This window comes from Zobellia galactanivorans, from assembly GCF_000973105.1.
GTDB lineage: Bacteria > Bacteroidota > Bacteroidia > Flavobacteriales > Flavobacteriaceae > Zobellia > Zobellia galactanivorans.
This window is the reverse complement of sequence record NC_015844.1, coordinates 172,371-287,713: the sequence shown is the minus strand read 5'-3', so window position 1 is coordinate 287,713 and position 115,343 is coordinate 172,371. Positions and strand designations below refer to the sequence as shown.

At 42.8% G+C, this 115,343-nt stretch carries 69 protein-coding genes and 2 pseudogenes (1 of these 71 only partly in view); 41 read left to right on the top strand and 30 right to left on the bottom strand.

Going from position 1 to position 115,343, the window contains the following annotated elements:
• Window positions 1-72: 72 nt before the first annotated feature.
• From ZOBGAL_RS01105 to ZOBGAL_RS01080, 6 genes are all read right to left on the bottom strand, one after another.
• A complete protein-coding gene (locus ZOBGAL_RS01105; protein ID WP_013991618.1) occupies window positions 73-1,710 on the bottom strand; it encodes a sodium:solute symporter in 1,638 nt (545 codons plus the stop codon).
• 156 nt (window positions 1,711-1,866) lie between these two features.
• Window positions 1,867-2,886 (bottom strand): glycoside hydrolase family 130 protein, encoded by a 1,020-nt coding sequence (locus tag ZOBGAL_RS01100; RefSeq protein WP_013991617.1) that lies wholly within the window; start codon window positions 2,884-2,886, stop codon window positions 1,867-1,869.
• A gap of 66 nt (window positions 2,887-2,952) precedes the next feature.
• Window positions 2,953-4,506 carry a glycosyltransferase family protein gene (locus ZOBGAL_RS01095; protein ID WP_013991616.1) on the bottom strand — a complete coding sequence of 518 codons (1,554 nt, stop codon included), beginning with the start codon at window positions 4,504-4,506 and terminating at the stop codon, window positions 2,953-2,955.
• A gap of 49 nt (window positions 4,507-4,555) precedes the next feature.
• Complete coding sequence (locus tag ZOBGAL_RS01090; RefSeq protein WP_123772389.1) at window positions 4,556-5,461, bottom strand: hypothetical protein; 906 nt, start codon at window positions 5,459-5,461, stop codon at window positions 4,556-4,558.
• Window positions 5,462-5,484: 23 nt separating this feature from the next.
• On the bottom strand, window positions 5,485-6,981 hold the full coding sequence (locus tag ZOBGAL_RS01085) for a RagB/SusD family nutrient uptake outer membrane protein (RefSeq protein WP_013991614.1): 1,497 nt from the start codon (window positions 6,979-6,981) through the stop codon (window positions 5,485-5,487).
• A gap of 12 nt (window positions 6,982-6,993) precedes the next feature.
• A complete protein-coding gene (locus ZOBGAL_RS01080; protein ID WP_013991613.1) occupies window positions 6,994-10,083 on the bottom strand; it encodes a SusC/RagA family TonB-linked outer membrane protein in 3,090 nt (1,029 codons plus the stop codon).
• Window positions 10,084-10,344: 261 nt separating this feature from the next.
• On the opposite strand from ZOBGAL_RS01080, the gene ZOBGAL_RS01075 reads away from it, so the two are divergent.
• Together ZOBGAL_RS01075 and ZOBGAL_RS22990 are read left to right on the top strand one after the other, a co-directional pair.
• On the top strand, window positions 10,345-11,205 hold the full coding sequence (locus tag ZOBGAL_RS01075) for an AraC family transcriptional regulator (RefSeq protein ID WP_013991612.1): 861 nt from the start codon (window positions 10,345-10,347) through the stop codon (window positions 11,203-11,205).
• A gap of 49 nt (window positions 11,206-11,254) precedes the next feature.
• Window positions 11,255-11,431, top strand: a pseudogene (locus tag ZOBGAL_RS22990) (type IX secretion system membrane protein PorP/SprF); the annotation flags it as partial.
• Between the two features lie 190 nt (window positions 11,432-11,621).
• Here ZOBGAL_RS22990 and ZOBGAL_RS01070 read toward each other — a convergent pair.
• The 8 genes from ZOBGAL_RS01070 to ZOBGAL_RS01035 all read right to left on the bottom strand — a co-directional run bounded on the left by ZOBGAL_RS01070 (window position 11,622) and on the right by ZOBGAL_RS01035 (window position 19,519).
• Window positions 11,622-12,698 carry an ABC transporter permease gene (locus ZOBGAL_RS01070; RefSeq protein ID WP_013991609.1) on the bottom strand — a complete coding sequence of 359 codons (1,077 nt, stop codon included), beginning with the start codon at window positions 12,696-12,698 and terminating at the stop codon, window positions 11,622-11,624.
• A gap of 2 nt (window positions 12,699-12,700) precedes the next feature.
• Entirely contained in the window at window positions 12,701-13,663 is a 963-nt protein-coding gene (locus tag ZOBGAL_RS01065; RefSeq protein ID WP_013991608.1) for an ABC transporter ATP-binding protein, read from the bottom strand.
• On the bottom strand, window positions 13,663-14,811 hold the full coding sequence (locus ZOBGAL_RS01060; protein ID WP_013991607.1) for a COG1470 family protein: 1,149 nt from the start codon (window positions 14,809-14,811) through the stop codon (window positions 13,663-13,665). Before ZOBGAL_RS01060 ends, ZOBGAL_RS01065 begins: the two co-directional genes overlap by 1 nt.
• Before the next feature lie 70 nt (window positions 14,812-14,881).
• Window positions 14,882-15,844 (bottom strand): DUF4340 domain-containing protein, encoded by a 963-nt coding sequence (locus tag ZOBGAL_RS01055; RefSeq protein ID WP_013991606.1) that lies wholly within the window; start codon window positions 15,842-15,844, stop codon window positions 14,882-14,884.
• Between the two features lie 23 nt (window positions 15,845-15,867).
• On the bottom strand, window positions 15,868-17,370 hold the full coding sequence (locus ZOBGAL_RS01050; protein WP_013991605.1) for a GldG family protein: 1,503 nt from the start codon (window positions 17,368-17,370) through the stop codon (window positions 15,868-15,870).
• Window positions 17,371-17,385: 15 nt separating this feature from the next.
• Window positions 17,386-18,108, bottom strand: a complete 723-nt coding sequence (locus ZOBGAL_RS01045) for an ABC transporter permease subunit (protein ID WP_013991604.1) — start codon at window positions 18,106-18,108, stop codon at window positions 17,386-17,388.
• A 2-nt stretch (window positions 18,109-18,110) separates the two neighbouring features.
• The gene (locus ZOBGAL_RS01040; protein ID WP_013991603.1) at window positions 18,111-19,040 is read right to left on the bottom strand and encodes an ATP-binding cassette domain-containing protein; all 930 of its coding nucleotides are present in this window, start codon (window positions 19,038-19,040) and stop codon (window positions 18,111-18,113) included.
• A 56-nt stretch (window positions 19,041-19,096) separates the two neighbouring features.
• Window positions 19,097-19,519, bottom strand: coding sequence for a hypothetical protein (locus tag ZOBGAL_RS01035; RefSeq protein ID WP_123772390.1), 423 nt, complete (start codon window positions 19,517-19,519; stop codon window positions 19,097-19,099).
• A gap of 706 nt (window positions 19,520-20,225) precedes the next feature.
• Here ZOBGAL_RS01035 and ZOBGAL_RS01025 point away from each other — a divergent pair.
• The 8 genes from ZOBGAL_RS01025 (at window position 20,226) to ZOBGAL_RS00990 (ending at window position 38,678) form a co-directional block, all read left to right on the top strand.
• On the top strand, window positions 20,226-24,353 hold the full coding sequence (locus ZOBGAL_RS01025; protein WP_013991601.1) for a hybrid sensor histidine kinase/response regulator transcription factor: 4,128 nt from the start codon (window positions 20,226-20,228) through the stop codon (window positions 24,351-24,353).
• Window positions 24,354-25,023: 670 nt separating this feature from the next.
• A complete protein-coding gene (locus ZOBGAL_RS01020; RefSeq protein WP_013991600.1) occupies window positions 25,024-28,122 on the top strand; it encodes a SusC/RagA family TonB-linked outer membrane protein in 3,099 nt (1,032 codons plus the stop codon).
• Between the two features lie 11 nt (window positions 28,123-28,133).
• A complete protein-coding gene (locus ZOBGAL_RS01015; protein WP_013991599.1) occupies window positions 28,134-29,942 on the top strand; it encodes a RagB/SusD family nutrient uptake outer membrane protein in 1,809 nt (602 codons plus the stop codon).
• A 37-nt stretch (window positions 29,943-29,979) separates the two neighbouring features.
• Window positions 29,980-32,829, top strand: a complete 2,850-nt coding sequence (locus tag ZOBGAL_RS01010; protein WP_013991598.1) for a SusC/RagA family TonB-linked outer membrane protein — start codon at window positions 29,980-29,982, stop codon at window positions 32,827-32,829.
• Between the two features lie 19 nt (window positions 32,830-32,848).
• Entirely contained in the window at window positions 32,849-34,576 is a 1,728-nt protein-coding gene (locus ZOBGAL_RS01005) for a RagB/SusD family nutrient uptake outer membrane protein (protein WP_013991597.1), read from the top strand.
• 63 nt (window positions 34,577-34,639) lie between these two features.
• Complete coding sequence (locus ZOBGAL_RS01000; RefSeq protein ID WP_013991596.1) at window positions 34,640-35,665, top strand: DUF5627 domain-containing protein; 1,026 nt, start codon at window positions 34,640-34,642, stop codon at window positions 35,663-35,665.
• Window positions 35,666-35,674: 9 nt separating this feature from the next.
• Window positions 35,675-37,264, top strand: a complete 1,590-nt coding sequence (locus tag ZOBGAL_RS00995) for a carbohydrate binding domain-containing protein (protein WP_013991595.1) — start codon at window positions 35,675-35,677, stop codon at window positions 37,262-37,264.
• Window positions 37,265-37,484: 220 nt separating this feature from the next.
• On the top strand, window positions 37,485-38,678 hold the full coding sequence (locus ZOBGAL_RS00990) for a glycoside hydrolase family 5 protein (protein ID WP_013991594.1): 1,194 nt from the start codon (window positions 37,485-37,487) through the stop codon (window positions 38,676-38,678).
• A gap of 56 nt (window positions 38,679-38,734) precedes the next feature.
• Here ZOBGAL_RS00990 and ZOBGAL_RS00985 read toward each other — a convergent pair whose 3' ends face one another.
• A complete protein-coding gene (locus ZOBGAL_RS00985; RefSeq protein WP_013991593.1) occupies window positions 38,735-40,372 on the bottom strand; it encodes a helix-turn-helix domain-containing protein in 1,638 nt (545 codons plus the stop codon).
• Between the two features lie 210 nt (window positions 40,373-40,582).
• On the opposite strand from ZOBGAL_RS00985, the gene ZOBGAL_RS00980 reads away from it, so the two are divergent.
• The 3 genes from ZOBGAL_RS00980 to ZOBGAL_RS00970 all read left to right on the top strand — a co-directional run bounded on the left by ZOBGAL_RS00980 (window position 40,583) and on the right by ZOBGAL_RS00970 (window position 44,753).
• The gene (locus tag ZOBGAL_RS00980) at window positions 40,583-42,385 is read left to right on the top strand and encodes an arylsulfatase (protein WP_013991592.1); all 1,803 of its coding nucleotides are present in this window, start codon (window positions 40,583-40,585) and stop codon (window positions 42,383-42,385) included.
• Window positions 42,386-42,417: 32 nt separating this feature from the next.
• Window positions 42,418-43,683 (top strand): glycoside hydrolase family 117 protein, encoded by a 1,266-nt coding sequence (locus ZOBGAL_RS00975; protein WP_013991591.1) that lies wholly within the window; start codon window positions 42,418-42,420, stop codon window positions 43,681-43,683.
• A 527-nt stretch (window positions 43,684-44,210) separates the two neighbouring features.
• The gene (locus tag ZOBGAL_RS00970; protein ID WP_013991588.1) at window positions 44,211-44,753 is read left to right on the top strand and encodes a DUF4442 domain-containing protein; all 543 of its coding nucleotides are present in this window, start codon (window positions 44,211-44,213) and stop codon (window positions 44,751-44,753) included.
• On the opposite strand, the gene ZOBGAL_RS00965 is transcribed toward ZOBGAL_RS00970, so the two are convergent.
• Window positions 44,750-46,594 (bottom strand): helix-turn-helix domain-containing protein, encoded by a 1,845-nt coding sequence (locus ZOBGAL_RS00965; protein ID WP_013991587.1) that lies wholly within the window; start codon window positions 46,592-46,594, stop codon window positions 44,750-44,752. The two genes, ZOBGAL_RS00970 and ZOBGAL_RS00965, sit on opposite strands and share 4 nt — an antisense overlap.
• A 406-nt stretch (window positions 46,595-47,000) precedes the next feature.
• Here ZOBGAL_RS00965 and ZOBGAL_RS00960 point away from each other — a divergent pair, with 406 nt between their 5' ends.
• A complete protein-coding gene (locus ZOBGAL_RS00960; protein ID WP_052725435.1) occupies window positions 47,001-50,177 on the top strand; it encodes a SusC/RagA family TonB-linked outer membrane protein in 3,177 nt (1,058 codons plus the stop codon).
• 5 nt (window positions 50,178-50,182) lie between these two features.
• Entirely contained in the window at window positions 50,183-51,769 is a 1,587-nt protein-coding gene (locus tag ZOBGAL_RS00955; protein WP_046287679.1) for a RagB/SusD family nutrient uptake outer membrane protein, read from the top strand.
• Window positions 51,770-51,851: 82 nt separating this feature from the next.
• Here the strand turns inward: ZOBGAL_RS00955 and ZOBGAL_RS23990 are convergent.
• The 6 genes and pseudogenes from ZOBGAL_RS23990 to ZOBGAL_RS00935 all read right to left on the bottom strand — a co-directional run.
• Window positions 51,852-51,950 (bottom strand): annotated as a pseudogene (locus tag ZOBGAL_RS23990) (gluconate 2-dehydrogenase subunit 3 family protein); the annotation flags it as partial.
• 15 nt (window positions 51,951-51,965) lie between these two features.
• The gene (locus ZOBGAL_RS23450) at window positions 51,966-52,109 is read right to left on the bottom strand and encodes a hypothetical protein (RefSeq protein ID WP_158499699.1); all 144 of its coding nucleotides are present in this window, start codon (window positions 52,107-52,109) and stop codon (window positions 51,966-51,968) included.
• A gap of 101 nt (window positions 52,110-52,210) precedes the next feature.
• A complete protein-coding gene (locus ZOBGAL_RS00950) occupies window positions 52,211-53,827 on the bottom strand; it encodes an alpha-L-fucosidase (protein WP_013991583.1) in 1,617 nt (538 codons plus the stop codon).
• A gap of 39 nt (window positions 53,828-53,866) precedes the next feature.
• A complete protein-coding gene (locus ZOBGAL_RS00945; RefSeq protein ID WP_013991582.1) occupies window positions 53,867-56,035 on the bottom strand; it encodes a TIM-barrel domain-containing protein in 2,169 nt (722 codons plus the stop codon).
• A 163-nt stretch (window positions 56,036-56,198) separates the two neighbouring features.
• Window positions 56,199-56,885, bottom strand: coding sequence for an RraA family protein (locus tag ZOBGAL_RS00940; protein ID WP_013991581.1), 687 nt, complete (start codon window positions 56,883-56,885; stop codon window positions 56,199-56,201).
• A gap of 6 nt (window positions 56,886-56,891) precedes the next feature.
• A complete protein-coding gene (locus ZOBGAL_RS00935; protein ID WP_013991580.1) occupies window positions 56,892-58,091 on the bottom strand; it encodes a DUF4861 family protein in 1,200 nt (399 codons plus the stop codon).
• Window positions 58,092-58,230: 139 nt separating this feature from the next.
• Between ZOBGAL_RS00935 and ZOBGAL_RS00930 the strand changes: the two genes are divergently transcribed.
• The 9 genes from ZOBGAL_RS00930 to ZOBGAL_RS00890 all read left to right on the top strand — a co-directional run bounded on the left by ZOBGAL_RS00930 (window position 58,231) and on the right by ZOBGAL_RS00890 (window position 71,850).
• A complete protein-coding gene (locus ZOBGAL_RS00930; RefSeq protein WP_052725433.1) occupies window positions 58,231-59,109 on the top strand; it encodes an AraC family transcriptional regulator in 879 nt (292 codons plus the stop codon).
• A gap of 360 nt (window positions 59,110-59,469) precedes the next feature.
• A complete protein-coding gene (locus ZOBGAL_RS00925; RefSeq protein WP_013991578.1) occupies window positions 59,470-62,592 on the top strand; it encodes a SusC/RagA family TonB-linked outer membrane protein in 3,123 nt (1,040 codons plus the stop codon).
• A 10-nt stretch (window positions 62,593-62,602) separates the two neighbouring features.
• Entirely contained in the window at window positions 62,603-64,297 is a 1,695-nt protein-coding gene (locus ZOBGAL_RS00920; RefSeq protein ID WP_013991577.1) for a RagB/SusD family nutrient uptake outer membrane protein, read from the top strand.
• A 230-nt stretch (window positions 64,298-64,527) separates the two neighbouring features.
• The gene (locus tag ZOBGAL_RS22505) at window positions 64,528-65,583 is read left to right on the top strand and encodes a glycoside hydrolase family 88 protein (protein WP_158499698.1); all 1,056 of its coding nucleotides are present in this window, start codon (window positions 64,528-64,530) and stop codon (window positions 65,581-65,583) included.
• Between the two features lie 7 nt (window positions 65,584-65,590).
• Window positions 65,591-66,436 carry a 5-dehydro-4-deoxy-D-glucuronate isomerase gene (kduI, locus tag ZOBGAL_RS00910; RefSeq protein ID WP_013991575.1) on the top strand — a complete coding sequence of 282 codons (846 nt, stop codon included), beginning with the start codon at window positions 65,591-65,593 and terminating at the stop codon, window positions 66,434-66,436.
• Window positions 66,437-66,439: 3 nt separating this feature from the next.
• Entirely contained in the window at window positions 66,440-67,240 is an 801-nt protein-coding gene (locus tag ZOBGAL_RS00905; protein WP_013991574.1) for a gluconate 5-dehydrogenase, read from the top strand.
• A gap of 24 nt (window positions 67,241-67,264) precedes the next feature.
• Entirely contained in the window at window positions 67,265-68,518 is a 1,254-nt protein-coding gene (locus ZOBGAL_RS00900; protein WP_013991573.1) for an MFS transporter, read from the top strand.
• Window positions 68,519-68,576: 58 nt separating this feature from the next.
• Window positions 68,577-70,517 carry a hypothetical protein gene (locus ZOBGAL_RS00895; protein WP_013991572.1) on the top strand — a complete coding sequence of 647 codons (1,941 nt, stop codon included), beginning with the start codon at window positions 68,577-68,579 and terminating at the stop codon, window positions 70,515-70,517.
• A gap of 250 nt (window positions 70,518-70,767) precedes the next feature.
• Window positions 70,768-71,850: a glycoside hydrolase family 117 protein gene (locus tag ZOBGAL_RS00890; protein ID WP_158499697.1), complete on the top strand. Its 1,083-nt coding sequence runs from the start codon at window positions 70,768-70,770 to the stop codon at window positions 71,848-71,850.
• Window positions 71,851-71,947: 97 nt separating this feature from the next.
• On the opposite strand, the gene ZOBGAL_RS00885 is transcribed toward ZOBGAL_RS00890, so the two are convergent.
• The 3 genes from ZOBGAL_RS00885 to ZOBGAL_RS00875 form a co-directional block, all read right to left on the bottom strand.
• The gene (locus tag ZOBGAL_RS00885; RefSeq protein ID WP_013991570.1) at window positions 71,948-72,667 is read right to left on the bottom strand and encodes a gluconate 2-dehydrogenase subunit 3 family protein; all 720 of its coding nucleotides are present in this window, start codon (window positions 72,665-72,667) and stop codon (window positions 71,948-71,950) included.
• A gap of 6 nt (window positions 72,668-72,673) precedes the next feature.
• Window positions 72,674-74,392 (bottom strand): GMC family oxidoreductase, encoded by a 1,719-nt coding sequence (locus tag ZOBGAL_RS00880; protein WP_013991569.1) that lies wholly within the window; start codon window positions 74,390-74,392, stop codon window positions 72,674-72,676.
• 208 nt (window positions 74,393-74,600) lie between these two features.
• Window positions 74,601-76,250, bottom strand: a complete 1,650-nt coding sequence (locus ZOBGAL_RS00875; RefSeq protein WP_013991567.1) for a sulfatase — start codon at window positions 76,248-76,250, stop codon at window positions 74,601-74,603.
• Window positions 76,251-76,532: 282 nt separating this feature from the next.
• Between ZOBGAL_RS00875 and ZOBGAL_RS00870 the strand changes: the two genes are divergently transcribed.
• The 5 genes from ZOBGAL_RS00870 to ZOBGAL_RS00850 all read left to right on the top strand — a co-directional run bounded on the left by ZOBGAL_RS00870 (window position 76,533) and on the right by ZOBGAL_RS00850 (window position 87,509).
• Window positions 76,533-80,447 carry a hybrid sensor histidine kinase/response regulator transcription factor gene (locus tag ZOBGAL_RS00870; RefSeq protein ID WP_013991565.1) on the top strand — a complete coding sequence of 1,305 codons (3,915 nt, stop codon included), beginning with the start codon at window positions 76,533-76,535 and terminating at the stop codon, window positions 80,445-80,447.
• Between the two features lie 118 nt (window positions 80,448-80,565).
• Complete coding sequence (locus ZOBGAL_RS23255; RefSeq protein ID WP_013991564.1) at window positions 80,566-81,621, top strand: NHL repeat-containing protein; 1,056 nt, start codon at window positions 80,566-80,568, stop codon at window positions 81,619-81,621.
• 3 nt (window positions 81,622-81,624) lie between these two features.
• Window positions 81,625-83,928, top strand: a complete 2,304-nt coding sequence (locus tag ZOBGAL_RS00860; RefSeq protein WP_013991563.1) for a PSD1 and planctomycete cytochrome C domain-containing protein — start codon at window positions 81,625-81,627, stop codon at window positions 83,926-83,928.
• Between the two features lie 16 nt (window positions 83,929-83,944).
• Window positions 83,945-85,399 carry a DUF1501 domain-containing protein gene (locus tag ZOBGAL_RS00855; protein ID WP_013991562.1) on the top strand — a complete coding sequence of 485 codons (1,455 nt, stop codon included), beginning with the start codon at window positions 83,945-83,947 and terminating at the stop codon, window positions 85,397-85,399.
• A gap of 4 nt (window positions 85,400-85,403) precedes the next feature.
• Complete coding sequence (locus ZOBGAL_RS00850; RefSeq protein WP_013991561.1) at window positions 85,404-87,509, top strand: c-type cytochrome domain-containing protein; 2,106 nt, start codon at window positions 85,404-85,406, stop codon at window positions 87,507-87,509.
• A 13-nt stretch (window positions 87,510-87,522) separates the two neighbouring features.
• Here the strand turns inward: ZOBGAL_RS00850 and ZOBGAL_RS00845 are convergent, their stop codons facing one another.
• Entirely contained in the window at window positions 87,523-88,548 is a 1,026-nt protein-coding gene (locus ZOBGAL_RS00845) for a LacI family DNA-binding transcriptional regulator (RefSeq protein ID WP_013991560.1), read from the bottom strand.
• Between the two features lie 332 nt (window positions 88,549-88,880).
• Between ZOBGAL_RS00845 and ZOBGAL_RS00840 the strand changes: the two genes are divergently transcribed.
• From ZOBGAL_RS00840 to ZOBGAL_RS00790, 11 genes are all read left to right on the top strand, one after another.
• Window positions 88,881-90,365 carry a xylulokinase gene (locus tag ZOBGAL_RS00840; RefSeq protein ID WP_013991559.1) on the top strand — a complete coding sequence of 495 codons (1,485 nt, stop codon included), beginning with the start codon at window positions 88,881-88,883 and terminating at the stop codon, window positions 90,363-90,365.
• Window position 90,366: 1 nt separating this feature from the next.
• On the top strand, window positions 90,367-91,692 hold the full coding sequence (gene xylA, locus ZOBGAL_RS00835) for a xylose isomerase (protein WP_013991558.1): 1,326 nt from the start codon (window positions 90,367-90,369) through the stop codon (window positions 91,690-91,692).
• An 11-nt stretch (window positions 91,693-91,703) separates the two neighbouring features.
• Complete coding sequence (fsa, locus tag ZOBGAL_RS00830; RefSeq protein ID WP_013991557.1) at window positions 91,704-92,360, top strand: fructose-6-phosphate aldolase; 657 nt, start codon at window positions 91,704-91,706, stop codon at window positions 92,358-92,360.
• Window positions 92,361-92,608: 248 nt separating this feature from the next.
• On the top strand, window positions 92,609-93,103 hold the full coding sequence (locus tag ZOBGAL_RS00825; RefSeq protein WP_013991556.1) for a hypothetical protein: 495 nt from the start codon (window positions 92,609-92,611) through the stop codon (window positions 93,101-93,103).
• A gap of 153 nt (window positions 93,104-93,256) precedes the next feature.
• Window positions 93,257-97,396 carry a hybrid sensor histidine kinase/response regulator transcription factor gene (locus ZOBGAL_RS00820; protein ID WP_013991555.1) on the top strand — a complete coding sequence of 1,380 codons (4,140 nt, stop codon included), beginning with the start codon at window positions 93,257-93,259 and terminating at the stop codon, window positions 97,394-97,396.
• 142 nt (window positions 97,397-97,538) lie between these two features.
• Window positions 97,539-98,039, top strand: coding sequence for a hypothetical protein (locus ZOBGAL_RS23735; protein ID WP_013991554.1), 501 nt, complete (start codon window positions 97,539-97,541; stop codon window positions 98,037-98,039).
• Between the two features lie 303 nt (window positions 98,040-98,342).
• Entirely contained in the window at window positions 98,343-99,092 is a 750-nt protein-coding gene (locus ZOBGAL_RS00810; RefSeq protein ID WP_013991553.1) for a CPBP family intramembrane glutamic endopeptidase, read from the top strand.
• A 298-nt stretch (window positions 99,093-99,390) separates the two neighbouring features.
• Entirely contained in the window at window positions 99,391-99,870 is a 480-nt protein-coding gene (locus ZOBGAL_RS00805) for a GNAT family N-acetyltransferase (protein WP_013991551.1), read from the top strand.
• A gap of 297 nt (window positions 99,871-100,167) precedes the next feature.
• Window positions 100,168-101,307 carry an endo-1,4-beta-xylanase gene (locus ZOBGAL_RS00800; RefSeq protein ID WP_013991550.1) on the top strand — a complete coding sequence of 380 codons (1,140 nt, stop codon included), beginning with the start codon at window positions 100,168-100,170 and terminating at the stop codon, window positions 101,305-101,307.
• Between the two features lie 6 nt (window positions 101,308-101,313).
• The gene (locus tag ZOBGAL_RS00795; RefSeq protein WP_013991549.1) at window positions 101,314-102,771 is read left to right on the top strand and encodes an MFS transporter; all 1,458 of its coding nucleotides are present in this window, start codon (window positions 101,314-101,316) and stop codon (window positions 102,769-102,771) included.
• 26 nt (window positions 102,772-102,797) lie between these two features.
• The gene (locus ZOBGAL_RS00790) at window positions 102,798-103,814 is read left to right on the top strand and encodes a glycoside hydrolase family 43 protein (RefSeq protein WP_013991548.1); all 1,017 of its coding nucleotides are present in this window, start codon (window positions 102,798-102,800) and stop codon (window positions 103,812-103,814) included.
• A gap of 56 nt (window positions 103,815-103,870) precedes the next feature.
• Here ZOBGAL_RS00790 and ZOBGAL_RS00785 read toward each other — a convergent pair whose 3' ends face one another.
• From ZOBGAL_RS00785 to ZOBGAL_RS00770, 4 genes are all read right to left on the bottom strand, one after another.
• Window positions 103,871-107,179, bottom strand: a complete 3,309-nt coding sequence (locus ZOBGAL_RS00785; protein WP_013991546.1) for a VCBS repeat-containing protein — start codon at window positions 107,177-107,179, stop codon at window positions 103,871-103,873.
• A gap of 123 nt (window positions 107,180-107,302) precedes the next feature.
• Window positions 107,303-108,790: a RagB/SusD family nutrient uptake outer membrane protein gene (locus ZOBGAL_RS00780; protein ID WP_013991545.1), complete on the bottom strand. Its 1,488-nt coding sequence runs from the start codon at window positions 108,788-108,790 to the stop codon at window positions 107,303-107,305.
• Window positions 108,791-108,801: 11 nt separating this feature from the next.
• On the bottom strand, window positions 108,802-111,831 hold the full coding sequence (locus ZOBGAL_RS00775; RefSeq protein ID WP_231854784.1) for a SusC/RagA family TonB-linked outer membrane protein: 3,030 nt from the start codon (window positions 111,829-111,831) through the stop codon (window positions 108,802-108,804).
• 452 nt (window positions 111,832-112,283) lie between these two features.
• Entirely contained in the window at window positions 112,284-113,534 is a 1,251-nt protein-coding gene (locus ZOBGAL_RS00770; RefSeq protein WP_013991543.1) for an MFS transporter, read from the bottom strand.
• A 500-nt stretch (window positions 113,535-114,034) separates the two neighbouring features.
• On the opposite strand from ZOBGAL_RS00770, the gene ZOBGAL_RS00765 reads away from it, so the two are divergent.
• A protein-coding gene (locus tag ZOBGAL_RS00765; RefSeq protein ID WP_013991542.1) for a Gfo/Idh/MocA family protein crosses the window boundary here: on the top strand, window positions 114,035-115,343 show its 5' portion. It continues 32 nt past the right edge of the window; only the first 1,309 of its 1,341 coding nucleotides appear in the window; the start codon lies at window positions 114,035-114,037; the stop codon falls past the right edge of the window.

The following is a 115,343-nucleotide window of genomic DNA, read 5'->3' as shown; positions in this document are numbered from 1 at the left end:
TTTTTTAATTGTTTCGATCTTTAAATGCCATTGATTTTGTTTCCATGTACCGAACCTTGTAGGGCAGGCTTCTTAGGCAAATATGAAATACATGAAAAAACAGGCCATTACCAATAGCAATGAAAGAAACCTGTGGTTTTTGTACCACACGACCCCTTTTAGGGCTTTGGTTTCTTCCTTCCATATTTTTAGGGTCCAAGTGTTTTTCAGGACTTTCTCTTGATCGGGTCTTGGTGTCAAGAGGCTGACCAAAACATTTACGGTTACGCTCAAAACCATGATCAAAGGGGCGATCAATAGGAAATGATACGGAACGCTAACGTTCATGGCGTATTTTACGATCATAAGAAGGGCTGCGACTACAATACCCGAAATCAGTCCCCATAGGGCACCAGCAGCGTTGGAACGTTTCCAGAAGAGGCCGAGGAAAAAAGTCCCCACAATTGGAGGGGCCAGATATGAGGCCACCTCTTGGTAATATGAGACCAGGGAATCGAATTTTTGAATGAAGGGGGCCCATAAAATAGCAATGATGAGTACGACTATAGAGGTAATTCGCCCTACCTTGACCAGCTTTTTACTATCTGCCTTTTTATCTATCATGGAATAAAAATCCATGGTGAATAGGGTGGAAACGGAGCTAAGGGTGGCGCTTAGGGTCGAGGTCAAGGCCGATATCATTGCGGCAAGGATCAGGCCGATCAAACCGACCGGAAGCAATTTGACGATCAACCGAGGATAAACTTGATCGGTGTTGATCCCGTATTCCGATTTTAGGGTAGATCCATCAATGATCTCTTGCGGGAGATTGTCGACCCCGAACAGGTCTATACCTCTTGCCGCTAAGCCTGGGAGGATAAAAATAAAAATGGTGAAGAGGTACAAAAAGCCCACGAACAATACCCCTTTTCTACCATGGTCTACTGATTTTGCCGATAGCACACGTTGCACCATTACTTGGTTGTTCGCCCAAAAATAGAATCCAAGAATGGGGATACCTACCCACATACCTAGCCAAGGCACGGTGGGGTCATCTAAGGGGCGGGTAAGTTTTAACCAGACACCTTGGTCGAAACGGGTATAGAGTTCTTCCCATCCGCCAATTTCATGAAGGGCGAAGAAGAACAGTATGGCCGAACCTATAATCAGTATAGTAGCCTGGATGATGTCGGCATTTATTGCCGAAGATAGTCCCCCGACAATGGTGTAGCTTCCTGCGATCGCCGCCATGATCAAGATGATATAGAAAAGTTCGACTTCAGGAAAGATCAGTTTTATGATCAAAGCCCCCGTATATAAAGTGGCGGCGGCATCTAAAAATACATTTCCGAAAATCGTAATGAAGGAAAAATAATAGCGCGATCGTTTATCAAACCGTTTTTCCAGAAATTCGGGCATGGTGAAAATGCCCGATTTGATATAGAAGGGTAAGAAGAAAAGGGAAAAAAAGACCATGACCAAAACAGATATCCAATTGTAATTGAATACCGCTATACCCGAAATAAAACCTTCTCCCGAATGCCCCATTAGGGTAGAACTCGATACACTGGCGGCAAAAAGAGATAGCCCTACCACCGGCCAAGTCATGTTTCTTCCGGCCAAAAAATACGAAGTAGAGTCAGAGCTTTTCCCGTTTCTCAAAGCCCACCATATAATACCGACAATAAAAAGTATTAGAATGATTATATCAATTGCACTAATATTTATCATAAATCTCCTTTATCTATTCTTCAAATTTTAGCAATTATAGGGGGCGCTTCAATACGGCCTTGAGGCCCCGACCCAAAGCATTTACCTTATTGAATATACCAGACATCCGGAATCGACAGGGTTACTTCAATTGGGGGCGGAACCTTTGGTGTATTGTTATAGCCTGTATTTTTTCAGGTAGTCAAGTACGTCATCTATTTTACATGTGGCCAACCCGATATATTTGTCGGCGGCGCCATAATATACGTACAATGTATCATCTACGATAACATTTCCTGTTGGAAAAACGCATCCTTGATATGGGCCGTCTATTTCATAGTCATGTTCGGGTTCCATGACAAAATCGGTAGCGCGTGCAATTACCTTGGTAGGGTCGTTCAAATCGAGTAGCGCTAGGCCGACCCTGTAATACCCCTTGCCACCGTTTTCAACGCCATGGTAAATGATCAGCCATCCTTCAGGGGTCTTTAAGGGAGGCGTGGATCCCCCGACTTTTTCTTCCCATGTGCCCTTTCGGCCAGAGATCAGTAAAGTGCTCGGCTCGTTCCATACCATAAGGTCTTCGGAAAAGCGAATCCAGATGGAGGGTTGTTCACAGCCGTATTTTTCCCCGATCCATTGTTTCGGGCGATGTAACATGGCGTACTTACCATTGATTTTTTCAGGAAAAAGAATAACATCACGATCATCTAAATTGGTGTCGGTTATACGTCCGAGGCGCATCCAATCTTTAAAATCCTTGGTGACGGCAAGGCCTGAATTGGCGATGTTTTGCTTCAAAACCGCCGGGGCATCGGCTCCCACATCGGGAAGCAAGATGACATCGTGTTCAAATTTCCAGTATTGACCCGGATAATGAGGTCTATAGGCATAGGTTACGTAGAACTCTTCTCCAAACTTAACTATGCGGGGATCTTCTATACCTCCTTTATCCGGGCCATCTGTACTGGGTTCAAATGCGGGCTCATCGGAGCACCTGTTAAAGTGTATACCATCGGTGCTTTCGGCTCGGCCCATACGTATTAGATGCTGTTCGTCATCTCCTGCAGCTCTATATAACATGGTGAATTTTCCGTTCTCAAACCAGACTCCTGGATTGCAGACGACCAAGTTTTCCCAATAATTCGTTGGATGGGGTTTTAAAATAGGATTGTTCGGGTTTTTCTTTAATTTCATTATATAAAAGTGATTGTATTTTTTTCTGATTCGGTGTATTGAACCGAGTTTGTATATCGATTTTCCCTAGGGCATGTTGGTCAAAACGATGACCGAGCGGGCAGGGATGTTTACCTTGTGTTTACCGTCTAGTGGTATAGATATATCTTGTTCTAGGGGAAGGGCGAATCCGTTAGCGTCTACCTTGGCTTGAAAACTGCCGTCGGGCATGGAAGTGCAGACGTATTGTGAAACCCCATCAAAGGAAAAATTATCTTCCGCCTTGATGCTCAGGTCATCGTATGCTACGAAGTTTGAATTGACGATTGCCAAGGTGTAGGTATCTCCTTTTTTAGCGGCGATAGCGCGTAAGCCTTTTTTGTTGGGAAGTTGTACTTCATAGATATCCGCCCCTTTCGGAAAGTACCGGCACAATAAGGAAACCGGGTAGAAAAAGGGTCTGATTTCCTCATCGGAGGCACCTCCGAAGGCTTCCTCTCCAAGAATGTTCCAAAACCCCCATCTTTTCAGCTTTTTGGCATCCGGGCCAGACCCAGACCCGCTTTTATTGTACATGGCATCGTCTACATCCCATACCAAGGCCCCTGAAAATCCGGCCATCATAGATTGTACCATGGCGTCACTGATGTCGATGGCATAGGTGCCATCGTAGACGGACATATTGCTGTCGTCGGAAGCATAGGGGTCGGCGTTTATCCGCTTTAGGTTTTCGGTCTGTAGGTCGGCATCGGCACCATAAAATTTAATACCGATTTCGCCGAGTACTATTTGTTCCCCCTCAGGTATAGCTCCCTTGTAGGCCTTGAGCATTTCAAGATAACCGCCCTCGGTAACAAAACTCTTGGTAGGGTAGGCATGAATATCGTACAGCCCAAGTTTTTCGTTGAATTTTGATTTGCTCCGTGTGATCCAGCTGACGGCACCGGCATCACCGAAAACGGCAATGTCAGGGCCTGCCAGTTTCACGGACTGATGCAGGCCTTTACTTTCCAATCGGGATTGGAAACCCGATGCCACCTTTTGCCATAGCTCATAATCGGTATTCGTAGAAGACCAATCGCCATTGGGTTCATTGACCATATTGTAATACTTGATACAACTGTACCCTTTGGTGTCGATCAGGTAATCGAGGTAGTTGACCGCATTGTCGAGCCAGGTTTCGTCAACCTGGTTTCTGTCGTCATTTAAATAACTATGGCCCCATTCCCCGAACATTACGGTAATCTGATTGTCGGTACAGTACTGCATCATCCTGTGAAAGGCGTTGTTGCCCTTTTCCGGTTGAAATGCACCGTCGGTATCGGTATAGTTCCACCCGGAGCTCACCATGATCCTCATAAAGGATGGACGCATAAAATCGATTCGTTCTTTCAGGGTATTCCAATCGGCCTCGTTAAAATCGTCTACGCCTGTAAAGTTTTCAATAAGCTCATAACCGCCCCATTGCGCCCCGTTTCCCACAAAATCGACCGAAAGTGGATTTTGGTTTTTTATCAATAGGGTTTCGCCCGGTTTTTCGGTTGATAAATCTTTGTCTGCCGGGGGGGTATCGGTAGAACTTTCACTTGAGCAGGCCAAGATTAACAGGAGGAACAAATTATATAGAATCATCTTTTTCATCGTTGTTTGATTTGGGTAAAGGGGGGCTGGCCCGACCCCTTCGCCTTATTTATTTTTTTGATAATGCATAGTAATAGTAATGGCAAGCCTCGAGGGTGTATGATGGGTTGTAGTGTGCCCAATTATAGTCCCAAGGCGTGGCGAACATCAATTCGAGTTTGCCGTTTTCCAATTTCAAGGGGTTTGAGCTAGACTCGTTACCGTCTTTGTCAATAAAGGTTACCACATTGGTCTCGAGGTTGTGTTCCCAAATCCCTTCGCCGACCGGTACTTTTCTGAATTTATAGGCAAAATCCTTAGGCTCTCCAGATTCGGTAGCAGAGGTTATAAAAGAGGCGTATTTGCCATCAGGCCCAGCCTTATTGGTAAAGCTTCCAAAAAGATTTCCGTCGTCGGTAACCCCTTCTAGAACAAACTCAAGTTCATTGTCGGTTTCGAAACCGGCTTCGGGTATAACATTGGCCATATCTTCATGCCAATTGCCCCATGCCCAGCTATCGACCCCATCGGTGCCAACAAACCATCCGTAGGTAAGGTTTTGTGAGAGCGACCAAGTGCCTTCGAGGTCGGATTGAAAAGGTTTTAAAATGACTTTCCACTCAAGTTCTTTACCCTCTTTTGATCGAACTGCAATCGATGAGGTCTTTTCAGGATTATCAAAGTTCAGTTTGTCGCCCACCTGGATATCGGTAGAAGCGTCATAGGAAACGGCAATGCTGTTAACGTCTACCGCTTTAAAGTCGAGTCCGTTTGTATTGACCGAAATGGTGATGCTCGCATCATCTTTGGTACGGACGATTTCACTGGGGCCTATTTGGTTTTGCAGCTGAAGGGTTAAAATATTGCGCTCCATATTCCAATCGCCTTCATCGACCTCTTTCATCAGGTCCTTTTCACATGAAAAGAACGAGAAAGCAGTGGCCAACATGAGGATGCTATATGCTAACTTTTTCATTTTTTTGGTTTTTAGATACATCATTATTTTGCATTGGTATTCAGATCGACCTCTCTAAGTGGAATGGCGTAGAAAGCGGCCTGATCTTCGGTTAAACCGGCGGCCTGTGCGGCAGGAACGGTAGTAACCACCTTTGCCGTTCTACGTAGGTCGAACAAATGATGGCCTTCAAAAGCAAGTTCCCAAGTCCTTTCCTGCAAGACGGCCTCCCTGAAGTCTTCCAGTCCCAATCCCGACACGGGGTCGAGTCCTGCTCGGTTTCTTACCTTGTTAAGCCACAATAGGCCGTCTGAAGTGGGGCCGACGGCCTCTGCATAGGTTAAGGCGATATCGGTAAAACGGATCATGAATGGTCTGGCACTGGTGCGGTCGCCCTTAAAATCGGGGTCAAGGTATTTGATACTGAATATCCCGGGAACGTTGCCATCGTTGACACTACCGATGACGTTTCCTTCCTCATCATAGATGGTACTTCGCATCAGTTCATTGGCACGTTTGTCATTTTCATCGAATGTGGACTTAAAATCGGGGTTTACGCGGTAGACTTCCCATCCATTTGTGGTTTTTACAAAATCACCATCGGCATTTTTGACGAAATAGGCCGAGCCAGGTCCCCATGGCATCCACATTAAGGGGGTAGAGGAAAACTCACCGGGTTGGTTGCCCGAGCGGTCCATACTGATTTGCCAGATATGCTCGGGACCGTCAGGTTTGTTCACATCGTAAATACTTTGTAGGCTTTCGTCAAAACCATATTCACTTTGGTCGTTCAAGACTTTGCCCGACCATTTTGCCGCCTCTTCGTACATGGCATTGGCATCTTTTGACATATCCCTATAGCCTGCGGCATTATAGGCTTTTCCCGATGCAATGGTCAAGTATACTTTTGACAATATGGCCCATGTGGCTACCTTGTCGAACCTACCGGTTCTTCTATTTATGGATAGGTAAGATTCGGCGGTAGTCAGGTCGGAGATAATAAAATCGTATACCTCGTCTAAATTTTGCGCCATCTCGGGATTGGTCTGTGCCTCGGTAGCCACAAGCTCGGTCTGCATGGGAACCCTTCCAAAGGTACGGGCCAGGCTAAAATAACTCCATGCCCGAATGGTGTAGGCCTCACCAAGAATACGTTTTTTGTCGTCTTCGTCAAAGCCTTCATCCTTTACGTTTTGAATGACGCCATTTGCACGGTTGATGGCGATATAGCAGTATTGGAAAAAATTGGACAGGGCCTCGTTGCTATTGGTGGCCTTCCAGTTAACAATGGTTTCCACGCCACCACCTTCGGTAGGTTTTAGATCTGTGGTTTCGGTGGGTAGGTCGCCGACATCTATAATCCCCCGGTTATACTCTATAAAATTAAAGGCGTTATATGCGTACAATAAGGCCGCATCGGCGTCATCTACGGTTTTATAAAAATTTTCATCGGAATAAAACCCGTAAGGTTCTTCTTTTAGGTCACATGAAGTCAATGTGATCACTATAAATCCAACCAAATATATAAGTGTATTTTTCATTGTTTCTTCAGATTAAAAAGTTAGATCTACACCTAAGGTGAGGTTTCTCAAACGCGGATATCCGCCCCAGTAAATTCCATCCAATCCGACTTCGGGGTCATACCCGTTAAAATTGGAAAAGGTGTAAAGATTGGTGGCATTGATATATAGACGGGCCTTTGTAAAGAAGGAGGTGTCGTCTTTATCGAAATTGTAGCCAAAGGTGAGGTTCTGTATCCTTAAAAACGAACCGTCTTCAACGAACCAATCACTAAGTTTGGTGTCTCTGGTAGCCATTAGTTTAGGATAGTCGTTGTTGGGGTTGTCGTTCGTCCATCGAAAAGGCATTTCATTTGCCTGATTGAATTTTCCGGGATAGAAAACATCATTGCCGTACACCCCGTTGAGGAATATGGAAAGGTCGAACTTCTTATAGGTGAAGTCTAGGCCGAGACTCGCAATTAAATCGGGGTTCGGGTCACCGATTACGGTTCTGTCCTTTTCGTCTATCGTTCCGTCTTTGTTCAGGTCGACATATTTGAATTCACCAGGCTGGGCTAGGTCTCCCGTTAGTCCGGCAGCCAGTCCTTCTTCTTCCGATTGAACGATGCCGTCTGTTTTATAGCCGTAGAACACGTTCAAGGGTTGTCCGATACCATATATGTTGGCAGTGGCCATACCGAAGTCTGAAAAACCTTCGCCCCTGAATTCGAAATCCATTCCGGTATTGGAATCCCTTAATAGGCCTGCTGCCTGGGAATTTCCTAAATCAACAACCTCGTTCTTGTTTACGGATAATACCAAGTTGGAAGAAAAGCTGAAATTTTCGGCGTTGACAATGTTCCCTTCTACGGAAACTTCTACCCCTTTGTTCTTTACCGTTCCATCGTTTACCCAAATACGGGTGTAGCTAGAGGATAGGGGCAAGTACTTTTGACGTAAAAGATCGTTGGTCTCTTTGCTGTAGAAATCCACGGTAGTGCGCAATCTACTGTTGAAGAAAGCCATGTCGAGACCGACATTCAACTGTGCGGTAGATTCCCATTTCAGGTCTTTGTTCGGAATGCCAGACCAATACCTGTAGCGGTAATCGGGGCCGTATTGACCACTGACGTAACCCGGTCCGATAGCGGTTTTCCATTGGCCGTCATCATAGAAATTTTCAATACCATAGCGGCTTAAGGTTTGGTAAGGCGAGATGCCTTGGTTACCGGAGATGCCGTAACTGACACGGGCCTTAAGCTCTTGGAATATGCCAAGGTCTTCAATGAATTTTTCTTTATGGGCTTTCCAACTGATGGCGCCCGAAGGGAAGTATCCCCATTTATTGTTTTCCCCGAACTTTGACGAACCATCGGCGCGCATGGTTGCGGTAAAGAGGTATTTGTCGTTCAGGCCATAGTTCAAACGTCCGTAAAACGAGAGTAATTGCGACTCTTGCTTTCCGTTGCTTATTTTGTTGCTTTCAGGATCACCTGCCGACATATTTTCGTTTTGTAGGGCTTCGTTAACAAAGCCTTCGGCCCTTAAATCGGAAGTTCGTGTTACATTGTTCTGATATGAAGATCCAACCATGACATCAAGCTTGTGCCTTTCGTTGAAAGTGTTGGTGTAGGTGGCAAATGTTTCGGACAAAAGGTCGTGGTTCTGCCAATTTTTAATTTCACCTACCCCGTCATAGAAATAACCTTCCCAAGTATATTCTTTTGGCATGTACCTGTCGGAAGTGCTGTTGCCGTACTTGTAATTTAATTGGGTCTTTACGTTTAAATGGTCGCTAACCGAGTAATCTAATAGATATGATGAAATTATATCCAAGCCTTTTGACTCGTTCAGTACATTTTCGGTATAGGGGAGAGGGTGTCCGAAATCTTCTTCGGAAGTACGGAAGTAATCGCCATTTTCATCGTAAATCGGCCATAAGGGATTCCTCCAATATTCAAGACCGCTATTGTTCTTGCGTACATCCCTTGATAAAATATTCGATGTGGTAAACTTTAGCCTGTCGTTAAATTGATACGAAACCCCTAGGTTCAATATATACTTTTCATAACCATCTTCTATATATACCCCATCATCGCTCAGATAATTGGCGCCAATATTAAAGGAAGTGGTTTCGTTTGCACCGCGCATGGAAACGGTAGTGCTTGTCAAAATGGGCGAACCCCTAAAGACCACGTCGCCCCAATCGGTATTATGTGGCCAGCTGCCGCTTTCGATCTCGTAGACGGAAGGGTAGTAGACCCCGGCAATGGTTCGGCCCGTATAAACCGGTTCGATACCATCGTTTATACTTCTTTCGTTTGCCAATTGTGCCATTAGCAATGGGTCGTCCCAGCTGATCAGGTTGGTCGTGAAGTCCTTTACCGTGGTCTGATGACGAACCTCTATGGTCGTCTTTCCTGCTTTGGCCCTTTTGGTCGTGATCATGATGACCCCGTTCGCGCCCCTAGACCCGTATATTGCGGCGGCGGAAGCATCTTTTAAGACCTCTACTGAAGCGATATCCGAAGGGTTGATCTGCTTTAGGTTTCCGGCGCCGCCCAAAGGAAAGCCGTCAACCACAACCAAGGGGTCGTTACTGCCATTAAAGGAACTGGCCCCTCTAATACGAATGGTGGCCCCGGCACCGGGGTCTTGGGATGAATTGATGACCTGTAGGCCCGCAACGCGGCCTTGTAACATCTTATCGATCGAGTTAGAAGGTATAGAACTTAATTCTTCAACCTTGACACTGGCCACCGATCCGGTAAGGTCACTTTTCTTTACCGAACCGTAACCGACTACCACGACTTCGTCAAGACCTACCAAGTCTTCCTCTAGGGTGACCTCAATATGGTCTTTTTCGTCAATGGCGACTTGAACCGTTTTAAACCCGATATAGGAGAACGATAGTACGGCCTCTTTTGGCGAGGTTTCTATTTTAATGGAAAACTCACCATCAAAATCCGATACGACCCCGTTTTTTGTTCCGATTTCCAATACGTTGACTCCAGGGAGGGGTGCTCCTGAGATGTCATTAACCTTTCCGGTAATTGTTTTTTCCTGCCCCAGAATTGCCTGGGAACACATTAACAACAACATGAAAATTTTAACCGCACCGAATGCATTAAGTTTTTTCATAAATCTTTCAGCTTATTTGTTTGTAACAAGGCAAATGTATTATCAATTGATGATTTTTTATTTGCATCGATTGATAATTACAAATACTCTGTTGAATATTTAGCATTTTTTTAGTGTTAAAATCATATTAAATTTAAATTTAAGTACTGATTTTTATAGATTTATATAAATACAAACAAATGTAAAAGCAATACTTTATTGATTAGAAAAGTATAATTTTGTATTCAAATTAGTACTATACAACCATTAACTATTGAAAAGATGAAGAGAATTGTTCGAGAAATTACTCCTATAAATGATAGTGATCTGTTTATTGTACTCAACCATTACAATGCAAAATTTGATTTTCCGGTTCATTATCACCCCGAATATGAAATCAATCTAGTACTCAATGCTTCAGGGAAAAGAGTAGTCGGGGATTCCATCAAAACATTCGGTCATCCTGATTTGGTATTGATAGGTCCTAATACACCCCATGCATGGACGGGGGAGGAAACCGAGGACGCCCATGTCATTACGATCCAGTTTCAACAAGACTTTCTTTCCGAGAAAACCCTATCTCGAAATATATTCAATCCTATTAACGATATGATGGAAAGGTCGAGGATGGGCATACATTTTTCCGAAGAATTTACCTTGAGTATGGTGGATAGAATAAGTCAATTGACGCAATTTAGGGGATTCGATTCCTTCCTTAATTTTCTGTCCATTCTCTACGATATGTCCACTTCAAGAAACCAAAGCCTTTTGTCTTCACCGAATTATGTGGATATGTACGATACCTCAAAAAGCAAAAAAATAACTTTGGTCAATGAGTATCTATCGAAGAATTTACAGCATCCCATAAAATTCGAAGAAGTAGCCAGCCTGGTGAATATGTCTCCTTCGGCCTTTAGCCATTTTTTCAAAAAAAGGACACAAAGGACTTTTTCGAATTACCTATCGGACTTGAGAATAGGGCATTCCGCTAAATTGCTGATCGAAACCGATAAGAATATTTCGGAGGTATGTTACGAAAGTGGATTTAACAATCTGTCCAATTTCAACCGGGTGTTCAGAAAACAAAAAGGATGTACTCCAAAAGAGTTTAGAATGCAACAAAAGCTAATTACAAAACACTAGTGGTATCAGGCCTTACTTATGTGGATGAGCTTAGCTCGTATTCAATTTTTCCAAGCGCTTTACCTTGGGGGCGGGCTACCGTTTCAATGAGAGTTTTAGCGGACTTTTACTGTTTGATGTAGGGAAGGGATTTGATATCGGCTATGCCTATGAAAATGCTGTTGAAAGTCCCGTGAGCAGTATTGATGCAGGTACACACGAACTGTTTATGCGAATAAGGATATAATAGAAGCTTATCAAAAATATAGAAACTGGCTTACTCCGGTTCAGGGTTGGCCAGTTTCTTGTTTATAAGGACTATTATGTTGTCAAAGTTTCGGGTAGGGTTTCTTGTATCAATGTCTTGACCATTGTATCTGTTCTCGATTATGTAGCCGAATGCATCTGCCGTAAAAACCACGACTCAAAACAAAAAGTCAACCCCGTGAACGTATTTCGCGCTTCATAAAGAGGATATACGACAATAGGAAGCACAACAGGGTCAAGGCGAGCAAGCCGGTAAACTGGGGCCAAACCAATAACACGCTCTGTCCTAAGGGTAGGCTGCTGGGGATGGCACCGTGCAATTGCTCCATGGTCAAGGGCCCTAAACTACGTACGGAAGGTACTAGGATGGCAGAGGTTATTTCATCGAACAGTTCGTTGGGCATGATTTGAAGCAAATAGAATTTCAATTTTTCATAAAAATAGATGGCCCTAGGGGAGGCAAATTTCGAGGGTTCGTATCCTTTGATGATCAGATTGGCGATCATCGGATAAAATAAGGTAAAAAACAACCATACGGCTATGCCCAGTAAAGCGGAAGTGGCCGGTTGTCGAAAACGCACCGAAAACAAAATGGAAAGGTTCAGCCAGAAAGATACATATACGATGCTTAGCACCGTGTACACCATAATGCGCATAAATTCTTCGGCGGTAGGTGGTATTCCTATAGCGACCAAACCGGCACCCAACACTAAAAAGCTTAAGGAAAAAAGCATTACGCTGATTACGATGATACCGGCCAAAAATTTAGCATTGAGTATACTGTCCCTAGGTACGGGTTGGGCCAAAATACGGCTTAAGGTGCCCCTGTTCTGTTCCGAGCTAATGGCGTCGAAGCCCAGACTTATCCCGAACAAGGGGCCAAGGAATCCTACGAACACAAAATAGGGGGGTAGGGTACCGTCCGATTTGGTGAATAAATTCAGGAAAAAGAAATTGTTGTTGCTACTATCGGTAACAAGGGCCTTCATTCCGTCGTTTAAAGTAGAAAATAGGGTACCCAAACAGGCCAATGTAATAAGGGCGAATAGAATTATAAAGCGCCAGTTTCTGATATGGTCGGTTACTTCCTTTTTGACCATCGCCTTAAAAGGACTTAAGGTCAGCGTTCCATCATTACCCAAGGAGCCGTTCTTGAAAATGGGTAGGGAAGTATCGGGGAGTTGTAATTTCGGAATTTTTATAGCGGTCAGTTTTAATTTTGCCGCTTGAAACACGTTATTTTTCATATCTATTTTTCTTCCTGAAAGTATTGGTGATAGATGTCGTCCAGACCGTATTTTTTCTTGCTCAAATAGGCTAGTCCATAGCCTGAGTTTACAAGTAGTCTAGATACTTCGGGCGAGATATCCTTTTTCGATTCCACCACAAAGTGTTCGTTCTTAAGCTCTACCTTGGCCACCTCTTTGATTCCTTTAATTTTATCGATTACCTCTTGGAGGGCCTCAGGCGTTTGCTTCTCGGGCGGACTGCTTATTTCTCCTTCTATGGTAAAGGTGTTTTTGGAGAATAACTGCTCGGCCAAGGAACTGATTTTTCCTTCGGCCAATAATTTCCCTTTGACAAAAATGCCGACCCGATCACAAAGCTGCTGTACCTGATGCAAATGATGGGAGGAGAACAAAACGGTAATTCCTTTTTTTCTACTGAGGTCGACAATGAGTTGAAGGAATTTTTTCACGCCTTCGGGATCGAGTCCCAAAGTAGGTTCGTCGAGGATAATGACTTCCGGCTTTTTTATGAGTACGTCGGCCAGGCCCAAGCGCTGTCGCATTCCCCGTGAATAACTGGCCACTTTATTGTCTTTTACCTCTTCCAATCCTACATCGGCCAAGGTCTCCAAAGCGGTCTTTTGGGCTTCCTCCATAGGAATGTTGTTTAAGCGCGCTATATACAAAAGGTTTTGCAAGCCGCTATAATCATTGTAAAAGCCTACATCTTCCGGTAGGTAACCGACCTTTCTTTTTACCTCTAGCGGAAATCGGGTCGTATCGATTCCGCATACCTTAACACTTCCCGAATCTACTTCGGTAAGTCCGAGTAGCATGAGGATCGTAGTCGATTTACCGGCCCCGTTGGGGCCCAATAGCCCAAAGATCTCGCCTTTTTCTACAGAGAGGGTCAAATTGTCGACCGCCACATGCTCCCCGTACTTCTTGGTCAATCCGATGATTTCTATACTTTTCTCCGCCATTATCTTCTGCCATATTTTTTAAACAGGTAGTAGATGGCCCCTAAGGTCCCTAATATGATAAAAATGCCCAGCCAGCCCCATAACAAAGGTGTTTTTACCGAGAACCTAATAGATGCGGTGGATGAGACCTCAGGCGTTTTGGCGGTGATTTTGGGGAGGTAGTCCCCTGGAACCGCTTTATCGGCGGCTTTTATGATGGCCTTTACCTTTGCACTGCCCCCGGCCTTTATGTGCGATATGGTATCGGGCTCGATGGAAACCTCCCAATCCTTGGGTTTGGTAGAGGTAAAGGTGATGTTCCTCAATTCGCTAGATCCGGTATTTCTGACCAAAAGCTCGAGTTGTTTGTCTCTTCCCGAGGTAATACTCGAACTCAATAATCCCGTAGGTGTGGTAAGTTCCATGTCATAGGTACCTTTGATAACCACCTCCAATGCCAATTCGGCCGTGGTGTACTTGTTGGTGGCCTTTATGGGTATCTTGTAAGAACCTGCCCTTACCAAGGATGAAGGGCTTACGTCGACCGTAATATTGGTGGTCTTGCCCGGTGCGATCTCAACCGCTGTGGCCTGTCTGCCGTTGGGCTTAAAAGCTACGTTCCATCCCCGTGGTGGCGCGGCCATCAAAGAGTAGACCTGCTTTTCCCCGGTATGGTTTTTCAATTTTGTGGAAAAGTTGAAGTTTGACTTGGAATGCCCTTCCATATTGATCTGGTCGGAAGTGAACTCGGTCTTAAAGGTGCCTTCCTCCGATACATTGATGGTTATGGGAAGAACGTCGTGGTTTTTGGCGATTAACTTAATGTTGTATTTCCCTTTTTCTACCTTCAAGGGTACATTGACGGTTAAGGTGAGCTTTTCCTTTTCGCCCGGAAGCACGGCAATCCGCTGTATGGTAAAGCCTCCTGCTTTTAAGGATGAAGTCCAGTCCTCTGGAAGTCCCGATAAACTGATTTCCACATCCTTTAACTGGCTTCCGTAGTTCTTGACCTGAACGGTATAGTCGATAGATTCCCCTGGAGGCACCGAAATATACGTATACGGCGTGTATAAGGTTATACCATTACCGGCCAAGGCAACCGGACTCATTGAAAATAGAAATGCGAAAAAAAGTAGTAATATCTTGAAATTATATTTATTGGATTTCATAGTGTGTAGTTTGTATATCATAAAAAGGATAAAAAGTTGGGCCGATAGAACGGCAGGTTTATAACTAGGTTCAATTGTCGCTATTTTTAAAGTGGGTTTCATCGACGAACAATCGCTTGAACAACCCAAGGGAGTCGCTCTCCACGAAGGTGTTGGGGTGTTGCGACGAGTTGAGGAAGAGTTTGTTGCCAGGGAGGTCGCCGTAGGCTTTTACAACAACATCTTCCATGTCCTCCCCTCGAACGGTTATCGTGCGCAAGGCTTCCCCTTTTGCTTCAAATTCGTCCGCGAATTCGGAACTGCCCTGATTTCGAATGACGTTTAGGTAACGGGCTACCTGGGCGCTGTCTGCCGCTACGCCCGAAATGGTCCAGAGCGAATCTTTTTTTAGCAGGCTGAAGTTTTCTTGATCGGTGCTTTCGAATTTCACTTCCTTGATATCTTCCTTCTTCAATTTGATAAATTCCGAATTCCTCCATGCATTGAACTTGCGGTTGAAGGCGCTCGAAATCTGGTTTTTCAGGGAATAGGTTTCGGGCCTGTCGTTGATTCGAAAGTAGGTCGACCCGGTCATGGATGCCCTGCCGTATTGCGGGGCGGCCGCCTGTTCATACGATGTTTTGCCGAAGTAAATGGCCGTTGTTTTACCACCGTCCTTTTCTTGGATTTCCAGTTTTCTTGCCAAGGAATCGGTGAGTTCGTAATGGTTCCACTTGTCCTTTGTCTTGGCGACCAGGCGTTGGGCCTTTATGTCTTGCAATTGCCCCAGTGCGCTGCGTACTACTGCTTGGTTGCTTTGCGACTTGATCTTGCCCTGGGCAACCTCCCAACCGTTTTTCGACCTTGAAATGACAATCGGCTCTTCTGCCGATTTGGCGGGCGGGTATATGGTGAGTTTTGCTATTGCAGAGGTGTCCAATTGTACGACCTCTGGGTCAAAGGTGGTACTGCTGTTCTTTTTGAAGTAATTTGTGGAAACATAAAGTAGCACCAATACGACCAAAACGGCGATCAATAGGTTGTTTTTCTTCATGGTTTATGGTTTTGTTGTAGCGATCATTCGTAGTTCTCTTCCAATCTTCGGCTGCGTTTGTTTTTGTTCATCTGCATCCGTACGATACCGTAGGCGATAACCAGGATAATGGGCAATAGGAAATTGGCATATTTCAAGGTGGTCTTGGTGCCTTCTTCCAATTTGTCCAGAGGCCTGTATTGTATTCCTTTGGTCCTAAGGTCGATCAAGCCGGTATCGTCGCTCAGCCAATCGATGGCGTTGACCATTAGGTTTACGTTGTCCGCCTGTACCGGTTGTTGGCCGTTGCCCACGGGGAAATCGCCATCGGCGACCACGTAAATGCGGGAACGGTTGCCGTTGGAATGGGTCTGTTCCAAGACGCCTGCGACCACTTGGTTGGGAGCGTTGAAATCGCTGTTTGTCCATTCCTTTTGAATGTTAAAAAACTGTGGGGCCGGCATGCGCGCCGAATTCTCGGAAGAAAAGGCGAGAGGGGTAAAGGTGGTCAGCGAATCCTTGGCCGTAAATTTCAGCGAACTGGCAAACTGCATCACCACGGCATCCAGGCCTTTGGTGCTGGGGTGCTCGGCAAATTTATTGATGATAGGGGCGTAGGGGAAGGCAACGTTCGAGGTAAAGTTAAAGAAGCCCTGGCGCTGCTGTACCGATACGGTGGCACATTGGGCATCGATAACAAAGTCCTCGCGCACTTCCAGTCCTTTTTCGTTCAGCCACTTCTCTACACCGGTGGTAAGTCTGGATCCATAGGAAGTGTTCAGGTCCCCGTTTACACGGTTCAGGGCAACGAACAGATTGCCCCCGTTTTCCAAAAAGGCGTCCAATTGATCCAAGGTAGCGTTATTGATGGTGTCGGTTGGGCGAACCAAGGCCAGGGTCTTTATTCCTTCGGGGGGCGCCACACTGTCGTTTACGGTTACCGCCTTAAAATCGTACAGTACGTCCAAGGCCGTTTTTACCTGTGCGAGTTCGGCAATGGAAGCTTGGCCATAGCCCTGTACCAGTCCTACTTCAGGCTTGTCGGTCACCGCTATTTTTTTAATGGAAGAGGACAACAGGTATTCCAACGGGGCCCCAGGCTGCACGAAGGGAATGGTTTCCTTGCGGTCTTCCAATTGCAAGACGGCTCCCAAAAAGGCCTTTTGTTGTTTCATCTGGTCCTTTTCACGAACGTTGATCATTACCGGGTTGATTCCGGCTTCCATGGCCTCACGCTCCAAATCCTCGTTTTCGTTCGGGTTGATAAAGGAGTATACCAGGTTGTCGTCGGAGTGTCGGGCGTACTCGATCAGGTATTCTTCAAAATCGTTTTTGGTCTTGGCGATGTCGGGCGGAAGGTTCTCCGAAAAATAAGCCTTTACGGTAATCGGGTTTTCCAAGGAAGCCATAATGTTCTCGGTGGCATCGCTTAGGGTGTACTGTTGGTCTTCCGTAAGGTCTAGCCTAAAAAAATATTGCTTCGATACCAAATTGGCAAACACCAAGATCGCAATGATCAAGACAATGGTCAGGTTTGTTTTTTTCATTTGATGTACAAGCGTTTAAGAAATATGTCTTTTAGATAGGGACCATTCCCCTAGGTATAGCCCCAATACGGTTATAGAAATAAAGTAAACCAGGTCTTTGGAGTCTAAAACCCCTCTGGAAATGGACTCAAAATGCGATTGAAGGTCCAGGGTGTCAAAGAATTGCCCCAAGCTGCCGGTGAAGTTTTGGGCCAACACCCCGAAAATGATCTGAAAGAAAAGACCGATGAGCAAGGCGGTCATAAAGGCCACGATCTGATTGGTGGTAATGCTGCTCGCAAATATGCCTATGGCCGTATAGGCGATGCTCAGTAGCAATAGTCCCAAGTAACCACAAATGGTTCCGCCGTTGTCCAGATTCCCGATATTCGCTACGGTGATCACATAGGGCAAGGTAGCGGCCAAGGCTATGCATATCAATAGGATAGATCCCAGGAACTTACCGAGAATCACCTCCCTGTCCGATACCGATTTGGTCAACAGCAGTTCCAAAGTGCCCGTCTTTCGTTCCTCGGCCAACATTTTCATGGTAATGGCGGGAATAAAAAAGAAAAGGCTCCAAGAGGCGATGTTGAAGAATACGTGGAGGTTGGCCTGTCCCACCAAAAAAATATCGTTTCCATAAAGCCAGGTGAAAAATCCGCTAAATCCCAAAAAAAGCGCTAGAATAATATAGGCGATAAGCGAATCGAAAAAGGTTGCCAGTTCTCGTTTGGCAATGGTCCAAATGGTATGCATATCTAATTTACCGTTAAGTTTCTAAAAATGTCTTCAAGTTTGGTCTCTAGGGGAGTGAGTTCGGTGAGTACCCATTTTTTCTCAACACAGAGGTTAAAAATCTTCCGTTTCGAAGATTTTTCGGCGACGCTTTGTACCTCGAACAGGTTTTCCTCCTTGTGTAGGAGGTCGGCCTCCTGTACCGTATCAAGGGCGTTCAACGATTTTAGGATCGTTTCCACATCGCCATCCTCAATACGTAATTTCAGTACCTCATTGCCTTGGGCCTGTTTCCTAAGGGTTTCGGGCGTTCCGTTCGCGACGATATTTCCCCTGTTGATGATCAAGATGCGGTCGCATGTAGCTTCTACTTCGGGCAGTATGTGCGTACTCAGGATAACGGTCTTTTCCTTGCCGAGGTCGCGGATCAGCTTTCGTATCTCAATGATCTGGTTGGGGTCGAGCCCTGTAGTGGGTTCGTCCAAAATCAATATTTCGGGGTCGTGGATCATGGCCTGGGCGAGTCCCACCCGCTGCCGGTATCCTTTGGATAGCTCCCCGATCTTTTTGTGCTTTTCGCGGTTGAGTCCGCATAACCCTATCATCTCCTTGATCCTATCGTTGATCTTGGCCTTTTCCACCCCTTGGAGGGCGGCGCAGAATTCCAAGTAATCGATGATGGGCATGTCTAGGTAGAGCGGATTGTTTTCCGGTAGGTAGCCAATATGTTGTTTAAAGTCGCTTTCGGGGTCGGTAACGCTTTTTCCGCCAATTCTAATATCGCCCTTTTCAATGCCGATATAGCCGGTGATCATTTTCATTGTGGTCGATTTTCCTGCCCCGTTGGGGCCAAGAAAGCCAAGTACCTCTCCCGTTTTAACATCAAAATTGATGTTGTTTACCGCCTTTTGCGGGCCATAGCTTTTTGTTAGGTTTTCTATTTGTATATCCATGCTCGGTCTATCATGTATTAATGTGGTTCGATAGTGATTGCAAGTTTTTCTGTGGCTTAGTTTATGGTCATATTGTTTGATATAGACGATGCCTCTGAGGATGGTATGTTAGGGTTTTCTTTTTGCCCCGGTGTAGGTTGAATTTTGACAATGCCATTTTGAAAGCGGACCGAATTGAGGTGGCGATTCAGTCTGTCGGGAAGCCGAATATGGAAATCCATTGCTCTTCGATACGCTTCACGAGGTGTGGGCGCACCGTAATAATTATGGGCCTTTTCAGGGCGTTGAAGTTTAAGGTGCAGCATCCCGTTTCTCAGCCGAAGGGAATGGGGACTATTTTTAAGAAAATTCGGAGGAACAATGACTTGTGAACCGGCACCGAACAATTTCAGTTGAATGGTTTTACTATTTAGTGAAGGAAAGTGGTTGTGCTTGTGTAGTTGGTATTTGTATAAGCTGTTTTTCTTGCGTGAATCCATATCCATTTTTTTAAATTATACTTTGTCTTAAAAAAGTATTCGTCTAAACAAACAGAGCGATGAAACGATGTGTCGGGATTCGAATGAAATCCGATACAATCCTATGCCGAGTATGGGCGATAAGAAGAGAATGTTGCCATCATCAGTAAAAATTGAATTCAAAATTTCTATTTCTGGAACGGGATATAAAGGGTAGATGGTAAAATGATATCCCAAAGAAAGAAGTTTCCGGAAGTTGCCCACCTTTTGTGCTATTTGATAATAGATGGCCTAATATATTTTTAATGGGCCAAACAGAAAACGCGGGCAAAAAATCGTCTTCGTGTTTACTAAATTGCATAGTGTCGCTATTTCAAATTCGGAATAAAAATAAAAATTAAAAAAACACACAAAAAGTTAAAAATTGTAAAAAAAAGTGTCGATTTTTCTTGTAATTAGGTGAATATTCTAACCTGAACGGGCTTTTCTATAGGTTGTAGTTTAAAATTACTTTTCTTGAACAATTTGTTATCTGCTAGGTCTTAAAAGGAGAATAGGGAAATGTGATATCAAAGGACAGACGTCTGAATTAACACTTAAAGCTAGGATGTTAGAAAGGTTTTTTACTAACTTAACTTTTTTAGGGTATAATCTGTTTATTGCCGAATGGCAAAAGGTTTTAATTATTTGTTCAACGAACAAGGAAAATGCAAGGATACTTGTTTTTATGAGAAAAACATTACTGTCATATATAGGCTTCCTGATTATGGTAAGCTTAAGTTGGGAGACTTGGTCCCAAGAAACTGTCCAAGATTTGGAGTTCAATAAAATCAAGGATGGTATTTCCCAAGTAGGTATACATACCATTACCCAAGACAATAACGGTTTTATATGGATAGGAACCCATGGATCTGGGATTTATCGTTATGATGGAATGGACTACGTTTCGTATAGGCCAAAGTTCAATGACAATAATAGGGTATTGGCCAGTAGTTTTGTCTACTGTACGTATTTGGACAAGGATAATAGGTTGTGGGTAGGTACCAATGTGGGATTGGGCCTCTATGATAGGGCAAAAGATGAGTTTCGCCATATTCCGCTCATTTCAACAACAAATCAAAACGAAGGGATTGTAGGGATAAACAGTTTACAAGGAGACGGCAATGGCCATTTATTTATAGGAACCGGTCAGCAAGGTATATTTATGATGCACCTCGATAGCCTTAAAATTGAGCGGATACCGTTCAATAATTCCAGTCCTGATTCTTTTCTTGCGGTCAACGAAATCAAAGCCAGCGACGACGGAGTGTTTTACGCGGCAACGAGTGCTGGACTTCTAGAGATAGACCTGAAAAATAAAAGGGCCGATCTTGCTCCGCTCAGAAATGGAAATGACGCCCTTACCATAACGGTGGCCATACAATCGTTGTTTTTTGATACTGAAAATACGATTTGGGCCGGTTCAATTTCTAACGGTATTTATAAAATACAGCTGGCCGATGGGCAACGGGTACCCTCGGTACAAAATTTTCAAATAACATCTAACAACATTTTTTCGGTAATTGAATCGCCATATGGGGATATTTTATGTGGCACCGAGAATGACGGATTATATCGTTTGACCAAGAATGGAGACATTATTCGCCATTACCTCTTCGATAAGAACGATGAAAAAAGTATTTTGTCCAATTCCATCTGGTCTTTGTACGTGGATAAAGATGAAAGAATCTGGATGGGCTTTTACAATAGGGGAATTGTGGTCCACGATAAGTTCCATAATAAATTCAGTGAGATCCAGAGTATCTACAATAAGCCCAATTCCTTACAGGTTAGCTCGGTAACCTCTATGGTTGCCGATGAAGAAGGTAAATTGTGGATAGCCATGGATGGTGGGGGCGTTGATGTACTCGATAAGACAACGAATACTTTTATCCATATCAATACAAGTAACAATTCGGTCTATAAAGGCTTGACCAGTGATTATATTCAGTCGCTATTTATCGATAGCCAACAGAATATTTGGGTCGGTAGTTGGGACAAAGGCTTATTTTTTTTGAAAAAGGGCTCAAATCGGTTTGTCAATTACAAATTTCCGATAGTTATGGAAAGAAAAGGCTCTGAGGCTATAATGAGTTTTGCCGAAGATTCAAAGGGAACGATTTGGATAGGATCCTTCAACCAAGGATTGTATTCGTATAAACTCGGCGGGCAAGGCGTTACCGGTTTTGATGATGCTTCGTTTCAATCGCATGACCTAGCGGGCAATTATATAAATAAGTTAAGCGTTGATTCCCAAGATGTAGTGTGGGTGGCCACGACCAACGGTCTCTTCAAATTAAAACAGAACAAAGAGGGCAACTATGAGATGCTCTTAATGAATCATTTTTTGTCAACGGAGGAGGGCTCTGAATGGAACAATTATGATATTGTGTCGCTATATACGGATGATAAGAATACCTTATGGGGAGGAACTAGGGGAATAGGGCTTTTAAAGTACAATACCACGGAAAACACCGCAATCTGGTACAATGCCTCAAATGGGCTGGGTATACCCAATGTTAATGCGATTATTGAAGATTTGCAGGGGAATTTATGGTTAGATGGTAATTCGGGGATTGCTAAGCTGGACAAGGAAACCCATGAATTTACCTATTACAACAAAAACGATGGTCTTGTTTCCAATGACTATAATAAAAATGCCGTATACAAGGATCAAGAAGGACTATTGTATTTTGGGGGCAATGAGGGAATCGATTATTTCGACCCGAACAATATCAATGTCTTGGAAACCGCACCGAAGGTATACCTCAAGAACTTGAAATTGTTCAATGAGGACGTACTGCCTTCTACAAATGAATCGCCATTAAAGAAAGTGCTCTTTCAAACGGATAGTATTACCCTGAACAGTAAGCAGTCGGTGTTTACTATCGAATATTCGGGCATCAACTTTACCGTACCCGAAGAAAATCAATACGCCTATTATTTAGAAGGCTATGAAGATGATTATAATTATGTAGGGGAGATAAGAAGTGCCACCTATACCAATCTAGATGCCGGGCATTACCTTTTTAAGGTAAAGGCCGCCAATAATGATGGGGTTTGGAGCGAGACACCGGTTACGCTTCATATTGAGGTACTGCCCCCTTGGTGGAAAACCAATTGGGCCCTCTTGGGCTATGGTCTCCTTGTGTTGGCCTTGCTCGGCCTATTAAGACGCTTTGAGAAAAAGCGGATCATAGATAAGCAACAGGTTGAAAACGAGCGTCAAAAACGATTGAGGGAAGAAGAATTACATAAAGAAAGAATACAGTTTTTTACAAATGTAGCCCATGAATTCAGTTCTCCCCTTACCTTGATCCTCAACCCTATAAAGGATATTTTGGGAGAAGAGGGCTATAGTGGGAGTGGTCGGCTAAAAACTAAGCACCTAACGATTTACAAAAATGCCGAACGCCTTATTCGCCTTATCAATGAACTATTGGATTTCAGTAAATTGGAATCGAACAAAATCAAGGTCCGTGCCCATAGGTTGAACCTTATTCCGTTTATAAGAGAGGTTTCCGGCCATTTTAAGGAAGAGGCGCTGACCAATTGTATTGATTTAAAGATCGAGTCCGATACGGACATCGTATGGCTCTGGGCCGATAGGGGTATGCTTGAAAAGATTCTATTCAACTTACTCTCGAATGCGTTCAAGGTAACACCTGACGGTGGAACGGTTCGCGTAGCTGTAAAGCAAACGGAAGATAAGGTAGAATTTACGGTGTCTGACACGGGCCCTGGGTTGGAAGAGGGGGAACTCGAAAAGCTCTTTGAGCGTTTTTACCAGGCCGAACCATTTAAAAATGGGTATTACGGCGGGGCGGGTATCGGTTTGGAACTCGTCCATAGCTTTGTGAAACTGCACAAGGGTAAGGTCGATGTTCAAAGCGAATTAGGGAAAGGAACCGTCTTTAAAGTCGTTTTTCCTTCGGGAAACAAACATTTTAAAGATTCGGAAATAATCACCGAGGGTAGTGAACTGGCATCCTTCAAACAGAATTTGATCAAATCGAGTTCGTCCCAAGAACCAAAACCGCCTGTTCGGGTCAGTAAAACGGCAAAAACCTTATTGATCGTAGAAGACGATTCAGAACTGAGGAATTACCTGAAAAACGAGTTTAAAGGCCAGTATAAGGTCTTGGTGGCCAAGAATGGCACCGAAGGTTTAGGTTTGGCCACGGAAATGCTTCCCGATGTGATCATAACCGATGTGGTCATGCCGGAAATGGACGGATTCAAATTTTGTGAAGCCATACGGACGGATGTAAAAACCAGTCATATCCCCATAATGATGCTGACGGCAAAAGCACGGGTCGATGATAAAATATCAGGTATCGGAATGGGGGCCGATGTATACTTGGGCAAACCTTTTGAAATGAAATTGGTGCGTCGGCATCTTGAACAACTGATCCATAGTAGGGAGGTCATCTATAAGAAGTATTTTAAGTCCATGGGGGAGATTCAAGATGATGCCAGTATCACATCTTTGGATAAGGCTTTTGTTGAAAAGGCCATCAATTATATTCATGATAATATGACCAGTTCCAACCTTGGGGTCGAGTCTTTGGCCTCGCATTTGAACCTAAGTAGAAGCCAGTTGTATCGAAAGACAAAGGCACTTACCAATCAAACGGCCAATGAGTTTATAAGAAACCAAAGGCTTCAAAAGGCCAAGAAACTTATAGAAAATGGTAATACCGACATGACCGATGTCTGTGCTAAGGTCGGTATTTCATCTACTACGTATTTTGCCCAGCGATTCAAAGACTACTTCGGAATTTCCCCAAAGGAAGTAAAGGGACAGAAGGCCTAGTTTGCGGCTTATCGTCTATAGGGCCCAGCCTTGGGCCGTACTCTTCTGTTGACCTATGGGGTGTAATATACTACGTTTGTCGGGAAGGTAGATGCTTTCCCTGTGTAGCCTTGAGCCTATACAGGCTATGCTTTCCCTTTGTTTATTCTTCAGTTGAATCTATGTAAAAGCGACTTCTTATAGTACGAAAAGCTCGCTCCCCAATCGTGTGTAAGGAAGCCTTAGGGCAACTTTTTTTGAATCGGGAGCACAGATCGTATTGTTGGCTCTTTCGCCACTTTACGAATGTTGCATGAATTCTTACAAATGTTGCAATATGCGCCAAATGGAGAATAATTGCAACAAATAGGAGCGAAGCGGCATCATCCCTGTTTTTATTTATTTAATTTTTTTTTAACATTTACAACATCGAATTCATAATTATCCTAACTTCAAAAGAGAATTTGAAAAAAGGTTAAGATTTATTTATGATTTCAAGTAGTTTTTCGCTTTTGCCCTTTTACAATGATCATATGAATGATTCATGAGGTGGTAATTAGAAACAAGAGACTACATTCCTAAAGAATTATATAGAGTTTATTAAGAAAATATCAACCCACACTATAGCGGTATGAAAAAACGGATTCCTTGTACAAAACGGTCTATATTTTGTTTTAATTTTTTTGAGAAGATGAGGTTATTGGTAGCGTTTATTTTGTTTTTCCCTATTGCACTTACGGCAAATGAGTATCAGCAAGAACTTATTACGGTAAGTGGAAATGTATCTGAAGCCGATACGGGGCTGCCCATTATCGGTGCAAGTATATTGCAGCAAGGAACGACCAAAGGGGTAATGACGGATTTTGATGGTAACTATAGTATTGACGTTCCCCAAGACGCGGTCTTGGTATTCAGTTATATCGGTTTTGCCAAGCAGACCGTTAATGTAGATTCCAGAACGGAAATCGATGTATTTATGGTCGTTGAGGCATCTGAGCTTGACGAGGTGGTCGTTGTAGGTTACGGAACCCAGACCAAGGAAAGTGTTGTGGGCTCCATTTCACAGGTTACCGGTGCCGATTTAATGCAATCGGGCGGGGTATCTACTGTGGGTCAAGCTTTAACGGGGCGTTTGCCCGGTGTGACCACGGTCTCTTCAACAGGTCGACCAGGGGATGAATCCCCTCAAATTTTCATCCGAGGCCAAAGTTCTTGGAACGGTGGGGGGCAACCTTTGATCTTGGTTGATGGCATTGAACGGAGTATGAATGATATAGACTCTGGTGACATAGAAAGTCTGTCCGTTTTAAAAGATGCCTCTGCCACTGCGGTATTCGGTGTAAAAGGAGCCAACGGTGTAATATTGATCACGACCAAAAGGGGGAAGGAGGGAAAGGCCCAACTTTCACTTACGGCCAGTTCCGCCATAAAGACCTTATCTAGAATTCCTGAAAAATATGATTCCTACAATAGTTTAATGGTAGCCAATGAGGCCATTGAAAGAACGGTTCCTGTTCGGGAAGAGGCTTGGAGAAATTACACCCCGGTAGATATTATTGAAAAATACCGTAATCCGGCCAATGATTTGGAAAGAAGTATCTATCCAGATGTAGATTGGGTAGATGTGATGCAAAAGGATTTTGCAACAGATTATAGATTGAATTTTTCCGTAGCGGGGGGAACAAAGTCGGTTAAATATTTTGGTGCACTTTCGTATCAGCATGTAGGCGATATTTTTGATGCGGGAAGTTTTAATAACGGACGCGATTATACGCCCAATTTCAACTATGATAGATTTAATTATAGAAGTAACATAGATTTTGATATTACGCCTACAACACGCTTGTCGGTTAACTTGTCGGGTTACTACGGTCTTCAGAATTCAAACCAAGCGGACCCACAGCTATTGTACAGCAGTATTTATTCATTGGCACCAAACCTATATACCCCTATTTATGAAGATGGTACTTACGGTAGGGCGATTACTGAAAATTTTGAACTGAGCAACCCTGCCGTAATATTAACGGCAAAAGGTTTTACAAAAAACCATAGGGTGCAGGTGAACAGTGATTTTGTCCTAGACCAGAAACTGGACTTCCTTCTTAAGGGGTTGAGTTTTACGGGCCGCCTGTCTTATGACAATAATTTTAGAGGTGGGGGCGGAGTTGTAGAGGAGAATCCCGGTGGTATGGATAACGTAGTTTATAAAATTTACGACCAAGACGGGTCCGCTCAATTGGTTTCGCCGGTTGGAACAAATCAGTTCGATTTTGTCTTGAATCCTTGGGAGCGTAACGGACTTACCATACAAGATTGGGAAACGAGCAGACGATTGTTCTATCAGCTTTCATTCAACTATAACAGAACGTTTGCAGAGAAGCATAATACGACCATATTAATGTTGATGAACAGGGAGGAATATGCCATAGGAAGCATGTTTCCCAGATATCGTGAGGACTGGGTGGCCCGGGCTACCTACAATTATGACGGACGTTATTTTATTGATGTAAACGGTGCCTACAACGGGTCGGAGAAATATGGGCCGGGCTATAAATTTGAGCTTTTCCCTTCCGTAGCCTTGGGTTGGATGGTGAGCAACGAGCCTTTTATGGAATCGGCGACTTGGTTGGACAAGTTTAAAATTAGGGGGTCTTACGGAGTTGTTGGTGATGACAGTGCCGGTGAAAGATGGGCCTACCTTTCGCAATGGTCTAGTGGCGGTAGTGCATTTATGAACAATGTGAGTCCCTACGGAACACGTTCCCCATATACCTTTAGAATGGAAAGTATTATAGGTAACCCCAATTTGCAATGGGAAACATCGGAAAAGGCCAATATAGGTTTTGAACTATCGGTACTTAAAAACAGCCTTTCCTTAGAGGTGGACCTTTTTAAGGAAGACCGGCACGATATCATCGTTCCGGCCGATTCCCGAAGTGTTCCCAGCTTCTTCGGCTTTCAGCCTGCAGATTTCAATATTGGGGAGACAACGGTTGAAGGAATTGAAATATCCTTGGACTATAAAAAACAGTTGACGCAAAATTGGGATGTATGGTCGAATTTCGCTTTTACCAAGGCAAGGGACGAAATCATCTATAAAGAAGATCCCCTTTTAAAGCAAAGCTATCAAAAGGAAGAAGGGTTTGCCATTGGGCAGCCCAGGGTCAACATCAGGGGCGATATGTTACAATCTTGGGATGATGTCTACGGTGCAACCCCTCAAGAGAACAGTCAAGAAACCAGACGCCCTGGCTATTATGATGAAATAGATTATAACGGTGACGGGGTTGTAAACAGTGATGATGCGGTTCCTTTTGGTTATACCGTAAGGCCACAGAACACCTATAACCTCACCTTGGGAACCGGGTATAAGAACTTTTCCTTTATGGTTCAGTTTTATGGGGTGAACAATGCTACCAAAAACTTTACAGATAGGACGTTCATGCTCGAGACCCCGCTTTTCTTTGAGTACAAATCCGATTATTGGAGTGTAGATAATCCCGATGGCGAGGAAGTACTTCCAGCCTGGTTGGGTACAGGTGGGGGCACCGATCCATATAGGAACTGGTATGATGCTTCTTTCGTGCGACTTAAAAATATTGAGTTGGCCTACACCTTTAAAACCGGGAAAGGAAGTAGTTATAAGGTTTATGTTAGCGGTAACGACTTGGCATACTGGTCAGACTTACCTGACGATAGACAGGATAACACAGGTTCAACGGCCTCTGAATATAGAGGTGATTACCCTACGTTCAAAAGATATAACATAGGGCTAAACATTAACTTTTAATATAGTAGACAATGCGTAAGATATTCAAACTGGTATTAGGAATATGTTTTCTGGGAATATTCGCCTCTTGTGAAGATTACCTAGATAAATCAATAGAGACGGAACTCACAGAAGAAGAAGTCTTTAAAAACTTTGATAGTGCCCAAGGTTTTGTAGAAGAAATGTACGCCATGATCGTAGATTACAGTACGGCCGCACACTGGCAACATTTTCATTGTTATGCCGAAGATGCCGTGGGTATCGATACGTGGCAATTTGATTACGCTATTGATGAGGGAAGATACTGGGAATGGCAAAGAAGTGGTCCGGGAAGTATGTTTGACGGACCGACCAATACCAATGCGGAACTACCTTTTGACAGAGCTAAATTATGGCCGAGTAGCTGGGCCGGTATTCGTAAATCAAATATTGTTATTGCCGATGCGGATAGTCTAATGACGGGGGCCAACCAGGTAGAGAAAGATGTGATTTTGGGGCAAGCCTATTTTTTTAGGGCATTTTTTCACCATGAAATCATGAAGTTTTGGGGAAGCATTCCATATATAGACCGTGTTCTTGAGGATGATTGGAAATTGGAAAGACCTGCGCAATGGTCGGAAACCGCACTTAAAATAGACGAAGATTTTCAAAGAGCTGTTGATTTACTGCCGGTTGATTGGGACGATCCCGATTTTGCGCCCGGACTAAAATCGAGAGGCGAAAATATGTTCAGGCTTACAAAAGGGGCGGCCTTGTCCTTAAAAGCAAAGAACCTTCTGTATGCAGCCAGTCCGCTCATGCAAAATAGCAGTAGTACCTATGACTATGATAAAGAATTGGCAAAGCGCGCGGCGGATACCTTTGCCGAGGTTCTTAAAATGTCAAGATACAGTTTAACCCCTTGGGACGAGTATGAAAGTGTTTTCTATTCTACGCAGGGGAGATACCCTTATTCTTCGGAATATATTTTTAGTCAGGCAGGTTCTGTTGGCTGGTTTCAAAATTTTCTGTCGACCAACTGGCAGTTGGGGGCGATTGGTCAAAATAACCTCGCTTCGTTTCCTACCCATAATTATATTGAAGACAATTTTGGTATGAGTGATGGTTTGTCCTGTGAAGATAGTCCGCTATACGACCCGGCCAATCCTTGGGAGAATAGGGATCCAAGGCTGTACAAATGGATTGTTTTGGATGGGGACCAAATGGTAGAGAACCTTGGTGCCGCCACCGGCGAAAACGAGGTGCATCGTTATGCCCAATTCTTTAGGGAAGGCGCACACCGCTATCCTAACAAAGGAAATGGAACAAGAACGGGTTACGTAGCTAAAAAATGGTTTCCAATAGGATTTAACAATTTTGATAATCAAGGTGTATTTGCATGGCGTCTGCACGTACGATTAACAGATGTGTACTTAATGTATGCCGAAGCGGCATTGGTTGCTTATGGAATCAATGGAAAACCACAAGGTTTTGAACTATCCGCACTTGATGCCATTAACAAAATTAGAGAAAGGGCAGTGCCCGATGGCAGCTTAAACGTGCGGCCTGAATACCTTACCAGCGATAACGCTTTTATGGATGAAATACGTCGGGAACGGGCGGTAGAATTATCCTATGAATCGCATCGTTGGATGGATATTAGAAGATGGAAATTAGGAACTCAAGAAAAGTACAAGCTTAAAACTGAGATAATTTTTGACCGGAATGCCGAAGGCAAACCCATAAATTTTGTAGAAAGGGTCTTAAGAACCAAGGTTTTTGAGGATAAGCACTATTGGTTGCCCTTCCCTAAAAACGATACAGAAATATATGAAGGTTTCCCACAAAACCCAGGTTGGTAATTAAAACTGTTTTCACCACTAGACAATACCATATTTTATGATACGATTGAATATACTTACAAAACTCCTGCTCGGTGGATCCCTCTGTATGCTATGCAGCCTATCGGTAACGGCGCAAACAATAGATTCGACCAGTACGGTTATTTTAGAGAACGCACCTAATGGGTTGGAGTCCTATTTAAATGAAGATATAAACTTAGGTTTCCACACCGCGGAAAAACAAGATATTGTAGGGTCTTCGTCTACCGTAAAACCGGGTGACTTTTTAAAGTATGATACAACGCAATGGGTACGCGATGCCCTTGGGGGAAGGCTAACGGGTTTATCGGGAGGTAGCAGTGTCCGCGGATTAGGAGAGGCCTTGATCGTGGTTGATGGCATCCCGGGTCGTAGTATTGACCTATTGAATATGGAGGAAATAGAGGAGATAACCATATTAAAAGATGCAAATGTTTCCGCCCTCTATGGTTCCATGGCCAGAAACGGGGTCATAGTGGTAACCACAAAACGAGGTTCCACTCAAAAACAGTTTAATATTAGTGCCAGTACAGGGGTAAGGTTGCCTATTCGTATGCCCAATTATTTGAACTCGGCAGATTATATGGAGTATTTTAACGAGGCCCGTGTCAACGACGGTTTGGGCGAACTATATTCTGCGGAACAAATACAAAACCACAGAAGCGGTACTAATCCGTATAGATATCCAAATGTTGATTTTTATGACGATGGAAATTTTAACCCATTAACACCTTATTCCAATGTAACCGCAGATTTTGCGGGGGGCTCTGAAAATACCAAGTTCTATATTAACTTAGGGTTTAAGTCAGACGGTAGTTTTCAGTCGGTAAATCCTGAAAATGACAAAGGAGCCAAACGGTTCAATGTACGGGGTAATATAGATTTTAAAGTAAACGATTGGATCAAAAGTAGCTTAGATGTTGTGGCTATTATTGATAAGAATAAAACATCGCTTAGTAATATTTACGCTTCGGGAGGCCTTATTAGACCTAACTTGTATTCCCCATTATTGCCCATAAGTGAGATAGATTTTTCGGCAAATCCTGAATTACGCGGCATTGTTGATGCGGCCAACCAGTATGATGGCTTTCTTCTCGGAGGGAACCAAGTGTATAACGGGGGGGCCATAGCTAGTATTTATGCAGGGGGCTACCAAACGAACATGACCCGTATGAGTCAGGTGAACAATGCTATAGATTTCGACTTGAGTGCCATTACCAAAGGGCTGTCGGCAAAAAGCTACGTGAGTTTTGATTTTTACAACATTTATAACTTAAGTGTTCAGAATAAGTATGCGGTGTATCAACCGACTTGGAACGATCAAAATAAAATTGTCGATTTGGTCAACGTAAGGGATAATGACCTTAAGGACCAGGTTGAAAGTGTGAACACCAACGTTTTTGCCATCAGATATGGTTTTTATGGTCTTTTGAACTATGAAAAACAAATTAAGGACAACCATTTTATCGATGCATCACTAATCGGATTTGCCAATAATACCTATGTAAAGGATGAAAAACAGTCCGCTAAAAACAGCCATGTAGCGCTTAGCCTTAATTACAATTACAAGAAAAAATTATACGCCAATCTAAGCGGGGCCTACGTGAACTCCGTAAAATTGGCCGATGGCAATAGAGGTAAATTTGCCCCGTCCTTGGGCTTGGCATATGTATTGTCAGAAGAGTCTTCTTTAAAAGAATCGTCTTGGTTAGATTATCTGAAGATAAGATCATCCATTGGTGTGATATATACAGACCTAGGTATTCAAGATTATTTTCTGTATGATGCCATTTATGAGCAAAACGGAGGGGGATACAATTGGGGTGATACCAATGGTGCGGGTTACTACAATGCATCTACAAAAATCTTACGGGGTCAGAATTTAGGTTTGGATTTCGAGAAAAGAACGGATTACACCTTAGGTTTTGAAGCATTAATGTTCAAAAAACTTTGGTTAGAGGCCAATGTTTTTCAGTCCATCATGGGAGAAAAAGTAATTAGGGCCTCTACCTTATACCCTGATTATTACAGCTCGTTTAGACCTTACAGTAACTTTAACGAGGATCAGTATTCAGGTTTTGAGGTCGGTGTAAACTACCACACAAAAACGGAGAACTCTACTTTTGATATAGGGGCTAGGGCATTGTACACCAAATCAAAGAGAACAAAGGTAGATGAGGTTTACGAAGACGAATATCAAAATAGAAAAGGCACGCCTGTAGATGCCATCTGGGGTCTTGAGTCTTTAGGATTGTTCGGTGTGGACGATTTTAATGAAGATGGTAGCTTAAAAGGCGATTTGCCAACACAATACGGTACGGTACGACCTGGTGATATTAAATATAAGAACCAAAACGGAGACGATGTTATAAACGATCAAGACATGGTGCAAATTGGATTGTACGGAGCGCCTTGGAGTTTTGGGTCTGATTTTACGTGGTCTTACAAGGCATTTACTTTGTTCGCTCTCTTTACTGCGGAAGTAGGTAGGGACGGCATTTTGTCCGGAGATTATTACAGACCACAGGGAGACGCGAAGTACTCCGAAGTGGTAAAGGGCAGATGGACCGAAGCTACAGCTGATACAGCTACGTTCCCAAGACTATCTTCCATTGGTAACACGAACAATTTTGATAAGACCTCTACCTATTGGATGTACAGTAATGACAACTTTAGAATACAGCGAGTGCAGTTAACATTTGACCTACCTTCCCAATTGGTAGACAAATTGAATATGAAGGATATCAATCTTTTTACTTCAGTGTCTAATTTGGCGGAATTTTCGAAAAACAAGGATATTAGGGAATTACAGCTAGGTTTTGATCCAATGTTCCGCTATTTCTCTTTTGGGGCAAGAATGAAGTTTTAATGTGAAAAATAAAATTGAAATGAAGAACATACTAAAAAATATAACCCTTTTCACGTTATTTTCATCAATTATGGCGTGTAGCTTGGTGGAACCCGTTGATGAAAATTTGTTAGGGGAAGACCGTCTGAATTTTGATCCTGCATTTGCCGAGGGGGTATTGCTCAATGCATATGAGGGACTGGTGAATCAGCTCTATTTTAATGATGCCGCAACGGATGATGCCGTAAACAACTTCTTGAGTAGCTACCGTAGGATGGCAACCGGCGAATGGAACGCCCAAAACCCTTTTACAAATAAGTGGGGTATGTATGAGCAGGTGCTCTATGCCAATAAGTTCATCACCCTGATAGATCAGGTAGAATGGAAGAGGGACGAAGAGACCAATGAGCTTTTTAAGCAACGCTTATATGGCGAAGCGGTTGCCCTTAGGGCCCTTAGACATTTTTGGATTTTACAGGAACACGGGGGGCGTGGTGTTTCAGGACAATTATTGGGTATACCATATATTTCCGAGTTCCTTGAATTTGATGCCGATTTCAACACGCCTAGGTTGGGTTTTGAAGAAACGGTTTCCAGAATTGTGGCCGATTTTGATGAGGCACTCGAATATTTACCAATGGATTATGATGGTGATTTGGCAAAAAGACCTTCCAGATATAACGATACAAATGACGATACATACCAATTTGTTTTCGGTAAAGATCAAGACGGTAGAATAAACGGCAGGATTATCAAAGCTTTTAAGGCCAAGTTGTATCTGTTGGCGGCCAGTCCTGCTTTTATGAACGGACAAGGCGGGTACTATCAAGAAGCTGCTGATCTTCTTGCGGAACTTTTAAATGATATCGGTGGCCTTGGCGGACTTGACCCCAATGGGTATTATAACTTCTATGAATTTCCGGTAGGTACGCGAAATTTTCCAGAAGTACTTTGGAGAAGCAATGCTTCTACTGATATGACTTGGGTAGAAAGCCAGCATTTCCCTCCTTCTCTTAATGGAGAAGGCAGGCTGAATCCATCTCAAAATTTAGTGGAAGCTTTTCCAATGTTAGACGGTTTTCCTTTTTCGGAAGCCCATCCTGACTATAACCCGGAGAATCCTTTTGAAAATAGGGATATGAGATTGCAGCGCTACATACTCTATAACGGCAATGATCTAAATGGAAGAGTGGTAAGCATTACTAACGATGGAGGTGTTGACGGTATTGATCAGATTTCCCAACGTTCAACACGATCAGGGTATTATTTAAAAAAATTATTGGATCAAAAAGTGGTAATAAGTGCTGATGGTTCAATTTCCAGTTCAGAAAAAATAAACGTTTATGTACGGTATACGGATCTGTTCCTTATGCTGGCCGAAGCAGCTAATGAATTGGGAGGCCCAGACCAAATGGTAGGTGGTATGTCCGCTAGAAATATCATTGGGGCCATAAGGCAAAGAGCGGGTATTGGCCTTGATAATTCAGATGCCTATTTGAGTAGTATTAGCTCTCAAGAAGACATGAGGAATTTAATCCGTAACGAGCGTCGTTTGGAACTTTGTTTCGAAGGACATCGTTTGTACGATTTAAGAAGGTGGAATCTTTTCGATCAAACCCCGGATGCCAAAGGATTGCAATTTGATGGAACTAATTATGAAAGTTTCACGGTAGAACCAAGGCTCTATAATGCGAATGCCAACTATGCGCCTATTCCACAAAACGAAGTGGTAAGGTTCAATTTAATTGAGCAAAACCAAGGTTGGTAGGGGTATTTTTAAAAGATATAAATTTAAGCTTCGGCCAAAATGTTAATTTAATTTTTTCATTTTATGAACACAAGATATTTTATTGGTATACTTTCAGTCTTATTCTTGGTATCGTGTAGCAATACAGAACCTGAATTTGATGATTTTGATACGCAAACCGTCTATTTTCCATACCAAACGCCTGCCAGAACATTAATTCTTGGTAATTATGATCAAGGAATCAACGAGGAGGATAATGCCTATCGTTTTGAAATTACGGCCTTGATGACCGGTGTTTATTCGAACGATGAAGAAAGAAAAATTTATTTTGAAGTAGATAACAGCCTATTGGCTAACGTGGCCAATGTAAAGCCCCTACCAGCGGATTACTACACTTTTGAAAGCATAAGTCCGGTAACCATTGCTTCCGGTGATACCAAGGCTCGCATACAAGTGCAGTTGTACGACAATTTTTTCAACGATACCTTATCTTTTGGAAAGGTCAATACGACGAATTATGTCATCCCCCTTAGAATTACCCAGGCCGATAATATCGACAGCGTGCTTTCGGGCCGTAGCTTTGATAACGTGACCAATCCCGATAGGGCCAATGCTGCGCATTGGGATATTCTTCCTAAAGATTATACCCTTTTCGGTATTAAATACATGAACCGATTTCATGGCAACTACCTGCGAAGGGGTAGGGATATGATTACCACCGGTACACCGATATTGGGTAGGGAGTATAATGCGGAATTTACCATTGATGATGAAATCGCCTTTGTTGAAACCAGCGGATTCAATAAAGTGCACCTAGAGAATATCATTGGGCGAGGCGAAAACTCCAGCCCCGGTAACGTAGCATTGGAACTTTCCTTCGATGATGATACCTGTTCTATTTCCAGCTATAAAGACGACCCCTACAACGTAAGTGGTACCGGTAAATTTGTCGAAGGTGGGGATACTTGGGGAGGAAAACCAAGAGATGTCATTTATTTGGATTATACCTATACGGATGTCGACAATTCAGAAACACATGCAGTTAAGGATACCTTGGTCATCAGGGATAGAACGGCGGTTTTTGAAGAGTTTGAAATTGAACTAAAATAAAATTGGAAAATGAAACATATTCTAAATTTTACACATAACAGAGTCGCGGCCTTACTGATGGTCATGGCCATCATGGTATTTTCTTCGTGCAATAACGACGATGACGGGGCAGAGGAGGTATCATCAAGCGTACGCATGAAAACCTTGCCGAAAGTGGCCTATGTATTGGGCGAGCAGCTCGACCTTTCCGATCTTGTTATTTCCATGCAAAAGAATGGCAGTATGGTAGATGTTCCCTTTGCTTCCTTTGGGGCCGAAAATATCACTACCGACCCTGCAAATGGTACCGTACTTGATTTTTCACATCAACAGCTTACCATAACCATTGGAGACTCCGGAAAAGGCTTGATACAGGCCATCAGCGTTACCAATAACGTCGTCGAACTTGAAGTGAAAACGAAGGCTAAAGCGAATTATGTAGACGGTCAAAAAATTGATTTGACCGGTATGGTCGTAACCTTGGTAATGGAAGACGGAACCAAGGAAGATGTGGCATTCGATGATTTTGGTACGGAAATTCAAACGGTTCCAATGAATGGTGATATCGTTTCCGTAGACGATTCTGAAGTTATGGTAAGCTATGTGTCTACCAAGGCAAAGGTTGCACAAGACATAGAAGTGGTTCCGTTTGCGCCTTTAAGTGGCGTTGTTACAACACCACCGACCATAAGCGAATACGAAATCGGGGAAAGGCTTGATTTGGAAGGTATGGTTTTGACCTTTACTATGTCAGACGGTCAAGAGGTGGTTGTTCCCTTCGAAAATTTTGAAGCCTTTGAACTTACGGCCACTCCCGCCAATGAAACGAAACTGATAGCTACCGATAGCGAGGTTCAGGTTTCGCATGCAACGGGACTTTCCTTAGCGGTTCCTATTACGGTCAATCCTCTTGATGTAACCGGAATGGCCATAGAAACGAAACCGGAGAAAACCTTGTATAAAGACGGGGAGGTAATAGCCCTTAAAGGCTTGACCCTAAGGTTGTCGATAAACGGGAAGGAAGATCTTATCGTTTCGAGTGAGGATTTTGCTATCTATGAGATTGTTACCACACCCGCCGAAGGGGAAGTATATGTAGATGGCACCACCGAAATAGTGGTTACTTATCCAGATTTTGTCGATACCGTTTCCATACCGCTAGGTTCCGAAACAATTTATGAGTCCGATTTTACAGGAGGACTCGATGGTTGGAGCGCCAATCAAAATGGTGGCGGCTCGGTAAACATCTCCGCGGAAGAGGGAGTTCTTGTAGCCCAAGACATTGTGCCAGGGGCCAATCCATGGGATGTTCAGTTGTTCAAGCCTTCCATAATATTGGAAAAAGGAGCCAAGTATAAACTTACCACGGTAGTAAAAGCCTATCCTGGCCAAGGAGACTTCTGGTTTACCCTATCGGTAGGCGACGGTACAGGAAGGGACGGCTGGCAAGCATACGACGGTGGTGGCGGTATATGGTTGGCCGGTGATACCGAGTACCAGACTTATGAAAAGGAGTTTACCATGGGTAGCGAAACCACAACTGGAGGCCGGGTCTTATTGGATATCGGAAACCAGACCAACGGTATAATGGTACAGTACGTGAAGTTAGAAAAATTATAGTCTTTTAGTTGAGTAGTTAGTGTAACCTTTCGATCGGAGTAAAGCAACTATTACGGTCGAGAGTTACGGAAAAAAGGCCGGTTGATTACCACAATTGACCGGCCTTAATTATGCCCTTATGTTCCTAAGGTAACACGGGAACAACGCAATTTGAATTCATACAGAAAACCAATGGAGGCCTCTCTTTCTGGTCTCCCTAAACCCCTAAAATTTATATCGCATGAGAAAAACAGTTCTAATTTTTATGGTGCTTAGTGTAAACTTCAGTCTTTTTACGTCTTGTGGCGAAAAGGAGCATTCAGATGGGGCTCATGTCTCGGGTGATCCTGACATACGCGAAATGTCAAAAGAAGAAGGGAATGAAGAAGATGGGGAGGATGACGGCAATATGAGGGAGATAGCCCCTAAGGAATTCGTTCTTGACATGGGGGCCGGTTGGAACTTGGGCAATGCAATGGATACCTATAACAGTGACGAGACGGCTTGGGGAAACCCCTTGACCACTAAGGCCATGATCGATGAAATTGCCAAAATGGGATTTAAAACCTTACGTTTACCGGTTACTTGGAAGTTTCATATAGGGGAGGGCCCAGACTATCTTATTGAAGCAAATTGGTTGGATAAGGTCGAGGCCATTGCCAATTTTGCCCTCGAAAATGAGATGTATGTGATCATAAATATACACCATGATGAAACATGGATCCTTCCTACCTATGAAAAGGCCGATGAAGTAAAAGATGAACTTTCGAAGGTATGGACGCAAATAGCCAATAGGTTCAAGACTTACGGCGATTACCTTATTTTTGAAACCCTAAATGAACCGAGACATAAGGGTACGCCCGAGGAATGGAAAGGAGGTACACAAGAAGGCCGTGATGCCGTCAATCAATATCACCAGGTCAGTGTCGATGCCATTCGGGCCACGGGGGGCAATAATGCAAAGCGAAAAATAATGGTGTCTACCTATGCTGCAAGTACCGCTTCAAATGCTTTGAACGACTATCTTGTACCCAATGGGGATAAAAATGTTATTGTATCGGTGCATAGCTATTTCCCTTATCAGTTTTGTTTGGATGGAACGGACTCCACTTGGGGAACCGAAGCCGACAAAACCGCCTTACTTGCGGAGTTGGATAAAATCCGTGATAAATTCATCGTCGAAGATAATAGGGCCGTGGTCATGGGGGAGTGGGGCTCAACCTTCAGTGATAATCCCGAAGACCGCTTGGCCCATGCCGAATTCTATGCCAGGGCCTGCGCCGAAAGGGGCATTTGTCCCATTTGGTGGGATAACGGGAATGTTGATGAGTTCGGTATTTTTAATAGAAATACCCTTGAGTGGAATTACCCTGAAATTGCCGAGGCCATTGTTAAGGAAACGACTGAGGCCCGTTCAAAGGCAAAAACGGAATAGTAGATTTTCGAACCTATGAAATATTAGGGGCGTGGCCAGCCCCTGCGTTTTTAAAGCTAGATACTTGAAATGTAATTTTCTAGGTTTTGTGAGCGCTCTAACCCCATTTTTTTTCGAATTCTAGAACGTGAGACGTGAACGCTATGGGGTTCTATATTTAAGATCCGGGCCATGTCTTTGGTCGTTAGGTTCAGTTTTATAAGCGCACAGTGCTTTTGTTCGGTAGAACTCAGGCTTGGGTGATGTTCTTTTAGTTTATCGTAGAAAGCGGAGTTGACCTGTGTAAATTGAAGGTTGAATTCGTTCCACAGGTCGTTAGATCCCTTTTTGTATTTGCTGAAAAGCGACTTGTAGCGGGGCGAGCCTTCTTTTTTCAACATATCGAGTAGCTCATCGATGGCACTGTCTTTGTCTATGAGTTGAAGGGCATAAGAGGTGAGTTGTTTGCTTTTAATCTCAATCTCGTTTTTGCTTCGTTCACTTATAAGTTTAGTGTGCAATTCCGCTTCTTTTTGGCGTAAAACGGTTTTTTTCAGTTTGAGCCTAGTACGTACCACAATAAAGATTACGATCCCGAGCAAAACCAAGAGCCCCATGATAATCTGAAGCCGGCGTTGTATCTGGAAGTTTTTCTCTATGATGATGTTTTTTTGCTCTAAAAGGGCATCCTTTTTTGAAATGGACTTGAGGTAGGTGTCCTTAATTTGAAAAAGTTCACTGTTCGTCTGGTTTTTTGCCTGTAGGATTTGGTCGGCGGTACGGGTCGATTCAATGAGATAGTCGTAGGCCAAGTCCTTTTCCCCGCTCATGGAATATACTTCTGCGATCTTACGTAGTACTTCGGCTTCTAAATCGTTTCTAAACCCGTGGTCACGGCTCAGCGATAAACTTTCATTGTAGAAATAGAGCGCACTATCCTTTTGGCCAAGGTCTTTTTTTAAATCGCCCAGGTACATAGAGATATTGGGGCGGTAGTTCGCTTGTTTGTCTAGCGTATGCTTGCGTGAAAGATGTAAATAAGTGCTTGCCTTGCCGTACTGTTTGAGTTCTTGCATGATTTTTCCTCGCTCGGCATCCCAGAAGGGCATCTCTACACTTTTTTCGAGCTTGACCGATGGGTTGATAAAGCAAGAGTCTAAGTACTGCATGGCTTTATGGTGATTCCCCGATTTGCGCTGCCGTACGGCCATGTACATATAACTGGAAATCAGATGTTTTACCTGGGTGGAATCGAGAACGTATATTTCCTTTGCGATTTTTAGGGACTCTCCTAAATGTAAGACCGATTGTTCGTTCATATTGAACTCATCGTAAAGACGGGCCAGGTCAATACGTATTCGCACTTTCTGCGCCTTGTTTTTAGAAAAATCGCTTAAGTACTTGGCCTGCCATAGGTGATCGAATGATCGACTGAATTTTCCTTTCTTCTTTTGAATTTCCGACATGCCCAAGAGACAGTGTACTATATGTACCGTGTCTCTTTTTTTTTCAAAATAGGCTTTGGAAACATCGAACATGTGATAAGATTTATCGGGAAACAGCTTCGATTTGGTTACGGCCTTCTTTATTTGGTTTGTATAGTAGGATGTGCTGTCTTGTATATGGTTTTTATGCGCCTTGTTTTGACAAAACAGGCCCGTATGAATGTAGAAGAATAATATAAAAATATGTAAATATCTGAAATACAGTTTCATGTGGGGTTTTAAGCTTACTGGAATCAAGATATTAAATATTAAAGGGAATATCGTCTTTATGAGGGCGTAATTATCTTTTGTATAATATTTGTAAAGTATCTTTTTTAAGCTTTGTTGTTTTCTATGGCTAGTTTTGAGGGGTCGGGGGCGACTTGGAAAAGCGATGTGACATTAATGGGCAAAAGCTAAAAATAATTCTTTTCAATACATATGGAAAAATTTAAACGGATAACGAACAAAGGGATAAAGGGCGTATTCTTATTAGGGATGGCGCTTTTTCTGGGGAATGGATTTTCACAAGAGGTAAAACCGCCTAACGTGATTTTGGTAATGACCGATGATCAAGGGATAGGTGATTTGGCCTGCCATGGTAACCCGTGGATAAAGACCCCGAATATCGATAAGTTTTATAAACAGGCCGTACGCCTGACCGATTTTCATGTAAGTCCTATGTGCACTCCTACACGGGCGGCGCTTATGACCGGAAGATACCCCGTCAATAACGGTACATGGGCCACATATAAGGGACGTGATGCCTTGGCGGAAAATGCACTTACCATGGCCGATGTGTTTAAAAGGAACGGTTATAAAACGGCAATGTTCGGCAAGTGGCATTTGGGCGATAACTACCCCTCAAGGCCTACCGATAGTGGTTTTGACGTAGCGGTCCACCATAAGGCCGGAGGTGTGGGCGAGTTGTCCGATTATTGGGGGAATAGTTACAACGACGATGTGTACTACGTTAACAATGAGCCTAAACAGTTTTCAGGCTATTGTACCGATGTATGGTTTCAAGAAGCCATGAAGTTTATCGATAAGAACAAAGAAGCGCCTTTCTTTTTGTACTTGCCTACCAATGCGCCCCATAGTCCGTTTATCGTCGCGGAAAAATATGCAGCGCCTTACCGACATTTGGTAGGCGATAAAATAGTAGGTGCCGAATTCTATGGAATGATTACCAATATTGATGAGAATTTCGGAAAACTCGAAGCCTATCTGAAAAAACAAAAATTGGCCGACAATACCATACTGATCTATATGACCGATAACGGTTCGGGAGGCGGTGTGAGTGATGACGGTAAACTGGGTTTTAATAAAGGTTTTAGGGGAAAAAAGGGACAGCGTTACGAAGGAGGTCATCGGGTACCCTTTTTTATACGTTGGAAAGACGGTAAGATAAAAGGAGGGAAAGACTTGAACGAATTAACGGCGCATGTAGACCTGATTCCCACCTTGGCCGGTCTCTGTGGTCTTGAAATTCCCGAAAGAATGAAGTTGGACGGAATCGATTTTTCTCCACTATTGCTCAAAAACGGAAAGCTCGATGAGAAAAGAACGGTCTTTGTACACCACCGTCAAGATTGGCGTAGCCCACACGATACCGATGAAACCGCGATACTCAACAAGAAATGGCGGCTGGTAAACGGAACGAATTTATACGACATAGGGAAGGACCCGCATCAAGACCATGATGTGGCCTCAAAAAACAATAAAGTAGTAGAAGGTTTATTGGCTCAAAACGAAGCATTTTTGAACAGGGCCAAATCGGGGAATGAATACCAAGAGTTTCCGGTGAGTATTGTCGGTAACGATAACCAGAAAGAAATTAAACTGACCATTCAGCACGCCATTGGAGAAGATGGGGGTATCTGGAAACCGGAGCAGGTGGCATCGGGAATCAAGAACAGGAACAATACCCATCCTATTAAAGTCGAAAAAGCGGGGCAGTATAAAATTTCTTGTATGCGTTGGCCCAAAGAATGTTCCGGGCCCATTTGGGGCATTCCTGAAAAGAACCCTAAAAACCAATATGACTACAAAAGCATGCATCCTGAAAAAGTACGGATCCAAATTGCCAATCAAATCCAAGAGCGGTCCATTGATGCCGGAGCCCACAGTGTAGATTTTATCTTGAACCTTCAAGAAGGAAAGACCATGTTGGTCAACGACTTTATGGAGGGAGGGGAGACCTATGGGGTATACTACACCTATGTTGAATATTTAGGAAAATAGAAAAGACAATAAAACCATAACCAGACCAAGCCATGAAAAACATCACTACAATCGTTGCCCTACTTTTTTTGTTGGGAGCATGTCAAGATCAGTCCGAGAAAAAACCATACGTAGAACAGCAAGCCGATCAAAGGGGCTTCCCTTTTATATTGCCTAGCGAAAAACCCAACCGAAAGATGAGTGCCGCAATGGAACGAATCTATACCGACTACGAAGCACCGCAGCCACAGCATAACGAGCTTTTTAGCCAATTTAAATATACTGAGCTCAAAGGTTTCGATTACAACGGAAACGATGGTACGATTACAAGAAGGGATCCTTCCAAAATACTCTTGCACAAGGGGAAGTATTACGTGTGGTACACGTATAGAAATACTTCTACGCCACCGCGGGGGGCAGATGAGAGTAATGATACCATTCCCTCTTCCGACTGGGACCTGTCCGAAATTTGGTATGCTACGTCTTCCGATGGTTTTACTTGGGAAGAACAAGGGGTGGCCATAAAAAGACCTAAAAAACCCTTGGTAGGATGGCGGTCGGTAACGACTACCGATATTTTGGAGTGGAAGGGCAAATATTACCTGTATTACCAAGGCTTTATGGAGGCGAGCGGAAAAAGAGGGGATGATTGCCCTGTTGCCGTTTCCTATGCCGATTCGCCCGATGGCCCATGGACCCCGTATAATAAGGTAGTGATCCCGAACGGGGGAGAAGGGGAGTGGGACCAATATTCCATTCACGATCCGTATCCCCTTGTTCACAATGGTAAAATCTATATTTATTATAAATCCGATTTTGGTGAAAAACCCGACAAGGTACGTATGCAAGGACTCGCTATTGCTGATGATCCCTTGGGGCCTTTTACAAAGCATCCCCTGAATCCCTTAATAACTTCGGGGCATGAGACTTCATTGTTTCCCTTCAGGGAAGGGGTTGCGGCTTTGGTCTATAAAGACGGTCCCGAACACAATACCGTACAATATGCCGAAGATTGGGTAAATTTTGAAATTGCCTCCATTACCGAGTTGATGCCCTATGCAGGCGCTCCCTATGTGCCGGATGCCTTTACCGATACCGATTATGGCAGGGGCGTTACTTGGGGCCTTGCCCACTTTATCAATTTAGGGGGCAAAGGCAAATACCATTCAAAACTCGTTCGTTTCGACTGTGACCTGAGCCTTGATCTAGATGACCCCGAAATGAAGGAACACCGGGTAAATCACCGGCCCGATGTCTATTACAGACAAGGCTTGAGTGCCAAACAGGTGGAACGCCTACAGTCCGAGGTCCTGAAATAGAAATTGAGTTTTAAAATCAACGGAAGAGGGCATTTAGCGATGCTCTTTTTGGTTTCAAGACTTTAAGGAAGAAAGCTTTCAGAACGCTTAAAGTGGCCCAGTTTCTACATTTCATCTTAAAATAACGACTCGTCTATAGGTATCTAGGCATTCACATGTAGATAAACGCTGTTTATCGAAAACTATAAGTTTTTTCTGACTCTGTACCCTAATTTTGGGGTATTGAAATACGGGCGATATATGTCTGATAGGAAGTTTGAGAAGGCCGTTTATCGCTGTTTATGATAGAACGAAATAAATGTTCCCCCTTTTTGAAAAAGCACGGATCGGCCTAGATGAAAATATCGTTCGTATTTTATTATTTCTTTCGAAAATAGGAATCGCGTCTGCACCTATTGTCTTTTTTAAGGACTTCATCTGATGAAAGTTCTTTTTCTTTTACTCCCCGTTTTTTCCTTCATTTTTTTTATTTGGTACTTAGTGGTAATTTTAGCCCTTGTTCCCAATTGGTAATTTAGATACATCTAATGTCGTTTTATAGTGATTTGGTCGACATCGGCTCCCGTTTTATAGGCAAGCATAAATTATTGAAATACGGTTTTAACCTTTCGCCTATGTACCGTCGTAGCACGGCAAGGGTGAAAGCGGTTTCGTCCGATTTGCGAAAGGTGACGGTGAAATTGCCTATTGGGTATAAAAACCGGAATTATGTAAACACTATATTCGGAGGAAGTATGTTCTCGGCCGTTGATCCCATACCCATGGTTCAGCTCATTAACATACTTGGCGACGATTATGTGGTTTGGGACAAGTCTGCCGCAATTTACTTTAAAAGGCCTGCCAAAGAAGACCTCTATGCCGATTTTGAATACAGTTGGGAGGAAGTAGAGAAAATCAAGCAAAGGGTAGCGCAAGAAGATGCGATCGACATTGTAAAGACGACTTACTTGATGAACAAGGCTCGTGATATTGTCTTCTGTGAAGTGAAAAAGACCATTTATGTAGCCGACAAGGCATTTTATAAGAAGAAAAGGGCGTTGGCGGAAGCGAAGAAAAAAGAAGTAAATTAGTTTTGCTCCTTCTCTTTTTCTTCGTTGAGTTGTTTAATAAAGTATGAGGGGAGAATACCCAAACGTTTTTTGAAAGCCGAATAAAAGGTGTTTTGGTTGTTGAATCCACATACACTGGCAATATAACTTAGCTTACTATTTCTGAAATCTTCATCTTCGACCAAACGTTTGAGAAGGTAGTTTATTCTTAACTCGTTGATATAGTTGTTGAAATTCGATTTTTTTTCATGGTTGATTACCTGTGACAAGTATTTTTGATTGGTCTGTAGTTCTTCCGACAACGATGAAAGGCTGCATTTTTGATTTAGAAAATCGTTGTTTTTTTCGAATTTTTTCAGCTTTATTAATATGATTTCCTTGATATCTTCATCAATATATTCATGGGAACGAAATCTTTTGGGGACGGTTTCTTTTGGTTTGTCGGAATGGTGAGCCTTGTTCTGTTGGTGTATCTTTTCTTGTATGAGCTCTTTGGTCCTATAAAACAAGAGCCGGTTTTTCTTTCTTACCTTAAAATACGAATATGTGGCGATACCACCAGATATAAGGGTCAGCGTTAGTACAAGGAGTATAAATACATAGCGTTCTTCTTGGTTTTTGGTACGTATTTCAAGTATTTCCTTTTCTTTGGAAATTTCGTTGATTCTTCTGCTTGCCTCTAGAATTTGTATTCTCTGGTTGGTTTCTAAGGAAAAAAGCGAATCGCGAACGGCCCAATGAATGGCCGAGAAAGACTGTCCCAGTTCTACATTTCCTTTGGCTTGGTGAAGCTTTGCCAATTTATAGCTCACGTCTTTGACCACATCAAAGGCATTGATTTTTCTCGCCGTTCCATAGCTTGCCGTATAACTTTTTATGGCCGCTGTAGTATCGGCCCTTTTAAGGCTGAGTTCGGCCCTCAGGATATAGGCCCTAGGAAGCCTGAACCTGTATTCGTTTTCATTGATAAGTTCGAACACCCTATTGAGATACTGTTCGGCAAGTGCAAATTCGCCTTGTTCTATGTATATACTTGCGATATTCATAAATACGGCACTCTCAATATAGCCTCCAGGGGCCGGTAATTTTTGTTTTAGCTTTAGATAGAAGGTGTAGATTTCGGAGGCGGGTCGACTACCTTGTAAAACATGGACCATTCTGGCCATCTCGTCTATCTTGGGTAAAATATTTTGTGTCCGTTTTAAGGCCAAGGAATGATCGATGCCCTTGAGGCAATTTTCAAGCGCCTTTTCATATTGCCCCAATCTTAAATATAGATGGGAAATCGAAGAGTAGGCCTTCATCAAAACATAAGGGTTTTCTATTGCTTCCCCATAGCGTAGATTTTTTAAAGAGGTGTCGAGAGCCAAATCATATGCTCCACGCTCGGTGTGGATATATGATTTTAGCGCACTGTTGTCAGCAATGATTTTAGGGTATTGATCCATTAGCTTTTCTGAATCTAAACGGTCCAATAATTCAGATGCCTGGTCAAACTTACCTTGCATGAAATATATAAATGCTTGATGGGTAATCGACTGCAGATAACCTTCCGTATAAGCTATTTCTTTAGAAAGTTCAAGAGACTCGTTATTATAGTCTTCTGCAAGTTCGGGTGATTTGTAGATGTAAAAGTTATATAATTTAAAGCAGGCCTGAACCTTTTCCTTTCCTTTGGTCCTTGACCGTTCGTCTAAAAGTCCCTTTTCGTCAAAAACAATATTTCCCTGCGCCAATTGCTTGTCTACCAGTTTTTCAAGACGTATGAGGTAAGCTTGAACATCTCGGGTAGTATAGGGCTGTCCTACCATTGGTAAAGAGACCAAAATAAACAGAACGATAACAATTCGCTTAAGATTCATAAAGTATTTGGGTTTCGGTAAAATGACATCGGATAAATGGCTAGCCGAGTATATTTTCCTAGGGCTAAGATAAAGGAGTTTGTAGGAATAGAATTTTAAGGAAGCATAAATCTACGATCAATTGCCACTGTGGGATGTATTTCGTCGAATATCTAGTTTTTGATGAAACATATAGTTTCCGGAAATATAAAATTCATGAATTTTCTAACGAATTAACTAGGCCTTTCCTACGTTAACAATTCTTTTCGAATATTTTGGTTGACTGGTTACTTTGGCCAGCTTTCTCAAAAAAAATACTTAACCCTTATGTATAAGTGCCTATGAAGAAAACCCTTTAACTCAATTTCAATCTACTACTGGTTCTCTTTTTAAAGAGGGCATCTTAACTAACTAATCTGATTGTACCATGAAAAAACATGCAAAAACAAAATGTACAGGATGCACTTTGTTCAAAAGCTCCTTGTCGTTACAAATTCTATTTTTCATTATTCTAGTTCCCAATCTTTCAATTTCGGCGGTATCTCAACCGAAATCATTTCTGTCCCTTTCAACAAACACTCCTGATCTATTAGAACACTCTATCTCTAAAAACCTTAGTATCGCTAGCGCCCAACAATCGGAAGTTAGGGGAACCGTTGTTGACGAAGATGGTACGCCCTTACCGGGAGCCAATATTTTGGAAAAGGGAACAACCAACGGTGTGGTTACCGATTTTGATGGAAACTTCACTTTAAATGTAGAAAGTGAAAATGCCGTGATTGTGGCTTCATACATTGGTTTTAAATCAAAAGAAGTAAAGGTTTCGTTCAGCTCCTCCCTACAGATACAACTTGCTTTGGATGCTTCAAAACTTGAGGAAGTCGTTGTGGTGGGCTATGGGGTTCAAAGAAAATCCGATGTTACGGGATCTGTAGCCAGTGTTGATGGCGATGCCATTCTGAAAAGGCCGGTGGGCAATGCCCTTCAGGGTCTTCAAGGCCGAGTTGCAGGTGCTAATGTATATTTGAATTCAGGTAACCCTACTGCCGCCCCTAGAATTATTATTAGGGGATTGGGAACCATCAACTCAAGTTCCGACCCTCTCTTTGTAGTCGATGGAGTGGTAATGGAAGATATTCAGTTCCTGAACCCGAACAACGTAGAAAGTATGGAGGTCCTTAAGGATGCCTCTTCAACATCTATATATGGGGCCAGGGGAGCCAATGGCGTAATTTTGGTTACTACTAAAAGGGGCGCTAAAACCGAAGGTGTTACCGTATCGTATGACAGTTACTTGAGTTTGGGCCATCTGCGAAAAAAACTAGACCTTTTAAATTCGGAAGAATGGTTGCAAGTAGTAAAGACAGGCTTCGCAAATGCCCCGAAATACCGACCGGGTACCGACGCCCCCGAATTTACTACAGACGACCCCCGCCTGTTCGACAGCAGTGGCAAACCGCTGTACGACACCGATTGGCAAGATGAGGCTACGCGAACGGCCGTTACCCATAACCACCAATTGGCGGTGCAACAGAATAATGGAAAGTCGTCGGTGGGAGCCTTTTTTAATTTTTCCGATGTCGAGGGGATTATGCTCAATAATGATTTGGAAAGATGGAACGGCAAGCTTACCTACGATACCCAAGTGAGGGATTGGCTTTCTTTTGGTGCCAATGTTTTAGTGAATTATACCATTGAAAATGAATTTTCAGATGGAGGAGGCGGGCAAGTGCCAAGAAGAACGATGATTGAAATGCCCCCGATTTTTCCAGTGCGCTTTCCCGACGGTACTTATTCAAATAGCCGTTCGATTACCGATCCGTACAATGTTGAAGCCATGGCAAATCCGGTACACGTATTGGAGACCCAAGTACAACGGAACCTTAGAAACCAGATTTTCGGGAATGTCTACTTTCAGTTCCATCTTGCGGACGGACTCGATTTTAAAACACAGTTCGGTATCGATAAACAAGATCGTACGTTTCAGGATTTTTCACCCAATGACCTGATCAATACATCGGCTCCCTTGGGCCGCGCCAGTGTGGCAGAGGAAAAGGTACTTTATTGGCAGCAGGAAAATTTCTTGTCATATAATAAAAGTTTAGGCGACTCACGTATAAACGCCGTACTTGGGGCGAGTTGGCAAAAGCGAAGCTATTTTGGTTTTAGTGCCCGATCGGAAGGTTTTCCCGACAATTCGCTTTCTTTTTACCGATTGCAATCAGGTAGTGTTTTTGGCGAACCCCAATCAGGGTATAACGACTGGTCCATCAACTCTTATTTTATGAGGGCGGGATACACCTATAAAGATCGCTATCTCTTAACTCTAACAGGTAGGGCCGATGGGTCTTCTCGGTTTGGGGCCAATAATAAGTATGGCTTCTTTCCTTCCATAGGTATGGGATGGGTGGTTTCCGAGGAAAAGTTTTTGGAAAACAACACTTTCTTGAATCAATTAAAGCTGAGAACAAGCTATGGGGTAACGGGTAATACCGAAATCAGTCCGTATTCTACCTTGGCTACCATTTCTTCGGGTACGGCTCTGGTCAACGGGCAAAGGGTAAACGATAGCTTTGTGAGTCGTATACCTAACCCCGATGTGGGCTGGGAGACGACTACCCAATTCGATGTTGGTATGGAAATGAGTACCAATACAAACCCGCAGATAAGCCTAGAACTTGATTATTATTACAAATTGACCGAAGACCTGTTGCTCGATAGGCCGATACCGCGCTCCTCAGGTTTTGGAAGTATTCGAGATAATATAGGTTCTATTTCGAATAGGGGAGCCGAAGTCGCTTTAAGTTCGGCATATTCTAAAAACGATTTCTTTTGGGAGTCCGTATTCAATCTCAACTACAATAAAAATAGGATTGAAAAATTAGGGGCGAACGATGAAGATATTTTTCCAGGCCCTAGTTTTGTATCGGGGAGTAATACCATCTTAAGGGTAGGGGAGCCGGTAGCTTCTTTCTGGGGATTGGAACGTCTGGGAATCTGGGGAACCGATGAGGCTGACGCGGCCGCTGAAGTTGGGGCTTTGCCCGGTGAAGCCAAACGATCGGCCGAGCGTACGATTATAGGGAACGGATTGCCCACATGGACAGGTAGCTTTATCAATAACTTTAAAATGGGCCGTTTCGACTTTTCGGTCGACCTTCAGTTTGTGTATGATGTAGACATTCTTCAGCAAGCCTTGCATTCTACCGAAGATCGATCAGGAATCGCCAATGGCCTACGTACGATACTGACCGAAGGGTGGACCCCTGAGAACCAAAATACGCAGGTACAGGAAATCAGAAACCAAGGTACATCCGGACAAAATAGTCAAGTTGACAGCCGTTGGGTCGCCGATGGGTCGTACTTGCGAGGCAATCTGTTTGTCTTGGGGTATACCCTTCCCGATAAATTTTTGGGCTCATACGGCATTAAGAACTTCAGGGTTTATGGAAGTGTAGATAACGCTTTTGTGGTACAGTCGAAAGACTTTCAGGGCTATGATCCCGAAGGCTCTTCCAACACCAGCCAGTTCGGTCAAAATATATTCTTTTTTCAATATCCAAGGCCTAGGACTTTTACCCTTGGGTTTAATCTTAAATTTTAATGGCTATGAAATACTATAAAATATTCGGTTTTTTAAGTTTAGTTCTGGCGGTGGTATCTTGTTCTGATTTTTTGGAGGAAGAGCCTAGGGATTCGTTAAGTGTTGACCAATACTTCTCTGAACCTGGTCAAGCGGAGAGTGCCGTGAATTATTTATACCAGAACGGTGTGCCGCAGATGTACCTCAGTGGAGGGGTGTTCAACGGTACCCGGGTCATGTACCTACAGTATCTGTCCGGTTTTTTCGATAATGAGTTTAACGGTCAGGAGCGTCAAGTGAATTTGGCCCAGCAATTGGCAATAACCCCCAATAATGTTGATAATGATTTAAATGGAATGTGGGAAGGACTCTACCGGGGGATTGCAGGAGCCAATTTGGCCATTGCCAATATACCGGAAACCCCTGGGCTATCTGAAGGGGAAAAGAAGAACCTGATAGCACAAGCCAGTTTTTTTAGGGGGTTCGCCTATTTCTATCTCGTTCGAATTTTTGGAGATGTACCATTGATAACCGAACCCGTCGGCGGATTGGATGAGATTTTTGTGGAACGTACTGCCATAGCGGATATATACGATCAGATTCTGGCCGATTTTAGTGTGGCTACTGTTGAAGGAAGCTTGCCCAATGGCAATATGGTGGATAACAATTACCGAATTACCCGGGAAACGGCCTTAATGGTATTGTCCGATATATATTTGACCATGAGCGGGGCTCCCCTGTCAAGTGACAATTATGCCAAAGCCGCTACAACTGCCCGTCAAGTAATCAATAGCGGGGCCTTTTCGCTTACATCGCACGATACCGACACCGAGGGCAATGTAATTTTAGGGAATAGTGCCTACAATAAAATAAGAAAGGAACAGGCCCTGGACAAGGAGTACATTTATCAAATTGAGTACGAAGCGGGGATACGTACTTCACCTTATCCGCAGTGGTCATTTCCGGCATCGGTCAGTGGGAGTGTGGGATCGGCCTATGGAAATATTCAAAATGCCTATGGTCCGCGACCCGAATTGTACGCACAGTATGATACGGAATTGGATTTAAGGGCCCAGGAAAAACAATATTTTCATAGTTCTTTTGTAACCGGGGCCGGTGAGACCATTACGTTTCCGGTAACGCCTCATATATGGCTCGATGAAGAAGCTTTCTTTTCAACTTCGCAATCGTCTAAAAATTTGAGGGCGTATAGTTATCCTGAAGCCCTGTTGGTTGCGGCAGAGGCAATTGCTCAATCGGAAGGGGTTACGGCCGAAGCGATCGATTATTTGACCCAAGTCAGGGCACGGGCCTATTGGACGACCGATATAGAAACGATTCGAGCCGAATTGACCGGACTTTCCGTTACCGATTTTGTTGAAGAAGTGTGGAAAGAAAGAAACAGGGAGCTTATATTCGATTTTAAGCTTTGGTTCGATATGGTTAGGACTAGAAAATATCCTGTCAATACCGATGGGGAAACCACTTTTGTCGATTTGGTAGGGCGGCAAAATACTTTTGGAAAAACCTTTGAAGAAAAACATTTATTACTGCCAATTGCTGAATCTGAAATTCAACGAAACCCAAATCTGACCCAGAATGTTGGTTATTAGACTTAATTGCTAGGTTAGGAAAAAGCCCCCAAAGTGGGGGCTTTTTTACTTAATAGGGTAAATCGGTTTCTGTTATTATGGTTTATGTCAAAAGATTTCCATTTTCGTCCCATTCGGCAATGTCGTTCCTTTTGCTTTGGTCGACACATTTGGCGATCCATTCGGGATCGTATTCCACGCCGATACGCAAGATAATCTACACTGCCAATGCCGTGAAGGGCTTTCTCCGACTGTTGTAAGGCAACCAAGCCAAAGAGGCCTTTACGAACGATATGGCATTGCTCAACCGGTCTATCTGGCCACCGGAAGCATCGAGAAGAAATGGGCCTAGTCCTTCCAAAATTGGAGTCCTATGGTCTGGTAACTTTATATTAAATTTGACTGAGTTTAATTTATAGATCCCGATAGATTATAGCCAATTGTATATATATTAGAGGATATCTAACCTGATTTTTTTGAAGAGGAAATTTTAATTACATATGCATAGTCACAAGGTGCTTTTTCAGGAAGGGATACCACCAAGCCGTTTGCTGTTCTTTTCCATTTTAAATTGCCTTTATGCCCTAAAAGGCTGACATTTCCAATGTCACCAAACCAAAGAATTTCGTTTTTTGAAAGTGATGTTATGGATATTTCTTTTTTGCTTTCCGGATACTTCATCAAAATGGCATATAACACATTTCCCTTGGTTGTAAACCTAAAGTCTTTGGATGAATAATCTATGGATTCATGTTCAATATCCTTTTCACCCTCTATTCTAGAAGGTCCTTCTCCGAATTTTATCCAGGGCCTTGTTCCATGGATGCCTTCTGAATTTATAGCCATCCATTGGGTCATTTCTTTTAAAAATTGATAAGCGTATGGGTGAATTTCTCCATTTGCGGATTGTGTAATATTAAGAAGCATATTACCATTTTTACTAACAATATCTGCAAGTGTGTGTATTACGTCTTGTGTAGGTAAATAGTCTTCTTTTTCTTTTTCAAGATAAAACCATCCATCAAAGCCAATATCCGTTTGCCACGGTAATTTGCGGACTTCACTACTATGCGTATTCTCAAAGTCCAGCATAAACATTTGTTGTTCCTCATCGGTCAAATGTTTTGCATTTACTACCGCTTGGTTTATCCCCTTGTTCCATTTTTGAGACATATTATAAAAGTCGGCTATCAATTTGGTACCACGTGCTTTTCCTGCTGGGAAATGCCCACTATCAAAATAAATAAGTTCTGGATGGTATTGGTCCAGAACATCATACACCCTACCTATAAAATTATCCAAAAAAGCGTCGGATGGTGGTTCCCCTTCCTCCACAACTTCTTCAGCATATTTAACATTTGCAGGTAGTTTAGGCTTATGTGGCTGCCCATATAAGTCACGAGGGTCATAACCTTCCCACCATTTTCCTTTACCATCTTCTTTTGTTTGCCAGCCGTCATACGGTACTCCTTGGAAAGGACCCTTGTGGTCGGACAATCTGGAAGATTCAAAAAAGGTCCAAGCAGCTTCGCCATGAAAAGAAACCCCAAAAGGCATTCCATTTTTTTTGGCAGCATCTTGCCATTCTTTTACAATATCTCGTTTAGGGCCCATATTAACGGAATTCCACGGTTGCAATTTGGAGTTCCACATATCAAAATTGTCATGATGTTGTCCCATGGATACAAAATATCTAGCACCAGCTTTTTGATACAATTCCATCAATTTTTCAGGGTTCCATTTCTCCGCGGTGAATAAAGGGATTAAATCTTTATATCCAAATTCTGATGGATGTCCATATCGCTTTGTATGGGATTCATTGACATCAAATTTTTCTCCCCAATCCAGTACTCCCTGTAAATACATGAACCGTGCATACCAATCTCCCCTTTCTGGCACTGACTGAGGGCCCCAATGTGACCAAATACCAAATTTTGCATCTCTAAACCATTCTGGGGTAGTGTACTGTTTTAGTGATTCGTAGGTAGGTTTAAAATCGATCTCTTGTGCGAAGGCTGATTTTGGACCTATCAAAGCTTGCACTAGTAGCAAAGCAAATAGGTGATATTTTGAGTTCATATTTTTTTGAGATTCTTGGATTAAATGGTAATTAATAAGTTATTTGATAGGTACATTGGTCTTTGTCATAAATTCCCAGTGTATTTCTCCATATGTCCAAGAACTATTATTTTGAAGGTCTTTTATCTGTCCGACACCTTTATCCGCTTTAAGCAGTTTTGTTGTATACTTTCCTTTTTCAAAATCATAACTTTTACCATCATCATCATATAGAATGAACTCTGCAGGGGCATTACCATACACTCTAAGCGTTAGGGGAGTGCCTTCTTTCCATTCAGATGTTTGCCTTATTGGCGGAATCATTGGAATAATGCCTCCATCGCGCACAAACAAAGGAATTTGGTTTACAGGGGGAGCTACGGTAATCACTTCGCCATCTCCCATGAAGCTACCCGTGTAAAAATTGAACCAGCGCCCTTTTGGTAATATTACTTCCCGTTCTTTCATGCCTGTAAACATTGGGGCTACCATAATATTATCTCCCATCATGTATTGGGTAAGGTTTTCTTTTAATAAAGCTTGCTGGTACGGATTGTCTGTATGATCTAATTCTTTTTTTATTAGTTTACGTTCGCTATTATAACTGTCTTCTAAAGCCATTGCCCTAAAAGGGGGAATTCCTTCAAAATAGTAACGTGAAAACGAACTATAGAGATATGGAAGCAATTGCATTCTTAAGTACGCAATTTCCTGACATGCCTCGTATACTTCAGGGAAGGACCAAGGTTTGGTGCCCGAGCCCCAAGCGTTGATCATTGCCATGGGAGATAAACAACTGGTCTGCATTCTTCTGAGCCATTCTTCCGCGGAATCGGACTCCCTAACCTCTGGTTCCCATAGCACACCATTAAAACCAGAATTGGCCAAACCCGCAATAAAATCTTGATGGGCATATTGATCATTGTACAAAGCATAGGGCATAGCTACACCACCTGCATTATTGGCTCTTGCCAGCCCATAGGTACGGGTATTTTGTTTTCTATAAAGATCGGTGACCATATCCATAAATTTAAGCCCATAGGTTTGCCGTGTTTGTTCTGCAGAAACACCTGAAGGGAATGTGGCAACATCTGGCCATAGCCAATAATCGAATCCGTCTACCTCATCTACTTTAAAACCGCTGATACCAAGGGATATCTGGTTTTTCATTATATGGTCACCGTAAATGTTCCTGGCTTCTTCCATATTAAGATCAGGAACAATTCCACCCCATACCTTATGGGAACCGCTTAAAGGCATGAGCTTATCGTACATGGAAGATGATGGAGATACATATGGATTGCACCAAAGGTTAAGTTTGACGCTTTCATTGTCCACTTGGTTTATGAATTGGGAGGGATTCGGAAACCTTTCTGCGTCCCACTCAAAGGTACAAGGGTAAGATTTACTATGCCATCCTGGTTCTAATCCAATTACATCCAACGGGAAGTTCTTTTCCTTAAAATCACTAATTTCTTTCATTACTTCCTTGTTGTTATATAATGTTGGCGTGCGTTGCCAAAAACCCAATCCCCATTTTGGGGGGATAACACCACCTCCAAAGAAAAGATTAAATCTCTGGACAACTTTCATTGGCGTTTCCCCTTCAAAAACAAGAATTTCTGCTTTGTCTGATGGTATAAGAATCTCCACCGCATTGGAATATGGGTTTGACTCCCAGTTGGGGTCAGTGTTTCTGTCCCTAGGTTTAGGAGCATCAGGATTGTCTTTTTTTACACCGGTGCCCACATAAACATCTATATACTGAGCAGAGTTTATAAAGACCCCATACCCTAGTGATGAAACATAAAATGGAACAGGTGCATGTGTTCTACCATCATCTCTATGGTTATAATGATCTACATGTAAGCGTTTCACTTTACCCACTTGATCAAGACTTTTAAAGTTTAGCCCTAGTCCATATATTTGTTCCTCCTTTTTTAACGGAAGACTTATATAAGTTTTACCATTTATTACCTTTATTTCAATTGAAGACTTATCTAGGGGGAAGCCTGAGTTGCCAAGTTTCTTGATAGCTTCTACCTTTGGTGCAACCGGGGCTTGGTCAATAAAGTTATAAGTTTCACCTTTGTTTATTACGGTTTTCCAGATGCCAGGTAAAGTCTCCTGCCAATTAGCCTTTACGAGGTCATTGCTTAGTGGTTTTTCTGTATTGGTACATGAAAGTAGAACGATTAAAAAAGTAAGGGGCAGGAAAAATTTTATCATAGAATGTAAATGTATGAAGATATTTCTAATATCTTTCTTTCCTTAATTAAAGGAAGTAAAGGGTGTTGACTAATTTTGGATTTGAATCGCAAAGAAGCATATGTTGATTTATTGATTAAAATTCATCACCTGCACACACCATATACTCAATTGTTCTATACTACTACATGATGCCGAATTTATTAAAAGCATCGACTGTACTCATACCTTCTTCCAAAGCTTTTTTAACCTCTTGTTCTCCACGGGCTTTTTCAATTGCTCCTGTAAATACATCTTTTTCTAGTTCCTTTGGAATTATAAGCACTCCATCTCTATCTCCGTATACAATATCACCTGGATTGATTTTGATTCCATTGATTTCGATTGCGGAAGCAAAATCCATAACTTTGCCTCGTGGACCTTGGTCCTGAGCATACGTGCCTGTAGAAAAAGTTGGGAAATTTAGTTTTTCTATCTCATTTGTGTCCCTGGAATATCCGTTGACTACTGCCCCGGCAGCACCAAGTTTCATGGCTCTCGTACTCATAAGTCCCCCCCAGAGTGCGTAAGGCGAGGTTGCTCCCGTGCAGATATAGACCTCATTCTTTTTTAAATTGTCCAAAGCTTCGAACATCAATCCAAAAGGTTTATTCATTAAAGGGTTATTTCTTGATTCGGTAGTTTCGGCAAATACATCCGCCTCTAAGACGGGCATGGCCCTACCTATGATGACCATATCATCTTTAACAGGTTTAAGGTTTGGCGGGAGAAATTGATGCACAGAACCAATCTTGTCTAAAATATCGCCTACTAAAGCCGTAAATAGTTCTCTTTTTGCAATTTCAAATAATTCTTCGTCTGTTTTCCACATAATTTTTTACTTACTGGATATTTTAATTTTTATAGGGTTTCTTTTTTTTGCAGCTTCCTTTTTGACATAATTATCCCAGTCTTCTGGAGTGTCGAAATCACCACTTTTTTTCCATCCGAAACCGGACCAATATTTAACTGTATTGTTTAATATCCGCGAATGGATTCCAACGTTATTTTTGCTTTCGTCTTCATGGATTATACTTTTCAAGGATACTTTCGATATGTTGTCGGGATTTGTCAAGACAGCCGTTCCCAAATATGAATCCCCCATGGGTTCCCAGTAAGATACCCAACCTTCTCCCATGCTTGAATTGATCTTACCTTTTCCGTCGTGTAAGGCAAGCCCCATGAACATCTCATTTATCATGGTTTCCTGGCTCTTATAAAACACTTCACATTGGTACAGTTGAGTACCTAGGTCTATGGTAATTCGTTTGGTTTCATTTATAGGGTCTCCCCCGACCATGATAGGGGCATATTCCAATTCAAAAATGCTTCTGATAGGGCCGTTGGCTAAAATTTTCCAGTTTACAAAATTCTTGCTTAGTATGGTTTTTCCTTTATAAACAAGTGCCGTACCACCACAACCTCTGGTCGTTCCTACGTGGTAATTATCAAGTCCTTCACCGTGGTCTTCATGATACGACTTACCTTTTTTGTCATTTTTGTACCATTTATTAATAATTGGGTACTCTACACGTTTGGTCCAACAATCTATACCACTGGAAATAAGACCTGAAGCATTGCCCTCTTCAAAAAGTTCTTGACACTTCGGACCATAACTTCTGAAGGCTACTTTATCGTTTTCCCATGCAAAATCATCCATTCTTTCAGGAACAATTCTACAATATGTGGTTAAAGAACTATCTGCTTTTTCCGTAAAACCCTTATTACGACTTAATGTGAAGGCTCTTTTCTCTCGAGCATTTATGTTTGTCATGAAAATCAGGTAATCGTCAATATCGTCAGAGTCTTTATCTACATATTGTAGTTGTCGTGGTTTTCCCGACTCATCGGTTAATGTGTATTTACCTATTTCCTTTTGTTCTGGAAGATCTTTTAACCAAACTTCCACGATTTCGCGGGTTCTTGGAATATCGGTGTCGTTCATTACCAATATTTCATAGCTCGGCTCTCTTTCAGAACAAGAAATACCTAGAAAAAGAAGAAGTAGAAGAGAAAGATTTTTGGTTGAACGAATCATATTGTAATTATTATATAATTGGGTATCCACAAAAGAAATTAATTATTGATTAAAAGAATGCCTGTATATTGATCAATATTTTATGAATATTTGCATGTGCTTAATAAATATTCGATATTTAGTCAATATTCAATTAAAAATGATCAAACCAAAGTTTCTCTCGTCACTCCGAACTCCAAATGAAGCGGTTTCGGTAAACTATATTGAAACCGCCCATTTTACAAATCCTTTACACTACCATAAAGAATTGGAATTGGCCTATATAATCGAGGGATATGGCACGAGGTATGTGGGCAGTAGTATTAAATCTTATAAAAAGGGAGATTTGGTTTTGGTCGGTGAAGAGCTCACACACGTTTGGATCAGTCATGACGATTTCTATCAAGAGAATACAAAACAACTGACCAAAGCCATTGTAGTTAAGTTTAATACGGACTTTGCCGGCAAAGACTTGCTTAACCTTCGGGAATCACACGGGTTAAGAAAAGTTTTTTATGACGCTTTGGGAGGTGTGAGGGTCAAGGGTGAAGAAAACCGGGTCATTGCCATAATTTTACATGAAATGCTTCATCAATCATCTTTTAACCAGATATTATCATTATTGCGAATACTTTCCATAATGTCCGAATCAAAAAATGCATACATCTTGTCTCCCTTCGATCATCATAAATCGTCAGACCCTAAAGAGAAGGATAGGATGAATAAAATAATACAGTTCACCATGTTGCACTTCAGAAGAAAAATTCGATTGGAAGAAATTGCAGAGGTGGCCAACTTGTCCAAAAGTGCGTTTTGCCGGTACTTTAAGAACACTGTTAAGAAAAGTTACAATGATTTCTTATTTGAAGTGAGGGTTCAATATGCTTGTAAAATATTACTGGAAGAAAAGTTGAGTATGATTCAGGTTTGTTATGATTCGGGATTTAATAATCCTTCTGCTTTTTCACAAATATTTAAAAGAATTAAAGGTATTTCTCCGAGCCAATATAGAAAGCAGAACCGTATAACCAGGGTATGATTCGCCCTACCTTCTCTACTTCGCCTTATGCAATAGGTTTATAGAAAACCATCATTTTTTTCCCCTGATTTCCCAAATACATTTCTGCTCGCAAAGAAATAATAGGGACATAATGAAGCTGTAAATATTCATATATTGATAAAATATTGTTATATAAGCATCATATTGCAAATATTTATATAGCATCAATCAAAATCAGTACAATCTTCCAGTTCTATACTTCTAAGTTTGCCTTAAATAAATTACCAAATAATCAATTTATTGACTGAGTTTATAGTGATTTAACAACAGAACAAGGCTTCTATTGTTGATGTATTGTATGGGTCAATAGTTTTATTTAACAAACCAAACAGAAGCATTATGAGAACAAAAATTACTTTCATTCGTGACCCTAAGCTTTTAGCAAAGCAGGTTTTTACTATTTTCTTCTTGATGTTGTTTTCGTCTCAGATATATGCTGCGGCAATAGGGAAGACCACATCCTTATTAAAAAAAGAAACTTTTAATTATCAAGCGAGTGTTTCGGGAACAATTGTCGACGAGGCAAGTCAACCCCTTCCGGGCGTTTCCATAGTTATCAAGGGGACTTCCACGGGGGTATCCACTGATTTTGATGGCAATTATTCATTGATCGTAGACAAAAGCGATGTTTTATTAATCAGTTATATAGGATTTGTATCCCAAGAAATCACAGTTGGTGACCAGTCAACGATCAATGTGGTTATGGTTGAAGATGTATCAAAATTAGATGAAGTAGTGGTTGTAGGGTACGGTACCCAGAAAAAATCTGATTTGACTGGATCAGTGGCGAGTGCCGATCTTCAGGCTTTTGAAGATCAACCGAACGTCAATATTCTTCAATCACTTCAAGGTTCCGTTGCGGGACTTAATATTGGGGCCGTAAGTTCCGCCGGGGAGAATCCAAATATACAAGTGAGGGGGAGAAATACCTTTGCCGTTGATGATGATGGCAACCTAACCGGAAGTGACCCTTTGATTGTTCTTGATGGGGTTATATATAGAGGAAGTTTAGCAGACATTAATCCTGCCGATATTGGTACTATTGACGTATTAAAAGATGCCAGTTCACAAGCGATTTATGGTTCTCAGGCTGCTAACGGAGTAATATTGATTACTTCAAAAAGCGGAAAAACCAATCGAAAACCTGTAATTAATTTTTCAAGTTTTTATTCTGTAGAGACTCCGACCAATACTTTAACCCCCGTGAGTAGAGACGGGTTTCTAGAACATTACAACAAAATCTTCTATGAAGAGGCCTATTTGGCACCTGAGTATACACAGCTAGATCCTACTTTTGATCCATCGGCAAGATTTCCATATCAGTCTATATTAGATGGTTTTAATAATGGAACGAATACAGATTGGTTAGATGTGGTGTCACAATCGGCTCATACACAAAATACAAATATCAGTATGGCAGGTAATTCCGGTAAAACCTCTTATTTTTTGTCTTCTGGTTATATAGATCAAAAAGGTTGGTTGCTGAACGATCAATTTGACAGGTTGAGTTTGCGGGCCAATTTTGATACCAAGGTAAGAGATTGGTTAACCATAGGCATGCAGACTTTTGCTTCATTTGGAGATTATTCAGGTCTTGAGGCGGACTTAAGAAGAGGATATATGTATTCCCCACTAATTGCTCCGTTCAATGAAGACGGTAGTATAGCTACGGATCCTATAGGTGTTGAACGCAGTCCTTTACTCAGAACGGCAATTGATCAACTGGATAAACGATTGAATTTATTCGGCAACTTTTATGCACAGGTGCAATTGCCCATTAAAGGCTTGTCCTATCGCATTAACCACGCTATCAACTATAGAACGCAAAGAGATTTTAGATTTGACCCCATTGCTAATAATTTTGCTGGGGCGGCTTCTAAAGAAAATATTTATCGAGAGGATAGAACAACGGATAATCTATTGACATATAAGCAAACCTTTAACGAAAAACACGATTTAGATGTTACGCTCTTGTATGGTTTTGAAGAAAGGAATGGGGAAAGTACCATTGCGCAATCTGGAAATTTTTTAAATCAAGCCTTGGGGGTCAATAGCTTGGAATCAGGGGATGTTGATCTACAACTTGCTGAATCCGATGCCTTTGATGAACGCAGTATTTACCAAATGGCTCGCCTGAATTACCGATATAACAATAAATACCTATTGACCTTTACCACCCGACGTGATGGGTTCTCTGGATTCGGTTCCGATAAAAAATTCGGAATATTTCCTTCTTTAGGATTAGCATGGACTATTAGCAATGAAAAGTTCATTGCCGATGCTATGCCAGGTATAACTAATTTAAAGTTAAGGGCAACGTACGGACAAACAGGTAACCGTACAGTTGGCAGATACCGAACACTTGCACGAGTAGATGCAGGTTTTCAATATGTATTCGGAGACGGTTCAGGGCCCGCTTACGGTCAAAATATTAGCTCTCTTGCGAATAATAGCCTTAGTTGGGAAACCACAACAGGTCTCAACTTAGGATTGGATTTTGGCTTTCTTGATGGTAAAATTAATGGTAGTGTCAACTACTATGATACAATAACAGAAGATATCTTGTTCGATATTAACCTTCCGCGAATCACTGGTTTTGAGACTATACCTACTAATTTGGGAGAAGTGGCCAACAATGGCCTAGAGGCCTCCGTGACTTCTATAAACGTACAAACCGATAATTTTACTTGGACCAGTACATTGAATTTTTCAACAAATAGCAATGAGATTATTACCATATTAGGACGGGACGATGACAATGACGGTGTAGAGGATGATTTGATTACCACTCGAGGTAGACTAATACCGGGGCAGTCGATTCAAACTATTTACGATTATGTCGATACAGGGGTTATTTATCAATTAAACGATAATATACCAGATGGGTACAACCCTGGAAACCGGATTTTTGAAGATTTAGATGGTGATGGATTGATATCCGCCGATAAGGACCGTAAGGTTCTAGGCCGTGCAGAAGAGGCTTATCGTTTTAGTATCTATAATGAATTCAATTATAAAAATTTTACTTTCAGTGCCTTCATCAATTCTATACAGGGAGGAAAAGATGGTTATTTGGGTAGAGTATCACCAACCTCAAGTATAGGTATATTAAGACACGATAATGCGAGCACGTATAATACTTTTAAAGAGTTTGATGCTTGGTCTCCTGCCAATCCCAAGGGTATACATTCCGGAGTCTTATTTGATGACCCGATTGCGGCACAACGCTACGCCGACCGTAGTTTTGTTCGCCTTCAAGATGTGCGGTTAGCCTATAACTTTCCTGATAAAATCGTAGAAAAACTTGCCATTTCCAAGCTGCGTTTGTTTTTAACCGGCAAAAATTTACATACTTGGACCGATTGGATCGGTACAGATCCAGAAATCAACGGCAACGCTTTTGATCTAAATCAGGCACCGGTAATGAAGAGTTATTCCCTAGGTCTTAATCTAACTTTTTAAATCTATAATTATGAAATCATATAACTATTTTATTTTGACTTGCCTTCTAATACTATTAGGAGCATGTGATGAAGACCAATTAATAGAAGTCCCTTCAGATTTTTTAAGTCCTGAGATTTCTTATGTCTCCCCTGCCGATATAGAGGCCGCTTTGGTTTCGAATTATGGTAGGATGAGAGCCTTGAACCAAGGAACCAACAATAACTTGATGCATTCGGGAACAGACTTGTGCATGTGGGCACGGAGCCCTGAAATACAGGGGCTTGGAGATTATCGAACCGGTTTGATCCCTTCCTCTGACGTGGCACTGGAGTTTTGGAACCGGTATTACAAGATCATTTTCAATTCGAATGCCATTTTGACGAGAATCGAGGCTATTGAGTACGAAGACCAAGCGGAAAAGAATTTACACATCGCCGAAGCGAGGTGGTTTCGTGGTTTTGCCTATCGATCTTTAGGTTTTCTCTACGGAGGAGTACCTATCGTTTTGGAGGAAATTTCATCGCCAAGGCGAGATTTTGAAAGGTCTTCTATAGATGAAACATTAGATCAGGCTATCCAGGATCTAGAATTTGCGGCACTGAACTTGCCCGGTGTTAGTGAAGTTAAGGCAGATGGTAGATTGAACAATGCTGCCGCAAACCATTATTTGGCGGAGTTGTACCTTGCCAAAGGGCAACCGGATCAAGCCGTATCAGCTGCTTCTACGGTAATCAGTGACCCAAATATAAATCTAATGACTTCCCGTTTTGGTAATAGGGCTACTGATGAAGGCGATCCTTATTGGGATTTATTTCAAAGGTTCAATCAAAACCGTAGCTCGGGAAATCAAGAGGGTATTTTAGTATTACAGGAAGAATTTAACATCCCAGGTAATACCCAGATTGCCGTTACCAATGGTGATAATAATTTTAGGTACGAACGGCATTATGGGAGTTTGTACTGGTTTTTAAATGGTCCGGACGGTGTTGGCGCATTCTTGGGGCCTACCTCACGAAATCTAGGAAGACCTGTTGGCTTTGTAAGACCAACTCCTTATTTCACCCATACCGTATGGGGTTGGGATAGTGTCACACAAACGTTTGATCCCGACAACAGAAATAACAATCGGAACATCCAAAGGGATTGGGTGGTCGATAATCCTCAGTCTGCTTTTTTTGGTCAAAAAATAAGCGATTTTCCCCAGTCTTGGTTCGACAATCTTACAGCACAGGATACGCTGCGCGATTATTACCCGAACATTACCAAAATCTCTACCCCTAATGACCATCCTGTTGAAATTTTGGTAGATGTGACAACGGGACAAGTGGCCAATACAGCTGGCCAAACTTTCACGGATTGGTACCAGATCAGAGTGGCCGAAACGTATTTACTCCGTGCAGAAGCGTATCTTGCCCTTGGTAACACTGCCGCAGCTGCCGACGATATCAATATATTGAGAAATCGGGCGCAAGCCACCCCTGTAGAGGCAGACGAAGTGGATATGAATTATATCTTAGACGAGCGTATGCGTGAATTGAATATTGAAGAGAACAGAAGAATGACGCTTAGTAGATTAAACCTTTTGTTCGAAAGAACCGTTTTGGGCAATCCTTTTTCCGGCCTTACCGTTCAACCGTTCAACAATCTGTTCCCCATTCCATTTGCCGAAATAGAACTCAATACTTTAGGTAAACTAGAGCAAAACCCTGGATACGTTAATTAAAAACCTTTGTTTAGTTGAAGGATTTTTGATTGCCACTAAATCCGACCGTAGTAATTAAGAGAAGATACTATTCTACCTAATTGCCCATAATTCAATTTGAAATATCACATAACCTATAAGAAAACAAATTACCAATGAAAAAATACACAATACTTCTTTTTTTGGCTGTTGTACTAAGCCCGAGTTTAAAAGCGCAATCCATTTATAATCAATCCTCAATAAAAGAATTGATGGATAGGACAAATGAATACCAGTTAAAAAATCCTTGGAAAGCTTTTGATGACAATTGGATACGGGGAACCTATTATACCGGGGTTATGGCAAGTTATTTAGCAACGGGTGACGACACGTATTTGGCACAGTCCAACCAGCTATGTGAAGATTTGAATTGGACCCTGCCAACCCTGCCACCAGACCATGAGGCTAGCGGTGTGAATTTATTGACCATAGGTCAAACCATGTTGCAATCTTATATGGTAGAGCCTGAGAAAAGTAAGATAAGGGGAATTGTCCAACACTTGGAAAACCCTGGAATAAAAAACCCCGTAGCGAACCCTGATGAATGGTATTTTGAAGGAGGAAGACGTTATGTGGATGGTCTATTCACCGGCCCGCCAGCATTGGCCATGCTATATTCAGTTACCGGTGACGAAAAATACTTGCAGTGGATGGAATCCTGCTTTTGGGATGTGTATGGTAAATTATATGATACGGATGAGCATTTATTCTATCGAGATAAACGGTTTTTTCCTGAAAATATCGACGCACGAAAAAACGACCCTAAATGGAAAGGTAACGAACAGGTTACCGCCAATGGAAAAAAAGTGATATGGTCAAGGGGTAATGGGTGGGCAATAGCCGGTATTGCACGTATACTTGAATACCTACCTATGGAGCATGCAAGTTATAATAGATACGAGCTGTTATTGAAAGATATGGCCTATGCCCTAAAAGACAAACAAACTCAAGAAGGGTTTTGGTATCCAAATCTTGCAGACCCGGAATATGCGCCCTTCAAGGAAACTAGTGGTACCAGCTTCTTTATTTATGGGCTTGCGTACGGTATAAACAATGGAATACTTGATAAAGATGAGTTTGTTCCTGTAGTGAAGAAGGCTTGGAAATCCGTTACGGATGAAGTTAGTAAAGAAGGTAAGGTTCAATGGGGGCAATTGGTAGGTGATAGGCCGGTAAATTTGTCAAAAGATGATTCTCATGAATATGTAACAGGCACATTTTTGTTAGCAGCAAGTGAGATGTATAAAATGAATTTGAACGACAACTAATACAAGCATGGCGAATATAGAATATCAAGAACGCTTTACATCGCACCCGAGCGACGTAAAATCATATGACACCGAAGAATTAAGAGAACATTTTTTAATCAAAAATTTATTTGAAAAAGATAAAATAACCCTTATATACTCACATTATGATCGATTTATTTCAGGAGGAGCGGTGCCTATTGATGAAGTATTGGAATTAGCTACGATAGAACCTTTAAAAGCTCAAAATTTTTGTGACCGTAGAGAAGTAGGGATATTAAACATAGGTAATCAGGGGATAGTAACTGTAGGAGAAGATAAGTATCGTTTAGGACATAAGGAGGCTTTATATATAGGAATGGGAGCAAAGAATATTCACTTAAGCAGTGAAGATCCAGGGAACCCGGCTATGTTTTATATCAATTCTGCACCTGCACATCAAGGTTTTCCAATAAAAAAGATTGCTTCGACCGATACGATAACCCTCGATTTAGGCACTTCCGAAAAAGCAAATGAAAGGCGCATAGTCCAATATATTGTAGAGGCAACCGTACAAACCTGTCAGCTGCAAATGGGTATAACAGAACTAAAGAAAGGTAGCATATGGAATACGATGCCCCCACATACCCATAATCGTAGAATGGAGGTTTACCTATATATCGACCTTCCTCAAGACGAAGCCATCTGTCATTTTATGGGAGAACCACAACAAACAAGACATGTTTGGATGGGTAACCATCAAGCGGTTATTTCCCCTCCATGGTCAATTCATGCGGCTGCCGGCACCTCCAACTACAGTTTTGTATGGGGCATGGCGGGTGAAAATCTTGACTTTAGCGATATGGACATGGTCAAAGCAAACCAATTAAGATAGCAGATGGCCCATATATTGAATTCATTCAAATTAGAGGGTAAAAATGCCCTAGTAACCGGGGGGTCCGACGGAATAGGCAAAGTAATTGCATTGGCGTTAGCTCAAGCAGGAGCAAAGGTCTGTATCAATGGTCGCAACCAAGATAAACTTGATTCCGTTAAAAATGAGTTCGCAAATCTAGGATATGAAATATTTACGATAGCCTTTGATGTTAGCGATCAACAAGAAATAACGGTGTCCTTTGAAACTATTAAGAGGTTTTTTGGAACCATTGATATTTTGGTAAATAATGCTGGAATAATAAAACGGTCTCCTATATTGGATATGAACAATGATGACTTTCGTAAAGTCATCGATATAAACCTTATATCCGCCTTCATGGTATCCAAAAGTGTGGTACCTGAAATGATAGAAAAGGGAGGGGGGAAAATCATAAACATTTGTTCATTGATGAGTGAGTATGGTAGAAATTCAGTGTCTGCCTACGCCGCGGCTAAAGGAGGTTTGAAAATGTTAACAAAGAATATGTGTGTAGAGTGGGGCAGGCACAATATTCAGGTAAATGGAATAGGTCCAGGGTATATTAAAACGGCAAAAACCAAAGCGTATGCATCGAAGAACCATCCGTTCAACAAACTTATAATGATGCGTACCCCGGCCAATAGATGGGGAGAAGTAGAAGACCTCTGTGGTACGGCCTTATTGTTGTCGTCACAAGCGGGTGATTTTATAAATGGTCAAATCATATATGTTGATGGGGGTATCACAGCCAATTTTGGTTATTTAGAAGGGGAGAATAAATAGGATAGTTCTTAAATAAAGTAATATATGAAAGGGAAGCAAGGGGTTAGATGGAAAATATTGACTATGATATTTTTTGCTACGACAATCAATTATATAGATAGGCAGATTATTGGAATATTAAAACCATTTATAGCTGATGACTTAAACTGGAGCGAAGCTGATTATGGTTACATAGTAACTGCTTTTCAAATTGCGTATGCCATTGGTCTATTGTCAATGGGAAAATTTATAGATAAACATGGAACTCGGCTGGGTTACGTTTGGGCAATTGTGGTTTGGAGTATTGCCGGTATGGCACATGCCGCAGCAAGGGGGGGGGTTAGCTTCGCTGCAGCGAGATTTGTACTAGGTATTGGTGAAGCTGCTAATTTTCCGGCTGCCGTTAAGGGCATAGCTGAATGGTTCCCAAAAAAAGAGCGCGCCTTTGCAGCCGGACTCTTTAATTCCGGTTCTACCGTAGGAGCCATATTGGCGCCAATTGTTGTAACATGGATTACCCTTTCGTTTGGTTGGCAATGGGCTTTTATCATAACGGGGGCATTAGGCCTGATTTGGGTCTTTTTTTGGTTGAATTATTATACTACTCCAGAAAAACACCCTAAAATAACCCCGGAAGAATTAGCATATATTCATCAGGATAATGAGGAAAAAGACAATAGGCCATCACTAAAATGGATTGAACTTTTTAAGTACAAACAGACCTATGCCATTTGCACTACTAGGTTTATTTCAGATTGGGTGTGGTGGTTCTTTCTATTCTGGATTCCCGATTTTTTAAGTAAAACCCACGGTGTAAATCTTAAGGATGTTGTACTGCCTTTGATTGTTATTTACGCTGTTTCGAGTATAGGAGGTATAGGTGGCGGATGGTTGTCATCTAACTTTATAAAGAATGGAAAGAGTGTCAATTATGCACGTAAGACTACAATTTTTATATGTGCCCTATTGGTTTTGCCCGTAATGCTGGTTTCGCAAATAGCAAACCTATGGGTAGCCGTAGTCTTCATATCACTAGCGGCTGCAGGCCACCAAGGGTGGGCATCCAATATATTCACTATTGTTTCCGACGTGTACCCGAAGAATGCCGTAGGTTCAATGATGGGACTAAGCGGCTTCACGGGTGCGATTGGAGGGGCATTGTCCGCTGCTTTTGTAGGAGTATTGTTAGAGAGTACCGGAAGTTATTTTCTCATTTTTATGGTAGCTTCTTCGGTCTATATGCTGAATTGGCTTATTCTAAGAGTATTCATTAAAGAAATAAAACCTATAGGTATCTGATTCAAGAATTATAATTGCGTCCGTCATTGGGCAGGTTCAACTTTTTAAAACATTTAAAATGAAAAAAACAGGCATATGTATAACATTGACGATCGTTTTGATGGGTATTGGGTGTAAACAAGATGATAAAAAAGCTATGCTTTCAGAAAAAAAACAGTTTTTGACAGAAAAAGACACCTTTTTGCTGCCTCCAAATATTCTTAAAGGGAATTCCTTAAAAATGGGCGCACATCCCATGGCAAATCAAATAAATACTTTTTTGTCAAATCAGGTGTTAACTACTGATTTTAAGCCAAGTGCCAATAAGAAAGAAGATTATTTGAAAGTTATTGAGAAACAAGTTCGGGCCATGCTAAAGTATCAAGATAGCAATGGACGTATTATTGATCCTGTAGAAAAAACGGAGAAATATTATAGTACTCCCTGTTTTGCCCATAGTGTATCGGCCCTTGTTGCCTCTTCTTATATCCAAAAGAACGATCTGCTTGCGGAACGGGGAATGAAAGCCCTAGACATTGCTTTAGTTGATATGGTTAATGCCACGGTAAATGGAAATCATGGCGATTTTTATACGTGGCCGGTTATGATGGCCTATAGCTTGTTCAAACCCTATGCCAGCAAAGAGCGTCTGGCAGAGTGGGATCGGAAAATAAATTCCATAAAGATTGAAAAATTATATGCAACCTATGACAAGTCCGAAGGAAATAATTGGGTTCTTGTCCATACCTCAGGCGAATTTTTAAGAAATATAAATGGTTTTACCAATACCGATTATGTTGAAAAAATGTTGGGTATCCAGTTGAATAATTTTACCGAACTGGGTATGTATAACGAGCATGGTAATCCGTTACCGTATGACCTTTTTCCAAGACATTATCTTTCGGGAATGCTTCAATTGGGATACAAGGGAAAACATGCCGTAAAAATGCGGGATAATTTATGGAAGGGAGCTTGGACTTCGTTATTTATGCAATCTCCATTTGGAGAACTTCCGACAGGTTACCGAAGCAGTCACCATATTTGGAACGAAGCCGAGCAATGCGTCCTGTTTGAGATATATGCTTCTGCATACGCAAAAAGTGGAAGGGTAAGCGAGGCTGGTGCCTTTAAACGAGCAGCGTCCCTATCTCTGGAATCCATAAAAAAATGGATTCGTATGGATGGTTCGGGATTTATTGTCAAAAACAGATTTCCCATAGAAAAAAGACATGGATACGAGAAGTATTCGATGCATACATGTTATAATATGTTGGCAACATCAATGTTGGCACAAGCATGGCAGTTTTCCAATGATGAAATTGAAGAATTGCCATCACCCGCAGATATTGGAGGTTTTGTATTACCCATATTAAAACCCTTCCACAAAATAATTGCCAATGCAAGTGGTACATATTTGGAATACGAAACCGAAGGTGATAATATGTACAACCCAACGGGTATTGTTCGAGTTCATCTCAAGGATGGCAACCCCCAATTGGGCCCATCGAACGGATTGGCCCCCTATTTCAGCGGAGAAGGAACCTATATGGCTACAGGGCCGTCTTGGAGAACAAAAGATGGATCATGGGAGTCATTGGCCAAACAGCAAGCTATTACCCCAGAGGTTGAAATTATTAAAGAGAGACAAGATTTAGTGAAATTTAAGGTGACGTATAACCTAGGTGACCAAAAGAAATCAATAGAAACGATTACAATTGAAAAAGGTAAAGTAACCGTAAACAATGAATTTAAGGGGATTGAAGCCGAGAAACGAATTACTTGGCCCATGCTTGTTTTCGATGGCGAAAACAATACAAAAATCGAATTGAATCAATCCGAAGTTTCTATAGGTTTAAAAGAGAAAGCAATCAAATTTAGCGTGTTGAACAATGTAAATGGCCAACTCAAGCGAACAGGGACACCTATTGAATACGTCAACGGTATTGCGGAAGGTGTTTATTTTGATTTTACCGCAGATAAAATTCGATACAGTTTGGAATCAACTGCTGTATTCGATTAATGGTAGCTGTTTTTATACGACTATTTGAGCACAATCAATAAACGTATTCTTTGTCTACTTATTTATAAATGAACTAGTTTTACTTTAAGAAATTAGAAACCAATCAGTAATTTTTTAATACATGAGAAAAAATGCCATAAAAAGAATAAATATAAAAGTTTTAGTCTTCCTTTTATTTATAGGGGGGGCTTCTTGTTATTCCCAGAGAAAACAGGAAAGTGCCGCTTACAAACGTTTTAGGGCAAGTAAATTGAGATTCGATAAATATAATGAGTTCAATACCAAGTTTAGTTTTTCTGACATTAAAGGTATTGGTTATGAAGAGGGAGTTACAAGACGTGATCCATCTAGTATAATTAAGATTGAAGGTGTTTATTATGTATGGTATACAAGACCGCCGAGTAATGTTCCCGTAGTTGGACCCAAAGCTGCAAATGATAGCTTGCGGGCGTTTCATTGGGATATGGCAAGCATATATTATGCAACATCAAAAGACGGGTACAACTGGAAAGAACAAGGGGTAGCCGTAGATAGGGGCCCCAAAGGGAGCTTTGATGCGCGAAGTGTATTTACGCCCGACATACTGGTTGCCAATAATAAATATTATCTTTTTTATCAAGCCGCCGGTAGTTTAAAAGAAGCGAGATGGAACGGTGGTAAATTTGACGGTGGTGACTTCAATAAGAATAAAATAGGAATGTCATGGTCCGATTCACCGACCGGACCTTGGCATCGTTGGGAGAAACCAATTCTTGAAGTGGGGCCAGAAGATTCATGGGACGGCGAAGTAGTGCACGATCCCACTTTAGTCGTACGAGAAGGAAAGTATTGGCTTTACTATAAAAGTGCCGGTCGCGTTCCATGGAAGCCAAATATTTCCGATGGGGTCTTTACGAAAGAATACGCCGATATGCCAAATGCCGTCATCGGTGTAGCCATAGCCGACAAACCGGAAGGACCTTATAAGAAGTCAGTATATAATCCAGTCTTAATAGGAGGGCATGAATGCATTGTCTGGCCCTACCGAAAGGGGGTATGTGCATTTCTTAGTGAAGGACCTGAGGCGAACAGCATCCAATATGCGGAAGATGGTATAAATTTTTATCCTGTAAAACATGGTTTAGAAAAGCCCGAAGCAGGTGGTACATATCGTGTCGGGAATTTTGTTGATACCGATAGCCAACCTGGTCAAGGTATTACTTGGGGGTTGAGCCATGTATTAGGAAAATGGAACTACTTAAGACGTTTTGATTGTGATTTGAGCATTCAAAAGGGAGATAGTATTAACCGTGAATATGAAAAAGTTTTAGAATACAAAATGGAAAAGGATTGAAACTTGTGTAAATGCAAGACTATCCCATGAAATGGGAAAGCCCCCAAATTGGGGGCTTTTTTACTTAATAGGGTAAATCGGTTTCTGTTATTATGGTTTATGTCAAAAGATTTCCATTTTCGTCCCATTCGGCAATGTCGTTCCTTTTGCTTTGGTCGACACATTTGGCGATCCATTCGGGATCGTATTCCACGCCGTGCTTCTTGAGCACCTCGTCGGGCACCCCGTCCCAAACGTTGGGCGAGTTCCCCTTGTAGCCCAGGTCGGCTATACCTACCTTGGAGGTGTAATACCCGGTGACCACCAGGTTCCGCATAAGGGCGAAGAACTGTATCTCCAAGGGCTGTTCGTCCAGGGGGACGTCCATATCCTGATAACAGATGGTATCGAGGATCTGTTTCTGCTGTTCGAGGGTGGCCGTCTTGAACTCGGTCCCGAATTCGGTATTGCTCCGGTGGTCGAGCCACATCAGTCCCCCCAAAAGGGTGTTCTGCATATCGGGCATGTCCTTTCCGATAAACTCTATGAATTCGGGCACATCGGCCTCCAAGGGCCCTCCAAAGGGTTCCTTGGGGGGAAGGATCACCGTGCTGAGCACGGCGATGGTCTCCATTTCGTGTTCGTTGAACAAGCGCTCGGCATTGAGCTTTTCGATACGCTCGAGTTCCTTGGGCGTACGCCCGAAATAATGGGGCTGCGCTGCTTCCTGAACGGCCACTTCCGTCTTCCCGTCCCCTTCGCCCTTACATCCGTGGAAGGCAAGTGCGGAAGCCCCCGCACCTAGGATCATGGTCTGTATACTCTTTCTTCTGTCCATCTTAGGCTATAGGTTTTGTTTTTTGATCTGTTCGATGATATAATCCGATGCCCTCCACGACAGGGCCAAAATGGTCCATGTACAGTTCTTGTCGGCCTGTGATACAAAGGGCCCCGCATCGACGATAAAGACATTGTCGACGTCGTGGAGTTGGTTGAACCTGTTGGTCACCGAGGTCCTGGGGTCGTCGCCCATACGCGTGGTGCCCACCTCGTGGATGATCTCGCCCGGGGCATGGAGGCCATAGTCCCTGTCCTTGCCGGGTTTGTTGAGATAGATACCGCCCATGTTGTGGGTGATCTCCTCGAAGGTATCCTGCATGTGCTTGGCCTGGCGCACTTCGATATCGGACCACTTATAGTTGAACTTCAGTACGGGGATACCGTAATCGTCGACCGTGGTGGGATCGATCTCGCAATAGTTGTCCTTTACCGCGAGGCCCTCGCCCCTTCCGCCGAAGCCCACTACGGCGCCATAGTACCTTTTGACCTCGTCCCTGAGCTTGTCGCCGTAGCCGCCCGTGGGCAGGCCCATGAGCTTGTTGAAATTGTCCTGGTCGAAGCCGAAGCCGTAGTTGGGCTGGCCCATGCCCCCCCATACCTCGATGTGGTAGCCGCGGGGGAAGTCCAGTTTGTTGTTGTCGCCCCACCAGGGCGAGTAAACGTGCATGCCGCCGACCCCGTCCTCGTTATAGGACACGTCGCGGTCCATGAGGCCCGGGACGAACGCCGCGCCGCTACTGCCCGTCGAGTCGTGCAGGTACCTTCCCACCAGGTTGCTGCTGTTGCCCAGTCCGTTGGGGTGCTGCTTGCTCTTGCTGTTGAGAAGGATCCGCGCCGAGCTACAGGCGGAGGCCGCCAATACGACGATCTTTCCCCTTAGCTTGTATTCCTTCCTGTCCTCCTTGTCGATGTACGATACCCCGGTGGCCCTTCCCTCCTCATCGGTGGTGACCTCGCGTACCATGGCGTTGACGTACAGCTTTACCTGTCCGCCGTTCTTCTGTGCTGGGAAGATAAGGCAGCTCCCGGCCGAGAAATCGGCATATATGGAACAGGAGCGGTTGCACTGCCCGCAGTAAAAGCAGACCCCGCGTTCGTTGTTGATGCGCTTGGTAAGCATCGATAGCCGGCCGGGGATCACGGGAATGCCCGATTTCTTGGCGCCCTTTATATAAAAAAGCTCGTGGAGCCTAGGCTTTGGGGGAGGCAGGAAAAAACCGTCGGGATCGTTCTCCAGTCCCTCGTTGGTGCCGAAGACCCCGATCAGTTTGTCGACCTTGTCGTAGTACGGTTTTACGTCATCGTAACCGATGGGCCAGTCCTCACCATGACCATCGCGCGTCTTGCCCTTGAAATCCTTCGGCCCGAAACGCAGCGATATACGGCCCCAGTGGTTGGTACGGCCACCGAGCATGCGCGAACGCCACCATTTGAAGGTCGTGCCCTCGGCATGGGTGTAGGGTTCGCCGTCAACGTGCCAATCGCCATAGGACATGTCGAACTCCCCGAAGGCACGGTCCGTGCCGGCGCCCCGCCTGGGGGAATCGTAGGGGTTCTTCAATTGGGTCATGGTCTTCGGATCGGCCGGGTCGAAAAAGGGGCCCGCCTCGACCACCGCAACCTTGAGGCCCGCATCGGCCAGTTGCTTGGTGGCCATACCGCCACCCGCTCCCGAACCAACGATGATAACATCATAGAGTTCGGGCGATTCTTTAATCTGCATAGGTTCTTTGCTTTTGTTAGTAGTTCGATTCGATTGAGATTCGAAAAATAACAATAGTTTGCGCCTGTCTGTAGTAGAGTTCCCAAAAGCCTATGCAAATTCAAGAATTTTATAGGTTTTACATCGAAAATGGAATCATTTTAACCGCGTGGTCTGAATTATATTATAAAGAACCTGGTTCCGATGATAGGGATGGGGTCGGACTTGTTTAAATATTTACTTTCGCCCTGTTCCCTTCCCAGCCTTTATCGAACAACAGCATGAGCTCTTTTACCAGCTCAGGACGGTCTTTGGCGATGTTTACGGTTTCCGCTGGGTCGTTATTGTGGTCGTAGAGTTCTATGAACACAGGTTCAGCTTCTTTATCGGTATAATCTTTCCATACGATAAAACGGTAGTTTTTGGTGCGCATGGAATATCCCATTAAGCGATTTTCGAACAGATCGCGGTCCCATTTTTCACCTTGTTGCGTTTTAATACGGCCTTCGACTTCTTCTATTAATGGCCCAAAGGAAGTTTCACGCATTCCTTTTGAAAGCGGATTGGCGGCCCATTCCCTTAGTGCAGGTGTCGGAAACTGCGAAAAAACAGCGGTCTTCCATTCTTGCTCGGGGTTGGAAAGCAAAGGAACAAAACTTTGGCCTTCCAAAGTATTGGGTTTTGAAATGTCGGCAAGGTCACATAGGGTCGGATACATATCTACCAATTCCACAAGGGCATCCGTAGCTTTTCCTCGGTTTTCTTTTGCCATGTCGGGGGTCCAGATGATCAATGGAACCCTAGTGGCAATTTCATAATTCGTTGCCTTCCCCCAAATGCCCATATCCCCTAAATGCCATCCGTGGTCACTCCATAAAATAATGATGGTGTTGTCCCTTATTCCCGCTTCGTCGAGGGCACTGAGCATACGGCCGATTTGGGCATCGACATAACTCACACAGGCCAAATAGGCATGCTTTAACTTTATGGCTTGCTCGGGGGAAATATCCCCTTTTTTAGGAATTCCGGCCCTGGCCCTTAATTCAAAGGAAGCATGGAGCCCCATGGTGGCTCCGTCTTTTGGGGCTTGGTCGTGTTCCGCAAGTTTAATGTCAGACTCATCGTACATATCCCAGTATTTCTTAGGGGCGATCCAATCGAGGTGGGGTTTTTTCATGCCCATACCCAAGAAGAACGGTTTTTCCGGGTTTTTCTCAAGCATATCTTTCATAGTGGCAATGGCCAGGTCTGTGTTGAATCCATCTTCATAGGCATTGTCGGGAAAGTCGGCAAATTCGTAAGAGGGACCTTTCCCTAGACCGTTCCTCAAGGCATTTTTTCCGTACTTGGCCACCATGGCCTCGCTGTTTTCCTTCTGCATTTTGATATTCTCGGGCAATTTAAACCCGAATTTGACTTCGCTCTTGTTCAATTCAACCGGCTGTCTGCTCCAAGAAAGTTCTGGATCGTTGTATTTTCCGTGATAGATCTTTCCGGTGTATACGGTCTCGTAACCGTTGGCCTTAAAATGCTGGGGCAGGGTGGCGATATCAGGGTTTTTATCCCTGAAATAGGTGAAATTTTCAATGACCTGAATGGTTTCGGGGCGGGCACCGGTCATTAAGCTGGCCCTCGAAGGGCTACAGATCGCCTGTTGACAATAGGCATTGTTAAATCGAAGGCCATCCTTGGCCAAGGCGTCGATATTGGGCGTCAGGGCGATGTCGGAACCGTAGGCGCCAAGTTCGGGCCTTAGGTCATCAATGGCCAGAAAAAGAATATTCGGTTTTTTTGCTTGCGCTTCCTTTGCGGGCGTGGTATTGTTTTTACAGTTTGTTAACAGCCCTAGAAAGATTAGGGCAACGATGCGAATGTTCATTTTTCTCGGGTTTTATGGAACCAATTAAAGTTATGCATTAATAAGAATATTAACCATAGCCTGTAGTTTTGTATCGACTACAAATTAACCTTAAAATTAACCCCCTGTATTTATGTATTTTATCAAGGGCTGGCACTATCTTAACCTTAAGTTGTTTTTTGTAGAACGAATGTTGGGAGAGGCACTACTACTCATGGGGGGGGGCACCGAATTTGAAGCAGGGCATATTGACAATAACAGAAATTTATTTAACCTTCCTTAGAATTGTTTTATATTCAGCTCATGCTTAGAGTACCCCATATTTTTTATCTTTTTTTGGCCTTGTTATTATTGGGTACTGTCCCCTTTGTACATGCACAGGAAAATGTATCTGATTTTGAAATTACCCATTTTCAACTACCGATAGAGACCGCTGCCCAAGATATACTTGAGGATCGCTATGGTTTTATTTGGATAGCCTCTACTAATGGTCTGTGGCGTTTTGATGGGGGGAATTTTAAAAACTACAGTAAAAACGAGCACGAACAGACAAGTATCACCGATAACCATATCTCGTGTTTGTATGAAGATAGCCAAGGAATCTTATGGGTAGGGACCTATGGTGGCGGCCTTCTTAAATATGATCGGGAATACGATCATTTTCAACGTTTCATTCATGACGAAGATGACCCTGGAAGTCTAAGTTTTAATGAGGTCAGGGTCATTTATGAAACTGCCGACAACACCTTCTATATCGGTACCGATGGTGGTGGTTTGAACTTGATGAACCGCGAAACGGGAACTTTTAAACGATACCAATACAATGCAGAAGATTCCGAAAGTATAAGTCATAATAACGTGCTCGATATACAGGGGAGTCCTGATGGCCGTCTTTTTATCGGTACATGGATCGGACTCAATTTGTTTCATCCGGATACAGGGAAATTTACACGCCTTATAAAAGAAATACCAGGGGGTTCCCACTCTTTTCCCGTATTGGGCTTTTATAACGACCTCATTGTTTCCAGCGGCAAGCTGTTTAAAGTGGATAAAAAGAACCAGCTTCATAAATTGGACTTGCCACAAGACCGGGTAAGTGCCATACAACCGGACAATGGAAAGAATTGCTGGATAGCGCACCGAGATCAAATAGCTATCGTAGATGCCGATTTCAAAACCAAAAAGGTAATTGGGCTAAACAAGCGCTTCAATGAAGGGTCGTTCTATATAAGACAAATATTTCATAACCCGGCCAAGGAAGATTCTTGGGTATTGGACGGTGCGGGCCATTTTTTTCACATTAAAAAATCGCCGGTAATATTCAAGTCTTTTTTAGAATCGGGCAGGAACGCCAAAATCCTAAAGACTAAAAATAACTATTGGGTATATAGAGACGGAAAGATCAATATCTACAGTAAGAAAGACCAGGTTCTGAGCAAAACCCTCGAAGGGTTTACTTACAGGACTTTTATGAGTTCGTATGACAAGGAAATTATATGGGTGGCCGATAACGATCATATTTATAGATATACCGAAGAAGGGGAAGCTTTACGAAAAACCACAAGAAAACCCGCCGAGCTTTTCGGGCTTTTGGAAACGAGTAGCGGACCGGTTTGGACGGGAGAGGTCTTAGGAGCCCGCATTTACGATCCCGCAACGGAGAAAACCGTGTATTTCGACTGTGACCCCAACGATCCCAATGGTATAGGGTATTTTCATCGGGCAAATGAACTTTTTGAAGATTACAAAGGCCAGATTTGGATCGGCACCAATGGCGATGGCGTAAAACGCTATGTGCCCGAGAAGAACCAATTTGTACACTATAGGCATGAAATTGGCAATACCGCTACGGTAAACAACAATTTTATAAATGTGATTTTTGAGGATGCGGACCGTACCCTTTGGGTGGGGACAAATTCCGGACTTTGTAGTTATGATCTGCAAAAAGATTTATTTATACAGTATGATAATAGCCTTCTAAAGGATAGGATCATTAACAGCATTGAACAAGATCGGAAGGGGAATTTGTGGTTGGGTACCAGAAACGGACTTATAAAACTAGATGCAAAGAACAATGTGGTTCGTATTTTGAATGAACAAGACGGACTCATTTCGCAGAAAATCAATATTTCAAGCTCCGTTACCGATGATGGCCATATGGTGTTTTCTACAAATGCGGGCCTAATGACCTTCAATCCTGAAACGGTTGTACCTAGTACCAAAACCCCTTCGGTCTATATTTCTAAATTATGGGTAAACAATGAGTTGGTTTCGCCCAATAGTCCGTACATAAAAAAGAGTATAGAGGTAGAAGACCACTTACAACTCTCATATAAAGACCAAAAAATAGAACTCAGCTTTCAGGCCATACAGTACGAAAATGCCCAGCGTTGTCAATACGCTTATAAATTAGAGGGGTTTGATTCTGATTGGACCATGGCCAATGGCACTCGGGCGACCTATACGAACCTACCTTCGGGCCACTATACCTTTCTTTTAAAGGCGACCAATGAAGATGGAATTTGGACGGACAAGATCAAAAGCTTGGATATCGTAGTCACCCCTCCCTTTTGGGAACGCCTATGGGTGCAGATTTTAGGGGCCGTTTTGCTCTTATTGATAGGGATATGGGGCTTTAGGTTTTTCTTGTTGCGGGAACGGACAAGAAATATGTTCGAAATTGAAAAGGAAAGGGTATATCAATTCGAGGAACTGGCCCAGATGAAGCTTCGTTTTTTTACCAATATCTCCCATGAACTGCGAACGCCATTGACCTTGATTACCTCGCCCTTGGACAAGTATATCCGTAAAGGGATCAAACCTGATACCCGGGTCTTGCAAATGATGTATAGAAACAGCAATCGTTTGTTGGAACTGGTGAATCAAATTCTTGATTTTCGTAAACTGGAAGGAAATCAGCAATTGAGAATCAAGCCCCATGACGAACTATTGGTCTGTACAAATATGTATACCGCCTATGAATATTGGGCAAAAGAGAAAAATATCGATTTTAACTGCGAGGCTTCCGAAACCGATTATACCCTTTATTTTGACGAAGATGTCATTGAAAAAATAGTAAGCAATCTCGTTTCCAATGCCTTTAAGTTTACGCCTAAAAACGGTGAGATTAATTTAAGGACCTCCTATGCCGACCTTGAGACCGATGACGACGATAAAGTGGTAAGCGGAAAATTGGAAATTGAGGTTCTAGACAATGGGGCCGGTATCCCAGAAAAATACCAAGAAAAGGTATTTGAACGCTTCTATCAGTTGGACGAAAATCCGAATAAAGGCTATAGTAGTGGAATAGGACTTTCCCTTATCTCAGAATTGGTAAAGCTCCATCAAGGAAGGATCAAATTGAAGAGCGAAGAGGGAAAAGGATCGCATTTTACGATTACCGTGCCTATTGGTTATAAAGATTATGAGGTAAACATAGAGGAAGCTCCCGTTGTTTCGACGGAAACAGCCTCAGGTGAGACGGTAGTGCTCCTGATCGAGGACAATGAGGATATTCGTAATTATTTGACCGCCGAACTGTCCGACGATTACGTAATTCTTCAGGCGGACAATGGAAAGGACGGTTTTCAATTGGCCTTGGAACATATCCCCGACATTGTGATCAGTGATATCATGATGCCCTTGTTCGATGGCATTCAAGTAGCAAACCAGTTAAAGGCGAATGAACTGACCGCCCATATTCCATTGATGTTTTTGACCGCTAAAACAGGATTGGAAAATAAGTTAAAAGGATTGGAAACCGGGGCCGAAGATTATATAGAAAAGCCCTTTAACGTTTCCGAAATTAAAATGAAAATCCAAAACCGGATCGAGAGCAGGCAACGCCTTGTCAAAAAATATCAAAAGGAAGACCTGATCGTAGAACCCACCTCTCAGGTAGACCAATATTTGATACGGGTGAACAAGGTTATTGACGCCCATCTCGAAAACGCCGATTTTTCCATTGACTTTTTGTGTGATGAATTGGCCATCGGACGTTCACAGTTGTATAGAAAGATCCAGGCGCTTACCGGTAAGACCATTATTGAGTATATCAATACCTACAAACTTTCAAAAGCGATGCCTATGTTACAGAAAGGGCAGCTGAGTATAAAGGAGATTGCGTTCAGGGTAGGGTATAACGATAATCGGTATTTCAGTCGCATTTTTAAAAAAGAGTTCGGTCATCCTCCATCGCATTATGTGCCCGATAAATAGATTAAGTGTATGTATTACACAAAAAATGCACCTTTTTGCACAATTAGTCTACATTGAAAAATAGGTAGTTAGGTATTTTTGAGAAGCGCTTATTACGCTGCAACTTAAAAATAACCGAATGAAAAACTCCAGACGAAATTTTATCAAACAGTCGGCTTTTGCCGGTGCCGCGCTTTCTGTTCCTACATATAGTTTTGGGATAATAAATAAGCCCAAGTTATCTGATCAGATTATTGGTCATGGCGATTTTAAGTATCGCGTACATAAAGAGTGGGGAAACCTGAACCCGGCAAGCACCCCGGTAAAAAACTGTCATGAAATGGTGATGGATTCCAAGGGCAGGCTCATTATGGTTACCGATGAGATCAAGAACAATGTTATTGTATATGACAAATCGGGCAAGCTATTAAAGACTTGGACACATAACCTGAAATCGGCCCACGGACTGACCTTGTCGAAGGAAGGGGAAGTAGATATGCTTTTTATAACCGATAACGATGGTGCCATTCTCAAAACTACGGTAGAGGGAAGGGTTCTTATGGAGTTGCCCAATCCACACGACATCGGGGTTTATGAAAAAGATCAAAAGTATCGCCCTACCGAAACAACGGTAGCTCCCAATGGGGATATTTATGTAGCGGACGGCTACGGTTCCGATTTTATTTTACAGTACTCCAAAGACGGTGAATTTATACGGAAGTTTGGCGGACGGGGCTTAGAAGACCATTTGTTCAGCACCGCCCATGGGGTAACGATTGATGATAGGGATCCTAACAACATTACATTGTTGTGTACCTCTAGAAAACACAATTCATTCAAACGCTACAGCCTTGATGGCAAGTACCTATCTTCTCTTTTTCTTCCAGGGGCATTTGTCTGCAGACCGGTCATAGATGGTGAGAACCTATATTCAGGGGTGTGTTGGTCTCGGTTAAAGTATTTGGAGCAAACCCCGGATTCTGGTTTTGTTACCATTTTGGACAAGAACGACAAGGTTGTATCCAATCCAGGAGGTACGGCCCCGGTCTACAAGAAAGGAAAGTTACAATTAATGGTACAAGATGTGCCCCTTTTCAATCACTGTCATGATGTTTGTATAGACGATGATAAGAACATATACGTCTGCCAGTGGAACGCCAATAAAACCTATCCTATAAAACTAGAAAGGGTATAACTTATGAAAAAATTCGTTCTTCAACTTATCATTTTAGGGCTACTTCTGGTTTCTTGTAAGGAAGAGGGGCAATATGCTTCCATTCCGCAGCAAAAAGTTCCTAACAGGGTAGATTATAATTTTGATGTTCGGCCCATACTGTCGGACAAGTGTTTTAATTGCCATGGTCCCGATGCCAATAAAAGGTCGGCAGACTTACGGTTAGATACCCCTGAAGGCGCCTACAAAGCACTGAAAGACTCCGATAAGGAGTTTGCCATTGTACCGAAGAATGTAGAAAAATCGATGGTCTACCAACGGATTACGGCCAAAGATAGTTCCGACCTCATGCCTCCCTTAGATTCTAACCTAAAGCTGACGGAGTATGAAATAAAGGTGTTGAAGAAGTGGATAGAACAAGGTGCGGTGTACGAGCCACATTGGGCCTTTATTCCCGTGAAAAAACCGGAGATACCAGAAGTTCCCTCTGATTGGGTGAGCAATGAAATCGACCATTTTATATGGGGAAAACTTGAAGAGGTAGGTCTTGAACCCAATGAAATTGCCGATAAGGAACGCTTATTGAAAAGGGTTTCTTTAGATATTACGGGCTTACCGCCTTCGCCGGAAATGCGCGAAAAGTTCATTCGGAATGACGCGCCCGATGCTTACGAACAAATTGTGGACGAGTTATTGGGCAGTGTGCATTATGGCGAGAAAATGGCAAGCCACTGGTTAGACGTGGCCCGTTACGCCGATTCCCACGGCTTTCAGAACGACCAGTTGCGAACCATGTGGCCCTGGAGAGATTGGGTAATTCACGCCTTTAACGAAAATTACAGCTACGAAAAGTTTGTAACCTACCAATTGGCGGGAGACCTGATGCCGAAGAAAAATATGGAGACCATTTTGGCAACGGGCTTTAATCGTAACCATAAAATAAACCAAGAGGCCGGTATTATAGAGGAAGAGTTCAGGATCGAGAACGTAACCGATAGAACCAATACCTTCGGTAAGGCCTTTTTGGGGCTGACCTTGGAGTGTGCCAAGTGTCACGATCATAAGTACGACCCAATTTCACAGAAAGATTACTTCAATACTTTTGCCTTTTTCGACAAGGTGGTACATCGATCTAGACCTATGGGGGAAGTATTGGCAGAGCCCCCCTTGATTACTATTACCGATGAGGTAATCGATAAGGAACTTCCGTTTATAAATAAAAAAGAACCGGAGGATATCGATGTCATGGTTATCGAAGAGAAACCCGACATTAGAACGACCCATGTATTGAACCGAGGGGTCTATGATGATAAGGGGGAGATTGTTGAGCCAGCTACCCCCGAAGCCGTCATGAAGTTTGATACCCTGGTCTACGAACGTAATCGCCTAGGACTTACCAAATGGCTTTTTGATGACAGGAACCCCCTAACGAGTAGGGTTTTTGTCAACAGGGTATGGCAGGAAATTTTTGGTGAAGGTATTGTGAGGTCTTCCGGCGATTTTGGAATGCAAGGCGATTTGCCTACGCACATTGGCCTGTTGAACTGGCTTTCCGCGGATTTTATGGAAAACGGATGGGATATGAAACGTTTGGTGAAACAGATAGTCATGTCTTCCACTTACAAGCAGTCTTCCGTGGTCAGTAACGAAAAGTTGGCTATAGACCCCGATAACCGTTACCTGTCGCGTATGTCTCGCTTGCGTTTTAATGCAGAGATGATACGGGACCACGCCTTGGCGACGAGCGGATTGTTGAACACCGAGATAGGTGGGCGTAGCGTAAAGGTCTATCAGCCCGACGGTATTTGGGAAGCGGCAAGTTCAGGGCGCGGCATTTTGGCCAATTATGTTCAGGACCATGGCGAAGACCTGTATCGACGCGGTATTTACGTTTTTATAAAACGAACCACCCTCCCTCCGGTACAATTGACCTTTGATGCGGCCACACGTGATCAGTGCGAGGTAAAAAGGCAATCAACCATGACACCGCTTCAAGCGCTTATCGCCCTGAACGATCCGACGATCTTGGAGGCATCCCGGGTATTGTCGGAAAGATTGATCCAGGAAGAAAGCACCTTCGATGAAAAAATAGAAGCCGCCTTTGTCCGCATTTTATGCCGAAGCATTAAACCCCAAGAAAAGGAAATGCTGGTCGCTTATTACCATGACCAAGAAAAGGCATTTGCAAACGATAGGCAGAAAGCAAAGGATTTTATTGAAGTAGGCGAGTACCCTATTTTAGAAGATAGGGACGAGGTTAAAGTGGCGGCACTTATGCAGATCATTCACACGATTTACAATCTAGAAGAAACAATAGTAAAAGGATAAAGGTCAATCAAGAGATATGGATAAAGAAGTTGTTGAGCATTATTTGAATACGAACCGAAGACATTTTTTAGGAAAAATGGCCATGGGAATGGGCGGTGTGGCCTTAGGGTCGCTTTTAATGCCTGATCTGTTGTCAGGCAAGAAAGCCGCCGAAGAACAGCTGCCTTTAGGCTTAAAGCACTTTGCGGCAAAAGCCAAACGGATCATTCTATTGGTACAAAATGGGGCACCTTCCCAATTGGAAAGCTTTGACTATAAACCTAAGTTGAACGATATGTTCGGGCAAGAGCTTCCCCCTTCCATTCGGGGAAACCAAAAATTAACGGGTATGACCGCAGGTCAAGAATCCTTTCCTCTGGTAGGGTCTAAATTCGGCTTTAAGCAGTATGGCGAATCCGGAACTTGGGTGAGCGAGCTCTTTCCGAATATTGCCAAGATAACCGATGATATTTGCATGATCAAAAGCATGCATACCGATGCGATCAACCATGACCCGGCATTGACTTTTATGCAGACCGGCGCCCAAGTGGGGAATAGGCCCAGTATCGGATCTTGGTTCAGCTACGGACTGGGAAGCGAGAACCAAAACTTACCGGCCTATTGTGTGTTGCTCTCAAAGGGAAAAGGTAATGGCCAAGGTGTATACTCGAAATTATGGTCGAACGGATTTTTAGATAGCTCCCATCAAGGGGTGCAATTGAGCGCCAGTGAAGACCCGATTCTTTATCTGAACGACCCCAAGGGAATGGATAGGGAAACACGTCGTAAGATGTTAGACCACTTGGCCTCCATGAATCAACTGGGCTATGACGAGTTTGGTGATCCTGAAATTCCTGCAAAAATAAAACAGTACGAAATGGCCTTTAGAATGCAAACGGCCGTTCCCGAAATAACGGACGTATCTAAAGAACCGGATCATATCAAAAAACTGTACGGTCCTGACTGTATGGTGCCGGGGACGTACGCGGCCAATTGCCTACTGGCAAGAAAACTGTCGGAATCGGGCGTGCGTTTTGTACAATTGTACCATCAGGGCTGGGATCAGCACAATAACCTGGTAGGTGAAATCAAAGGCCAGGCCAAAGATGTAGATATGGCATCGGCGGCCTTGATTACCGATTTAAAGCAAAGAGGACTGTTAGACGAAACCTTGGTGATATGGAGTGGTGAATTTGGTAGAACGAACTATTGCCAAGGTAAACTAACGAAAGATAATTACGGAAGGGACCATCACCCACGCTGTTTCAGTATCTTTTTAGCTGGGGGTGGGGTAAAGGCAGGTCTGTCTTACGGAAAGACCGACGAACTGGGCTATAACATTGTGGAAAGTCCGGTACACATTCACGACTTACACGCTACTATAATGCATTTAATGGGCTTAGACCATGAAAAACTGACATATAAACATCTAGGCAGAAGGTTTAGGTTGACCGATGTACACGGTCATGTGGTAAAGGATATTATAGCTTAGATCTATGAAAAAAGCCATTCCGTTTTTTTTGAACGTGCTGTTCTTTCTGCACGTATTGTTGGCATTTTTAGTGCTTTTTGAAGGTCATTTGAAGATTCCTTTTTGGGTGCAGCCCTTGGGGCGAATGCATCCCTTGATCCTGCATTTTCCGGTGGCCTTTATAGTGCTTTTGGTGGTTCTCAACCTCTTCAAAAAACAGCTCGACCCGGTTTCCTTTGAAAAGATAAACTACTCGCTCTTGTTGTTGACCTCGTTTACTACGGTACTGGCTACGCTTATGGGGCTCTTATTGTCCCTTGAGGGCTACGATTCGGAATTGCTGACGCTCCACAAGTGGGTGGGCATTGCCTTATGTTTTGTTATATACGCCTTGGTTTGGGTGTATTCTTACGGCAAGGTGTTTCGCGTATTGCTGTATACAGGCCTGTTAGGCGTGCTCGTAGGCGGGCATTTTGGGGCAGGGTTGACCCATGGGACCAATTTTTTAATGGAACCGATCACAGCGGCACAAGAGGAAGTCGTAGACGAGAATACGCCCATATATACGGCCTATATCGCCCCGGTCTTAAAAGCGAAATGCACCAGTTGCCATAATCCTCAAAAACATAAGGGCGATCTAGACCTGACCACCATAGAGGCCATAACCAAGGGAGGCGAAAATGGGGAAGTCTGGCTGGCTCATAATGCGGAAGAGAGCCTTTTGTTGAAGCGGGCGGCCCTGCCCTTGGAAGACGAAGAGCACATGCCACCCGAAGGAAAACCACAATTGACCAAAGAAGAAATTACATTGATCGGTACTTGGATCGAACACGGTGCGGATGATAAGGTTACCTATGCCCAACTACAAGAAAGCGATACCTTAAAGCAGTTGGTTACCGACAAATGGTTGAAATCATTTGAAGAAAAACAATATACCTTCAACTTTGTTGGGGCCGAAGCCATTAAAGAACTCAACAACCCCTATAGAACCGTGGTTCAAAAATCGCCAACTTCACCGGCGGTAGAAGTTGCTATTTTCGGGCGTAGTGCTTTTCAAGACGAATACTTGAACGAACTTGATAAAATCAAGGAGCAGGTCATTTACCTCAGTTTGGCCAACCTTCCGATAACGAACGAGCATATGAAGTCTGTGGGAAAACTGCAGAACCTTGAGCACTTGGTCCTTAATTTTACCGATATCGACAGTGAGGGCATCGGGGCCTTGCAGGGATGTGCCCAGTTGGAAAGCTTGTCCTTATCGGGTACGGGTATAAATGCATCGGTACTCGAACATTTACAAAAGTTGAAAGGCCTGAAGGAAGTATTTGTATGGAACACCCAGCTCAATGCCGATGATATAGAACAGTTGAGAACGAAACTGCCCCATGTGATTATTAATGAAGGTTATGTGCCCGACCCGGAAGAAGAATTGCGGTTGACCCCTCCAACCTTGGTCAATGAGGGAAATATTATTAGTTCGGGCGATTTGATTTCCTTGGGACATAAGATGAACGGGGTAAACATTAAGTATACCTTGGATGGATCTCGACCCGATTCTACCTCGGTAGCTTTTGAAAAGGCCTTTCCATTGGATCTGAAAGGAAAAAGACGGCAAACCGTTAAAGCCTATGCCTACAAGGAAGGCTGGTTGCCCAGTAACCCGGTTTCCTATATTTTTTATGATCGAGGCCTGGTGCCCGATGCGATAGAGCTCGTTTATCCGGGAATCTTGAGCTCGTATACGGGCGAGGCCGAAAAAATATTGACCGATGCCGTTCGAAGCAACGAAAAAGTAGGCTTTTCAAAATTCTGGGCTTCCTTCAACAAAAAACCGCTGGAGGCCATCGTTGATTTTAGCGTATCGGCCCCGAAAATAAAAGAGGTGGTCTTAAGTTGTGGCTTGCACTATAAGCAAAAAAAATCGCCCATTGAGTTTATAGCGGTTTGGGCTTCCGATGACAAGGAAAATTGGCAATTGATAAAGAAGGAAAGCTTTGCGAATGAAAGTAATCTTGACCGGCTTAAGGAAATATCGATCCAGCTTCCAAAGCAATCGTATAAATATCTGAAAATAGTGGGCCAACCCAAAAAGGACGACACCTTGAGGGTGAACCAACTCTTTTTCTTTTGAAATAAAGTGTTTTCTAGGCGACAGGCACGGTAGATTCACGTTCGATCATGGTGGTTTTGATGACCTCGGTCTCAAAGGTATTTCCGTTATCGTTCTGTTCTATTCTTTTGACCAATTGCCTAGCGGCCCTTTCTCCCATATAATAGCCGTGTTGGCTAATCGAGGTAAGGCTGGGGCGTACGTATTTGGGGAGCACCCCGTTGGTAAAACAGATAATGGAAAGTTCTTCGGGGATTTTTATCCCCAGTGAATTGGCGGTCAATAAAGAGGTAACACCGGCTTCTTCCTCTAAACCTAAAATCGCGTCTACTTTTCCGGCGGAAAGCAATTTTCTGATTTCGACCTCCATAAACGACTTTTCCAGCTTTTCAAAGATCAAGCTTTTATCTAGGTCGATGTTATGGTCTTTTAGGCATTGGTGATAGCCGTTGATCCGAAGCTTTGAAATCTCAAGGTCTCCCAATAGTGATACTATGGCAATACGCTTACATCCCGATTTTATAAGGTGTTCCGTGGCATTATAGGCCGCTTTGCTATCGTCTATGGTGACTTTGTCACAATTGAGTTCCGATGATACACGGTCGAACATGACCATTGGTATGCCTTTGTTTAAAAAGGGCTTGAAGTGGTCAATGTTGTTCAGCTTTCCGGTTTCTTCCGCCAAGGAAACCAAGAGTCCCGATATGGCTCCTTTGCGGAGCATTTCGGTAATGGCGACTTCCTTTTTATGCGATTCGTTGGAGATGCACGCGATCATGTTGTACCCGTGGTCGTTCAATACTTTTTCAATACCGCTAATCGCCTGGGCAAAGAAATAGTTGAGAATGTTGGGTATGATTACCCCCACCGAGTGCGACGGCTCTTTTCTTAGATTGATGGCGTTTAGGTTGGGGCGATATTTGTGTTCACGGGCATAGGCAATGATCTTGGCCTTGGTACGGGCACTTATCTCATGACTGTCGTTAAGGGCCTTGGATACGGTAGATTTAGATACCTTAAAATGTTTGGCGATATCGTCTAAACTTATTTTTCGTTTCATAACTGCATCAAGATACTAAATATCGTCAATAAGATTTTACTTCTTTTTGATCTTCCCGATCGCTAAATTAATATTTAGGACCTCTGTTTTTTACGAAACCCATTTCGAAAAATCAACATATTTGTAAATATCTGATTTTTAATAGGTTGTATTTGTGATATTTTGATTTTAAGAACAATTGTATTTCGTATTTTAGTACGGAAACGAATTATCTGCCACTCGTTTTAAGTTATGGTTTAAATTTGACAAAAGGGCTTGGTTTTTAGTGCGGTAAAAGCTATTTGGCAAAATTGCCGTTAAAAACCCTAAGCTCTTTCAAACATCAAAAAATTATGTACAGTATAGGTTATGATATCGGAAGTTCGTCAATAAAAGCGGCCTTGGTCGAGGTGGGCACAGGTAAGCCCGTGGCCGTGGTTAGCGAACCCAAAACGGAAATGGATATTCTTGCCATTAACAATGGTTGGGCCGAACAGGATCCAGATACATGGTGGAAGCACGTTTGTACGGCCACCAAAACCCTTCTTTCGGAAAATAATATCAAACCCGAAGAGGTCACGGGAATCGGTATTTCATATCAGATGCACGGATTGGTTGTGGTCGACAAAGATTTGAAGCCCTTACGGGATTCCATTATTTGGTGCGATAGTAGGGCAGTGGGCATCGGGCAAAAGGCCTTTGATGAACTGGGCAACGATCGTTGTAGTGAAAACCTTTTGAACTCGCCTTCCAATTTTACCGCCTCTAAATTAAAATGGGTCAAGGAAAACGAGCCGGAAACTTTTGAGCGTATCCATAAATTCATGCTACCGGGAGATTATATCGCCTGTAGGTTGAGCGGTACGGCAAATACAACCTTATCGGGTTTGTCCGAAGGTATATTTTGGGATTTTAAGACGAATAGCCTCGCCACTTGGTTGTTGGATTATTACGGATTGAACGAAGCACATGTTCCGGAAATCGTCGATACCTTTTCCGTACAGAGTAAAGTTTCGGAACAAGGGGCAAAAGAATCAGGGTTAAAAGTAGGTACGCCTATTTTATACCGTGCGGGAGACCAACCGAACAATGCCTTGTCCTTAAACGTTTTTAATCCGGGAGAGGTAGCTGCGACAGGTGGGACCTCTGGTGTGATCTATGCCATTACCGATAACCTTTCTGTCAAGGAGAGCTCAAGGGTCAACAATTTTGCCCACGTTAATTACAGCGAAGCCAATCGCTTTGTAGGGAAGCTGCTTTGTATCAACGGAGCCGGTATACAATACCGATGGTTGCTGAATAACCTAAGTGTTGCCTCATACGATGAAATGAACGATTTGGCCAATTCGGTACCACAAGGTTCCGATGGTGTAAAAATATTGCCTTTTGGCAATGGTGCCGAACGCATGTTGAACAATATAGATTTGGGAACCAACATTTTTGGTATCAACCTGAACAACCATACCAAGGCCCATTTGTGTAGGGCTTCACTCGAAGGTATTGCCTTCTCCTTTGTTTACGGTATGGAAATTCTTCGGTCAGACGGTATTACCGCTACCAAAATCAGGGCAGGAAACGATAACCTGTTTCGATCGGAAATTTTTTCGAACACCATAGCGACACTTATCGGTCGTGAAATTGAAATATATAATACCACGGGCGCTATTGGCGCAGCCAGGGCCTGTATTTTACGCGATGGCGACTTTTCAAGCTTCGGCGAGCAGATTATGGCCAATGATTATGTCATGAGCTATAAGCCTTCCGAAGAAAAAGAAGCATTGCAATCCGCATATTCCGCATGGAAAAATGAATTAGAACAATTATTAAAAAACAAGTAACATGGCATTATTAGGAGACAAAGAGTACTTTAAAGGAATTGGAGACATCAAGTTTGAAGGGAAGGAATCTGACAACCCTTTAGCGTTTAAATATTACAATCCCGACCAAGTTGTTGCGGGCAAGACCATGAGGGAGCACTTCAAGTTTGCTATCGCCTATTGGCATACCTTCTGTGGGCAGGGTTCAGATCCATTCGGCCCAGGTACACAGAACTTTCCTTGGGATGCATCTACCGATGCCGTTCAGGCCGCAAAGGATAAGGCGGATGCCGCTTTTGAATTTATCAGTAAAATAGGATTCGATTATTTTTGTTTTCACGATTTCGATTTGATCCAAGAAGGCCCGACTTTCGCCGAATCGGAAAAAAGACTGGCCACGATTACCGATTATATCAAAGAAAAGAAAGCGGCCTCAGGTATAAAATTATTATGGGGTACGGCCAACTGTTTCTCTAACCCGAGATACATGAACGGTGCCGCTACAAACCCTGACTTTGACGTGGTGGCCAGAGCCGGTGGTCAAGTGAAATTGGCTTTGGACGCAACGATTGCCCTAGATGGTGAGAACTATGTTTTCTGGGGAGGACGTGAAGGTTATATGTCTCTTCTAAATACCAATATGGGCCGTGAGTTAGACCATATGGCGCAGTTCTTGACCATGGCGAGGGATTATGCCCGTAAGCAAGGTTTTAAAGGTACTTTCTTTATCGAACCGAAACCTATGGAGCCTACGAAGCACCAGTATGATTTTGATACCGCTACCGCAATCGGCTTTTTAAGGGAATACGGACTTGAAAAAGATTTCAAAATAAATATCGAAGTAAACCACGCTACTTTGGCACAGCACACTTTTCAGCATGAAATGGAAGTTGCCGCCAAAGCGGGAATGTTGGGAAGCTTGGATGCCAACCGTGGGGATTACCAAAACGGATGGGATACCGATCAGTTCCCGAACAACATTTTAGAGACCACCGAAGCTATGTTGGTATTCTTACAGGCTGGCGGTCTGCAAGGTGGTGGTGTGAACTTCGATGCCAAGATCAGAAGAAACTCCACCGATCTCGAAGATATCTTCTTGGCCCATATCGGAGGTGCCGATACCTTTGCAAGGGCATTGATTACTGCCGATAAGATCATCACTTCTTCCGATTATACCAAACTACGCGAAAAACGCTACAGCTCTTTTGATTCTGGTAAGGGAAAAGATTTTGAGGCCGGTAAACTAAGCCTTGAGAACCTTTATGAGCTAGCCCAGGAAAATGGCGAGCTGGAACTTAAGAGCGGAAAGCAAGAGTTGTTCGAAAACATTATCAACCAGTACATCTAAGAAGATAAACTATGAAGTTTTTTATTGATACAGCAAATTTAAACGACATTCAAAGCGCCTACGAGTTAGGTGTTTTGGATGGCGTAACTACCAATCCTTCCTTAATGGCCAAAGAGGGCATTACGGGAAAGGACAATATTTTAAAGCATTACTTGGCCATTTGTGAAAAGGTTGAAGGTGATGTTTCCGCTGAGGTTATCGCAACCGATTATGAGGGCATGATCAAAGAAGGTGAGGAATTAGCGGCTTTACACCCACAGATCGTGGTTAAGTTGCCCATGATCGCAGATGGGGTCAAGGCTTGTAAGTATTTCTCCGATAAAGGAATAAAAACAAACGTTACCCTAGTGTTTTCCGCAGGGCAGGCCTTATTGGCCGCCAAAGCCGGCGCGACTTACGTTTCCCCGTTTTTGGGGAGGTTGGATGATATCTCTACCGACGGTTTGCGATTGATCGAAGAGATCCGTTTGATCTATGATAACTACGGTTTTGAAACGGAAATCCTATCGGCTTCCGTACGGCATACCATGCACATCATCAATTGTGCAAAATTAGGATCAGATGTAATGACCGGGCCCTTATCGGCTATCGAAGGTCTACTAAAACACCCCTTGACCGATAGTGGTTTAGAGAAGTTTTTGGCCGATTATCAAAAAGGTAATGCATAGGTAAACGATATGAAGACCTGCCATAGGGTTATGGTCTAAAAAAGGTTTACGTTCGATTTCAATATATGATATTGCCGATGGTCTTGCTATCGGCAATATTGCTTTTACTCGATAATCGAGATTAAATGCTCCTAGGCTTGCCTCGAAATCAAGGTGTATTCCTTTTAATGCCTCGCGGGCTTGCCCCGAGATAATGTACCCCATTTTTTAATTTTTCGACTGACAGCCAATAATTCAAAAGCTTGTATATGAAAAGCAAAATAACACTAGTACTGTTGATGTGCACCATGGGTATATGGGCACAAGAAGTCAAAGTTGACCAAGCTTCTTGTCTAAAAAGGTACATAGGTGAATGGGGAAGTTCGGTCTCTCCCGAATCGAACGAGATTGGGGATGAACCACAGATAAAAATGGTAAACGTGCCGAAAATGGACGGTACGGCCTTACAAGTTGAAGTGCTTCGGCTACGTGATGGGGCATATACGCCCATTTTGGTAGAAATGATAAGCTACGATAGTACCACCGATAAAATTGTGGCCTTGGGCCAGAATGAAAAAGGGGAATGCTTTTCGGGCATTGGGTCATTCTCGGATAAGGATAACTGGCTAATGGTGGATCGCGACTTTCAAGGGACACATACCCAGACCGTGTCTTTTCGGTTTTTGTCCGATACCGTAGTGTATTTGGAAGGGAAGGATAAAGCCGGGCAAGTGCTTTGGAAAACCCGTTACATCAAAAACTAAATACCTTATATCTAAGTCTTCCGCCAATGGGTCCATTTGTTTGAAATCAACAATTCGCCTATCTTCAACCGGGTTCTGAAAGGTAGAAGCATCAAAAAATTCTTCTCAATATATTCTAGTCTATAGATCGAAGTGTATTTAATATTCACGGAAATGAAATTTGTAAAAGCGGTTTGTAAATTGATTTTATGTGCCTTGTGTGCGCAAGGTCATCTCTGTGCACAGGTTTCCAAAACTGATTACACTTTTGTGAATATCGAGCAAGACAATACGCAAAGAGCCGTCTCCGCTATAGTTGAAGATAGTATGGGGCTTATTTGGATGGGGACCAATGGCGTGGGACTTAAAAAGTATAACGGTATTGATTTTATTACGTACAAGCAGGATCTTAATGAACCAAAATCCATAAGCAATTCGCTAATACACACCACATATATTGACCGCAAGGATAGACTTTGGGTCGGCACGGAAACGGGTTTGGATTTATATAATAGAGACCTTGATAACTTCGATAAAATAGAACTTAGGGATGAAGCCGTAATAGAAGGTGGTGTGCTTATCAGGGCCATTCAAGAAGGTATTAATGGAGAGCTTTTGGTGGGCTCTCATTACCATGGGATGTTTAGGGTCGATCCGTTAAGCTTGCGTAGTGAGTCGATCCCTATTCAGTCTACCATAAATAAATCGGTCATTCAGATCAACTATATTCTAAAGAGTGTTACGGGTAAAATATACGTGGCTACAAATTACGGCCTTTTTGAATATGACGGTGTCAAGTTGAGCCCTTCACAAATAGTGAATGGGAAGGGCGAAGTGGTAGAAAGTCTGTCTCGAAATATTGAGACTTTGTTTCAAGATAAGGATGGGGCCATTTGGTTGGGTACTCTGTCGGATGGATTAATAAAAATAAAACTCCTGTCTTCGAACAAGTATAAGATCGATTCCTTTAGCCTTACCCAAGAAAGGGTATTTTCCATTGCCCAAGCGGCAGATGGCAATATCATTTGCGGTACGGAAAACGACGGACTTTTTGTACTAAAGGCAGATGGAAGCTTGATCAAGAACTATCGCTACGATAAGTTTGATGTGAATAGTATCAAATCGAATTCTATATGGACTGTTTTTGTAGACAGCCAAGAACGTATTTGGATCGGTTACTATAACAAGGGGGTCGGGGTTTACGATACCCTCTATGATAAATTCAAGGATATCGAGAGTTCGGCCAACTTGAACAATTCATTGCAATTGCCATCCGTCACGGGTATTGTGAGTGATAAAAAAGGCAGATTGTGGATCGGTTTAGACGGTGGCGGGATCGATGTATATGATTCGGAAAGCAAAAAGATAGTCCATTTAAAAGACCCAGGAAACCCTATAGCAACGAACCTGCATGCAGCGGCCGTTGCGGGTATGTTTTTCGATAGCCAAGGCAATCTATGGGTAGGTACGTGGAATTCTGGAATCTATCTCCTGAAAAAAAATACTTCCACGTTTATAAATTATAAAACTTCAAATACTGAGGGGGGACTAACCAGTAACCGTATTATGACCTTTGATGAGGATAAAAATGGCATCATATGGATTGGCTCCTATGTAACGGGCTTGCATTCCTATGACCCCCAAACGGAAAAGTTTACCGCTCACAACGAGGAAATTTTTCATGACCTGATTCCGAGCCATGGGGAGGTACGAAAAATTTTGGTAGATAGTAATGGCTTTATCTGGTTGGGAACAACTGGGGGCTTGTATAAAATTTCCAGTGATTTTTCTGCCGGGGACAAGGCGATTTCCTTGGTAGAGCGTATGCACGAAGATACAGGGCGACAATTGGTCGTGGATAGAATTGTATCCTTATTTGAAGATCGTAGGAACATACTCTGGATCGGTACGGATGGTGGGGGCTTGTGTAAATACGACCCCTCTAAAGATACATTTACATGGTATGGCGATAGAAACGGTTTATCACAACAGACCATAGCCTCAATTCTAGAAGATGATAGTGGGGCTATTTGGATAGGGGGGAACAACGGAATTTCTAGATTGGATGTAGAACAAGAAAACTTCAAGAATTTCGATATCCATGATGGGCTCTTGGCCAATGATTTTAATTTCAATTCCATTTTTAAAGATGAATCGGGGATTCTCTATTTTGGAAGTTATGAAGGCGTTAATTCCATAGATCCCGAAAACCTACGCTTTAATGAGGTAAAACCAGAGGTTTACTTTACCGATTTTAAGCTCTTTAACAAGTCCGTGGTTCCCGGTACACAAAATTCACCCTTGGAAAAGGTGATAGACCGAACAAAGGCTATTACCCTTACGCATGATCAGTCGGTTTTTACCATAGAATATGCGGGCATTAATTTTACACGGCCCAAGAAGAACCAATACGCCTATTTTTTAGAAGGTTTTGACAATCGGTGGAACTATGTCGGTAAAACCAGAAGTGCTACTTATACGAACCTGCCGCCGGGCGATTATGTCTTTAAGGTGAAGGCGGCAAACAATGACGGGGTTTGGAACAATAGCCCTACGGCACTGAAAATTAAGGTTCTATCTCCATGGTGGAGTACAAATACGGCCATTTTTTTATACGTGCTGGCCATTCTTTTGATTACCTACTTTCTAGCCAATTTGGCAAGCCAAAGGATACGCGAAAAACGTATGGTTCAATTTGAACGCGAAAAGCGATTGCAAGAAGAGGTGTTGAACGATAGAAAAATTCAATTTTTTACCAATATCTCGCATGAGTTTAGAACGCCGCTTACCCTTATCCTTAACCCTTTGGAAGATATATTGACCGATACGGAAAACCAGTTTTCCAAAAAAATAAGGGAAAAATTAAGGACCATCCAAAAGAATACCAACCGAATGAAAAGGTTGATCGATGAGTTAATGGATTTCAGGAAGCTAGATATCAATAAATTAACGGTAAAGATATCGGAGTTGGAAGCGATAGCCTTTGTCAGTGAGATTGCGGGACATTTTGAGGAAGAGGCTTCGCTAAAAAACATTCTATTTCAGGTAGAATCCGACGAAATGCCGATCACCCTCTGGAGCGACCCTTCTATGCTCGAGAAGATCATATTTAATATTTTGTCGAATGCCTTTAAGATTACCCCTGATAACGGAAGCATTACCATAGGAGTCTTTAAGTGTAATGAAGCAATGGTGTTTCCGCAGGTCAATGATGAAAAACCGGTCCAAGCGGTTGAAATCGCAATTGAGGATAGCGGATCCGGAATAAAGAAGGAAGATCTGGAAAAAATATTCGAGCGCTTCTATCAGGCTGAGCATATGAATAGCCAGTATTACGGGGGTACGGGTATTGGCCTTGAGGTAGTTAAGAGTTTTATCGACTTGCTTAAAGGAAAAATAAGCGTAGAGAGCGAAGCATCGATAGGTACCAAGTTCAGGATCTTCCTTCCCTTGGGCAAGGCACATTTTAAACCTAGTGAACTGTTCTTGGCCCCTGATATCAACCTAGACGATAAACTGGAAGTGAAGCAAGAAGATGGGCTTCTGGATCAATTGACGGTCGATACCGACAATCAGACCTTACTTGTAGTTGAAGATAATGCGGAGCTGAGGGCCTATCTCAAAAAAGAACTGCGTGAGGAGTATAACGTGATTGAAGCCGTAAACGGAACCCAGGGCCTTGAAATGGCCTTAAAAAGAATACCCGATGTAATCTTGAGCGATGTGGTCATGCCCGAAATGGACGGGTTTGAGTTCTGCAAGCGCGTAAGGGAAGACCTGAAGACCAGCCATATACCAATATTAATGCTTACGGCCAAGACCATGACCGACGATTGGGTACGAGGTATAGATTCGGGCGCCGACGTGTATTTGAACAAACCTTTTGAAATGAAGGTGCTTCGCGCCCAACTAAAGCAAATGTTGAACAGTAGACGGGTATTGTTCAATAAATATCTGAACGATTCGAACAATGTAAAAGTACCCGAAAACACTTCGGAGCTCGACAAAGGCTTTATCACCAAGGTACTCGATTATATAACGGCCAACCTGTCCGATGAAAATTTGAACGTAGAACAATTGGCGGAAGAACTACACCTCAGTAGAAGCCAATTGTACCGAAAGATAAAAGCCCTTACCGGATGCTCGGCCAATGAATTTTTAAGAAAGATCAGACTTGAAAAGGCCAAGCAGATGATAGAGAACGGAAACGAATCTATTAGTGAAGTATGCTTTAAAGTAGGCTTTTCCTCTCCTTCTTATTTCACCAAATGCTTTAAGGCGCATTTCGGATACCTTCCTACGGAGGTGAAGTAAGATTTTGTTAATTTTTATTGTAGTGAAAATCTTAATAATTTATAAGAATTGGGTAAATTAGGGAGGTGAAATAGATGTGTTTGAATTACATATACACCTACGTTGGACTTCAATTAAAAAATACTGAGAATAAAAGTAAATTATGGGATTATTTGACTTCTTTAAGAAAAAATCAAACGGTAAAACTAATGAAAATCCGATTGATGAAACTCAATTAGAATTTATTGAAAAAACAACGAATAATGCGGAAAAACTCATTTCAAGTTTCAACGAAAGACTAGATGACGGATTGGATTACAGCGAATCTAGTTTAACTGTTTTAGACGAAGAAATTTTGAGCTTGTTTTCAGAAAACAAAGATGATATGGATTCTGGAATCTTAGAGGACATAATTGCCCAAGCAGGTTCGTATATATTTGAAGTTGCCAGACGAAATTACGGGGGGGAATATTATTGGTATGACCAATTAAATCAACCGATTTTAGTCACTGGACAACCTGATTTTGAAATTTCAATTCTAGCCTTTGAGAAAGTGAAACAACGAATTGAAAATGGAAATGAAGACAACATTCCTTTCTTTTTTGCTGGATATTCAGAACGAGTAAAAAAAGGAAAAAAGGGAGATAAAGCAATGATTACGTAAAGAAAAAAAAGAACAAGAACAATAGCCATTGCACAACTCGACATGGAGTACAACACCCTTATTTTTTGAAATTATAAAAAATCATAACTTACTGATTTAAAAAAGGTATTATTTTTATTACGTATCAGAATTGACGTATTTATTTGAAATTTTGAGTTGTGCAAAAGGCACGAGGGCTATAAGCAATTGCCTGTTCTTGCCTATTTCTAAAAAATCTATGCTGACTTTCAGTTTGGTGTGTACGTGCCAAGTTAATTGTAAGCTCAATAAAAGCTGAATCAACTTAAGGGGCTAAAACAGATTATGGAGGAAGAATTAAAACCGTTTTGGGGAAAGATTTTCAATTTTGATTGGAAATTCGGTTTTTTTCTAATCCTACTCATTTGTATTCCTCGTTTCGCATTGGTGCTGCAGGCGAACCAAATAGCTAATTATAGTTGGCTAGGATTAATAATGCTTATTTCGGCATTAGTACCCTTTTTGTTTTTGAGTAAATTGGGCAGAAGGAAAATAGGTCTTAAAAAACCGGACACCATTGGTTGGTTAGGTATTGCTTTTGTAATTGGCGCAGTGTTCAGTATTTTATTGTACCATTTGGGGGCAGTCTTGTACGGCAATACTTTTGAAAATTGGTACTACTATATTGCCCAATCTTACAATATCCCTACAGGAATTGACGAGGAAGGAAAACTCGTTTTGTTCAGTATCATGGCTGTAACGGGAATGACGTTTAGCCCAATTGGCGAGGAGCTATTTTTTAGAGGAATCGTCCACTCAAGTATGGCAACTTCCTTAGGAGATAGAAAGGCTTCTTTAATAGATAGTTCGGCATTCGCCCTTGTCCACATTTCACACTTTGGTCTGGTATTCGTAAATCAAGAATGGAAATTCCTGTTGGTACCCACTCTAATTTGGGTTTTAAGTATGTTCTGTGTCAGTATACTTTTTTACATATGTAGGATGCGTTCAGGGTCTATTTTAGGTGCAATAGTATGCCATGCAGCTTTTAACTTAGGAATGATTTATTGTATCTTTTATCAAATTAGCGGATAGCCGTTTTACCAACTTATAGCAGCAAAATAAACAGGGGTCTGTCCAATTCTAAACCGTATCAAAATTGTACTGATTTCTGTAAACGGTAGGGGTTTTTCCCGTGATGTTTTTAAATAATTGATTCAAATAAGTGAAACTATGAAACCGCACTAATCATCCTCTAAATCTAAAAACACCTATTCACTATGCTTTCTCAGGTAATGACACAACAAAAGACTTAAGAAAATTACGGGTACAATAGAAGTATATGTACTGTTATGGGTAAATCCATACCTTTATATGACTTAAATATACTGGATTGGAAATAGTAGAAACGCATAAAAAGGAATACACCATTTCAACTGATAAGGATAAATTGGATATTCTTTGCATCCATAAATTCCTTTCAAACGAAACTGATTGGGCTAAGGGAATTCCAATGAACACCCTTAAAACATCCATTGAAAACTCTCTGAATTTTGGACTGTATCATAATAACAAACAAATCGGTTTTGCCAGAATAATTTCGGACTATTCCACAATTGCCTATTTAGGAGATGTATTCGTTCTTAAAGAATATAGAGGAAATGGATTAAGTAAATGGCTGATAAATGAAATCATGGAACATCCAAACCTACAAGGATTAAGACGATGGATTTTACTAACTGACACTGCAGAATGGCTTTATAGGAAATTTGGATTTACAGCATTGTCCCATCCCGAATTTTACATGGAAAAGCATAATCCAAATGTATATAAAGGAATAGAAAGGACTAAAGGCAATGCTGAAGAAAACTAAAAATTAGGATGGTTTAGTAATGAACTGACCCTATCAAAACTTAATTAAAACCACTCATTTTCTACACTTAAAAACGTGAGTTTTAATCACTCGCATTTTCTGCATCGTGCCCAATTACTTAAAGCTCATCACTTTTATGGGGCAAAATGCCACAAATATTCTAGATAGCGCATCATTTGTAATATACACAGGAAGGGGAATTTCCCGACTTTTATCCTATTGTTAATCACTAGGGCGATAAATTGCACATTGAGCAATTTTGGTAATACCCTAACTAATCTGATCAAATTTTACGATATGCTAAAAACCGCTCTGTTATTTCTAGGAATACTATTGTTTCTGCTGGGTTGTGGAAAAGTCAAAGAGAATAAGCGAAACACTGTAAACGAGCTCAATAGTCTTAAAAAACTTTATGAAGAGAACTTTTACATTGGCGCGGCGGTGAACGATCAAATAGTCACGGAAAAAAACGCCAAGGCCTTAGATGTTTTGAAGAAGGAGTTCAATAGTATTAGTCCGGAAAATGTCATGAAATGGGCAGAGATCCACCCGACTCCCGATTCCTTTTATTTTGATATGGCCGACAAATATGTGGCCCTGGGCAAAAAGAACAAAATGCACGTTGTGGGACATACCTTGTTATGGCATAGTCAAATCGGACCTTGGATGAACTCGGTCAAAGATAGCGCCACCATGGCCAATTACATACGTGACCATATCAATACCGTGGCCACGCGTTACAAAGGTAAGATCGATAGCTGGGACGTGGTCAACGAAGCCCTAAATGAAGATGGCTCTTTGCGAGAATCGATTTTTTTAAAGGTAATAGGGGACCGTTACTTAGACATGGCCTTTAAACTTGCCGAAAAAGCCGACCCGGAAGCCAAATTGTATTATAACGACTACAATATGTGGAAGCCCGAAAAAAGGGCGGGGGCCATTCGCGTCATCGAGAACCTTCAGAAAAACGGAATCAAGATCGATGGGGTGGGTATGCAAGCCCATTGGAGCCTGACCGAACCTTCGCTGGAAGAAGTGGAAAACAGCATCGTAGCCTATGCGAACTTGGGGATAAAAGTCGCCATTACGGAGCTTGACGTTACCGTACTGCCCAATCCTTGGGAACTTGAGGGTGCCGAGGTCAGCCAGAATTTTGAAAATAGCGAAGAAATGAACCCCTATACAGAGGGTTTGCCCGATTCCGTTCAAGTGCAATTGGCCGAGCGTTACCGCGATATATTTAAACTCTTCCTCAAGCATAGCGATAAAATTGATAGGGTTACCTTTTGGGGGGTCAATGACCAAAGTTCTTGGCTGAACAATTGGCCCATAAATAATAGAACCAACTATCCGCTATTATTTGATAGGGAGTACCAAACTAAAAAAGCATACGACGCGGTCATTCAACTCAAGACCGATTCAACCGACCAACACTAAACATCCATGAATTCATCAACTCAAAAGCTATCGGTTAAGGAGAAAATCGGTTATAGCCTGGGCGACCTCTCCGCAAATTTGGTGTTCCAGACTTTAATGACCTACTTGGCCTATTTTTATACGGACATCTATGGTCTTGAAACCAAGCATGCGTCGGGTATTATATTGACCGTGGGGCTTATTGCCGCCTTCGGCTTCAACCCTATTATCGGGGCTCTGGCCGACCGTACTTCTTCAAGGTGGGGCAAGTTCCGGCCATGGATCTTGTTTACGGCGATTCCATTGGGGGTCGTGGCGTTATTGGCGTTCAGTACACCCGATTTCGATTACAAGGGAAAGGTGATCTATGCCGTAGTGACCTATACCTTGTTACTCTTGTTGTACGCGGCCAATAATTTACCGTATTCCGCATTGAGCGGGGTCATTACGGGGGATATGGGAGACAGGAACAGCTTGTCGGCCTACCGGTTCGTAGCCGTAATGTTCGCCCAGTTTTTTGTACAGGTATTCATGCTGCCGATAATCGAGTCTGCCGGCAATGGCGATAAGGCCGTGGGTATAGAAATAGTAATGACATGGTTGGCCATTATAGGAACCGTTATGCTTATCATCACCTTTCTTACGACCAAAGAGCGTATTGTTCCTACGCCAGACCAGAAATCGACCCTTAAGGAAGATTTGGGCGATTTGTTTCAGAATATCCCCTGGATCATAATGTTGGTGGTCACTACCTTGGTATTTGTTACCTTGGCCATGAAAGGAGGGGCCTATGTTTACTATTTTGAAAACTATGTAGACAAAGGAAGCCTTACTTGTTTTATTCAGCCCCTACTTGATTTCTTGGTATCCATTAATGTGAACTTTTTTGGGGAGAATCCGGTATCGGCCGGTTTTGGACTCTTCAATGCGGGTGGGATTATTTTTATGATACTCGGTATTACCCTGTCAAAAAGGTTTGCCGATAAATACGGGAAAAGAGATGTTTTTATGGTAGCCCTCTTTTTGTCGACCTTGTTCATAATGTTCTTCTATTTCTTTTCGCCCCATTCAGTAGGGCTTATATTTACATCGCAGATCTTTCACGGATTTTTCTATGGGTTGACCATACCCTTGTTGTGGGCAATGATCGCCGATGTGGCCGATTTTTCCGAATGGAAGAACAATCGTAGGGCCACCGCCATAATTTTTTCAGCCATGATGGTCGGTTTAAAGGGAGGATTGAGTATTGGAAGTGCCTTGGTAACCGCAATTCTCGGTGCCTACAATTACGTTTCCAAGGAAGCCGCCGTGGTAGGGGAGGCGATCGTACAACCCGAATCGGCAATTCAAGGTACACGAATGCTCGTTAGTATTTATCCTGCCATTCCCTTTCTATTGGGAATCGGATTGCTCTTTTTCTATGAGATCAACAAAGAGAAGGAGACCCTGATCGAAGAGGAGCTAAAGAAAAGAAGAATCGAATAAAAGCAAAACAAAATAAAGTACATAATATGCCAGAAGAACCTATTGAACATATTGACTTTAATGAATTGAACGAACGTGCGATCTCAAAACCCTTGGTAAAGCACATTTATACGGCTGATCCCTCGGCCCATGTTTTTGATGGGAAAATATACATTTACCCTTCCCACGATGTAGAATCAGGTATTCCCTTCGATGATTTGGGAAGCCATTTTGCCATGGAAGATTACCACGTAATCTCTATGGAGGATATAAATGGTGAGGCCGTAGACCATGGTGTCGCCCTTCATGTGAATGATGTGCCTTGGGCAGAAAAACAAATGTGGGCCCCCGATGCGGCGCACAAAAACGGAAGGTACTATTTGTATTTTCCGGCCCGGGATTATGACGGGCGGTTTAAGATAGGTGTGGCCGTGGGCAATGCTCCCGAAGGCCCCTTTGTACCCCAGCCGGAAGCAATAAAGGGCAGTTACTCCATAGACCCTGCGGTTTTTGAAGACGAAGACGGTAGTTACTACATGTATTTTGGAGGAATTTGGGGCGGACAGTTGCAAAAGTACCGCAACAATACCTATGATAGTTCCCATGAATTGCCCAGACCGAACGAAGCGGCCTTGTTGCCTATCATTGCCAAATTGAGCGATGATATGCTTGAGTTTGCGGAAGAACCTAAAGAAGTACGGATTTTAGATGAAGCCGGAAACCTTCTGTTGGAAGGCGATAACGAAAGACGTTTCTTTGAAGCTTCATGGGTACATAAATATAGGGGCAAGTACTATTTTTCATATTCTACGGGAGACACCCATTACATCTGTTATGCGATGGGAGATAGTCCTTACGGTCCTTTTACCTACGCGGGCAGGATCTTAAACCCCGTGGTAGGGTGGACCTCGCACCACTCCATATGTGAAGTTGATGGGAATTGGTACTTGTTTTACCACGATTCGAGCCTTTCGAAAGGGGTAACACACCTTAGGTCCGTAAAGGTTGCTGAAATTGAATACAACCAAGACGGTACCATTGTTACACTGGATCCGTATAAGTAGAAAAATAGACGGACTAAGAAAAAGAGGGGGCAACTATTTTGCCCCCTCTTTCCGTTTTATTTCCTTCTGATGTATTGTGGTGAATCATTGTTTTTGACCGCAATGATATACTTTTCTTTGGCCACCGTTATCGGGGCCATTTGGGTAACGTCGCCTTTTAGGAATAGGCCACTTTTAGAAGCTGGTAGGGCTTCAAAGCTTCCTTGTCCATTCCCTTTTAGTAATAGGCCGTAACTCCCATCGTTACGAGGGGTCTCTACCTCTGAGGCGTACAGGTTTCCTGCAACGAGTGCATCTAGGTTTCCGTCTTTGTCGTAATCGTCGACCAGTATTTCATTGATATTGGAGGTCTGGGCCAAGACGGGTAGTTCGTGGACGATAAATTTGCCCTCGTGGTTCTCTAAATAGATGCTGGCAAAAGATTTCACTTGGTAGTGCAGGGCCGATTCAAGCGATTTTTCGGTATATACATCTTCTAAGGTCGCCTCGGCAAAACTCTCGTAATTTTGAAATTTTTGCTTGATCGAAGGAATCTGCTGCGAAGAGCATTCCCGCCCTCGTAAGGGGTATTGTTTTCCATCGTTGTAGTAGCTCAACACGATATCTTCCTTATTGTCTTTGTCAAAGTCGTTTACGAAGATGTCAAAGGTCTCTTCCTGGGTGGCCTTGTACTTGTAGTTCTTGCCGTTGTTGCCTACGATATAGTCCATATCGCCATCCTTGTCGAAATCGCCTTGCTGCACGCTCCACCACCAGCCTGTGGTATCCTTGGTCAAGCCGAGCGATTCGGAAACTTCTTTAAAACCTTTATCCGTATTTCTGAACAAACGAATGGGCATCCATTCGCCAACGATCATAATATCATTCCGTCCGTCGTTGTCGTAATCGGTAATTACGGCACTGGTGGCCATACCAAGGTTTTCAAAGGCCTCGGGTTGCATTTGGTCGAACACATCGAAACGTACATTTCCGTTTCGACTGTTGTTCTTTAAGGTATAGCTGCTTGCAGGGCTGGGATAGTGTTTCGGTACCTGTCTGCCCAATACCAGAAGGTCGGCTTGGCCATCGCCGTCAAAATCGGATGGGTATACCCGTGAACCACTAAACTTTAGGTCGGGCAGGGCATTGGGGGCGGCTTTCGTAAAATTCCCTTTGCCGTCGTTGAGGTACAATCTGTCGCGCAGGGCTTCCGAATCTACGGCAAATTCGTATCCGCCACTGACTACATAAAGGTCTTGGTCACCGTCTCCGTCCGCATCAAAAATTAAAGAGCCCGTATCCTCACTTTGCCTATCCTCTTCTAAAAAGGGGGAAGATTGTTCTTTGAACCCTTCAGCGGTCTGCAGGAATATGGCGCCCGTTTGACCCGCGGAACCACCGATAAAATAATCGTCCAAGCCGTCATTGTTCAGGTCGCCCGTAGCAAGGGTGGGACCGAAGGAAGACATTTTGTGGGGAAGCAAAACTTGGTCTGCAAAATCGTCATAGCTGTTTTCAACATGTTTGTAGGGCGGAAATTTTACGCTCTTATCGGTTGTGAAAAGTACAGGTTCCTCTGAAGCGCTGTTCTCGTCCGTACCATTGGCGTCTTCAAGAAGTAGGGTAAGGCTTTGGTTGGCATCGAGTCTGTTTAGATGTTGGACTTTTCCGTTGGGCCAAACCACTTTAAGTGTATCTATTTGGGTCGCATCCCCTAGACCAAAATGGAGTATTGGTGCTACCGAAGACTGAAATCCTCTGGTAAGGGTCAGTTCCTGCATTTGGGTTCTTCCGTTACTGGTAACATAAACACGGGATCCCAGACCGAATTGGTTCGAAGGGTTTCCTTTAAATTTTATTTGGATGTAGTTGTTGGTCTCCGAAGCATTATTCTTGAAAACCGAAGCCTTATCGTCAATATTGTTGGTAACGATCTCTAGGTCGCCATCGTTGTCAAGGTCGGCGTAAACTACCCCGTTAGAAAAACCTTCGAATTCAATACCCCAGTCTTTATTGGCTCTTTTGAACTCAAGTTGCCCCGTATTCTTAAATATAAAATTGTCTATTTTTTCGGATGGGATTTTTTGGCTCAGGGCCAACAAGGTATCCTTGCTCAATGTAATGGTCTTGAGCTGGTTGAAATAATCATTGTTGTTGATTTCCCGTCGTGTTCCGTTGGAAACAAAAAGGTCTTTATCGCCATCATTGTCAAAGTCGGCAAAAAGAGGGCCCCAGCTCCAATCGGTAGAGGAGGTTCCCGTAATTCGGGAAACATTGGAAAAATGTGGGATGCCATCTTCGAATACGCCTGAATTCATTTGCATACAGTTGTGCATGTACTGATAGTGGAATCCGGCATTTACTACGTCCCAAAAGAGTTCGGGGTTCATACTGGCCATATTGGCCTTTTTTCTCCGGTTCGATTTGGCATCCATATCGACCTGAAAAATATCGAGGTTACCGTCGTCGTTAAAATCGGCAATATCGGCACCCATACCATAAAAGGCGGTATGTGATGTAGCTTGCTTTACCACTTCTTTAAACGTTCCGTCTTGATTGTTCAGGTACATAAAGTCGGGGGAGTTGAAATCATTGGAAACGTAGAGGTCGGGCCAAGAGTCATTGTTGATGTCCCCTACGGTAGCGCTCAATGACAACCCGAAGGCCTTTAGGCCCGAGGCCTCGGTAACATCGGTAAAGCCCTTTCCGTTGTTTTGGTACAAATGTCCAGATTCGTAATCATTGACATTTTTCATTTTATAGGAATACACAAAAGTGGGGGAGTCAAACCGGGTAGGGGGGTAGTTGGCCACGAAGAGATCTAGGTCGCCATCTTTGTCGTAATCGAAAAAAGTGGCCTGAACGCTGTTGCCGATGTCATCTATACCGTACTCGGCGGCCTTTTCCGAAAATGTGCCGTCTCCGTTGTTGAGGAAGAGCTCATTGTTCTTTGGGCCGAATTTGCCGCCCACGGAGCAATAAATATCCAAATGGCCATCGCCATTTACATCGGCCATGGTAACACCGGTATACCAGCGGTTATCGCCAGAAACACCTGCCTTTTCGGTGATGTCTTCAAATTGAAGGTTGCCCTTGTTCAGGTAAAGTTTGTTGGAAACTTGATTTCCGGTAAAGTATAAGTCTACCAATCCATCGTTATTGATGTCGCCCGCGGCTATACCACCGCCCATATAGAGGTATGAGTAGGTAAAGTAGTTGAGCGAGTCGTTTTCGGTTAGGTCGTTGCTGAAATTCACTCCCGTAGTTTCGGGACTTAAGGTAGCAAAGAGCTTCCCTTTAAATTGACTTTTCCCTTTAGGGGAACAGGCAATACAGGTAAGGATAATGGTATAGATTAAAAATCGGCTGTATGTCTTGAAGTTCATGTTAGTGAGTTCAAAAAATTAAGTTACATTTTTTTGCGGATAGCGGTTAAAATAAAAAACAGTGTGCTCAGGAAACACACTGTTTTAAAAGAAACTAACTCAAAACTATCAATTAAATCAGTTCTAGTATCCCGGATTTTGGTCGGCCGAGCTAATGTTGATGTTAGCGTCAATTTCAGCTTGCGGTATCGGCAATCTCTCATGTTTGCCTTCTTGAAAACCAGTGCCGGCCAATTCGGTGCTGGCAATGCCCCAACGGATAATATCGTTGAACCTGCACTGCTCACCGGCCAGTTCTACTTTACGCTCGTGTATCAAAGCCTCGAAGACCTCTGCTTGCGATAGGCCCATAGGTAGGGGATCTACCATGGCCCTTTCACGAACCTCGTTGATATAGCCCACGGCTACATCTTGGTCGCCGCCGGGTCTCATACTTTCGCATTCGGCCATCATCAACAGAACATCGGCATATCTTAAGTACTTGAAATTGATACCTGAGGTTTGGTCTTCATTATCATCCTTATAGTAATTGTTATACTTTGCCCAACCGGCATTACCACCTCCGTTACTTGGGAAATGATCAACGGTCAGGGCACTGTCTTTTCCAAACTTGTCACCGTTAACGTAGAACGATTGCTCGAAACGTATGTCGCCGGCCTCATATTCTTCTAAAAGGTCATCGGAAGGAAAGACATTGAACCAATCGTTAAACCCGTATTCTTGGCCTCTAAACGTAGCTTCGTTCGGACCTTCTCCCGATCTGTCGGAGTTCCATTGGGCACCAAACCCAAGATCGTCATCATATTGGATCTCAAAAATCGACTCGACCCCAAATTCGGTTTCTTCCTTGAAATTGTCAAAGTAATCGTCTTCAAGGGCGTAACCGCTAAGGTCGTTGAATTGGGCCATTGCATCTTCGTATTGCTCTAAGAAAAGGTATACTTTACCTAGTAATGCCTGAGCGGCACCTTTGGTGGCCCTACCGTTTTCCGTATTGGCCTTGGTATCAAGTACGGGTATGGCCTCTTTCAGGTCTTTTACGATTTGGGCATAGATCTCCGCTTCGGTGTTCTTGGAAAAACCGACCCCGTCTTCGGGGGGCAAGGTGGTGATCAATGGAGCGTCTCCAAATCGGGTGACGATAAAGAAGTAAAAAAGTCCCCTTAAGAACTTAGCTTCGCCAAGTGCCCTTTGCTTGTCTTCATTGGTCATGACCGATGGTAGAATGGCATTGATGGTCTCTTCGTTCTCTATAACATAATTAGCTTTGTTTATGCCCCTGTAGCAGCTTTCCCAATACGCCCCGATGGCGCCATGTGATGGAGTAAAGGAAAAATCGAGATATTGCCTTTTGTCCGCTTCGAGCTGGGGGTTTCCTCCGTTTTCATGCGCCATATTGTCCATCATAAAGAACATATGACGGCTATAGAGCCCTTGGGTCTGTAAATTGGAGTAAATCGCATTTACTGCAGATTGTACCTGTATGGGGTTTTCAAAGAAGCTATCTGGCAATAACTCGTTAGGGTTGGTCAGCTCCAAGGAATCGTCGTTACAGGAAAGCACCAAGCCTAAAGTGGCGAGAATCGTCAAAAATATTTTATTTTTTTTCATGGTAATTTTTTTTAGAATGATAATTGTACTCCGAGTAAAACTGATTTAGGTTGTGGATAGTTGCCCCTGTCAATTCCCAGTTCATATCTTCGGCTACCTCCATCATTGGTCAACGGGTTTCCGATTTCGGGGTCTAACCCAGAGTAGTCGCTAATGGTTATCAAGTTTTGTCCGCTTACATAAATTCTACATTTGGAAAAATACCTTTCCAATGAAGTGTTCTCCAGGGTGTAGCCTAAAGTAATGTTCTTTAGGCGTGTATAAGAGCCGTCTTCAACAAATCTGTCGGAAATCAAGGTAAAGTTCTCATCGGCACCGCCAGCTTGGGGTACGGAGTTCGAAGTTCCCGGCCCTGTCCATCTATTCAGAACATTTGTTCCTGCGTTGAACAATCTGGGCATCCCCTCTAAATCATAGATGTTGGTGTTGTAGACATCTACACCCGCTACGCCGGAAATGAACATGTTCAAGTCGAGTTGCTTGTAGTTGAAGTCTAAGTTTAATCCATAAGTTAAATCAGGGTATGGGTTGCCGATATTGACACGGTCTTGGTCATCGATTTTTCGGTCTCCGTTTTGGTCTACGAAACGGATATCACCGGCATTGTACGTGACTTCGCCTTTATCGTCGGGAACTTGGTCAAGCACTGCCTCGACTTCGCCCTGTGTCTGGTATATACCATTGGTTTCATAGCCATAGAAGAAGAACAAGGGTTGCCCGACTTCAACACGTGAAATATTTTGCCCTTCAAAAAAGCCTCCGGAAAGCGACTCGTTCTCACCTAGTGATTGTACTTCATTGCTAGATGTACCCAAATTAAGGTTGGCCGACCAGGTAAAGTCCCCTTCAAAATCGTTATATCCTATATTAAGTTCAAATCCACTTGTTTCAACGGAGCCTACGTTTTCGGTTACTACTCCCGAGTGTATGCCCAAAGAACCCGGTAAGGGGCGGTCCATAAGAAGGTCGTTACTGGTATTGTTGTAATACTCTAAGGCACCTGTGATTTTTCCGTCATAAAAACCAAAATCAAGTCCGATGTTTTTCATGATAGTTTCCTCCCATTTTAAATCAGGGTTGGCCAATCCGCCCGGAGTGGTACCCGTGGCAAGTCCCTCTCCCAAAGGATAAAAGAAATTGGATAAAAGTGTGGCGCTATATCTATAGTCCTCAATTCTATCGTTTCCTGTAATACCCCAACTTCCTCTAAGTTTTAAGGTGTTGATCGAGGAGTTCTCCAAGAAACTTTCGTTGGCAATGTTCCAACCTAGGGCTACCGATGGAAAAGTACCCCAGCGATTGTTCTCCCCGAAACGCGAAGAAGCATCTCTTCTAATAGAGGCGGCCAGAATGTACTTTTGATCATAATTGTAGTTCAAACGGGCCAAGTAACCTATACGGTTGTATTCGTATGATTTTGATTCTAAGAACGATTGTTCGTTGGAAACTTGGTCAAGCTCGTTGGTAATCGGGTTTTGGCTATTGGAATTCAATAGCTCGTCCGATTGCTCTTGCTTTTCGGCAAGAATTAAAAATTCTAAGTTATGAAGGTCGTTATAAGTCTTTGAGTAATTTAGGCTGTTGGTTAAGATAATCGATTTTCTTAAGCCTGAATTCCTGGTTATAGCGGCAAAATCCGAGCTGTGGGTATTGCCTCCTTCACTGTCGTCGTTATAGGAAGGCCTAAAGATATTGGTGCTTGAATTTCTATATTCCAAACCAACTTGGCTCTTAAAACTAAGCCCTTCAACTATCTCGTATTCACCGAAGAGACTTCCGATAATACCCGAAGATTTGTTTACGTGTTCGCCTAGGGTCTGTACGCGAATCGGGTTTTCGGCATCTTGTCCGTCCGAACCATTGCTAGGGCCCTGAAAACCTTGTAAGTTATTTGGGTTGTAAATAGGGAGGTAAGGAGCTATTTTGATTGCATGTTCCAATAGTGAGCGATCTCCCAAATTCCGTTCCGGGTTTTGCTTGTTGAACGAAACCGCCAAGGTTTCGCCGAACTTGAATTTCCCTAAGGTAAAATTGCTATTGGCACGGAAAGAGAATCTTTCGAAGCCCGTTTCTATAACGGCCCCTTCTTGGTCTAAATAGCCAGCGGAGAACCTGAAATCACTGTTTTCCGAACCGCCGGAAATACCGAGGTCGACTTTTTGCATTACGCCTGTTCTGAATAGCGCATCCTGAAAATCGGTATTGTTACCGGATTGGGATAGGGCCGAAGTAGGGGTAAAGCCAAAGGCATCTTGTGCAAATTGTAAATATTCTTGTGTATTTAAAAGGTCGTACCGTTGATTGGAGTATTGTATACCTGTGTACGAATCGAGGTTGATGACTGTTTTTCCTGTCCTTCTTCCTTTTTTAGTGGTTACCATAACTACACCGTTAGAACCTAAGGACCCATAAATGGCGGTGGTGGAAGCATCTTTCAAGACATTGATCGATTCTATGTCGTTTGGGTTTAAATCACCGAGACCTCCGGCTATGACCCCATCAATAACGTAAAGGGGGTCGTTGTTGTTCATGGTGCCTAACCCCCTAATTCGAACGACGGGCGCTGTACCTGGGGAACCGGAATTCAATACGGTAACCCCGGCAGCCCTACCTTGTAGCGCTTGATCGGCCGTAGCCACGGGAAGGGAGGAAATCTCTTCCGAACCTACCGTGGTTATAGCGCCGGTTACCTCTGCCCGAGATTGTGTGCCGTACCCTACGACCACAACTTCTTCAAGGGCCTGTGCATCTTCCTCGAGGGTTACGTTAATATTGGTTTGGTTGCCTACCGCAACGACTTTGGCGGTCATACCGACATAGGAAAACTCCAGTTTATCGGTGGCGCCTACATTCGATAGGGAATAATTTCCATCAAAATCGGTGGTAGTACCGTTTGTTGTGCCCGAAACAACAATGGTGGCCCCGGGAAGAGGGGTTCCGCTTTCATCGGAAACTACACCGCTGACCGTAGATGTTTGTGAATAGGCAAATTGCCCGATCATTGCAAACATTGCAATGATCGCATGTTTAAGTTTAATCATAATCATTGAGTTTAGTTAGTTAATTTTCAGGTGATTGGCCATGTCACGTCCTCACCCGAGGCAAATGTATATGAAGGGCTTTTCTTGCAGTAAAAGATTTGATGCATATACTAATAGTTATGTTGCATATGGGGTGTTAAATTAGGTAGTTAGTAATATTTGTGGGGTGTGGTAATGAATTCAATGAAAAGTGAATAAGAAAATTGAAAATCTGATAATTGGTTTAAAATGGGGCATAGGCTTGTAATCAAGCTTTCCAATACAAAACGAACTGTGGGTCAATCCAAATGAAACCATAGTGTAATGCATTGAAGGAGGAGGAGTAGGGGGTATCGTATTTGGTGATAGGGATGGCTGTTGAGATCGTAGTGTGGGGGCGTGAATCAGGTGGGAAGGGGTATAAAAAAAGCCCGTTTCTACGGGCTTTTCATTTTCAATAAGTATATATAGGATTATGATGCCACTTCGGCTTCTACTTTGTCCTCCTTTTTGCTTTTCATCCAAAAATAGAGAATGGTAAAGAGCACAATGAGAATACCGGGAAATATCGTCATGGTCAATAGGGTAGCTTGGCCGGAAACCAATTCCAGTTCGTCACCGGTAAAGCCTTGAGCTGCTGCTTTGGCCTTATCGGCATCGATCCATCCACCGATGATAGGTTGAAATATAGAACTGGAGAACATACCTACGGCACCGAGAATCGAAAGTCCCAAGGCACCACTTTTTGGTATTTTGTCGGCTACGAAACCGATCATGTTCGGCCAGAAATAGGCAACGCCTAAGGCAAAAAAGATGGCGGCAACATAGGCCATTGCCCCTGTTTGCGTACTGAATAAGTAGATGCCGAGGGTAGCTAAGACCGCAGAACCTAAAAGTACCCCGGTCTGGTTGAATTGTTTTACCATATCACCTCCAAAGAAACGGGCAACGGCCATAAGACCCGCCGTCAATGCCAATATGATCATTGGGTTGGCCCCACTTTTAGAGAGGATCAATCCTACCCATTGGTTAGGCCCGAATTCTGAAATAGCGGTTAAGGCCATACAGGCGACCATAAAGAGGAACAAGGGAGAAAGCATAGCCTTGAAGTTTCCACCGAGAGTGGCCGCTTCTTCGACTTTGGCTTTGGGCCATGATTGTCCGAAGAACAAATAGGCATAGACAAGTGTGGGTACAAGGATCAACCAGATTTGGGTTTGCCAGCCAAAATGCATATCGGTCATAAAACTTGAAATAAGGCTACCAATGGCAATACCCCCTGGAAACCACATATGAAAACGGTTCATCATGGTGCTCATCCTGTTTCCTTGATAGGCATCGGCTATCATGGGGTTACAGGCAGCTTCGGTACATCCGTTGCCCAAACCTATTAATAGGGTAGAGATCAATAGGCCAATATAGCTTCCTGAATAAATCGTCAATATAATACCTAGTGCATGGGCGAAGAATGCGAACTGCATAATGGCTTTTCCTCCTACCTTGTGATAAATAAGCCCTCCGATAACCATAGACAGGGGAAATCCTAAAAACCACATCGAATTGATAAAACCTAGTTGCTCACCACTAAGGCTTAGTTCTTCCCCTAATTGGGGGAGAATACCCGCCCTGATACTAAAAGAGAATGCGGTGGTGATCAGAGCAAAGCAGCTACCGTAAAAAAGTCTATTGGCGTTTGAGGCCATTCCGTTCGTTGTTGTTTCCATATGATATTGGTTTGTTGTTTTTTATATGATCAGATTGGTAAAAGTAATTTTAATCAAACATTTTTTTACGAAAATCGAAACGAAAGATAAATTAAAAATATGTAATTGATAAAAAAAAAGCGATTTTAACAAGTCTCCCTCATCTCCATATAAAGGGATGTTTTGGGTTTTAAAGTTCTTTAGGGGCTTAATTTTTGTGTTAAATATACACTTATTATTAAAACCTTTGCTATCTTCAAAGTTCCAAATGTCAAGGCTTTAAGTTCAAATACGTCCCGAACCCTTAGTTTAAGTATACTTGACGTAGTATGGGCCATGTATAAAAAAGGGCTTCGTATTACGTTTAAAAAACTAACAATATTTTAATTTTTTGATGGTTTGGCTTTATTTTATTTGGCGATTATGTAAATGATGGGGCATTTGTTTGCCATATTATTTTTATATTCACCAAGCATTGCATTTGTGTTTCGCATTGTAGTTAATTCAGAAATATTCAGGAAATGAAAACAGACAAGACCAAAACCAGTATGACCAAAAAATCAAGAAGAGATTTCGTAAAGAACACCGCCCTTTTTACCGGAGGGGCCATGTTGTTGCCCAACCTGCAGATGAGCGGTATGGCAAATGTATTAGGGGATAAAAAATTAAAACTGGCACTGGTCGGTTGTGGTGGCAGGGGTACTGGCGCCGCGGTACAGGCTTTGACCGCCGATGACAATATAGAGCTTGTGGCTATGGCCGATGCCTTTGAAGACCGCTTAAAAGGCAGTTTGGCGAATATTTCCAAGGCCATGGGCGAGACCAAAAAAATCAATGTAAAGGAAAAGAACCAATTCGTTGGTTTCGATGCGGCCACCAAGGCGATCGATTTGGCCGATGTAGTCATTTTGGCGACGCCACCGGGTTTTCGTCCTCAGCACTTTGAATATGCCGTAAACAATGGGAAGCACGTGTTTATGGAAAAGCCTGTAGCTACCGATGTACCCGGCGTACGTAAGGTATTGGCTGCGGCAAAAAAGGCAAAAGAAAACAAATTGAATGTAGTGGTTGGTCTTCAAAGACACTATCAAGACAGTTATTTGGCGGCTTTAGAACATCTTAATAAAGATGCTATCGGTAAAATTGTTTCAGGACAAGTTTACTGGAACAGTGGTGGTGTTTGGGTTCGTGAGCGACAGCCTGGGCAAACTGAACTTGAATATCAAATGCGCAATTGGTACTACTTTAATTGGTTATGTGGAGACCATATTTTAGAGCAGCACATCCATAATATTGACGTAGCCAACTGGTTTATCGGTGAATACCCCATTTCAGCACAGGGTATGGGCGGTAGACAGGTACGTAAAGGAAAAGACCATGGTGAAATTTTCGACCACCATTTTGTAGAGTATACCTACCCTAGTGGAGCGGTCATCGCAAGTCAGTGCCGCCACCAGCCCGAGACTATGAGCAAGGTTTCCGAATTCTTTCAGGGAACCAAGGGTACGGTCTATACCAAAGGGGATACGGCCATCTTAAAAGACTATAGCGGTGGTTCTATATTCGAACATAGGGGAAAAGACGACCCGAATCCATACCAAGTAGAGCATATCAAACTTTTTGAATCGATTAGAAACGGAGGGGTCATAGCCGATGCCGAAAATGGGGCAAAGAGTACTATGAGCGCCATAATGGGGAGAATGGCCACTTACTCTGGAAAAGTCATTAAATGGGATGAAGCCATGCAGTCCAATATCGATTTGGCCCCAGATGAACTAAGTTGGGATTCCCCAGCACCGGTGCAACCCAATGCCGATGGTACGTATAACA

Coding starts and splice junctions, on each gene's coding strand:
- ZOBGAL_RS01105 (WP_013991618.1), bottom strand. CDS start 1,710: ATGATAAATATTAGTGCAATTGATATAATCATTCTAATACTTTTTATT.
- ZOBGAL_RS01100 (WP_013991617.1), bottom strand. CDS start 2,886: ATGAAATTAAAGAAAAACCCGAACAATCCTATTTTAAAACCCCATCCA.
- ZOBGAL_RS01095 (WP_013991616.1), bottom strand. CDS start 4,506: ATGAAAAAGATGATTCTATATAATTTGTTCCTCCTGTTAATCTTGGCC.
- ZOBGAL_RS01090 (WP_123772389.1), bottom strand. CDS start 5,461: ATGAAAAAGTTAGCATATAGCATCCTCATGTTGGCCACTGCTTTCTCG.
- ZOBGAL_RS01085 (WP_013991614.1), bottom strand. CDS start 6,981: ATGAAAAATACACTTATATATTTGGTTGGATTTATAGTGATCACATTG.
- ZOBGAL_RS01080 (WP_013991613.1), bottom strand. CDS start 10,083: ATGAAAAAACTTAATGCATTCGGTGCGGTTAAAATTTTCATGTTGTTG.
- ZOBGAL_RS01075 (WP_013991612.1), top strand. CDS start 10,345: ATGAAGAGAATTGTTCGAGAAATTACTCCTATAAATGATAGTGATCTG.
- ZOBGAL_RS01070 (WP_013991609.1), bottom strand. CDS start 12,698: ATGAAAAATAACGTGTTTCAAGCGGCAAAATTAAAACTGACCGCTATA.
- ZOBGAL_RS01065 (WP_013991608.1), bottom strand. CDS start 13,663: ATGGCGGAGAAAAGTATAGAAATCATCGGATTGACCAAGAAGTACGGG.
- ZOBGAL_RS01060 (WP_013991607.1), bottom strand. CDS start 14,811: ATGAAATCCAATAAATATAATTTCAAGATATTACTACTTTTTTTCGCA.
- ZOBGAL_RS01055 (WP_013991606.1), bottom strand. CDS start 15,844: ATGAAGAAAAACAACCTATTGATCGCCGTTTTGGTCGTATTGGTGCTA.
- ZOBGAL_RS01050 (WP_013991605.1), bottom strand. CDS start 17,370: ATGAAAAAAACAAACCTGACCATTGTCTTGATCATTGCGATCTTGGTG.
- ZOBGAL_RS01045 (WP_013991604.1), bottom strand. CDS start 18,108: ATGCATACCATTTGGACCATTGCCAAACGAGAACTGGCAACCTTTTTC.
- ZOBGAL_RS01040 (WP_013991603.1), bottom strand. CDS start 19,040: ATGGATATACAAATAGAAAACCTAACAAAAAGCTATGGCCCGCAAAAG.
- ZOBGAL_RS01035 (WP_123772390.1), bottom strand. CDS start 19,519: ATGGATTCACGCAAGAAAAACAGCTTATACAAATACCAACTACACAAG.
- ZOBGAL_RS01025 (WP_013991601.1), top strand. CDS start 20,226: ATGAGAAAAACATTACTGTCATATATAGGCTTCCTGATTATGGTAAGC.
- ZOBGAL_RS01020 (WP_013991600.1), top strand. CDS start 25,024: ATGAGGTTATTGGTAGCGTTTATTTTGTTTTTCCCTATTGCACTTACG.
- ZOBGAL_RS01015 (WP_013991599.1), top strand. CDS start 28,134: ATGCGTAAGATATTCAAACTGGTATTAGGAATATGTTTTCTGGGAATA.
- ZOBGAL_RS01010 (WP_013991598.1), top strand. CDS start 29,980: ATGATACGATTGAATATACTTACAAAACTCCTGCTCGGTGGATCCCTC.
- ZOBGAL_RS01005 (WP_013991597.1), top strand. CDS start 32,849: ATGAAGAACATACTAAAAAATATAACCCTTTTCACGTTATTTTCATCA.
- ZOBGAL_RS01000 (WP_013991596.1), top strand. CDS start 34,640: ATGAACACAAGATATTTTATTGGTATACTTTCAGTCTTATTCTTGGTA.
- ZOBGAL_RS00995 (WP_013991595.1), top strand. CDS start 35,675: ATGAAACATATTCTAAATTTTACACATAACAGAGTCGCGGCCTTACTG.
- ZOBGAL_RS00990 (WP_013991594.1), top strand. CDS start 37,485: ATGAGAAAAACAGTTCTAATTTTTATGGTGCTTAGTGTAAACTTCAGT.
- ZOBGAL_RS00985 (WP_013991593.1), bottom strand. CDS start 40,372: ATGAAACTGTATTTCAGATATTTACATATTTTTATATTATTCTTCTAC.
- ZOBGAL_RS00980 (WP_013991592.1), top strand. CDS start 40,583: ATGGAAAAATTTAAACGGATAACGAACAAAGGGATAAAGGGCGTATTC.
- ZOBGAL_RS00975 (WP_013991591.1), top strand. CDS start 42,418: ATGAAAAACATCACTACAATCGTTGCCCTACTTTTTTTGTTGGGAGCA.
- ZOBGAL_RS00970 (WP_013991588.1), top strand. CDS start 44,211: ATGTCGTTTTATAGTGATTTGGTCGACATCGGCTCCCGTTTTATAGGC.
- ZOBGAL_RS00965 (WP_013991587.1), bottom strand. CDS start 46,594: ATGAATCTTAAGCGAATTGTTATCGTTCTGTTTATTTTGGTCTCTTTA.
- ZOBGAL_RS00960 (WP_052725435.1), top strand. CDS start 47,001: ATGAAAAAACATGCAAAAACAAAATGTACAGGATGCACTTTGTTCAAA.
- ZOBGAL_RS00955 (WP_046287679.1), top strand. CDS start 50,183: ATGAAATACTATAAAATATTCGGTTTTTTAAGTTTAGTTCTGGCGGTG.
- ZOBGAL_RS00950 (WP_013991583.1), bottom strand. CDS start 53,827: ATGAACTCAAAATATCACCTATTTGCTTTGCTACTAGTGCAAGCTTTG.
- ZOBGAL_RS00945 (WP_013991582.1), bottom strand. CDS start 56,035: ATGATAAAATTTTTCCTGCCCCTTACTTTTTTAATCGTTCTACTTTCA.
- ZOBGAL_RS00940 (WP_013991581.1), bottom strand. CDS start 56,885: ATGTGGAAAACAGACGAAGAATTATTTGAAATTGCAAAAAGAGAACTA.
- ZOBGAL_RS00935 (WP_013991580.1), bottom strand. CDS start 58,091: ATGATTCGTTCAACCAAAAATCTTTCTCTTCTACTTCTTCTTTTTCTA.
- ZOBGAL_RS00930 (WP_052725433.1), top strand. CDS start 58,231: ATGATCAAACCAAAGTTTCTCTCGTCACTCCGAACTCCAAATGAAGCG.
- ZOBGAL_RS00925 (WP_013991578.1), top strand. CDS start 59,470: ATGAGAACAAAAATTACTTTCATTCGTGACCCTAAGCTTTTAGCAAAG.
- ZOBGAL_RS00920 (WP_013991577.1), top strand. CDS start 62,603: ATGAAATCATATAACTATTTTATTTTGACTTGCCTTCTAATACTATTA.
- ZOBGAL_RS22505 (WP_158499698.1), top strand. CDS start 64,528: ATGGATAGGACAAATGAATACCAGTTAAAAAATCCTTGGAAAGCTTTT.
- kduI (WP_013991575.1), top strand. CDS start 65,591: ATGGCGAATATAGAATATCAAGAACGCTTTACATCGCACCCGAGCGAC.
- ZOBGAL_RS00905 (WP_013991574.1), top strand. CDS start 66,440: ATGGCCCATATATTGAATTCATTCAAATTAGAGGGTAAAAATGCCCTA.
- ZOBGAL_RS00900 (WP_013991573.1), top strand. CDS start 67,265: ATGAAAGGGAAGCAAGGGGTTAGATGGAAAATATTGACTATGATATTT.
- ZOBGAL_RS00895 (WP_013991572.1), top strand. CDS start 68,577: ATGAAAAAAACAGGCATATGTATAACATTGACGATCGTTTTGATGGGT.
- ZOBGAL_RS00885 (WP_013991570.1), bottom strand. CDS start 72,667: ATGGACAGAAGAAAGAGTATACAGACCATGATCCTAGGTGCGGGGGCT.
- ZOBGAL_RS00880 (WP_013991569.1), bottom strand. CDS start 74,392: ATGCAGATTAAAGAATCGCCCGAACTCTATGATGTTATCATCGTTGGT.
- ZOBGAL_RS00875 (WP_013991567.1), bottom strand. CDS start 76,250: ATGAACATTCGCATCGTTGCCCTAATCTTTCTAGGGCTGTTAACAAAC.
- ZOBGAL_RS00870 (WP_013991565.1), top strand. CDS start 76,533: ATGCTTAGAGTACCCCATATTTTTTATCTTTTTTTGGCCTTGTTATTA.
- ZOBGAL_RS23255 (WP_013991564.1), top strand. CDS start 80,566: ATGAAAAACTCCAGACGAAATTTTATCAAACAGTCGGCTTTTGCCGGT.
- ZOBGAL_RS00860 (WP_013991563.1), top strand. CDS start 81,625: ATGAAAAAATTCGTTCTTCAACTTATCATTTTAGGGCTACTTCTGGTT.
- ZOBGAL_RS00855 (WP_013991562.1), top strand. CDS start 83,945: ATGGATAAAGAAGTTGTTGAGCATTATTTGAATACGAACCGAAGACAT.
- ZOBGAL_RS00850 (WP_013991561.1), top strand. CDS start 85,404: ATGAAAAAAGCCATTCCGTTTTTTTTGAACGTGCTGTTCTTTCTGCAC.
- ZOBGAL_RS00845 (WP_013991560.1), bottom strand. CDS start 88,548: ATGAAACGAAAAATAAGTTTAGACGATATCGCCAAACATTTTAAGGTA.
- ZOBGAL_RS00840 (WP_013991559.1), top strand. CDS start 88,881: ATGTACAGTATAGGTTATGATATCGGAAGTTCGTCAATAAAAGCGGCC.
- xylA (WP_013991558.1), top strand. CDS start 90,367: ATGGCATTATTAGGAGACAAAGAGTACTTTAAAGGAATTGGAGACATC.
- fsa (WP_013991557.1), top strand. CDS start 91,704: ATGAAGTTTTTTATTGATACAGCAAATTTAAACGACATTCAAAGCGCC.
- ZOBGAL_RS00825 (WP_013991556.1), top strand. CDS start 92,609: ATGAAAAGCAAAATAACACTAGTACTGTTGATGTGCACCATGGGTATA.
- ZOBGAL_RS00820 (WP_013991555.1), top strand. CDS start 93,257: ATGAAATTTGTAAAAGCGGTTTGTAAATTGATTTTATGTGCCTTGTGT.
- ZOBGAL_RS23735 (WP_013991554.1), top strand. CDS start 97,539: ATGGGATTATTTGACTTCTTTAAGAAAAAATCAAACGGTAAAACTAAT.
- ZOBGAL_RS00810 (WP_013991553.1), top strand. CDS start 98,343: ATGGAGGAAGAATTAAAACCGTTTTGGGGAAAGATTTTCAATTTTGAT.
- ZOBGAL_RS00800 (WP_013991550.1), top strand. CDS start 100,168: ATGCTAAAAACCGCTCTGTTATTTCTAGGAATACTATTGTTTCTGCTG.
- ZOBGAL_RS00795 (WP_013991549.1), top strand. CDS start 101,314: ATGAATTCATCAACTCAAAAGCTATCGGTTAAGGAGAAAATCGGTTAT.
- ZOBGAL_RS00790 (WP_013991548.1), top strand. CDS start 102,798: ATGCCAGAAGAACCTATTGAACATATTGACTTTAATGAATTGAACGAA.
- ZOBGAL_RS00785 (WP_013991546.1), bottom strand. CDS start 107,179: ATGAACTTCAAGACATACAGCCGATTTTTAATCTATACCATTATCCTT.
- ZOBGAL_RS00780 (WP_013991545.1), bottom strand. CDS start 108,790: ATGAAAAAAAATAAAATATTTTTGACGATTCTCGCCACTTTAGGCTTG.
- ZOBGAL_RS00775 (WP_231854784.1), bottom strand. CDS start 111,831: ATGATTAAACTTAAACATGCGATCATTGCAATGTTTGCAATGATCGGG.
- ZOBGAL_RS00770 (WP_013991543.1), bottom strand. CDS start 113,534: ATGGAAACAACAACGAACGGAATGGCCTCAAACGCCAATAGACTTTTT.